General features: G+C 72.8%; 107 protein-coding genes and 1 rRNA gene (1 of these 108 running past the window's edge). 77 read left to right on the top strand and 31 right to left on the bottom strand.

Translation table 11 applies throughout. From position 1 onward, the window contains the following. From BMX74_RS36030 to BMX74_RS35945, 18 genes are all read left to right on the top strand, one after another. Positions 1 to 1,126: the 3' portion of a glycosyltransferase family 4 protein gene (locus BMX74_RS36030; RefSeq protein ID WP_091104996.1), read on the top strand. The gene continues 5 nt to the left of window position 1, outside the view; 1,126 of the gene's 1,131 nt are visible here — the last part of the coding sequence; its start codon lies beyond the left edge, outside the window; it ends in the stop codon at positions 1,124 to 1,126. Then, complete coding sequence (locus BMX74_RS46020) at positions 1,123 to 1,665, top strand: hypothetical protein (protein ID WP_055505564.1); 543 nt, start codon at positions 1,123 to 1,125, stop codon at positions 1,663 to 1,665. Before BMX74_RS36030 ends, BMX74_RS46020 begins: the two co-directional genes overlap by 4 nt. 62 nt (positions 1,666 to 1,727) lie before the next feature. Further along, positions 1,728 to 2,741, top strand: a complete 1,014-nt coding sequence (locus BMX74_RS36020; protein WP_236714912.1) for a DUF3048 domain-containing protein — start codon at positions 1,728 to 1,730, stop codon at positions 2,739 to 2,741. Positions 2,742 to 2,863: 122 nt separating this feature from the next. Continuing rightward, entirely contained in the window at positions 2,864 to 3,769 is a 906-nt protein-coding gene (pdxS, locus tag BMX74_RS36015) for a pyridoxal 5'-phosphate synthase lyase subunit PdxS (RefSeq protein WP_055505562.1), read from the top strand. A 161-nt stretch (positions 3,770 to 3,930) separates the two neighbouring features. Then, complete coding sequence (locus BMX74_RS36010) at positions 3,931 to 5,613, top strand: alkaline phosphatase D family protein (RefSeq protein ID WP_091104995.1); 1,683 nt, start codon at positions 3,931 to 3,933, stop codon at positions 5,611 to 5,613. An 85-nt stretch (positions 5,614 to 5,698) separates the two neighbouring features. Further along, positions 5,699 to 6,121, top strand: a complete 423-nt coding sequence (locus tag BMX74_RS36005; protein WP_055505561.1) for a MarR family winged helix-turn-helix transcriptional regulator — start codon at positions 5,699 to 5,701, stop codon at positions 6,119 to 6,121. A gap of 31 nt (positions 6,122 to 6,152) precedes the next feature. Then, the gene (locus BMX74_RS36000; protein WP_082535259.1) at positions 6,153 to 7,349 is read left to right on the top strand and encodes an MFS transporter; all 1,197 of its coding nucleotides are present in this window, start codon (positions 6,153 to 6,155) and stop codon (positions 7,347 to 7,349) included. A gap of 89 nt (positions 7,350 to 7,438) precedes the next feature. After that, positions 7,439 to 8,017 carry a pyridoxal 5'-phosphate synthase glutaminase subunit PdxT gene (gene pdxT, locus BMX74_RS35995; protein ID WP_055505560.1) on the top strand — a complete coding sequence of 193 codons (579 nt, stop codon included), beginning with the start codon at positions 7,439 to 7,441 and terminating at the stop codon, positions 8,015 to 8,017. A 3-nt stretch (positions 8,018 to 8,020) separates the two neighbouring features. After that, positions 8,021 to 8,773: a YebC/PmpR family DNA-binding transcriptional regulator gene (locus BMX74_RS35990; protein WP_055505559.1), complete on the top strand. Its 753-nt coding sequence runs from the start codon at positions 8,021 to 8,023 to the stop codon at positions 8,771 to 8,773. A gap of 78 nt (positions 8,774 to 8,851) precedes the next feature. After that, entirely contained in the window at positions 8,852 to 9,994 is a 1,143-nt protein-coding gene (locus tag BMX74_RS35985) for a GNAT family N-acetyltransferase (RefSeq protein ID WP_055506285.1), read from the top strand. 126 nt (positions 9,995 to 10,120) lie between these two features. Then, on the top strand, positions 10,121 to 10,651 hold the full coding sequence (gene ruvC, locus BMX74_RS35980) for a crossover junction endodeoxyribonuclease RuvC (protein ID WP_055506284.1): 531 nt from the start codon (positions 10,121 to 10,123) through the stop codon (positions 10,649 to 10,651). After that, entirely contained in the window at positions 10,648 to 11,268 is a 621-nt protein-coding gene (ruvA, locus tag BMX74_RS35975) for a Holliday junction branch migration protein RuvA (RefSeq protein ID WP_091104993.1), read from the top strand. Before ruvC ends, ruvA begins: the two co-directional genes overlap by 4 nt. A 90-nt stretch (positions 11,269 to 11,358) precedes the next feature. Then, the gene (gene ruvB / locus BMX74_RS35970) at positions 11,359 to 12,390 is read left to right on the top strand and encodes a Holliday junction branch migration DNA helicase RuvB (protein ID WP_055505557.1); all 1,032 of its coding nucleotides are present in this window, start codon (positions 11,359 to 11,361) and stop codon (positions 12,388 to 12,390) included. A 211-nt stretch (positions 12,391 to 12,601) separates the two neighbouring features. Then, positions 12,602 to 12,958 (top strand): preprotein translocase subunit YajC, encoded by a 357-nt coding sequence (gene yajC / locus BMX74_RS35965; RefSeq protein WP_055505556.1) that lies wholly within the window; start codon positions 12,602 to 12,604, stop codon positions 12,956 to 12,958. Positions 12,959 to 13,001: 43 nt separating this feature from the next. After that, positions 13,002 to 14,840 (top strand): protein translocase subunit SecD, encoded by a 1,839-nt coding sequence (gene secD / locus BMX74_RS35960; RefSeq protein ID WP_236714911.1) that lies wholly within the window; start codon positions 13,002 to 13,004, stop codon positions 14,838 to 14,840. Between the two features lies 1 nt (position 14,841). Beyond that, positions 14,842 to 15,837: a protein translocase subunit SecF gene (gene secF, locus BMX74_RS35955; protein ID WP_055505554.1), complete on the top strand. Its 996-nt coding sequence runs from the start codon at positions 14,842 to 14,844 to the stop codon at positions 15,835 to 15,837. Positions 15,838 to 16,093: 256 nt separating this feature from the next. Continuing rightward, positions 16,094 to 16,612, top strand: coding sequence for an adenine phosphoribosyltransferase (locus BMX74_RS35950; RefSeq protein WP_055505553.1), 519 nt, complete (start codon positions 16,094 to 16,096; stop codon positions 16,610 to 16,612). Between the two features lie 169 nt (positions 16,613 to 16,781). After that, positions 16,782 to 18,971, top strand: a complete 2,190-nt coding sequence (locus BMX74_RS35945; RefSeq protein ID WP_055505552.1) for a RelA/SpoT family protein — start codon at positions 16,782 to 16,784, stop codon at positions 18,969 to 18,971. A gap of 16 nt (positions 18,972 to 18,987) precedes the next feature. Here BMX74_RS35945 and BMX74_RS46015 read toward each other — a convergent pair whose 3' ends face one another. From BMX74_RS46015 to BMX74_RS35930, 3 genes are all read right to left on the bottom strand, one after another. Next, complete coding sequence (locus BMX74_RS46015; protein ID WP_236714910.1) at positions 18,988 to 20,091, bottom strand: cupin domain-containing protein; 1,104 nt, start codon at positions 20,089 to 20,091, stop codon at positions 18,988 to 18,990. 56 nt (positions 20,092 to 20,147) lie between these two features. Beyond that, a complete protein-coding gene (locus tag BMX74_RS35935) occupies positions 20,148 to 21,377 on the bottom strand; it encodes a DUF349 domain-containing protein (RefSeq protein ID WP_055506282.1) in 1,230 nt (409 codons plus the stop codon). A 63-nt stretch (positions 21,378 to 21,440) separates the two neighbouring features. After that, a complete protein-coding gene (locus BMX74_RS35930; protein ID WP_055505551.1) occupies positions 21,441 to 22,316 on the bottom strand; it encodes a peptidylprolyl isomerase in 876 nt (291 codons plus the stop codon). A 138-nt stretch (positions 22,317 to 22,454) separates the two neighbouring features. On the opposite strand from BMX74_RS35930, the gene BMX74_RS35925 reads away from it, so the two are divergent. The 3 genes from BMX74_RS35925 to aspS are packed head-to-tail and all read left to right on the top strand — an operon-like array spanning position 22,455 to position 26,127. Next, positions 22,455 to 23,135 (top strand): MBL fold metallo-hydrolase, encoded by a 681-nt coding sequence (locus BMX74_RS35925; protein WP_055505550.1) that lies wholly within the window; start codon positions 22,455 to 22,457, stop codon positions 23,133 to 23,135. Next, positions 23,135 to 24,394 carry a histidine--tRNA ligase gene (gene hisS, locus BMX74_RS35920; RefSeq protein ID WP_055505549.1) on the top strand — a complete coding sequence of 420 codons (1,260 nt, stop codon included), beginning with the start codon at positions 23,135 to 23,137 and terminating at the stop codon, positions 24,392 to 24,394. The genes BMX74_RS35925 and hisS overlap by 1 nt, the downstream gene beginning before the upstream one ends. After that, positions 24,391 to 26,127 (top strand): aspartate--tRNA ligase, encoded by a 1,737-nt coding sequence (aspS, locus tag BMX74_RS35915; protein ID WP_055505548.1) that lies wholly within the window; start codon positions 24,391 to 24,393, stop codon positions 26,125 to 26,127. Before hisS ends, aspS begins: the two co-directional genes overlap by 4 nt. A 75-nt stretch (positions 26,128 to 26,202) precedes the next feature. Here aspS and BMX74_RS35910 read toward each other — a convergent pair whose 3' ends face one another. Further along, entirely contained in the window at positions 26,203 to 27,084 is an 882-nt protein-coding gene (locus BMX74_RS35910) for a peptidylprolyl isomerase (protein WP_055505547.1), read from the bottom strand. Positions 27,085 to 27,243: 159 nt separating this feature from the next. Between BMX74_RS35910 and BMX74_RS35905 the strand changes: the two genes are divergently transcribed. The 18 genes from BMX74_RS35905 to BMX74_RS35820 all read left to right on the top strand — a co-directional run bounded on the left by BMX74_RS35905 (position 27,244) and on the right by BMX74_RS35820 (position 46,348). Next, complete coding sequence (locus tag BMX74_RS35905) at positions 27,244 to 27,726, top strand: DUF2231 domain-containing protein (RefSeq protein WP_055505546.1); 483 nt, start codon at positions 27,244 to 27,246, stop codon at positions 27,724 to 27,726. Between the two features lie 9 nt (positions 27,727 to 27,735). Continuing rightward, a complete protein-coding gene (locus tag BMX74_RS35900; RefSeq protein WP_055505545.1) occupies positions 27,736 to 29,037 on the top strand; it encodes a replication-associated recombination protein A in 1,302 nt (433 codons plus the stop codon). A gap of 19 nt (positions 29,038 to 29,056) precedes the next feature. Continuing rightward, entirely contained in the window at positions 29,057 to 29,788 is a 732-nt protein-coding gene (locus tag BMX74_RS35895; protein ID WP_091104992.1) for a cyclase family protein, read from the top strand. Positions 29,789 to 29,848: 60 nt separating this feature from the next. Then, positions 29,849 to 30,682 (top strand): oxygenase MpaB family protein, encoded by an 834-nt coding sequence (locus tag BMX74_RS35890; protein ID WP_177227647.1) that lies wholly within the window; start codon positions 29,849 to 29,851, stop codon positions 30,680 to 30,682. 86 nt (positions 30,683 to 30,768) lie between these two features. Continuing rightward, positions 30,769 to 31,152: a DUF948 domain-containing protein gene (locus BMX74_RS35885; protein ID WP_055505542.1), complete on the top strand. Its 384-nt coding sequence runs from the start codon at positions 30,769 to 30,771 to the stop codon at positions 31,150 to 31,152. After that, positions 31,149 to 31,370 (top strand): hypothetical protein, encoded by a 222-nt coding sequence (locus BMX74_RS35880; RefSeq protein WP_055505541.1) that lies wholly within the window; start codon positions 31,149 to 31,151, stop codon positions 31,368 to 31,370. Before BMX74_RS35885 ends, BMX74_RS35880 begins: the two co-directional genes overlap by 4 nt. Positions 31,371 to 31,426: 56 nt before the next feature. Then, positions 31,427 to 34,099: an alanine--tRNA ligase gene (gene alaS, locus BMX74_RS35875; protein WP_055505540.1), complete on the top strand. Its 2,673-nt coding sequence runs from the start codon at positions 31,427 to 31,429 to the stop codon at positions 34,097 to 34,099. Position 34,100: 1 nt separating this feature from the next. Beyond that, positions 34,101 to 34,583 carry a Holliday junction resolvase RuvX gene (gene ruvX / locus BMX74_RS35870; protein WP_055505539.1) on the top strand — a complete coding sequence of 161 codons (483 nt, stop codon included), beginning with the start codon at positions 34,101 to 34,103 and terminating at the stop codon, positions 34,581 to 34,583. 994 nt (positions 34,584 to 35,577) lie between these two features. Then, a complete protein-coding gene (gene mltG / locus BMX74_RS46010; RefSeq protein WP_256257472.1) occupies positions 35,578 to 36,585 on the top strand; it encodes an endolytic transglycosylase MltG in 1,008 nt (335 codons plus the stop codon). Positions 36,586 to 36,787: 202 nt separating this feature from the next. Next, positions 36,788 to 37,942, top strand: coding sequence for an endolytic transglycosylase MltG (mltG, locus tag BMX74_RS35860; RefSeq protein WP_055505536.1), 1,155 nt, complete (start codon positions 36,788 to 36,790; stop codon positions 37,940 to 37,942). Between the two features lie 118 nt (positions 37,943 to 38,060). Continuing rightward, entirely contained in the window at positions 38,061 to 38,933 is an 873-nt protein-coding gene (locus tag BMX74_RS35855) for a shikimate dehydrogenase (protein WP_091104986.1), read from the top strand. Positions 38,934 to 39,239: 306 nt separating this feature from the next. Beyond that, positions 39,240 to 39,848, top strand: a complete 609-nt coding sequence (gene infC / locus BMX74_RS35850) for a translation initiation factor IF-3 (RefSeq protein WP_082535341.1) — start codon at positions 39,240 to 39,242, stop codon at positions 39,846 to 39,848. 120 nt (positions 39,849 to 39,968) lie between these two features. Further along, a complete protein-coding gene (rpmI, locus tag BMX74_RS35845; protein ID WP_055505534.1) occupies positions 39,969 to 40,163 on the top strand; it encodes a 50S ribosomal protein L35 in 195 nt (64 codons plus the stop codon). Positions 40,164 to 40,191: 28 nt separating this feature from the next. Continuing rightward, positions 40,192 to 40,575 (top strand): 50S ribosomal protein L20, encoded by a 384-nt coding sequence (rplT, locus tag BMX74_RS35840; protein WP_043622113.1) that lies wholly within the window; start codon positions 40,192 to 40,194, stop codon positions 40,573 to 40,575. Between the two features lie 98 nt (positions 40,576 to 40,673). Next, positions 40,674 to 41,477 (top strand): TrmH family RNA methyltransferase, encoded by an 804-nt coding sequence (locus tag BMX74_RS35835; protein WP_055505533.1) that lies wholly within the window; start codon positions 40,674 to 40,676, stop codon positions 41,475 to 41,477. 50 nt (positions 41,478 to 41,527) lie between these two features. Next, positions 41,528 to 42,613: a sensor histidine kinase gene (locus BMX74_RS35830; RefSeq protein WP_055505532.1), complete on the top strand. Its 1,086-nt coding sequence runs from the start codon at positions 41,528 to 41,530 to the stop codon at positions 42,611 to 42,613. A 142-nt stretch (positions 42,614 to 42,755) separates the two neighbouring features. After that, complete coding sequence (pheS, locus tag BMX74_RS35825; protein ID WP_236714981.1) at positions 42,756 to 43,796, top strand: phenylalanine--tRNA ligase subunit alpha; 1,041 nt, start codon at positions 42,756 to 42,758, stop codon at positions 43,794 to 43,796. Further along, positions 43,796 to 46,348, top strand: coding sequence for a phenylalanine--tRNA ligase subunit beta (locus tag BMX74_RS35820; protein WP_091104985.1), 2,553 nt, complete (start codon positions 43,796 to 43,798; stop codon positions 46,346 to 46,348). Before pheS ends, BMX74_RS35820 begins: the two co-directional genes overlap by 1 nt. A gap of 173 nt (positions 46,349 to 46,521) precedes the next feature. Here BMX74_RS35820 and BMX74_RS35815 read toward each other — a convergent pair whose 3' ends face one another. Next, on the bottom strand, positions 46,522 to 47,118 hold the full coding sequence (locus BMX74_RS35815) for a Uma2 family endonuclease (RefSeq protein ID WP_055505529.1): 597 nt from the start codon (positions 47,116 to 47,118) through the stop codon (positions 46,522 to 46,524). 98 nt (positions 47,119 to 47,216) lie between these two features. Here BMX74_RS35815 and BMX74_RS35810 point away from each other — a divergent pair, with 98 nt between their 5' ends. Both BMX74_RS35810 and BMX74_RS35805 read left to right on the top strand, forming a co-directional pair. Beyond that, on the top strand, positions 47,217 to 47,450 hold the full coding sequence (locus tag BMX74_RS35810) for a hypothetical protein (RefSeq protein ID WP_091104983.1): 234 nt from the start codon (positions 47,217 to 47,219) through the stop codon (positions 47,448 to 47,450). 254 nt (positions 47,451 to 47,704) lie between these two features. Beyond that, a complete protein-coding gene (locus BMX74_RS35805; RefSeq protein ID WP_091104982.1) occupies positions 47,705 to 48,457 on the top strand; it encodes a metallophosphoesterase family protein in 753 nt (250 codons plus the stop codon). A gap of 202 nt (positions 48,458 to 48,659) precedes the next feature. On the opposite strand, the gene BMX74_RS35800 is transcribed toward BMX74_RS35805, so the two are convergent. The 4 genes from BMX74_RS35800 to BMX74_RS35785 all read right to left on the bottom strand — a co-directional run bounded on the left by BMX74_RS35800 (position 48,660) and on the right by BMX74_RS35785 (position 53,352). Further along, on the bottom strand, positions 48,660 to 49,952 hold the full coding sequence (locus BMX74_RS35800) for an MFS transporter (protein ID WP_091104980.1): 1,293 nt from the start codon (positions 49,950 to 49,952) through the stop codon (positions 48,660 to 48,662). Between the two features lie 579 nt (positions 49,953 to 50,531). Next, positions 50,532 to 50,885, bottom strand: a complete 354-nt coding sequence (locus BMX74_RS35795; RefSeq protein WP_055505526.1) for a nuclear transport factor 2 family protein — start codon at positions 50,883 to 50,885, stop codon at positions 50,532 to 50,534. Between the two features lie 59 nt (positions 50,886 to 50,944). After that, positions 50,945 to 51,352: a hypothetical protein gene (locus BMX74_RS35790; protein ID WP_091104978.1), complete on the bottom strand. Its 408-nt coding sequence runs from the start codon at positions 51,350 to 51,352 to the stop codon at positions 50,945 to 50,947. A gap of 338 nt (positions 51,353 to 51,690) precedes the next feature. Then, entirely contained in the window at positions 51,691 to 53,352 is a 1,662-nt protein-coding gene (locus BMX74_RS35785; protein ID WP_091104977.1) for a class I adenylate-forming enzyme family protein, read from the bottom strand. 189 nt (positions 53,353 to 53,541) lie between these two features. Between BMX74_RS35785 and BMX74_RS46005 the strand changes: the two genes are divergently transcribed. From BMX74_RS46005 to BMX74_RS35765, 4 genes are all read left to right on the top strand, one after another. Then, entirely contained in the window at positions 53,542 to 54,216 is a 675-nt protein-coding gene (locus BMX74_RS46005; RefSeq protein WP_256257471.1) for an endo-1,4-beta-xylanase, read from the top strand. Between the two features lie 162 nt (positions 54,217 to 54,378). Next, positions 54,379 to 54,948 (top strand): dienelactone hydrolase family protein, encoded by a 570-nt coding sequence (locus BMX74_RS35775; RefSeq protein ID WP_055505523.1) that lies wholly within the window; start codon positions 54,379 to 54,381, stop codon positions 54,946 to 54,948. Positions 54,949 to 55,208: 260 nt separating this feature from the next. Continuing rightward, positions 55,209 to 56,258, top strand: a complete 1,050-nt coding sequence (locus tag BMX74_RS35770; RefSeq protein WP_055505522.1) for a TOMM precursor leader peptide-binding protein — start codon at positions 55,209 to 55,211, stop codon at positions 56,256 to 56,258. After that, the gene (locus BMX74_RS35765; protein ID WP_091104975.1) at positions 56,255 to 57,379 is read left to right on the top strand and encodes a hypothetical protein; all 1,125 of its coding nucleotides are present in this window, start codon (positions 56,255 to 56,257) and stop codon (positions 57,377 to 57,379) included. The genes BMX74_RS35770 and BMX74_RS35765 overlap by 4 nt, the downstream gene beginning before the upstream one ends. Here the strand turns inward: BMX74_RS35765 and BMX74_RS35760 are convergent. Genes BMX74_RS35760 through BMX74_RS35750 form a run of 3 tightly spaced genes read right to left on the bottom strand, consistent with a single transcriptional unit; the run spans position 57,376 to position 59,175 of the window. After that, a complete protein-coding gene (locus BMX74_RS35760; protein WP_055505520.1) occupies positions 57,376 to 57,672 on the bottom strand; it encodes a hypothetical protein in 297 nt (98 codons plus the stop codon). The two genes, BMX74_RS35765 and BMX74_RS35760, sit on opposite strands and share 4 nt — an antisense overlap. 53 nt (positions 57,673 to 57,725) lie before the next feature. Beyond that, positions 57,726 to 58,400, bottom strand: coding sequence for a phosphonatase-like hydrolase (locus tag BMX74_RS35755; protein ID WP_055505519.1), 675 nt, complete (start codon positions 58,398 to 58,400; stop codon positions 57,726 to 57,728). Positions 58,401 to 58,413: 13 nt separating this feature from the next. Next, the gene (locus BMX74_RS35750) at positions 58,414 to 59,175 is read right to left on the bottom strand and encodes a GntR family transcriptional regulator (protein ID WP_091104973.1); all 762 of its coding nucleotides are present in this window, start codon (positions 59,173 to 59,175) and stop codon (positions 58,414 to 58,416) included. A 156-nt stretch (positions 59,176 to 59,331) separates the two neighbouring features. Between BMX74_RS35750 and BMX74_RS35745 the strand changes: the two genes are divergently transcribed. The 4 genes from BMX74_RS35745 to phnE are packed head-to-tail and all read left to right on the top strand — an operon-like array spanning position 59,332 to position 63,063. After that, on the top strand, positions 59,332 to 60,465 hold the full coding sequence (locus tag BMX74_RS35745; RefSeq protein ID WP_091104972.1) for a TIGR03364 family FAD-dependent oxidoreductase: 1,134 nt from the start codon (positions 59,332 to 59,334) through the stop codon (positions 60,463 to 60,465). A 56-nt stretch (positions 60,466 to 60,521) separates the two neighbouring features. Then, a complete protein-coding gene (locus tag BMX74_RS35740) occupies positions 60,522 to 61,433 on the top strand; it encodes a phosphate/phosphite/phosphonate ABC transporter substrate-binding protein (RefSeq protein WP_055505516.1) in 912 nt (303 codons plus the stop codon). A gap of 2 nt (positions 61,434 to 61,435) precedes the next feature. After that, positions 61,436 to 62,227, top strand: coding sequence for a phosphonate ABC transporter ATP-binding protein (locus BMX74_RS35735; protein ID WP_082535255.1), 792 nt, complete (start codon positions 61,436 to 61,438; stop codon positions 62,225 to 62,227). Further along, on the top strand, positions 62,224 to 63,063 hold the full coding sequence (gene phnE / locus BMX74_RS35730) for a phosphonate ABC transporter, permease protein PhnE (RefSeq protein WP_082535254.1): 840 nt from the start codon (positions 62,224 to 62,226) through the stop codon (positions 63,061 to 63,063). The genes BMX74_RS35735 and phnE overlap by 4 nt, the downstream gene beginning before the upstream one ends. 9 nt (positions 63,064 to 63,072) lie before the next feature. Here the strand turns inward: phnE and BMX74_RS35725 are convergent, their stop codons facing one another. Beyond that, positions 63,073 to 63,849: a hypothetical protein gene (locus BMX74_RS35725; protein WP_055505514.1), complete on the bottom strand. Its 777-nt coding sequence runs from the start codon at positions 63,847 to 63,849 to the stop codon at positions 63,073 to 63,075. Between the two features lie 268 nt (positions 63,850 to 64,117). Between BMX74_RS35725 and BMX74_RS35720 the strand changes: the two genes are divergently transcribed. The 9 genes from BMX74_RS35720 to BMX74_RS35680 all read left to right on the top strand — a co-directional run bounded on the left by BMX74_RS35720 (position 64,118) and on the right by BMX74_RS35680 (position 76,148). Continuing rightward, positions 64,118 to 65,968: a S9 family peptidase gene (locus BMX74_RS35720; RefSeq protein ID WP_091104970.1), complete on the top strand. Its 1,851-nt coding sequence runs from the start codon at positions 64,118 to 64,120 to the stop codon at positions 65,966 to 65,968. After that, the gene (locus BMX74_RS35715) at positions 65,932 to 67,245 is read left to right on the top strand and encodes a serine hydrolase domain-containing protein (RefSeq protein WP_236714907.1); all 1,314 of its coding nucleotides are present in this window, start codon (positions 65,932 to 65,934) and stop codon (positions 67,243 to 67,245) included. Before BMX74_RS35720 ends, BMX74_RS35715 begins: the two co-directional genes overlap by 37 nt. A gap of 16 nt (positions 67,246 to 67,261) precedes the next feature. Beyond that, positions 67,262 to 68,587, top strand: a complete 1,326-nt coding sequence (locus BMX74_RS35710) for a serine hydrolase domain-containing protein (RefSeq protein WP_055505511.1) — start codon at positions 67,262 to 67,264, stop codon at positions 68,585 to 68,587. Then, the gene (locus BMX74_RS35705) at positions 68,580 to 69,419 is read left to right on the top strand and encodes a serine hydrolase (protein ID WP_055505510.1); all 840 of its coding nucleotides are present in this window, start codon (positions 68,580 to 68,582) and stop codon (positions 69,417 to 69,419) included. Before BMX74_RS35710 ends, BMX74_RS35705 begins: the two co-directional genes overlap by 8 nt. A 26-nt stretch (positions 69,420 to 69,445) precedes the next feature. Further along, entirely contained in the window at positions 69,446 to 71,044 is a 1,599-nt protein-coding gene (locus BMX74_RS35700) for a PucR family transcriptional regulator (protein WP_055505509.1), read from the top strand. Positions 71,045 to 71,140: 96 nt separating this feature from the next. After that, complete coding sequence (locus tag BMX74_RS35695; protein WP_091104968.1) at positions 71,141 to 72,709, top strand: ABC transporter substrate-binding protein; 1,569 nt, start codon at positions 71,141 to 71,143, stop codon at positions 72,707 to 72,709. After that, positions 72,710 to 73,654 (top strand): ABC transporter permease, encoded by a 945-nt coding sequence (locus BMX74_RS35690; RefSeq protein ID WP_055505507.1) that lies wholly within the window; start codon positions 72,710 to 72,712, stop codon positions 73,652 to 73,654. It abuts the gene before it with no gap. Beyond that, entirely contained in the window at positions 73,654 to 75,462 is a 1,809-nt protein-coding gene (locus BMX74_RS35685) for a dipeptide/oligopeptide/nickel ABC transporter permease/ATP-binding protein (protein ID WP_091104965.1), read from the top strand. Before BMX74_RS35690 ends, BMX74_RS35685 begins: the two co-directional genes overlap by 1 nt. Beyond that, positions 75,459 to 76,148, top strand: coding sequence for an ABC transporter ATP-binding protein (locus BMX74_RS35680; RefSeq protein WP_055505505.1), 690 nt, complete (start codon positions 75,459 to 75,461; stop codon positions 76,146 to 76,148). The genes BMX74_RS35685 and BMX74_RS35680 overlap by 4 nt, the downstream gene beginning before the upstream one ends. A gap of 98 nt (positions 76,149 to 76,246) precedes the next feature. Here BMX74_RS35680 and BMX74_RS35675 read toward each other — a convergent pair whose 3' ends face one another. Both BMX74_RS35675 and BMX74_RS35670 read right to left on the bottom strand, forming a co-directional pair. Further along, the gene (locus BMX74_RS35675) at positions 76,247 to 76,864 is read right to left on the bottom strand and encodes a MarR family winged helix-turn-helix transcriptional regulator (RefSeq protein ID WP_218154154.1); all 618 of its coding nucleotides are present in this window, start codon (positions 76,862 to 76,864) and stop codon (positions 76,247 to 76,249) included. Beyond that, positions 76,854 to 77,435 carry a protoglobin domain-containing protein gene (locus tag BMX74_RS35670; protein ID WP_091104961.1) on the bottom strand — a complete coding sequence of 194 codons (582 nt, stop codon included), beginning with the start codon at positions 77,433 to 77,435 and terminating at the stop codon, positions 76,854 to 76,856. Before BMX74_RS35670 ends, BMX74_RS35675 begins: the two co-directional genes overlap by 11 nt. Before the next feature lie 75 nt (positions 77,436 to 77,510). Here BMX74_RS35670 and BMX74_RS35665 point away from each other — a divergent pair, with 75 nt between their 5' ends. Then, positions 77,511 to 78,221, top strand: coding sequence for an MOSC domain-containing protein (locus BMX74_RS35665; RefSeq protein WP_091104960.1), 711 nt, complete (start codon positions 77,511 to 77,513; stop codon positions 78,219 to 78,221). Here the strand turns inward: BMX74_RS35665 and BMX74_RS35660 are convergent. From BMX74_RS35660 to BMX74_RS35640, 5 genes are all read right to left on the bottom strand, one after another. Beyond that, positions 78,185 to 79,288, bottom strand: coding sequence for an ATP-binding protein (locus tag BMX74_RS35660; RefSeq protein ID WP_143078888.1), 1,104 nt, complete (start codon positions 79,286 to 79,288; stop codon positions 78,185 to 78,187). The two genes, BMX74_RS35665 and BMX74_RS35660, sit on opposite strands and share 37 nt — an antisense overlap. A 39-nt stretch (positions 79,289 to 79,327) precedes the next feature. After that, positions 79,328 to 80,014, bottom strand: a complete 687-nt coding sequence (locus BMX74_RS35655; protein WP_091104957.1) for a sensor domain-containing protein — start codon at positions 80,012 to 80,014, stop codon at positions 79,328 to 79,330. Positions 80,015 to 80,086: 72 nt separating this feature from the next. Continuing rightward, on the bottom strand, positions 80,087 to 80,890 hold the full coding sequence (locus BMX74_RS35650; RefSeq protein ID WP_055505498.1) for a carbon-nitrogen hydrolase family protein: 804 nt from the start codon (positions 80,888 to 80,890) through the stop codon (positions 80,087 to 80,089). 165 nt (positions 80,891 to 81,055) lie between these two features. Beyond that, complete coding sequence (locus BMX74_RS35645; protein WP_337959877.1) at positions 81,056 to 81,571, bottom strand: winged helix-turn-helix transcriptional regulator; 516 nt, start codon at positions 81,569 to 81,571, stop codon at positions 81,056 to 81,058. A 166-nt stretch (positions 81,572 to 81,737) separates the two neighbouring features. Next, a complete protein-coding gene (locus tag BMX74_RS35640; protein WP_055505497.1) occupies positions 81,738 to 82,907 on the bottom strand; it encodes an anhydro-N-acetylmuramic acid kinase in 1,170 nt (389 codons plus the stop codon). A 121-nt stretch (positions 82,908 to 83,028) separates the two neighbouring features. On the opposite strand from BMX74_RS35640, the gene BMX74_RS35635 reads away from it, so the two are divergent. Together BMX74_RS35635 and BMX74_RS35630 are read left to right on the top strand one after the other, a co-directional pair. Beyond that, positions 83,029 to 83,931 (top strand): sulfotransferase family protein, encoded by a 903-nt coding sequence (locus BMX74_RS35635; protein ID WP_091104955.1) that lies wholly within the window; start codon positions 83,029 to 83,031, stop codon positions 83,929 to 83,931. A 151-nt stretch (positions 83,932 to 84,082) separates the two neighbouring features. Then, positions 84,083 to 85,741 (top strand): arylsulfatase, encoded by a 1,659-nt coding sequence (locus BMX74_RS35630; protein ID WP_177227645.1) that lies wholly within the window; start codon positions 84,083 to 84,085, stop codon positions 85,739 to 85,741. A 76-nt stretch (positions 85,742 to 85,817) separates the two neighbouring features. On the opposite strand, the gene BMX74_RS35625 is transcribed toward BMX74_RS35630, so the two are convergent. The 8 genes from BMX74_RS35625 to BMX74_RS35590 form a co-directional block, all read right to left on the bottom strand. Further along, positions 85,818 to 86,354: an NUDIX hydrolase family protein gene (locus BMX74_RS35625; RefSeq protein WP_055505494.1), complete on the bottom strand. Its 537-nt coding sequence runs from the start codon at positions 86,352 to 86,354 to the stop codon at positions 85,818 to 85,820. A 9-nt stretch (positions 86,355 to 86,363) separates the two neighbouring features. Beyond that, positions 86,364 to 86,618, bottom strand: coding sequence for a hypothetical protein (locus tag BMX74_RS35620; protein ID WP_091104952.1), 255 nt, complete (start codon positions 86,616 to 86,618; stop codon positions 86,364 to 86,366). After that, positions 86,615 to 87,676 (bottom strand): NrfD/PsrC family molybdoenzyme membrane anchor subunit, encoded by a 1,062-nt coding sequence (gene nrfD / locus BMX74_RS35615; RefSeq protein WP_176573457.1) that lies wholly within the window; start codon positions 87,674 to 87,676, stop codon positions 86,615 to 86,617. Before nrfD ends, BMX74_RS35620 begins: the two co-directional genes overlap by 4 nt. A 43-nt stretch (positions 87,677 to 87,719) precedes the next feature. Further along, positions 87,720 to 88,571: a 4Fe-4S dicluster domain-containing protein gene (locus BMX74_RS35610; RefSeq protein ID WP_082535251.1), complete on the bottom strand. Its 852-nt coding sequence runs from the start codon at positions 88,569 to 88,571 to the stop codon at positions 87,720 to 87,722. 5 nt (positions 88,572 to 88,576) lie between these two features. Continuing rightward, the gene (gene fdh / locus BMX74_RS35605) at positions 88,577 to 91,807 is read right to left on the bottom strand and encodes a formate dehydrogenase (protein ID WP_091104950.1); all 3,231 of its coding nucleotides are present in this window, start codon (positions 91,805 to 91,807) and stop codon (positions 88,577 to 88,579) included. Next, a complete protein-coding gene (locus BMX74_RS35600; protein WP_091104948.1) occupies positions 91,804 to 92,100 on the bottom strand; it encodes a helix-turn-helix domain-containing protein in 297 nt (98 codons plus the stop codon). Before BMX74_RS35600 ends, fdh begins: the two co-directional genes overlap by 4 nt. A 65-nt stretch (positions 92,101 to 92,165) precedes the next feature. Further along, positions 92,166 to 93,617, bottom strand: coding sequence for a rhamnulokinase (locus tag BMX74_RS35595; RefSeq protein ID WP_256257469.1), 1,452 nt, complete (start codon positions 93,615 to 93,617; stop codon positions 92,166 to 92,168). After that, the gene (locus BMX74_RS35590; RefSeq protein ID WP_091104947.1) at positions 93,602 to 94,615 is read right to left on the bottom strand and encodes a LacI family DNA-binding transcriptional regulator; all 1,014 of its coding nucleotides are present in this window, start codon (positions 94,613 to 94,615) and stop codon (positions 93,602 to 93,604) included. The genes BMX74_RS35595 and BMX74_RS35590 overlap by 16 nt, the downstream gene beginning before the upstream one ends. Before the next feature lie 232 nt (positions 94,616 to 94,847). Between BMX74_RS35590 and BMX74_RS35585 the strand changes: the two genes are divergently transcribed. The 5 genes from BMX74_RS35585 to BMX74_RS35565 all read left to right on the top strand — a co-directional run bounded on the left by BMX74_RS35585 (position 94,848) and on the right by BMX74_RS35565 (position 99,675). Next, a complete protein-coding gene (locus BMX74_RS35585; RefSeq protein ID WP_091104945.1) occupies positions 94,848 to 95,420 on the top strand; it encodes a hypothetical protein in 573 nt (190 codons plus the stop codon). A 224-nt stretch (positions 95,421 to 95,644) separates the two neighbouring features. Next, positions 95,645 to 96,019: a hypothetical protein gene (locus BMX74_RS43470; protein WP_177227644.1), complete on the top strand. Its 375-nt coding sequence runs from the start codon at positions 95,645 to 95,647 to the stop codon at positions 96,017 to 96,019. Positions 96,020 to 96,142: 123 nt separating this feature from the next. After that, positions 96,143 to 96,460, top strand: coding sequence for an L-rhamnose mutarotase (locus BMX74_RS35575; RefSeq protein ID WP_055505487.1), 318 nt, complete (start codon positions 96,143 to 96,145; stop codon positions 96,458 to 96,460). Between the two features lie 10 nt (positions 96,461 to 96,470). After that, the gene (rhaI, locus tag BMX74_RS35570; protein WP_091104943.1) at positions 96,471 to 97,631 is read left to right on the top strand and encodes an L-rhamnose isomerase; all 1,161 of its coding nucleotides are present in this window, start codon (positions 96,471 to 96,473) and stop codon (positions 97,629 to 97,631) included. A gap of 4 nt (positions 97,632 to 97,635) precedes the next feature. Next, entirely contained in the window at positions 97,636 to 99,675 is a 2,040-nt protein-coding gene (locus BMX74_RS35565) for a bifunctional aldolase/short-chain dehydrogenase (RefSeq protein ID WP_091104942.1), read from the top strand. A 74-nt stretch (positions 99,676 to 99,749) separates the two neighbouring features. On the opposite strand, the gene BMX74_RS35560 is transcribed toward BMX74_RS35565, so the two are convergent. Next, on the bottom strand, positions 99,750 to 100,295 hold the full coding sequence (locus BMX74_RS35560; protein ID WP_091104940.1) for a hypothetical protein: 546 nt from the start codon (positions 100,293 to 100,295) through the stop codon (positions 99,750 to 99,752). A 172-nt stretch (positions 100,296 to 100,467) separates the two neighbouring features. Between BMX74_RS35560 and argC the strand changes: the two genes are divergently transcribed. The 8 genes from argC to BMX74_RS35520 all read left to right on the top strand — a co-directional run bounded on the left by argC (position 100,468) and on the right by BMX74_RS35520 (position 108,484). Next, positions 100,468 to 101,490 carry an N-acetyl-gamma-glutamyl-phosphate reductase gene (argC, locus tag BMX74_RS35555; protein ID WP_055506273.1) on the top strand — a complete coding sequence of 341 codons (1,023 nt, stop codon included), beginning with the start codon at positions 100,468 to 100,470 and terminating at the stop codon, positions 101,488 to 101,490. After that, the gene (gene argJ / locus BMX74_RS35550) at positions 101,487 to 102,638 is read left to right on the top strand and encodes a bifunctional glutamate N-acetyltransferase/amino-acid acetyltransferase ArgJ (protein WP_055505483.1); all 1,152 of its coding nucleotides are present in this window, start codon (positions 101,487 to 101,489) and stop codon (positions 102,636 to 102,638) included. The genes argC and argJ overlap by 4 nt, the downstream gene beginning before the upstream one ends. 5 nt (positions 102,639 to 102,643) lie before the next feature. Next, positions 102,644 to 103,531 (top strand): acetylglutamate kinase, encoded by an 888-nt coding sequence (argB, locus tag BMX74_RS35545; protein WP_055505482.1) that lies wholly within the window; start codon positions 102,644 to 102,646, stop codon positions 103,529 to 103,531. Next, on the top strand, positions 103,528 to 104,694 hold the full coding sequence (locus BMX74_RS35540) for an acetylornithine transaminase (protein ID WP_055505481.1): 1,167 nt from the start codon (positions 103,528 to 103,530) through the stop codon (positions 104,692 to 104,694). Before argB ends, BMX74_RS35540 begins: the two co-directional genes overlap by 4 nt. Continuing rightward, positions 104,691 to 105,611, top strand: coding sequence for an ornithine carbamoyltransferase (gene argF, locus BMX74_RS35535; protein ID WP_091104939.1), 921 nt, complete (start codon positions 104,691 to 104,693; stop codon positions 105,609 to 105,611). Before BMX74_RS35540 ends, argF begins: the two co-directional genes overlap by 4 nt. An 8-nt stretch (positions 105,612 to 105,619) precedes the next feature. Beyond that, the gene (locus tag BMX74_RS35530) at positions 105,620 to 106,114 is read left to right on the top strand and encodes an arginine repressor (RefSeq protein ID WP_082535340.1); all 495 of its coding nucleotides are present in this window, start codon (positions 105,620 to 105,622) and stop codon (positions 106,112 to 106,114) included. A gap of 145 nt (positions 106,115 to 106,259) precedes the next feature. Continuing rightward, on the top strand, positions 106,260 to 107,681 hold the full coding sequence (gene argH, locus BMX74_RS35525) for an argininosuccinate lyase (RefSeq protein WP_082535339.1): 1,422 nt from the start codon (positions 106,260 to 106,262) through the stop codon (positions 107,679 to 107,681). After that, positions 107,663 to 108,484, top strand: a complete 822-nt coding sequence (locus tag BMX74_RS35520; protein ID WP_091104937.1) for a DNA-3-methyladenine glycosylase — start codon at positions 107,663 to 107,665, stop codon at positions 108,482 to 108,484. Before argH ends, BMX74_RS35520 begins: the two co-directional genes overlap by 19 nt. On the opposite strand, the gene BMX74_RS35515 is transcribed toward BMX74_RS35520, so the two are convergent. Beyond that, on the bottom strand, positions 108,424 to 108,774 hold the full coding sequence (locus BMX74_RS35515; protein ID WP_055505476.1) for a PH domain-containing protein: 351 nt from the start codon (positions 108,772 to 108,774) through the stop codon (positions 108,424 to 108,426). The two genes, BMX74_RS35520 and BMX74_RS35515, sit on opposite strands and share 61 nt — an antisense overlap. 136 nt (positions 108,775 to 108,910) lie before the next feature. Between BMX74_RS35515 and tyrS the strand changes: the two genes are divergently transcribed. Further along, a complete protein-coding gene (gene tyrS / locus BMX74_RS35510) occupies positions 108,911 to 110,176 on the top strand; it encodes a tyrosine--tRNA ligase (RefSeq protein WP_055505475.1) in 1,266 nt (421 codons plus the stop codon). 438 nt (positions 110,177 to 110,614) lie between these two features. Here tyrS and BMX74_RS46380 read toward each other — a convergent pair whose 3' ends face one another. After that, positions 110,615 to 112,048, bottom strand: coding sequence for a glycosyltransferase family 39 protein (locus BMX74_RS46380; protein ID WP_305728680.1), 1,434 nt, complete (start codon positions 112,046 to 112,048; stop codon positions 110,615 to 110,617). Positions 112,049 to 112,079: 31 nt separating this feature from the next. On the opposite strand from BMX74_RS46380, the gene BMX74_RS35500 reads away from it, so the two are divergent. Then, on the top strand, positions 112,080 to 112,685 hold the full coding sequence (locus BMX74_RS35500) for an HAD family hydrolase (protein ID WP_177227643.1): 606 nt from the start codon (positions 112,080 to 112,082) through the stop codon (positions 112,683 to 112,685). A 504-nt stretch (positions 112,686 to 113,189) separates the two neighbouring features. Beyond that, a 16S ribosomal RNA gene (locus BMX74_RS35495) occupies positions 113,190 to 113,390 on the top strand; the annotation flags it as partial.

The raw sequence follows: 113,390 nt of genomic DNA, 5'->3' as shown, positions 1-113,390 counted from the left end.
GATCGGCATCGTCTGCCCCTACACCTGGGACGTCCCCGGCGGGGTGAAGCAGCACATCGACGACCTGGCGCAGGCGCTGATGGCGCAGGGGCACGACGTGTCGGTGATCGCGCCCGCGGCCGACGACGAGGAGCTGCCGCCGTACGTGACGGGCGCGGGCCGGGCGGTGCCGGTGCCGTACAACGGGTCGGTGGCGCGCATGTCGTTCGGCTTCCTGTCGGCGGCGCGGGTGCGGCGGTGGGTCCGTACGGGCGAGTTCGACGTGCTGCACATCCACGAGCCGCTGATCCCGAGCCTCGGCGTGCTGGCCTGCTGGGCGGCCAAGGGCCCGATCGTGGCGACGTTCCACGCCTCGTTCTCGCGCTCGCGGGCGATCGCGGTGGCCGAGCCGCTGCTGCGCAGCGCGCTGGAGAAGCTGACGGGCCGCATCGCGGTGTCCGACGCGGCGCGCAAGAGCCTGGTGGAGCAGTTCGGCGGCGACGCGGTGCTGATCCCGAACGGCGTGACGGTGAGCCGCTACGCCCACGCGGAGCCGCTCGACGGCTGGGGGCCCGACGGCCGCACCATCGGCTTCCTCGGCCGCATGGACGAGGAGCGCAAGGGCCTGCCGATCCTGCTGGAGGCGTTCGACGCGCTGGCGGCCGAGCGGCCGGGGCTGAAGCTGCTCATCGCGGGGCCGGGCGACGAGAAGGACGTCTACGAGCGGGTGCGCCGCGACTTCCACGACCGCGTGACCGTGCTGGGCATGGTGAGCGAGGCCGACAAGATCCGCGCCTACCACTCGGTGGACGTGTTCTGCGCGCCCAACACCCGGGGCGAGAGCTTCGGCATCGTGCTGGCCGAGGCGATGGCGTCGGGCGCGACGGTGCTGGCCAGCGACATCCCGGCGTTCCGCAAGGTGCTGGGCGAGGGCCAGGCGGGCGCGCTGTTCTCCAACGGCGACCCGGCGTCGCTGGCGCGCGAGGCGGCAGCGCTGCTCGACGCCCCCGAGCGGCGGGCCAAGCTGGCCGAGGAGGCCCTGGTGGCGGTCAGGAAGTACGACTGGTCGACGGTGGCGCGGGACGTGGTGCGGGTGTACGAGACCGTGACCACCGGCGGCGTCGGGCGGGTGGAGGAAGACCTGTGACGTCCACCGTGGTGGTGCTGGTCGTGGGCATCGTCGTGGTGCTCATGGCCGTGTACGTCTCCTGGCGGGCCGGGCGGCTGGACCGCCTGCACATCCGGCTGGAGCTGGCCAAGGAGTCGCTGGACGCGGCGCTGATGCGGCGCCGCGCGGTGGTGCTGGAGCTGGCCGGCTCGCGCCTGCTCGACCCGGCGACGTCGCTGGTGCTGGCGGCGGCGGCGCACGAGGCGCGGATGGCGGGCCCGGAGGAGCGCGAGCACGCCGAGAGCGACCTGTCGCGGGCGCTGCGGGCCGCGGCGGACCAGGAGCGGTTCAGGGAGCGGCTGTCGGAGTCGCCGGGCGGCTCCGACCTGCTGGAGGAGCTCGACGCGGCGGTGGCCAAGGTGGTCTACTCGCGCCGGTTCTACAACAACGCGGTGGGGGTGACGCGTACGGCGCAGCGGCGCTGGCTGGCGCGGACGCTGCGGCTGGCGGGGCACACGGAGTTCCCGCAGTTCTTCGAGATCGATGACAATCCACCGGCGACTATGGCAATGGAATGACCTGATTTTTGCAGGGCCGGTAAGCTTCTTCCCGTTTTTCGGAAGAGGCGAGGAGTGCACAGGTGCGGCTTACCCGGATGATCACGGTGACGCTGGCAGGGGCGGTGCTGCTGCCCGTCGCGGCCTGTAGCTCGGACGAGCCGGCCCCCGGCAAGGCGCCGCAGGCGGCCACGGCGGCCCCCACGGAGGAGCCGACGCCGGAGGACAAGGGCCACCCCTTCACCGGCCTGCCCGCCGACGAGCTGGGCCCGGTGCTCGCCGTGAAGATCGAGAACACCTCCGCGGGCAAGCCGCAGCTCGGGCTGAAGAGCGCCGACATCGTCTACGTCGAGCAGGTGGAGGCCGGGCTGACCCGCCTCATGGCGATCTTCTCGTCGAAGATGCCGCCGAAGGTGGGCCCGGTCCGCAGCGCCCGCATCTCCGACCTGCACATCGTGCCGCAGTTCGGCAAGCCCGCCTTCGCCTACTCGGGCGTGCAGACGAAGATGCTGCCGTTCATGGCGAAGGCGTCGCTGTTCGACGTCGGCGACACCCGCAACCCGGGCGCCTTCTTCCGCCAGCCGGGCCGCTTCGCCCCCTACAACCTGTTCGCCAACACCAAGCAGCTCCTCGCCAAGGCGCCCAAGGCGAGCAAGGCCAAGGACATCGGCTTCACCTTCGGCGACGCCCCGGCCGAGGGCGGCGTGCCGAAGAAGGCGTTCACCGTCAAGTGGCCGGCCGCGCGCTTCACCTTCGCCTGGTCGGAGGCGAAGAAGCAGTGGCTGATCTGGCAGGACGGCAAGAAGGACATCGCCGCCGAGGGCGGGCAGCTGGGCGCCCCGACGATCGTCGTCCAGTACACCAAGACCGAGCGCTCCGAGTTCCACGACAAGAACCAGAGCTACACCCCGCTCGTCCACAGCACCGGCAAGGGCACGGCGATCGTGCTGCGCGACGGGAAGGCGTACAAGGCGCGGTGGGAGCGGGAATCAGAGGACAGCGGCACGACGTTCACCACGGAGAGCGGCGAGCCGATGAACTTCGCCCCCGGCCAGGTCTGGGTGGCGCTCGCCAGCCGCAAGCCCGTCATCCCCTGACGCCTCGGTGTACAACTCCGGCACAAAATGCTGACATCTTGGCATGTCGGGGGAGAGGTCTGTCAGGACCTACGATGGGGTTGAGTACGTACCGTTCGCCTTGAGAGCCGTGAGGTAGACCGTTGTCCAGCACGCCCGAAACCACCCCCGTCACCGGAACGGCCCGCGTCAAGCGCGGCATGGCAGAGATGCTCAAGGGCGGCGTCATCATGGACGTCGTCACCCCCGAGCAGGCGAAGATCGCTGAGGACGCCGGCGCCGTCGCCGTCATGGCGCTCGAGCGCGTGCCCGCCGACATCCGGGCCCAGGGCGGCGTGTCCAGGATGAGCGACCCCGACATGATCGAGGGCATCATCGGCGCCGTCTCCATCCCCGTCATGGCCAAGGCCCGCATCGGCCACTTCGTCGAGGCCCAGGTGCTGCAGTCGCTCGGCGTCGACTACATCGACGAGTCCGAGGTGCTGACCCCGGCCGACTACGCCAACCACATCGACAAGTGGCAGTTCACCGTGCCGTTCGTGTGCGGCGCGACCAACCTCGGCGAGGCCATGCGCCGCATCACCGAGGGCGCGGCCATGATCCGCTCCAAGGGCGAGGCCGGCACCGGCGACGTGTCCAACGCCGTCACCCACATGCGCACGATCCGCGGCGAGATCAAGCGGCTCACCTCCCTGCCCGAGGACGAGCTGTACGTCGCCGCCAAGGAGCTGCAGGCGCCGTACGAGCTGGTCGCCGAGGTCGCGAGGACCGGCAAGCTGCCGGTCGTGCTGTTCACCGCGGGCGGCATCGCCACCCCGGCCGACGCCGCCATGATGATGCAGCTCGGCGCCGAGGGCGTGTTCGTCGGCTCCGGCATCTTCAAGTCGGGCGACCCGGCCAAGCGGGCGGCGGCCATCGTCAAGGCCACCACCTTCCACGACGACCCCGACGTCGTCGCCAAGGTCTCGCGCGGCCTGGGCGAGGCCATGGTCGGCATCAACGTCGACGAGATCCCGCAGCCGCACCGGCTGGCCGAGCGCGGCTGGTGACGGGAGCCGGAGTCCCGTCCGGCTGACGGCGGTTGTTTTCCGCGGAGGCGGCATCCACGAAGGATGTCGCCTCTCGCGTGTCGCCGGATGTTCACTCGGGAGCCATGATCTTCAGTCAGGCTACGGGCGTCCCTCAGCCTTGATCGTCCCGAGGAGCATCCGTGCCGAACCTGAACCGCCGCCACTTCCTCGTCACCGGGCTGGCGGCGGGCGCCGCCGCCGCCGTTCCCGCCGCCGCCCGCGCCGACGACCAGGACCCGGCCGCCGAGACGGCGCAGACCCTCGCCTCGCGCGGCCTGACCACCGACCCGTTCACGCTCGGGGTGGCCTGCGGCGACCCCGACCACGAGGGCTTCGTGCTGTGGACCAGGCTCGCCCAGCAGCCGCTGGCCGAGGACGGGTTCGGCGGCATGCCCCAGCGGCCGTTCCCCGTGCAGTGGCAGGTGTACGCCGACGAGCGCTGCCGCCGCGTCGTCCGCGCCGGGGTGGCCGCCGCCGTGCCGGAGTGGGGGCACAGCGTCCACGTCGAGGTGCAGGGGCTCAGCTCCGACCGGGAGTACTGGTACCGCTTCCGCGTCGGGCCGTACGTCTCGCCCGTCGGCCGCGCCCGCACCGCGCCCCACCCGCTGTCGTACGGCGGCCCCCTCGCGATGGCGTTCGTCTCCTGCGCCCAGTACGAGCACGGCTACTTCACCTCGTACCGCAGGCTGGCCGAGGAGCACCCCGACCTGATCCTGCACCTCGGCGACTACCAGTACGAGTACACGAGGAACACCTACACCATCCCCGGCGGCAACGTCCGCCACCACGAGGGCCCCGAGACCGAGACGCTGGCCAATTACCGCCAGCGCCACGCCCAGTACAAGGCCGACCCCGACCTGCAGGCCGCGCACGCCGCCGCGCCCTGGCTGGTGGTCTGGGACGACCACGAGCTCGACAACAACTGGGCCGACGAGGTGCCGGAGAAGCCCGAGATCCCGCAGCCGGGCTTCCTGACCCGCCGCGAGGCGGCCTTCCGCGCGTACTACGAGAACATGCCGCTGCGCCGCACCTCCATCCCGCGCGGCGTCGACATGCAGCTCTACCGGCGCATCCGCTGGGGGAGGACGGCCACCTTCCACATGCTCGACACCCGCCAGTACCGCGACGACCAGGGCTGCGGCGACGGCTACAAGGACTGCCCCGCCGCCGTCGACCCGAACAGGTCGATCACCGGCGCCGAGCAGGAGGCGTGGCTGCTCGACGGCTTCCGCCACTCCCGCGCCCAGTGGGACGTCATCGGGCAGCAGGTGTTCTTCGCCCAGCGCGACAACAACGCCGGCCCGGCCAAGGTGACCAGCCAGGACGCCTGGGACGGCTACGTCGCCTCGCGCCGGCGCATCACGCAGGGCTGGATCGACGCGCAGGTGCGCAACCCCGTGGTGCTCACCGGCGACGTGCACGCGCACTGGGCGAGCGACCTCAAGCTCGACTACGACGACCCGACGGGCCCGTCGGTGGGCGCGGAGCTGGTGGCCACCTCGATCTCGACGGGCGGCGACGGCGCCGACTCCGACCCGGCCGCGCACCCGTTCCTGAGGATCAACCCGCATCTGAAGTTCTACAACAACCAGCGCGGCTACGTCCTCACCAGGATCGAGCGCGACCTCATGACGGCCGACTTCAAGGTGGTGCCGACCGTGCGCGAGCCGGGCGCGGAGGTGTACACGCGGGCCACGTTCGTGGTGGAGGACCGGGTGCCCGGCGTGCGGCAGACCTACCTGCGCCCGCTCGACCAGGGCCTCAGGGCCGCGCACGAGGTGACGGTGGAGGAGACGGTCCGCCTGGAGACCGAGCGCCCCTGACGGGTGTGCGGGGCGGTACCCCAGTGGGGGTGCCGCCCCCTTCTTCGCCCGGAATATTAGTCAGGCTAAGTTAGTTGTGCTAAGTATGTCGGACGATCCCACCCACCTCGCGGAGCAGGTCTCCGCGGTCCTGCGCCACCTCGTCTTCCTGCTCAGGCGCACCACCGCGGGCCAGCCCATCACCAGCCAGCAGTACTCGGTGCTCGGCTCGCTCGAACACGGCCCCCGCCGCATGACCGAGCTCGCCGAGGAGCACGCCGTGCAGCTGCCCACCATGACCGTCCAGATCAACAGGCTGGAGGACGCCGGCCTGGTGGCGCGGGGGAGCGACCCCGCCGACGCCCGCGTCAGGACCGTCGAGCTCACCACCGAGGGCCGCGACCGGCTGCTGGCCGTCCGGCGGGCCAGGCTCGCCCGCCTCACCGGCGAGCTGGACGCCCTGACGCCCGAGGAGCGCGCGACGCTCGCCGCCGCCCTGCCCGTCCTGGCCAAGCTCGGCCGCAGCTGAACCCGCGAGCCGATCTCAGAGAAGGAGCACCATGACATCCCAGGGGTCCACCGGGGGAATCCTGCGCCAGCCCATGTCCGTCTGGGCCACCGCGTTCGCCGCGGTCGTCGCCTTCATGGGCATCGGCCTGGTCGACCCCATCCTCCCCTCCATCGCCCAGGGGCTGAAGGCCACGCCCAGCCAGGTGTCGCTGCTGTTCACCAGCTACTTCCTCGTGACGGCCATCGCCATGCTCGTCACCGGATGGGTCTCCAGCCGCATCGGCGGCAAGCGGACCCTGCTGGCCGGCCTCGCGCTGGTCGTCGTCTTCGCCGCCCTCGCCGGCACCTCCACCGGCGTCGCCGAACTGGTCGGCTTCCGCGCCGGCTGGGGCCTCGGCAACGCCCTGTTCGTGGCCACCGCGCTCGCCGTCATCGTCGGCGCGGCCAGCGGCGGCGCGGAGTCCGCCATCATCCTGTACGAGGCCGCGCTCGGCCTCGGCATCTCCGCGGGACCCCTCGTCGGCGCCCTGCTCGGCGACTGGAACTGGCGCGCCCCGTTCTTCGGCACCGCCACCCTCATGGCCGTGGGCTTCGTGCTCATCGCCACGCTGCTGCGGCCGGCCGCCAGGCCCGCCGTGAAGACGAAGCTCAGCGCCCCGCTGCGGGCCCTCGCCCACGGCGGCCTGTCCACCACCGCGTTCACCGCGCTGTTCTACAACTTCGCGTTCTTCACGATCCTCGCCTTCACCCCGTTCATCCTCGGCATGTCCCCGTACGGCATCGGGGCGGTCTTCTTCGGCTGGGGCGTGTGCGTGGCGCTGTCGTCGGTGTTCGGCGCGCCGCCGCTCCAGCGCAGGATCGGCCGCGTCAACGTGCTGCACCTGTCGCTGGCCCTGCTCGCCGTCCTCCAGATCGGCATCGCGCTGTCCGGCCACGCGGGGATCATCGTGTTCACCGTCCTGTCCGGCATCCCCATCGGGCTCAACAACACCGTCTTCACCGAGTCCGCGATGGAGGTCTCCGACGCCCCGAGGCCCGTCGCCTCGGCCGGGTACAACTTCGTCCGCTGGATGGGCGGCGCCCTCGCCCCGTTCGTCGCCACCAAGCTCGGCGAGGACGTCGGCACCGCCGTCCCGTACCTGCTCGGCGCCCTGTGCTGCCTGGCCGGCATGGGCGTCCTGCACGCCAGGCGCCACCACCTCAGCACCCTCGCCAGGGTCGAGCCCGCCCCCTCTCCGGCGGCGTGAGCGTCAACCAGGAGGGGCCCGTCGGAAGACACGGGCCCCTCCTGGTGTTGAATTGTCGGAAAACCCGCACCCAGACGGAAGGATCGACTGTGCCCACGATCGGTGTGCTCGCTCTCCAGGGAGACGTGCGCGAACACGCGCGCATGCTTCAGGAGTCGGGCGCCACGGCCATCACCGTCCGCAGGCCCGCCGAGCTGGACGCGGTCGACGGCCTGGTCATCCCCGGCGGCGAGTCCACCACCATGTGGAAGCTGGCCGACATCTTCGACCTGCTCGAACCCCTGCGCGTGCGGATCAAGGAAGGCATGCCCGCCTACGGCTCCTGCGCCGGCATGATCATGCTGGCCGACAGGATCCAGGACGGCATCGAGGGCCAGCAGACCATCGGCGGCATCGACATGGTCGTCAGGCGCAACGCCTTCGGCCGCCAGGTCGACTCCTTCGAGTCCGATCTGGACTTCGCCGGAGAGCGCGTACGCGCCATCTTCATCAGGGCACCGTGGGTCGAATCGGTCGGCGCCGGCGTCGAGGTGCTGGGCAGGGCCGAGCCTGGAGATAGGATCGTCGCGGTCCGTCAAGGGCCGCTGCTCGCGACGTCGTTCCACCCCGAGCTGACCGGGGACACTCGCGTGCACCGTTACTTCGTAGACATGGTGAGGGAGCTCTAGGGAATGTCCGGCCACTCCAAATGGGCGACGACGAAGCACAAGAAGGCCGCGCTCGACGCCAAGCGCGGCAAGCTGTTCGCCAAGCTCATCAAGAACATCGAAGTGGCGGCACGGACCGGCGGCCCCGACCCGGACGCCAACCCCACTCTCTTCGACGCCATCTTCAAGGCGAAGAAGAACTCCGTGCCCAACGACAACATCGAGCGGGCGCGCAAGCGCGGCGGCGGCCTCGAGGCCGGCGGCGCCGACTGGCAGACCATCATGTACGAGGGCTACGCGCCGGGCGGGGTCGCGGTGCTCATCGAGTGCCTCACCGACAACCGCAACCGCGCCGCCTCCGAGGTCAGGGTGGCGCTCACCCGCAACGGCGGCTCGCTGGCCGACCCCGGCTCGGTGTCGTACATGTTCAACCGCAAGGGCGTCGTGATCGTCCCCAAGAACGGCCTCGACGAGGACACCGTGCTCATGGCGGTGCTCGACGCGGGCGCCGAGGAGGTCAACGACCTCGGCGACTCCTTCGAGGTGCTGTCCGAGGCCGGCGACCTCGTCCCGGTCCGCAAGGCGCTGCAGGAGGCCGGCATCGACTACGACTCCGCCGAGTCGAGCTTCGTGCCCACCATGACCGTGCCGCTCGACGAGGAGGGCGCCAAGAAGGTGTTCCGCCTCATCGACGCGCTGGAGGACAGCGACGACGTCCAGAACGTCTTCGCCAACTTCGACGTCTCCGACGAGATCCTGGCGGCGATCGAGGCCTGACCGGCGCCCCCGGCCGGCGGCCCGCCGTCGCCGTTAATCGTTCGCGGGCCGCCGGGAGCACTGCGTAGGTTGTGCATCGTGGAAATCCGTGACCTCACTCCCGATGACCTCGACGACGTCCTCGACCTCCGCAAACGCTCCTTCGGCCCCATCTCCGCCTCCGACGCCGAGAGATGGAGGAAGGCGGTCGGGCCCACGCTCGACGAGGGCCGCTACCTCGGCGTGTTCGACGGCGCCAGGCTGGCCGCCTCCGCCCGGCTGCGCCGGTTCACGCAGTGGTGGCACGGCAGGCCCCAGCCGATGGCCGGTGTCGCCGGCGTCACCGTCAACCCCGAGGACCGCGGGCGCGGCGTCGGCACCGCGATCATGCGTGCCGTCGTCGACAGGGCCGCCGCGCTCGGCGACGCCGTCTCGGCGCTCTACCCGGCCACCACGCCCCTCTACCGCGCCGTGGGGTACGAGCACGCCGGCGCCCAGCACGTCGTGACGCTGCCCACCGCCGCGCTGCGCGAGATCCGCCCGTCCGCGCAGGTCAAGCTCCGCAGGATGGGCGCCGCCGACGCCGCCGAGGTGATCGCGGTGCTGCACCGCGTCCACGCCGCCTCGCGCGCGAGCGGCCCGGTCTCGTGGGACGAGCACACCTGGGGCGTCTGGCTCGCCAACGAGGACGACTTCCTGTACCTGGCCGACGACGGCTTCGTCGTCTACCGCTGGCAGGACGGCGACATCGTCGTCGACAACCTCGTCGCGGGCTCCGAGGAGACCGCGCGGGCCCTGTGGTCGATGGTCGGAAGCGCGTCCACGGTCGCCGGCAAGGTAACCGCGGCGCTCGCCCCCGACGACCCGGTGCTGTGGCTGCTGCGCGAGCGTTCGAAGGACGTCGTCGAGCAGAGGCGCTGGATGTTCCGCGTCCTCGACGTGCCGGCCGCCGTGGAGCGCAGGGGCTACCCGTCCGTCGTCGGCGGGGAGGCCGTGATCAGGGTCGACGACCCGCTCAGGGGCGGCGGCACGTGGCGGCTGGCGTTCTCCGGCGGGTCCGGCGCCGCCACCCCGTCCACGGGCGACGGGCCCGCCATGACGGTCAACGGATTCTCCGCGCTGTACGCGGGCGTGCCGACGTCCACGCTGCGCCTGAGCGGCCTGCTGACGGGCGACGACCGGCACGACGAGCTCCTCGACGCCGTCTTCGCCGCCAGGCCCCACATGCTCGACTACTTCTGACCCGCCTCCCGAGAGGAGGCCGCCGCACCGGGCGGCCTCCTCTCGCGTTTCACGGTGCGCGGGGCGTCGCCGCCGGGGTAAAGTCCTGTGCCGAACAGATGTTCGGCGACAGGGGAGGGCGTGCCGGTGCGCGTGATGGGCGTCGACCCGGGGCTGACCCGGTGCGGCCTGGGGGCGGTCGAGGGGCGTCCGGGCGCGCCGCTGAAGCTGGTGGCGGTCGGCGTGGTGCGCACCGGGGCCGACGAGGAGCTCGGCAGCCGCCTGGTCGGCATCGAGGCGGGCATCGAGCAGTGGCTCGACGACGTCAGGCCCGACGCCGTGGCGGTCGAGCGGGTGTTCAGCCAGCACAACGTCCGCACCGTGATGGGCACCGCCCAGGCGGCCGGCATCGCCGTGCTGTGCGCCGCCAGGCGCGGGCTGCCGGTCGCGCTGCACACGCCGTCCGAGGTGAAGGCGGCCGTCACCGGCAGCGGCACCGCCGACAAGAAGCAGATCGGCGCGATGGTCACCCGCCTGCTGCGCCTGACCGAGATGCCCAAGCCCGCCGACGCCGCCGACGCGCTCGCCCTGGCCATCTGCCACGTCTGGCGCGGCGGCGTCCAGCACCGCCTCGCCCAGGCGGTCGCCAGGGCCGCGCGGAAGGACGTCACGCGGTGATCGCGTCGGTGAACGGCACGGTGGCGGCCATCGCCCCCGACGCCGCGGTGATCGAGGTCGGCGGCGTGGGCGTCCTGACCCACTGCACGCCGGGCACCCTGGCCACGCTCCGGGTGGGCGAGCAGGCCCGCCTGGCCACGTCCCTGGTGGTGCGCGAGGAGTCGCTCACCCTGTACGGCTTCGCCACCGACGACGAGCGGGCCGTGTTCGAGCTGCTCCAGACCGCGAGCGGCGTGGGCCCGAAGCTGGCGCTGTCCATGCTCGCCGTCCACACGCCGAACGCGCTGCGCGTCGCCGTGGCGAGCGCCGACCTGAAGGCGCTCACGAAGGTGCCCGGCATCGGCCAGAAGGGCGCCCAGCGCATCGTCCTCGAACTGAAGGACCGCCTCGGCACGCCCGAGGAGGCCGTCACGGCGGCGCTGCACGGCGAGACGCGGGCGGCGCTGTGGCGCGAGCAGGTCCACTCGGGCCTGGTCGGGCTGGGCTACTCCGGCAAGGACGCCGACGAGGCGGTCGCCGCCGTCGAGCCGCAGGCCGACGCCGACCTCGCCGCGGGCCGCCAGCCCCAGATCGCCGCGCTGCTCAAGGCGGCGCTGCGGGCCCTGAGCGTCCGATGACCGCCCACCCGAGCGTCCGGGCGGGGGCGCGGAGGGCGGAGCGGCAGGAGATCGTACGGGTGGCGAGCATCAGGGTGAGGAGGGCAGGACGTGGGGTTTGAGCGGGAGCTCGTGTCGCCGGACGCCGAGGGCGACGAGCTGCAGATCGAGGCGGCGCTGCGCCCGAAGCGGCTGGCCGAGTTCATCGGGCAGTCGCGGGTGCGCGAGCAGCTCTCGCTCGTGCTGGAGAGCGCGCTGCGCAGGCAGCGGCCCCCCGACCACGTGCTGATGAGCGGCTCGCCCGGCCTGGGCAAGACGACGCTGGCGATGATCATCGCGGCCGAGCTGAGCGCGCCGCTGAGGATCACGTCAGGGCCCGCGCTGGAGCGCGCGGGTGATCTCGCGGCCATCCTGTCGACGCTGGCCGAGGGCGAGGTGCTGTTCATCGACGAGATCCACCGGATGTCGCGTCCGGCGGAGGAGATGCTCTACCTCGCGATGGAGGACTTCCGCGTCGACATCGTCGTGGGAAAGGGGCCGGGGGCCACCGCCATCCCGCTGGACATCGCGCCGTTCACGCTGGTCGGGGCCACGACGCGGGCGGGCCTGCTGCCCGCGCCGCTGCGTGACAGGTTCGGCTTCACCGCCCACATGGACTTCTACGAGGTGTCCGAGCTGGAGCAGGTGCTGCACCGTTCGGCGAAGCTGCTCGGCGTCACGCTGCCGCAGGAGGGCGCGCACGAGATCGCCAGGCGCTCGCGCGGCACGCCCCGCATCGCCAACCGCCTGCTGCGCCGGGTGCGCGACTTCGCCGACGTCCGGGCCGACGGCATGGTCGACCGCGACGTCGCGTCCGCCGCGCTCGACCTGTACGAGGTCGACGCCGAAGGGCTCGACCGGCTCGACCGGGCGGTGCTCGGCGTGCTGCTGAGGAAGTTCGGCGGCGGGCCCGTCGGCCTGTCCACGCTCGCGGTGGCGGTGGGGGAGGAGCCGGAGACCGTCGAGGTGGTGGCCGAGCCGTTCCTCGTGCGGCAGGGCCTGCTGGCCAGGACCCCGCGCGGGCGGGTGGCCACGGCGGCGGCCTGGACGCATCTCGGCCTGACGCCGCCGCCCCACGCATTCGGCGCCGCGCCCGTCGAGTGATCACAGAACGGTTGCAACCATTTCAAATTGGGAACTTCCCCGCGCGCCAAAACGCTGCTTCGTTGCCGCGTTTCGCAACAACCGCCTACACTCCGTGGCTTGGCTGGCTGTGTAGGCTGACGGGCTGAGCGGCGCGGCCCGATGCCACGCACGGAATTTCCGGCGCCAGGCCGGTGTCAACTCCTTGTACGACTATGGAAGGTCGCCCCTGATGGACACGGGACAACTCACAAGCTTCCTGCCGCTGGTCCTGCTGGTGGTGGTGTTCTACTTCCTGCTGATCCGTCCGCAGCGCAAGCGTCAGCAGGAAGCCGTCCAGATGCAGAACTCCCTGACCACCGGGGCCCGTGTCATGACCACGACGGGCCTGTTCGGCACCGTGGTCGCGGTGGACAATGAGGACGTGATCCTTGAGGTCGCCCCCGGCGTCGAGACCCGCTGGGTGAAGGCCGCGATCGGCCGTGTCGTCACGCCGGGTGACGCTCCCGCCGAGGAGCCCGCCGAGAGCGACAGCGAGACGTCGGCGGAGCGCGACGGCGATCAGGGCACCGACAACAAGCAGTCCTGACTAAGCTCTGCGACAAACCCCTATCTGAGAGAATCGACGACCAGTGGCCCGACCGACCAGCCGCCACAGCCGACCAGGGCGCACGCTCCTGGTGCTGCTGGCGCTCATCCTCGCCCTGGGCGGGACGATGTTCCTGCAGAAGGCGTTCACGCCGAAGCTGGGGCTCGACCTCGCCGGTGGCACGACGGTGACGCTGTCACCCGTGACGCAGAACGGCGCGGCTCCTCCCGAGGAGATCCTCGACCGCGCGGTGAACATCATCCGCGACCGCGTCAACGGCACCGGCATCTCCGACGCCGAGGTCGCCAAGTCCGGCGACAACATCATCATCTCCATCCCGGGCGTCGGACAGAGCGAGGCCATCAAGCTGGTCGCCACCACGGCGGAGCTGCGTTTCCGCCAGGTGCTCGCCATGCAGGCCACGCAGGTCCCGCAGAACCTGTCCACCGAGGCGCCCACCCCGGGCGCCTCGCCGTCGGCCTCGGCGACCCAGTCCGGCCAGCCGAAGAGCTCGCCGTCGGCGGGCGCGCCGAGCGCCTCCCCCACGGGCAAGGCGCTGTCGTCGGCGCTGACGGCGCCGACGCCGTCGGCCACGCCGACCAGCACCCCGGCCAGGCGTGACACCAAGACGCAGAACGAGCAGGCCCGCTCCGGCCAGGACGGACAGCGCCAGACCGGGCAGCAGCAGAACGGGCAGCGTCAGGCGGGCAACAAGCGCGAGGCCAAGGCCACTCCCACACCGAGCGCCTCGCCGAGCGCGAAGCCCTCCGACGATCCCAACGCCGGCATAGACACCCAGGGCATCGACCCCGCCGTGCTGCAGCAGTTCCACAAGCTCGACTGCAGCGACCCCGCCAAGCGCGGCCAGGGCGTCCAGGACGACCCGAACAAGCAGTACGCGGCCTGCGAGAGCGACGGCAGCGCGAAGTACGTGCTCGACGTCGCCAAGGTCGTCGGCACCGACATCGACACCGCGTCGTCCGGCATCCGCCAGGGCACCACCGAGTGGGTCGTCCAGCTCGACTTCAAGAGCAAGGGCGCCGAGGCGTGGGCCAAGCTCACCCAGACCGCCTACAACTCGCAGGAGCCGCGCAACAAGGTCGCGGTCGTCCTCGACGGCGTCGTCATCACCGCCCCGAACATCCTCGGCCCGATCCCCGGCGGCCGCGCCGAGATCACCGGCGGCTTCGACCAGAAGAGCGCCACCGACCTCGCCGAGCAGCTCAAGTACGGCGCGCTGCCGCTGAAGTTCCAGCGCAGCTCGATCGACACGGTCTCCTCCACCCTCGGCCAGGACCAGCTCATGGGCGGTCTGATCGCCGGCATCATCGGCCTCGGCCTGGTTGTCGTCTACTCGCTGCTGTACTACCGCGGCCTCGGTCTCGTCGCGGTGCTGAGCCTCGTGGTGGCCACGGTCATCACGTACACGTCGGTCGTGGTGCTCGGGCACAACGCCGGGTTCCGGCTGTCGCTGCCGCACATCATCGGCCTGGTGGTCTCCATCGGCATCACCGCCGACTCCTTCATCGTCTACTTCGAACGCATCCGTGACGAGATGAAGGAGGGGCGGCGCTCGCTGCGCTCGGCCGTCGAGGTGGCGTGGGTCCGCGCCAGGCGTACGATCCTGATCGCCGACGCCGTCATGTTCATCGCCGCGGTCGTGCTCTACTTCCTGGCGGTGGGCGGCGTGGCCGGGTTCGCCTTCGCGATGGGCCTGACGACGCTCATCGACATCGTGGTGGTGTTCCTGTTCACCAAGCCGTTCATCGCGCTGCTGGCGAGGCTGAAGTTCTTCGCCAAGGGGCACCCGCTGTCCGGTCTGGACGCCGAGCGCATGAGCGCCGACTCCACCGGCCGCACGACCACTCCGCAGGAGGCCTGAGATGGGACTGGGGCGCCGCCTCTACCGAGGTGAGATCGACGTCGACTTCGTCGGCCGCTGGAGGCTCTGGTACAGCCTGTCCGGTCTCCTGCTGGCCGTCTCGCTCGCCGGTCTGCTGTTCAACGGGCTCAAGCTGGGCGTCGAGTTCACGGGCGGCTCGGTGTTCTCGTTCAAGGCTCCGACCGCGAGCATCGAGCAGGTGCGCGACGCCTTCAAGGAGGAGGGCGTGCACCAGCCGATCGTGCAGACGGCCGGCGAGCGGTGGCGGGTCACCACCGAGACGCTGTCCGAAGGCACGATGAACCAGGTGCAGGGCGCCATCGCCAAGGACTTCAGCGTCGCCGTCGACGACGTCGACATCCAGTCCATCGGCGCGTCCTGGGGCGGCGAGGTGTCGACGAAGGCCCTGTGGGGCCTCGGCGTCTTCATGCTCGCGATCATCCTTTACCTGTCGATGGCGTTCGAGCCGAAGATGGCCCTCGCCGCCATCGTCGCGCTCTTCCACGACCTCGTCATCACGGCCGGCGTCTACGCGTGGACCGGGTTCGAGGTCACGCCGGCGACGCTGCTGGGCTTCCTGACCATCCTCGGTTACTCGCTCTACGACGCGGTCGTGGTGTTCGACATGATCAAGGAGGTCACGGCCAAGCTCGGCACGACCTCGAAGATGACGTACTCGATGGCGGCCAACAACGCGCTGAACCACACGCTGATCCGGTCGCTCAACACCTCGCTCGTCGCGATCCTGCCCGTGGCGGCGATCCTGTTCATCGGCACCACGCTGCTCGGCGCGGGCACGCTGAAGGACCTGTCGCTGGCCCTGTTCGTCGGCATGATCGTCGGAACGTACTCGTCGCTGTGCGTCGCCACGCCGCTGCTGGTGACGCTGAAGGAGCGGGAGCCGAAGTACCAGGCCATCGCCAGGAGGCTCGCCTCCACGGGCGGCGGCAAGGGCGGCTCGAAGGGTTCCAAAAGCGCCGCGGTAGCCAAGGGCTAGCCGGCGCCCCGTCCGACGCCTCGTCAGACGCCTCCGCCCCGCAGGGGTGGGGGCGTCGGCGTGTGCGGGCCCCGGGATGCCGCTGTGCGGGGCTGCAGGCGGCGCAGCGTCCCCGGCGGGCGCGGGTCGTACGGGGGGAGAGGCGGACGCCCGGCCCGGTCCCGCAGGGCGCCGCTGAGCCCCGCCGCGGGCCGGGCGTGCGACGCAGGCGGCCGGATCCGCCATCATGAGGGCTGGAGATTGCAGAAGGAGCGCGATGAGCGAGTTGTCCACGGTGATCCTTGACCGCATCAGGGATGTCGCCGACTACCCCAAGCCGGGCGTGATGTTCAAGGACATCACCCCGCTGCTGTCCGACCCCGTGGCGTTCACGGCCGTGGTCGACGAGCTGGCCGGGCTCCACCAGGTCGACAAGATCGTGGGGATCGAGGCGCGCGGGTTCATCCTGGCGGCGCCCGTGGCCTACCGGGCGGGCGCCGGGTTCGTCCCGGTGCGCAAGAAGGGGAAGCTGCCGGCCGCCACCCTGGAGGAGTCCTACGACCTCGAGTACGGCTCGGCGACGATCGAGGTGCACACCGACGCGTTCGCCCCGGGCGACAGGGTGCTGATCGTCGACGACGTGCTGGCCACGGGCGGCACGGCGAAGGCGGCCGTGGAGCTGGTGGAGCGGGCGGGCGCCCACGTCCTCGGCATCGCCGTGCTGATGGAGCTGGCGTTCCTCAGGGGACGCGACCGTCTGGACGGCGTCGACGTGCGCTCTCTCGTGGTCGTGTGACTCCGCCCGCAGGCGGAGTACGGCGGGCTGGATACACTGAGGCATCTGGACTCGAACGTGAGGAGTCTGAGTGCCCCGTGATGTGGTCGTGCCCGACGTAACAGACGGCGGAAATGCCGACACGCCCGGCACCCCGGCGGTGCGCCGGCGGCGGTTTGGGGGTGGGGCCATGAACCCGGTGCTGGAGCCGCTGTTCAGAACGGTCCGCGCCACCCATCCCAAGGCCGACCTCCGGCTGATCGAGCGCGCCTACGACGTGGCCGCCCACCACCACCGCGACCAGAAGCGGAAGTCGGGCGACCCGTACATCACGCACCCGCTCGCGGTGGCGACGATCCTCGCCGAGCTCGGCACCGACGACGAGACCCTGTGCGCGGCGCTGCTGCACGACACGGTCGAGGACACCGCCTACAGCCTCGACGAGCTGAGGCACGACTTCGGCGACACGATCGCCTCGCTCGTCGACGGCGTCACCAAGCTCGACAAGGTCAAGTTCGGCGACGCGGCGCAGGCCGAGACGGTGCGCAAGATGGTCGTGGCGATGTCGCGCGACATCCGGGTGCTGGTCATCAAGCTGGCCGACCGGCTGCACAACATGCGCACGATGCGGTACCTGCCGGAGCACAAGCGCCACCAGAAGTCGCGCGAGACGCTGGAGATCTTCGCGCCGCTGGCGCACCGGCTGGGCATGAACACCATCAAGTGGGAGCTGGAGGACCTCGCGTTCGCCATGCTCTACCCCAAGCGCTACGACGAGATCGCGCGCATGGTGTCGGAGCGGGCGCCCCGCCGGGACCTGTTCCTGCAGGAGGTCATCGAGAAGGTCTCCGGCGACCTGCGCGACGCGAAGATCCGCGCGGTGGTGAAGGGCAGGCCGAAGCACTACTACTCGGTCTACCAGAAGATGATCGCCCGCGACGTGGCGTTCGACGACATCTACGACCTGGTGGGCATCCGTGTGCTGGTCGACACGGTGCGCGACTGCTACGCGGCGCTGGGCACGATCCACGCGCGGTGGAACCCGGTGCCCGGCCGGTTCAAGGACTACATCGCGATGCCCAAGTTCAACATGTACCAGTCGTTGCACACGACGGTCATCGGGCCCGAGGGCAAGCCGGTCGAGCTGCAGATCCGTACGCACGCGATGCACCACAGGGCCGAGTACGGCGTCGCGGCCCACTGGAAGTACAAGGAGGAGGTCGGCACCGCCGCGCAGGGCAAGGTCAAGCCGGGCAACGACATGGCCTGGCTGCGCCAGCTCCTCGACTGGCAGAAGGAGACCTCCGACCCGGGCGAGTTCCTGGAGTCGCTGCGTTTCGACCTGTCGGTCTCCGAGGTGTACGTGTTCACCCCGAAGGGCCAGGTCATCGCCCTGCCCGAGGGGGCGACACCGGTCGACTTCGCCTACGCCGTCCACACCGAGGTGGGTCACCGCTGCATCGGCGCCCGCGTCAACGGGCGGCTGGTGCCGCTGGAGTCGCGGCTGGGCAACGGCGACACCGTCGAGATCTTCACCTCGAAGTCGCCTGACGCGGGGCCGTCGCGCGACTGGCTGAAGTTCGTCAAGTCGGGCCGCGCCCGCAACAAGATCCGGCAGTGGTTCTCGAAGGAGCGCCGCGAGACCGCGATCGAGGCGGGCAAGGAGGCCATCGGCCGGGCCATGCGCAAGCAGGGCCTGCCGCTGCAGCGGCTGATGTCGGGCGAGACGCTGCTGGCGCTCGCCCGCGACCTGCACTACGCCGACGTGTCCGCCCTGTACGCGGCCGTCGGCGAGGGCCACATCGCGGCGCAGACGGTGGTGCAGAAGCTGGTCGCCTCCATCGGCGGGGTCGAGAGCGCCGAGGAGGACATCGCCGAGACGTCGCTGCCGACGAAGCTGCGCGGCCGGCCGCGCGGCGGCGGTGGCGCGGGCGTGGTGGTGGCGGGCGACGCCGACGTGTGGGTACGCCTGTCGAAGTGCTGCACGCCGGTGCCGGGCGACGAGATCGTCGGTTTCGTGACGCGCGGCCACGGCGTGTCGGTGCACCGCGCCGACTGCACGAACGTCCAGCAGCTCAAGACGCAGCCCGACCGGCTGGTGGAGGTGAGCTGGTCGCCCAGCGAGGACAGCGTGTTCCTGGTGGCCATCCAGGTCGAGGCGCTCGACCGGCCACGCCTGCTGTCCGACGTCACCCGTACGCTGTCCGACCAGCACGTGAACATCCTCAGCGCCTCGGTCACGACGTCCCGCGACCGGGTGGCGATCAGCAGGTTCACCTTCGAGATGGGTGACCCGAAGCACCTGGGGCACGTCCTGAAGGCGGTGCGCGGCATCCAGGGCGTCTTCGACGTCTACCGGGTGAGCGGCGCGGGCGGCTGACCCGCCCCGCCCCCGGTCAGCGGGGGCGGAGGTCGGGGAGGTTGACGACGACGGCCTCCTGCGTGCTGCGGGCGATCACCACGACGGCCTCCACCTCCGGGTCGGGGTTCTCCTCCCTGTGCGGCGTGTACGGCGGCACGAACACGTAGTCGCCCGGCCTGGTGTCGAGGCGTACCTCCCGCTCGCCGTCGAGGAAGACGAACGACGGGGTGCCGCTGACGACGTAGATCGCGGTCTCGGAGGCGCCGTGGTGGTGGTCGGACGAGCGGGTGGCGGGGGCGACGTGGGTCTGGCCCATCCAGAGCCGGTCGGATCCGGCGGTGGCGCCGCTGACGGCGGCGAGCCTGCGCATGCCGGAGCTCTGCGCGGTGTCGCCTGAGAGCGATTCTGCGGCGATGTGGCGCAGGGGCCGGTGGAAGGGGTCGCCTTCGGCCCGGTAGCCCTCCCAGAGGCGCCCTCCGGCCCGTTCGAGCACGTCGGAGGCGATGGCGGACAGGGCCGCGTCGTCGTGGTGGGCGGCGGCGAGGCGTTCCGCGAGCTCGGGGTCGCGGGCTCGCAGGGCGCGCAGCAGCCACTTGCCTCCGCCGCGCCAGGCGGGCCCGGTGTCGAAGGCGGTGTCGAGCGCGACCTTCGCGGTCTCCATGAGCAGGGTGGAGCGGATGAACGCGAGCTCGCCCGGGTCGGTGGCGCCCTTGAGGTCGTCGAGCAGGTCGGACAGCACGTAGCGGGCCCGCTCGCGCGCCGCCCGGCCGAGCTCGGGAGGGCCCTGCTCCAGCCGCCGGCGCAGCGTGGCCCGCAGCGCGTCGGCCCGGCCGCCGCTGCGGTCGGCCAGCACGACGCCGTACGCGCACAGGTGGGCCAGCACGGGTTCGCGCCTGGCGAAGTCGCGCTCGGCGTACTCCGCGAGCGACGTCTCGCCGTGCACGAGCAGCTCGACGGGCAGCCCCCGCCACAGTCTGGACTCCCGGTGGGGCCGCGTCAGGCCTTCGACGACCACGACCACGTCGAGGTCGGAGGTGGAGGTGCGGCGCTCGGTGATCGCGCTGCCGCCGAGGAAGGCGTAGAGCGCGTCGGGGAACAGCTCGTCGAGCAGGGCACGAGCGGCGCTCACAGGGTCCATGGCGCCACCCTAGCCCGCCGCGCCCCGCAGGAGGCGGGCGCGGCGGGGGGAGGGGATCAGCTGAACTCGGCGAGCGTGCGCTCGGCCTCCTCCAACCAGGAGCGGCGGGCGGTCAGCGCCTCCTCGGCCTCCTTGACGTCCTTGGCGCGGCCCGCGGCCTGCGCCTTGGACAGCCGCTGCTCCAACTGCTCGATCGAGGCGCGGAGCTGGTCGACCGTGCTCTGGGCGCGGGCCCTGGCCTCGGGGTTGGAGCGCTTCCACTCGGCGTCCTCGGCCTTGCGCACGGCCTCGTCGATCCTGCGCAGGCCGCCTTCGAGGCGGTCGCGCTGGTCGCGCGGCACCGGCCCGGCGGCCTCCCAGCGCTCCAGGATGCCGCGCAGCACGGCCCTGGCTGCCCTGGCGTCGGTGACCGGGACGATCTTCTCGGCCTCGGCCAGCAGCTCCTCCTTGGCCTGCGCGTTGGCCGCGAGCGAGGCGTCGCGCTCGGCGAAGACCGCGGAGCGGGCCTGGAAGAACTGGTCCTGGGCGGCCTTGAAACGGCCCCACAGTTCGTCCTCGACCTCGCGCGAGGCGCGGCCGGCGGCCTTCCACTGCTGCATGAGGTCGCGGTAGATCGCCGCGGTCTGGCCCCAGTCGGTGGAGCCTGCCAGCTCCTCGGCCTCGGCGACGATGCGCTCCTTGGCCGCGCGGATGCCCTCGCGCTGCTCGTCCAGGCCGGCGAAGTACTGCTTGCGCCGCTTGGCGAAGGCGGTGCGCGCCGCCGAGAGCCGCTTCCACAGCGTGGCCTCGGTCGCCCTGTCGATGCGGTCGGCGGCCTTCCACTCCTCGACGAGCTGGCGCAGCCGCTCGCCGCCGGACTTCCAGTGGGTGGTCTCGTCGGCGATGCGCTCGGCCTCGGCGACGATGCGCTCCTTGACCGCCCGCGCCTCGGCCCTGGCGTGCTCGCGGGCCGCCTTGAGCTCCTCGCGGCGCTGGGCGACCAGCGCCGTGAGCGCGTCGAGCCGGCCCTTCAGCGCGTCGAGGTCGCCGACGGCATGAGCCTCGGCGACGGCCTCGCGCAGCTTGACGATGCTCGCCTCGGCCTGGGCGGGCGCGAGGTCGGTGCCGCGCACCCGCTGTTCGAGGAGCGTCACCTGACCGGCCAGCTCGTCGTACTTGCGATGGAAGTAGGCCAGCGCCTCTTCGGGTTCACCGGCCTGCCAGGACCCGACGGCCCGCTCTCCCTCAGCCGTTCGCACGTAGACGGTGCCGTCGTCGTCTACCCGGCCCCACGGGTCGGTGCTCACCGTGTCCTCCCGCACTCTCCATCAGACCCTTCGGGACTGCTTTCGTCCCTTGTTTGTATTACGTCAGCTCTTGCCAGCGATTGTCACGTCTTTGATTTCCACGGTCTGCTTGGGCGCCCCGGTCCCGTCCTGCATGGGGGTGATGACGCCCGCTTTGTTCACCTTGTCCAGGATGTCGAGCCCCTTGGTGATCGTACCCACAGGGGTGTAATCAGGGGTGAGGTCGAGTTTGCCGTAAACCAGGAAGAACTGGCTGCCGGTGCTGCCGGGGGCCTGCGTCTTGGCCATCGCCATGGTGCCCCGCGTGTACGTGGCGCCGTCGAGGTTCTCCTCCGCCATGACGTAGCCGGGGCCGCCCGCGCCGTCCTGGCTCTTGCCGTCGGCCTTGGCCGTCGGGTCGCCGCACTGCAGCATCGGGAACCTGTCGCTGCCCAGGCGGTGGCACTTGCTGCCGTCGTAGTACTTCTTGGCGGCCAGATGCTCCAGCGAGTTGACCGTGCACGGGGCCTTGGCGTTGTTCAGCTCGACGACGATGTCGCCCAGATTGGTCTTGATCGTCATCGTCTTGGTGGCGGGCTTCAGCTTGACCTCGGCCGGGGGCATGCCGACGTCCTTGACCGTGCCGCCCGACTGGTCGGCCACGTAGCCGCAGGTGCCGGTGGCGGCGTCGTACGGCTTCGGGCCCGCGGCGGGCGAGGCCGCCGCGTCCTTCGTGGCGGCCGACGCCTGCGGGGAGGCGGCCGCGCTCGTCTGGTCGCCGCCGCCCCCGCCCAGGAGGGCGACCGCGGCCACGATGCCGCCGACCACGACGACGACGCCCACGCTGGAGCCGATGATCGCGGCGCGCTTGGCCTGCTGCTCGCGCTCCTGGCGGCGCTTGAGCTGCCGCTCGTGGTGCTCGCGTGCCAGCTGCTTCTGACGGTCCTTGCCCGTGGCCACCGCTTTGCCTCCCGTAGTCAATCAACTGAGGTGGGCGAATCGTATCGGCCAACGGGTGATGATTCGCAGCCCGGCGACCCGCACCGGTACCCTTCGGTTACATTCCCATTGGCTTTTCGACGAGATCACCTGAGGCAGATGCTCATCGCAGGCTTCCCCGCAGGGGCCTTCCAGACCAATTGTTACGTCGTCGCGCCCGCCGCGGGCGAGGAGTGCGTGATCGTCGACCCGGGCCAGGACGCCGTCGAAGGCGTCGACGAGCTGCTGCGCGAGCACCGGCTGAAGCCCGTCGCGGTCCTGCTCACCCACGGCCACCTCGACCACGTCTGGTCGGTGGCCCCGGTCTGCGGCGCCCGTGACGTCCCCGCGTGGATCCACCCCGAGGACCGCCACCTGCTCAGCGACCCCGCCGCGGGCTTCCCGCCCACGGGCGGCGCGCTGTTCGGCGGCATCACCCTGAGCGAGCCCGACGACGTGCGCGAGCTGTCCGACGGCGCCGTCCTGCCGCTGGCCGGCATGGAGCTGGTCGTCGACCACACGCCGGGCCATACCAGGGGGTCCGTGAGCTTCAGGCTGCCCGGCGACCAGGTGATGTTCTCCGGCGACCTGCTGTTCCGCGACTCCATCGGACGCTCCGACCTTCCCGGCGGCGACTACCCGACGCTCCTGCGCAGCCTCGCCACCAAATGCCTGCCGCTGCCTGACGATACGGTCGTCCTGCCGGGCCACGGACCACAGACCACGATCGGCCGCGAGCGCGCCTCCAACCCGTACCTGAAGGAAGCGGCGCCGCTCGCCGGTCCCACACGAGGGATCTAATGAGCTTCCAAGCACCCAAAGGCACCTTCGACTGGCTGCCGCCCCGCTCGGAGCGGGTCCTCGCCGTGCGCGAGGCGCTCGTCGCCCCGGTGCGGCGGGCGGGTTACGGCTACGTCGAGACACCCGTCTTCGAGGACACCGAGCTGTTCAAGCGGGGAGTCGGTGAGTCCACCGACGTCGTGACGAAGGAGATGTACACCTTCCCCGACAAGGCGGGCCGCTCGCTGACCCTGCGCCCCGAGGGCACCGCGCCCGTGGTGCGCGCCGTGCTGCAGCACAACCTGCACACCGGCCAGCTCCCGGTCAAGCTCTGGTACTCCGGCAGCCAGTTCCGCTACGAGCGCGCCCAGCGGGGCCGCTACCGCCACTTCTGGCAGGTCGGCGCCGAGGCGCTGGGCGCCGAGGACCCCGCGCTCGACGCCGAGCTGATCGTGCTCGCCGTCCGCGGCTTCGCCTCGCTCGGGCTGAGGAACGTCACGCTCCTGCTCAACTCGCTGGGCGACAAGGCGTGCCGCCCCGCCTACCGCGCCGCGCTGCAGGAGTTCCTGCGCGGGCTCGACCTCGACGAGGAGACCAGGGCGCGCATCGAGATCAACCCGCTGCGGGTGCTCGACGACAAGCGGCCCGAGGTCCAGGCCCAGCTCGGCGGCGCGCCCCTGGTCGTCGACCACCTGTGCGCGGCCTGCAAGGCGTACCACGAGGAGGTGCGCGGCCTGCTCACGGCGTCGGGCGTGGCCTTCGAGGACGACCCGAGGCTGGTGCGCGGGCTCGACTACTACACCCGCACCACCTTCGAGTTCGTGCACGGCGGGCTCGGCTCGCAGTCGGCCGTCGGCGGCGGCGGCCGCTACGACGGGCTCAGCGAGATGCTGGGCGGCCCGCCGCTGCCCAGCGTGGGCTGGGCGCTCGGCGTCGACCGCACGTTCCTCGCCATGGAGGCCGAGGGCCTGCTGTCCGACACCGCCGACGCCCGCGTCCAGGTGTACGGTGTCCCGCTGGGTGACGACGCCCGCCGGCGCATGTTCCTGCTCGTGTCCGAACTGCGCGAGGCAGGCGTCAGCGCCGACATGGCGTTCGGCGGCAAGGGGCTCAAGGGCGCGATGAAGGGCGCCGACCGCTCGGGCGCCAGGTTCGCCCTGATCCTGGGCGAGCGTGACCTCGCGGCGCAAGCCGTGCAAGTGAAGGACCTGACCACCGCTGAGCAGACCGAGGTGCCGCTGGCCCAGGTCGTGGACGTCTTGAAAGGGAAAGTGCAGTGATCCGCACGCATACGGCAGGGTCGCTCCGTGAGGAGCACGCCGGCCAGCAGGTGACGCTCGCAGGCTGGGTGGCGCGCCGCCGTGACCACGGCGGGGTCGTCTTCATCGACCTGCGCGACGCCTCGGGCTCGGCGCAGGTGGTCTTCCGCGAGGAGGAGCACGCCCACGACCTGCGCGCCGAGTACTGCGTGCGGATCGTCGGCTCGGTCAGGCCGCGTCCCGAGGGCAACGAGAACCCCGAGCTGCCCACCGGCCGCATCGAGGTCGTGGCCGAGCAGGTCGAGGTGCTCAGCGAGTCGGCGCCGCTGCCGTTCCCGATCGAGGGCAACGTCGGCGTCTCCGAGGAGGCCCGGCTGAGGTACCGCTACCTCGACATCCGCCGCCAGCAGGTGGCCAACGCGATGCGGGTGCGCTCCAAGGCGACGTACCTGGCCAACGAGGTGATGCACGAGCTCGGCTTCGTGTACGTCGAGACGCCCACGCTCACCAGGTCCACCCCCGAGGGCGCCCGCGACTTCCTCGTGCCGGTGCGCCTGCAGCCCGGCAACTGGTACGCCCTGCCGCAGTCGCCGCAGCTGTTCAAGCAGCTCCTGCAGGTGGCCGGCCTGGAGCGCTACTACCAGCTCGCCAAGTGCTACCGCGACGAGGACCTGCGCGCCGACCGCCAGCCGGAGTTCACGCAGATCGACGTCGAGATGTCCTTCGTCGACCAGGAGGACGTCATCGCGGTCGGCGAGAAGCTGATCGGCCGGCTGTGGAAGGAGATCCTCGGCTACGAGATCCCCATGCCGCTGCCGCGCATGACGTACGCCGACGCGATGGCCCGCTACGGCTCCGACAAGCCCGACCTGCGCTTCGGCCAGGAGCTCGTCGAGATGACCGACTACTTCGCCGGCACGTCGTTCCGCGTCTTCCAGGCCGAGTACGTCGGCGCCGTCGTCATGCCGGGCGGCGCGTCGCAGACCCGCAAGGAGCTCGACGGCTGGCAGGAGTGGGCGCGCAGCCGCGGCGCGAAGGGCCTCGCGTACGTGCTCGTGCAGGAGGACGGCACGCTCGGCGGCCCGGTCGCCAAGAACCTGTCGGAGGACGAGATCTCCGGGCTGGCCGCCAAGGTCGGCGCGAACCCGGGCGACGCGGTCTTCTTCGCCGCCGGCGCGCGGGGCGCCTCCCGCGACCTGCTGGGGGCGGCCCGGCTGGAGATCGGCCGCCGCTGCGGCCTGATCGACGAGTCGCAGTGGTCGTTCCTGTGGGTGGTCGACGCCCCCATGTTCGAGGAGGACGGCGAGGGCGGCTGGACGGCCGTGCACCACCCGTTCACCGGCCCGAAGCCGGAGTGGGCCGACACCTTCCAGGACCACCCTGGCGAGGCCCTGGCGTACGCGTACGACATGGTCTGCAACGGCATGGAGATCGGCGGCGGCTCGATCCGTATCCACCGGGCCGAGATGCAGCAGCGCGTCTTCGACGTGCTCGGCATCTCCAAGGAGGAGGCGGAGAGCAAGTTCGGCTTCCTGCTGGAGGCGTTCAAGTACGGCCCGCCCCCGCACGGCGGCATCGCCTACGGCTGGGACCGCGTCTGCATGCTGCTGTGCGGCGGCGACTCGATCCGCGACGTCATCGCCTTCCCGAAGACGGCGTCCGGCTTCGACCCGCTCACGGGCGCGCCGACGCCCATCACGTCCGAGCAGCGCAAGGAGGCGGGCGTCGACGCCCAGCCGAAGTCCCTGTCCTGACGGGCCGCGCGGAACGTGAGGGGGCGGGCGCCGCGCGGCGCCCGCCCCCCTTCGCGTTCCCGCGTGCCGCTCAGCTCACTTGAGCGTGACCCGCTCGATGACGATCGGGTTCTTCGGCGCGGTGGAGCCGCCGTCGCCGGTGATGTCGTCCTTGTTGACGAGCACGCCGTCCTTCGCCACCCGCTCGATGATGTCGAGGCCGGAGCGGACCATGCCGAGCACGGAGTACTGCGGCTCCAGCTGGCCGTTCTCGTCGGAGAGCGAGATGGCGAACTGGCTGCTGTTCTGCCCGGCCGCGTCGGTGGGCTGGGTGAGGAACACGACGCCCTTGGTGTAGGGGATGACGCCGACGTTCTCGTCGCCGAAGGTGTAGCCGGCGGTGCCCTGGCCGTCGGTGGGGTTCTTGCCGTCGGCCTTGGCCTGCGGGTCGCCGCACTGCAGCAGGAACAGGCCGGACACCTCGGGCGTCACCAGGCGGTGGCACTTGGTGTTGTCGTAGAAGTGCTTCTTCGCCAGGAAAGCCATCGAGTTGACCGAGCACGGCGTGGCGTTCGGGTCGACGTCGATGACGATGTCGCCGTGGTTCGTGGAGACCGTCATGGTCTTGATCTTGAGGTTCGGCTTGCTTCCTGGCAGCCCCACGAACTTGTGCGGGGCGGAGTCGTCGCGCTTGTACGTGCAGTTCACCGAGCCCGGCTTGACGGGGGTGCTGCTCGGCAGGGCCGTGGGCGGCGGCTCGGAGGCGGAGGGCGACGGCGTGCTGGCCGCCGCGACGGGGGTGGAGTCCTTGCCGAAGGCGGTGGTCGCCGCGTAGATGCCACCGGCCACCACGAGGAGGGCCACGCCCGCGCCGATGAAGGTGTTCCGCCTCGCCTTCGCGGCCTGCTCGGCCGCGCGCTTCGCCTGCCGCTCCTTGTGCTCTCGCGCCAGCTCGCTCTGGCGGTCGTCGCCGCTCAAGGGTATGTCCTCCATCTTTGCCGACACATGACCAAATAACTCCGCGAATGCTACCGGCCCTGAAATGTGCCGGATGTAAGTGACGGTTGGTGCGCCGGGGCCGGAGAACCTTAGGCTGCTGCCAGACGTAGTTGAAAGGACTACTAAAAGGAGCGGCCCATGTTCGACCAGATCCTCGGCCTGCCCGCGCACGCGCTGATCATCCACTTCGCCGTGGTGCTGACGCCGCTGCTCGCCGCCGTGTCCGCCGGGTACGCGCTCGTGCCCCGCTGGCGTCCCGCCACGGCCTGGGCCGTCGCGCTGCTGTCCGTGGCCACGCCGGTGGCCGTCCTCGCCGCCAAGGAGAGCGGCGAGCGGCTCAAGGAGGGCCGCTTCTCCGCCGTCACGGGGCCGCTCGCCGAGCGCATCGAGGCGCACGAGAGCTTCGCCGACCCGCTGCTGCTGTCGGCCGCCGGGCTCGCCGTGGCGTCCCTGGCGCTGGTCCACGCCACCAGGCCCGCCCGCGGCTCCGTCGGCCCCGACCGCTACGGCAGGCCCGCCACGCTGGCACTCGCGGCCGTGACCGCGCTGCTCGCTGCGGTGGCCCTCTTCTTCGTCTTCCAGGCCGGGGACAGCGGAGCGAGAGCCGTATGGGCCGTGTAATCTCGCGTTGTGGATAGCCTGTTCGATTCGGCGGCCGAGGACGCCACCCCGCAGCCTCTCGCGGTGCGGATGCGTCCCCGCAGCCTCGACGAGGTCATCGGCCAGCGGCACCTGCTCGGCCCCGGCACGCCGCTGCGGCGCCTGGTCGAGAGCGAGGCGCCCATGTCGCTGTTCCTCTGGGGGCCTCCGGGCACGGGCAAGACCACCCTCGCGTACGTCGTGTCCAACGTCACCAGGCGCCGCTTCGTCGAGATCTCGGCCGTCTCCGCCGGCGTCAAGGAGGTCCGCGCCGCCATCGACGCCGCGCGCGCCGAGCTGGGCATGAGCGGGCGCCAGACCGTGCTGTTCGTCGACGAGGTCCACCGCTTCAACAAGGCGCAGCAGGACGCCCTGCTGCCCGCCGTCGAGAACCGCTGGGTCACCTTCATCGGCGCCACCACCGAGAACCCGTTCTTCTCGGTCATCTCGCCCCTGCTGTCGCGCTCGCTGCTGCTGACCCTGGAGTCGCTGTCCGACGACGACATCCGCGGCGTCCTGCGGCGCGCCGTGGCCGACGAGCGCGGCCTGGGCGGGCGCGCCACGCTCGCCCCCGAGGCGCTCGACCACCTCGTGCGCCTGGCGGGCGGCGACGCCCGCAGGTCGCTGACGTACCTGGAGGCGGCGGCCCTGCTGGCCGACGACATCACGGTCGAGGTGGTGGAGAAGGCCGTCGACAAGGCGGCCGTCCGCTACGACCGGCAGGGCGACCAGCACTACGACGTGATCAGCGCGTTCATCAAGTCGATGCGGGGCTCCGACGCCGACGCGGCGCTCCACTACCTCGCCCGCATGATCGAGGCGGGGGAGGACCCCCGGTTCATCGCCCGCCGCCTCGTCATCTTCGCCTCCGAGGACGTCGGCATGGCCGACCCCACCTGCCTGCAGACCGCCGTCGCGGTGGCCCAAGCGGTGCAGCTCATCGGCCTGCCCGAGGGGCAGATCAACCTCGCCCACGCGGTCGTCCACTGCGCCCTGGCGCCCAAGAGCAACGCCGTGGTCAAGGCCATCGGCGCGGCCGTCGGCGACGTGCGGCGCGGCCTGATCGGCCAGGTGCCCGGCCATCTGCGCGACGCCCACTACCCCGGCGCCGCCAAGCTCGGCCACGGCGACGGCTACAAGTACCCTCACGACTTCGACCACGGCCTGGTGCGGCAGGAGTACGCGCCCGAGCAGGTCCGCGACCGCCGCTACTACGAGCCCACCAGGCACGGCGCCGAGGGGCCCGTGGCCGAGCGCTGGGCGAGGATCCGCGACTTCCTGCGCGGCTCCTGACCCCGTAGGGTGCGTGGCCATGACCGACCACCGCGCGAGCTTCGACGCCTCGATCACCTTCTCCAACGGCGGAGACCTGACCGTCCACGGCTTCCGCGTGGACGTCCCCGGGCCGCACGTCACCGAGGACGAGATCGCCGCGCTGTTCGTGGCGTCGCTCGGGCTGCTCATGACCGACGCCGTCGAGCTGTCACACGTCCGGGTCTTCCCCGAGCCGCACAAGGGCACGAGGGGCGGCCCCTCCGACGCGTCGGCCGCGCCTCCCGCCGTACCCGGCGGAGCGGGGGCGTTCGTGGACCTCGCCGGCGAGGCCGCGCCGGGGGAGGAGCCCGGCCCCTGGCTGGAGGCGCGCGACCCCGCGGGGCCGGCCCTGGCTCGCGTCGCCGAGCTGCCCGCCGTGCTGGTGCGGGTCGCGGGAGCCGAGCGGCGGACGATCGACGTGGGCGCCCTCGCCGCGTTCGAGGTGCGCGGCGCCGCGGTGCTGCTGCACACGGGCGCCCGCGACGGCCACCGGCTCACGCCCGCGGCGGCGGCCTGGCTGGTCGCGGCGGGCGCGGCCCTGGTCGGCACCGACGCCGACCGGCTCGACGCCGAGCCGAGGGACGTCCTGCTCGACGGCGGCCTCGCCGTGGCGGAGCGGCTGTCGGGCCTGGAGGGCCTGCCGCCCTCGGGGGCGCTGTTCACGGCCGCGCCGCCCCGCGGCGCCGCCGGCCGCGTCCCGGTGCGGGCCTACGCCCGCGTCCCCGCCTGAGATCTTGCACAAGGGTCTACAACGGTACGAAAAGGGAATCACCCGCGTGTGATCCCCACGGTGACCCCCGCTGACGGCCTGTTCGGACCCACGTCGATCACCTGGCGCGTGCACACGCAGATCCCCGCGCTCCCCGCGGCCCTGCGCGCCTTCCAGCTCCAGGCCCTGCACCCGCGCACCATACGCGGCATGGCCCGCCACTGCCGGCTCGACGACCCGGCGGCCGAGCGCGACCGGCTGCGCCGTCAGCTGGGCTTCGTGGCGCTGCGCACGTTCGGCACCCGCGAGCAGGCCGAGCGGGCGGGGGAGCGGGTGCGGGCCCTGCACGCCAGGCTGGTCGGGCTCGACCCGGGCACGGGCGCGCTCTTCCGCCTCGACGAGGAGGAGAACCTGCGCTGGACGCACTGCGCGGAGACCGCCTCCCACCTGGAGCTCGCGCTGCGCTCGGGCGTGCCGCTCACCCCCGGCGAGCGCGACGCGTACGTGGCCGAGCAGCGCCGGTCCGCGCGGCTCGTCGGGCTGGAGGACGCGCCGGGCACCGTCGCCGACCTGGAGCGCCGCATCGAGCAGACCCGGCCCCTGCTGGCCGTCACGGACGAGGCCAGGGAGGCGCTGCGCGCGAGCACCCGGCCGAGGCTGTCACTGCGGCCGTTCGGCCTCGGCTCGCTGCCCGCGGCCGGCGCGCTCGCCTTCGCGACGCTGCCCGCCTGGGCCAGGAGCCTGTACGGCTTTCCGGGCGACGAAGCCGCAGAAATCGCAGCGAACGCCGCACTCACCGCACTCAGGGCCGCTACGCTCGCCCTGCCGGAACGCCTGGTCGCACCCGAGATCAGCGCCGCCCGCCTGCTCATGCGCACCGCCGCCGAGACGGGCGGCGCGGGCGTGGCCGCCTGATCAAGGACGGCGTCCTCACCAACCTCGCCCGCCGGACGCGATAGGGTTCATGCCGTTCCGGCCCAGCGTACGAGGGAGATGAGCGGATGCTTACCGCTGGAGAGGTCGCCGGGCTGATCGCCGCCACCGGCTGGGTGGTCCTGGTCTGCGTGCTGGCCATGGTGCTCGTCAAGCTCGCCAGGCTGCTCACCGAGACCACCAAGGCGGTCTCCGACCTGAACGACCGCCTGGCGCCGCTGCTCGACGACGTCAGCGTCACCGTCACCGAGACCAACAGGCAGCTCGTCGTGGTCGAGGCCATCGCCAAGGACGTCAAGCAGGTCAGCGGGCACGCCGCCAAGCTCAGCGCCGTCACCCAGACCGTCTTCACCGGGCCGCTCATCAAGGTGTCGGCCCTCGGCTACGGCGTCCGCCGCGCGATCGAGGCCCGCAGGACGGGCACGGCGCGGCGCACGGGGCGGGCGCGATGATCAGGCGGCTGTTCTACCTGTCGCTCGGAGCGCTCATCACGCTGTGGGTGATGCGCAGGCTGCAGGCGCTGCACCCCAACCACGTGGCCCGCAGGACCGCCGACAACGCCGCGGGCATGCTCCGGCAGGTGAGAGACTTTACCTCCGAGGCGCTCGGCGAGGCGGCCGAGCGCGAATCCGAGTTGCGAGCACGCTTCGGGCTCGACGACGCTGGATAGACACGACGCCGCACAGACGTCCGAACCACTCACGACTAACGCAAAGGATGGCCACCATGGAGTCGGCAGAGATCGCCCGCCGCTTCCTGCGCTTCTTCGAGGAGCGTGGGCACAAGGTCGTGCCCTCGGCCAGCCTGATTGCTGAGGACCCGACGCTTCTCCTGGTCAATGCGGGTATGGTGCCGTTCAAGCCGTACTTCCTGGGGCAGCGCAAGCCTCCGGCGTCACGGCTGGCCACCGCCCAGAAGTGCGTGCGCACCCCCGACATCGACGAGGTCGGCAAGACCACCCGGCACGCCACGTTCTTCCAGATGCTCGGCAACTTCTCCTTCGGCGACTACTTCAAGGCCGAAGTGATCCCGTTCGCCTGGGAGCTGCTGACCAGGTCCGAGTCCGACGGCGGCTTCGGCTTCCCCGAGGACAGGCTCTGGGCCACCGTCTACCTCGAGGACGACGAGGCGTACGACATCTGGCGCAACAAGGTCGGCGTGCCCGAGAGCCGCATCCAGCGCCGCGGCCTCGACGACAACTACTGGCACATGGGCGTGCCCGGCCCCGGCGGCCCCTGCTCCGAGATCTACTACGACCGCGGCCCCGAGTACGGCAAGGAGGGCGGCCCCGTCGCCGACGAGGACCGCTACCTCGAGGTCTGGAACCTCGTCTTCATGCAGTACCAGCTCAGCCATGTGCGCAGCAAGACCGACTTCGACATCTCCGGCGAGCTGCCCAGCAAGAACATCGACACCGGCATGGGCCTGGAGCGCATGGCGGCGATCCTGCAGGGCGTCGACAACCTGTACGAGATCGACACCACGTACAAGATCCTCGACCGGGCGGCCGAGCTCACCAAGACCCGCTACGGCCGCGACCACCGCGCCGACGTGAGCCTGCGCGTCATCGCCGACCACGTCCGCAGCGGCGTGATGCTCGTCGCCGACGGCGTCATCCCCGGCAACGAGGGCCGCGGCTACGTCCTGCGCCGCATCCTGCGCCGCTCGGTGCGCAACCTGCGCCTGCTCGGCTCCGGCGACGAGCGCTACATGCACGAGCTCACCGACGTCGCCATCGACGTCATGGGCGAGCAGTACCCCGAGCTCAAGGTCGACGCGCCGCAGATCCACGCGGTCGTCGACGCCGAGGAGGCGAGCTTCCTCGGCACGCTGCGCACCGGCACCGCGATCTTCGACGTCGCGGTCGAGGAGACCAAGCGCAAGTCGTCCCACACGCTCTCCGGCGACCAGGCCTTCCAGCTCCACGACACCTACGGCTTCCCGATCGACCTCACCCTCGAGATGGCGGCCGAGCAGGGGCTGAAGGTCGACGAGGAGGGCTTCCGCCGCCTCATGAAGGAGCAGCGCCAGCGCGCGAAGGCCGACGCGGCGGCGAAGAAGACCGGCAACGCCGACATCTCCGTCTTCGGCCACCTGCTGGAGCGGGCGGGCAAGGTCGAGTTCCTCGGCTACGACCAGACCGAGGCCGACACCACCGTCGCCGGCATCCTCGTCGACGGCGTGCCCGTGCCCGCCGCGACCGCCGGCGCCACCGTGGAGATCGTCCTCGGCCGCACGCCCTTCTACGCCGAAGGCGGCGGCCAGCTCGCCGACCAGGGCGTCATCCGCACCAGCGGCGCCGAGGTCGAGATCACCGACGTGCAGTCGCCGCTCACCGGCCTCGTCGTCCACCGCGGCAAGGTCCGCAGCGGCGAGCTGCGGGTCGGCGACGAGGCGCAGGCCGAGATCGACATCGAGCGCCGCCGCGCGATCTCGCGCAGCCACAGCGCCACCCACCTCGTCCACCGCGGGTTCAGGAACGCGCTCGGCGAGACCGCGGCCCAGGCCGGCTCCGAGAACTCCCCCGGCCGCTTCCGCTTCGACTTCACCGCAGCCGGGGCCGTCCCGGCCAGCGTGCTGCGCGACGTCGAGGACGAGGTCAACGCCGTGCTCATCAACGACCTCAAGGTCAACGCCTTCTACACCTCCCAGGCGGAGGCCAGGGCGATGGGCGCGCTCGCCATGTTCGGCGAGAAGTACGGCGACGAGGTCCGCGTCGTCGAGATCGGCGACTACTCGCGCGAGCTGTGCGGCGGCACCCACGTCCACAGCTCCGGGCAGCTCGGCCTGGTCAAGGTGCTCGGCGAGCAGTCGGTCGGCGCGGGCGTGCGCCGCGTCGAGGCGCTCGTCGGCATCGACGCCTTCCGCTTCCTCGCCCGCGAGAGCGTGCTGGTCGCGCAGCTCACCGAGCAGCTCAAGGCGCGCCGCGAAGAGCTGCCCGAGCGCATCGACGGCATCGTCACCCGGCTGCGCACCGCCGAGAAGGAGCTGGAGAAGCTCCGCTCGGCCCAGGTGCTCCAGGTGGCGGGCGAGCTCGTCTCCCAGGCCCGTGACCTGGGCGGAGTCTCCGTCGTGACACACCGCGCGCCTGATGGCACCAGCGCCGACGACCTGCGTAAGCTCGCGCTTGACGTGCGTGGCAGGTTCCAGGCTGACCGGCCGGCGGTCGTGATGATCGCCGGTGCCCCCTCCGACCGGCCCGTGGTGGTTGCCGCGGTGAACGAGGCGGGACGCGAGCGGGGGCTCAAGGCCGGGCACCTGGTGGGCGTCGCCGCCAAGGCGCTTGGGGGTGGCGGTGGCGGCAAGGACGATGTCGCGCAGGGCGGCGGTACGCGGCCCGAGGCGATCGGCGACGCGCTCGGCCTGGTCGAGCGGGCGGTCGCGGAGCAGCTCGGCTGACATGAGGTTCGGTTCGCGCATCGGCGTGGACGTCGGCTCCGTACGCGTCGGCGTGGCCCGCAGCGACCCTTCGGGGCTGCTGGCCACGCCGGTCGAGACCGTGAGACGCGGCAAGGGCGACCTCGACCGCATCGCCGCGATCGTGGCCGAGCACGAGGCGATCGAGGTCGTGGTGGGCCTGCCCACCTCGCTGTCCGGCCGTGAGGGCCAGGCGGCGGGGCTGGCCCGCGAGTTCGCCTCGGCCCTGGCCGCCCGCGTCGCCCCCACCCCCGTGCGCCTGTTCGACGAGCGGCTGACCACGGTCGCCGCCCAGCAGGGGCTGCGGGCCAGCGGCGTACGCGCCAAGAAGCAGCGCGGCGTCGTCGACCAGGCGGCGGCCGTGGTGCTGCTGCAGGACGCGCTCGACGCCGAGCGCGCCACCGACCGACCACCAGGCAGGCCCGTCGAACCGCCACCCCCGGCGGCCGACGGGCCGGCCTCGTGACCGGGCGGCCCGTTCAGCTCCGTCCGCGGAGGGCCGCCGCATGACCGGCACCCCGCGCGACGACGACGACCTCATCCCGTTCGACCGTGCGGACGACGACGACCTGATCCCGTTCGACCGCACGGACGACGGCACCGCCGTCCCACCCGACGGCGGCCGGCGCGCCGCCACGGCGCAGGACGGCCCCGACGGCACGGCGCAGGCCGCCCGCCCGGACCCGGCACCCGAACACCCGGCCGCCGGGCCGTCCTCCCAGGGGGAACCCCGGCCCACCGCACAGGGCCAACCCCCTGAGCAGGGCGGGGACACCGCACAGGGCCAACCCCCTGAGCAGGGCGGGGACACCGCACAGGGCCAACCCCCTGAGCAGGGCGGGGACACCGCACGGGACCAGCCCCCCGTACCGGACCAGACCGCCAGGCAGGGCGGGAACGCCGCGCGGGGTCATGACGCCACGCAGGGCGGGGACGCCACGCGGGGGCGTGACGCCAGGCAGGGCGGGGACGCCGTGCAGGGCCAGGATGCCGTGCGTGCCGGGGGCGGTGGACAGGAGGAGCCTGGCGTGAGGCGGCGGTCAGCCGCAGCATCACGGCCCGAAGCCTCAGAGGCCGCATCCGCACAGGCCGACCCCGGCTGGCCCGCCCGGGAGGAAGCAGCCGCCCCCCGAGGCTCGCACCCCGCTCCGGATGCCGCGGGATCGTCTTCCGCCGCAGGGGGAGGTGCCGGCGCGGCATCGCACTCCGCCTCGGACGAGCCGGGTGGTGCCGCGGAATCGCAGCCCGCCTCGGATGAAGCGGGCGCTGCCGCGGGATCGTCTTCCGCCTCGGGCGGAGGGGATGGCGGCCCGGGATCGCGCTCTGCCTCGCCCGAAGCTGGGGCCGGCGCCTCAGGCGGAGGGGGCGGTGGTGCAGGAGAGTGTCCCGGCTCGGGTGGCGGTTCGGGTGAGCGCGTCGGCGAGGGGGGTCGGCGGCGAAGGGCGTTGCGGAGGGCCGGGGTGGTCACCGCGGGGCTGGCCGTCGTGCTGGTGGCCCTCGGGGCGGGCGCGTTCGTCGTGCTCAAGCCGCGCCTGAGCCCCGACGACTTCGAGGGCAGGGGCAGCGGCGCGGTCACGGTGCGCATCCCGGCGGGTGCGAGCACCGAGGACATCGGCGCGGCCCTGGCCAAGGCCGGGGTGGTGGCGAGCGTCCGCTCGTTCGTCAACGCCACGCAGGACCGCGGCGCCACGGACCGGCTGCGTCCCGGCCACTACCGCCTGCGCAAGGGAATGGCCGCGAAGGCCGCGCTCGACCTGCTGCTCACGCCCTCCGCGCGGGTGGTGACGCGGGTGACGGTGCCGGAGGGGATGCGCGCGTCGGAGGCGCTGCAGCGCCTGTCGGCCCAGACGGGCATCCCGCTGAAGGACTTCCAGTCGGTCGCGGCCGACCGCTTGGGCCTGCCCCCGTACGCGCGGGGCGTGGAGGGATTCCTGTTCCCGGCCACGTACGAGGTGGAGCCGGGCGGGACGGCGGTGGACGTGCTGTCGGCCATGGTGTCCAGGTTCAAGGCGGCGGCCAGGTCGCTGAACCTGGAGGAGCGGGCGGCCCGCGTCCACCTGACGCCGCTGCAGGCGGTCACGGTGGCGAGCATCGCCGAGGCGGAGGGCGGCACCGAGGAGGACTTCCCGAAGATCACCAGAGTGATCTACAACCGGCTGCAGAGCGGCATGCCGCTGCAGATCGACGCGACCGTCACCTACGCCCAGGGACGCCGCACACTGAAGGTCACCGAGCGTGACACCAAAGTCGACTCTCCGTACAACACGTACACCCACAAAGGGCTGCCTCCGGGGCCCATCTCGAACCCGGGGGAGAAGGCGCTGCTAGCGGCGTTGGAGCCTGCTCAGGGCGATTGGCACTGGTTTGTGACGACAGATCCGGCGCATAGAATCACCAAATTCACCAACAAAGAGAGCGAGTTCGTGAGATACCGGGAAGAGCTGAACAAGAACCTCGGGACGCGATGATGCTGCGCGGCACGCCTTCTGCCCCCGCGCAGAAGGCCCAGATGGGGACATGTGCCCTCTTCCCGTCCCTTAGCATGGCTACCCAGAGTGATCTCCGCTGGCCATCGCAGCATGCCCGGCGGATCCCCCCGTTCCGCTCAGCCGGTCCGGCACAGCCGCTTGACGCCGGGCCGGCCGTACCGGGAGATTGGCCAGCGCACCTATGAGCGATCTCGATCTGAACGATCTGCTCGGCACCGAGGACGACGAGGGTCGTTCGCGGCGCCGGGCCCGTGGCAACCGCGGCGGCGGCCGGCGACGGCGCCGCCGGCGCAACAGGGGCGGCTTCGTCGCCCCGCTGCTCGCCTTCGTCGTCCTCGCGGGCATCATCGGCGGCGGCGGCTACTACGGCTATCTGTGGCTGAGTGACGCCCTCGTCGCCGACGACTACACCGGTCAGGGCACGGGGGAGGTGATCATCGAGATCAAGGACGGCCAGAACGCGTCGGACGTGGCGCAGGAGCTGGAGCGGCAGGGGGTCGTAGCCAGCGCCAGGGCCTTCACCAACGCGGTCGCCAACGCCGGCAAGAGCGGCGCGCTGCAGCCGGGGCAGTACAAGCTGCGCAAGAAGCTGCCCGCCGCGCAGGCGGTGGTGCAGCTGCTCGACCCGGACAACCGGATGCTCCTCAAGGTGCAGCTCAAGGAGGGCCTGCGGCTGTCCGACACGCTCACCCAGCTCGCGAAGCAGACCGGCAGGCCCGAGAAGGAGTTCCTCGCGGCGGCCAAGAACGTCAAGGAGCTCGACCTTCCCGGCTACGCGAAGAGCGGCCTGGAGGGCTACGCCTTCCCCGCCACGTACGACTTCCCGCCGAAGACCACGCCGCGCGGCATGCTGGCCGAGATGGTCAAGCGGTTCAAGCAGACGGCGGAGAAGGTCGACCTGGTGGGCGGAGCCAAGGACCTCGGCCACACGCCGCACGAGATCGTCGTCATCGCGAGCATCGTGCAGGCCGAGGCCGGCCGCCCCGAGGACATGCCGAAGATCGCCCGCGTGATCTACAACCGCCTTGAGCGCAACCCGCAGATGAAGCTCGAGATGGACAGCACGGTCATGTACGCGCTCAAGAAGTACGGCACGGCCGCCACGCACGCCGAGCTGGAGACCAAGTCGAAGTACAACACGTACAAGTACCTCGGCCTGCCGCCCGGCCCGATCGCGAACCCGGGCGACCACGCCATCGAGGCGGCGCTGAACCCGGCGAAGGGCGACTGGCTCTGGTTCATCGCGACCGACCCGAAGAGCCAGGTCACCAAGTTCGCCTCCACCGAGGCCGAGCGCCAGGCCCTGCTCGCGGAGTACCGCAGGAACGGCGGCTGAGCCGCCGCAGGCTCGTCGCACCGCAGGCGCCGTCCCCGGGCAGGGGCGGCGCCTGTCGCGTCCAGGGGTGAGGGGCGGCGCGATAGGGTTCGTGCTGTCCTGCGTGGAAGGAGACTGGATGCGGGCCGCGGTTCTCGGGTCGCCCATCAGGCACTCGCTCTCGCCCTGCCTGCACAGGGCCGCGTACGCCGCCATGGGCCTCGAAGACTGGACGTACGAGGCGTACGAGTGCGACGAGGAGCGCCTGCCCGGGCTGCTGGCCGGGCTCAGGCCACTGCGCGGCGCGCGAGGAACCGCCGGTGAGGCGGAGCGCGGGGACGCCTGGGCGGGCCTGTCGTTGACGATGCCGCTCAAGCGGGCCGTCCTGCCCCTGCTCGACACCGTCTCCCAGTCGGCCGTCGAGGTGGGCGGCGCCAACACGGTCGTCTTCCGCGAGGGCCGCGCGCACGGCGACAACACCGACGTCCACGGCATCGAGCGGGCACTGGCCGAGGCGGGGGTGCCCGCGCCGCGCTCGGCCGTGGTCCTCGGCGGCGGCGCGACCGCGGCCTCCGCGCTGGCGGCGCTGCGGAACCTGGGGCTGCACGCCGCGACCCTGCTGGTGCGCGACCCGGCCAGGGCGGGGGAGACGGCCGAGGTGGCCGAGCGGCTCGGCGTGGCGCTCGCGGTGGAGACGCTCGACAAGCTGGAGGCCTGCCTCGACGCCGACCTGGTGGTCTCCACGCTGCCGGGCGGCGCGGCCGACGCGTACGCCGGGCGGCTGGCCCGGGTGCCCGCGCTGTTCGACGTCGTCTACTCCCCGTGGCCGACGGCCGCGGCGTCGGCGGTCGCGTCGGCGGGCGGCACCGTGGTGAGCGGCTTCGCGATGCTGCTGCACCAGGCGGTGCGCCAGGTGGAGCTGATGACGGGCCGCCCGGACGTGCCGCTGGAGGTCATGCGCGCCGCCGGGGAGGCGGAACTCGCCCGCCGCACGGCGGAGACGCGCGGCTGATCGACCCGCCGTTTCCCGTCCCCCTGCGCGACTTTTGCGTGCCGGACGGGCCCGCCGGGGAAGATTCGAGGAACGTCCGTGGTTGTGGTAGCGTAGCTCTCTGATCGGTCCGGCATGTTCTGCTGGACGCGCAAGCGGAGGTCTCCCTCCCACCTGAGTCGCCGCGAGGCGGCCGGGTCCAGGATCACGCCGGACTACTCCGGGGAGCTCAAAGGCCACGAAGCCGAAGAGCTCAGTGGCCCCGCATGCGCGACGTGCGGGGCTTTTCGCGTCAGCGAGGGCTCCCGGCACGACGAGCACGTAGGGATCGCAAACCTAGGAGGCCCCATCAGCACTGAGCCCCGCATCAACGAGCGTATCCGAGTTCCCGAGGTTCGCCTCGTGGGCCCGAACGGCGAGCAGGTAGGCATCGTCTCGATCCACGACGCCCTGAAGCTCGCCCAGGAGGCCGACCTCGACCTCGTCGAGGTCGCGGCCACTGCTCGACCGCCCGTGTGCAAGCTCATGGACTACGGCAAGTTCAAGTACGAGTCCGCGATGAAGGCGCGCGAGGCGCGCAAGAATCAGGCGCACACGATCATCAAGGAGATCAAGCTCCGGCCGAAGATCGACCCGCACGACTACGAGACCAAGAAGGGTCACGTGGTGCGGTTCCTGAAGGCCGGGGACAAGGTCAAAGTCACGATCATGTTCCGTGGACGCGAGCAGTCCCGGCCGGAGCTGGGCTTCCGGCTCCTGCAGCGGCTGGCGGAGGACGTCCAGGAGCTGGGCTTCGTCGAGTCCCAGCCCAAGCAGGACGGCCGTAACATGATCATGGTGATCGGTCCGCACAAGAAGAAGGCCGAGGCGAAGGCCGAGAAGGCCGCCGCCAAGGCGCAGCGTGGCAGCGAGGAGCCTCCCGCAGGGGAAGCCTGACGCACGGTTGGGGTTAGCCTTACAGACACCCCACAGCCACCGGCAGACGAAGACGCCGCGACCGGGTCGGCATGCACCGGCCCGGCCACCGGCACGACCGAATTGAGGAGAGACGGCGACATGCCGAAGATGAAGACGCACAGCGGTGCGAAGAAGCGGTTCCGGCTCACCGGTTCCGGCAAGGTCAAGCGTCGCCGTGCCAACCGCGCGCACTACAACGAGTGGAAGTCGTCCACGCTGACGCGCCGTCTCAAGAACGAGGTCGTCCTTTCCGACGCCGACACCAAGAAGATCAAGAAGCTGCTCGCCAAGTAAGTAGCGCGAATCCCCGGGGAGAAGAAACATGGCACGCGTGAAGCGGGCGCTCAACGCCAAGAAGAAGCGCAGGGTTGTCCTCGAGCGGGCGAGTGGTTACCGCGGCCAGCGGTCGCGTCTGTACCGCAAGGCCAAGGAGCAGATGCTCCACTCGATGACGTACGCCTACCGGGACCGCAAGGACCGCAAGGGTGCGTTCCGTCGTCTGTGGATCCAGCGGATCAACGCCGCCGCCCGTCAGAACGGCATGACGTACAACCGGCTGATCCAGGGCCTGCGCCTGGCCAACATCGAGGTCGACCGCAAGATCCTCGCCGATCTCGCGGTGAACGACAGCCAGACTTTCGCCACGCTCGTCGAGGCCGCCAAGAAGGCGCTCCCGGCGAACGTGAACGCCCCGGCCGCGAGCTGAGGCGTTTGACGGGCCCGGACGGGCTCTGAAGGGGGCCCACCGTGACGGTGGGCCCTTTTGCTATGTGTACGGGCCCGTAAGGGAAGCAGAGGGAGAGCATGGCGGGATCCGAGCTGACCAACGTCAGGTCGCCACGCGTGAAGGCGGCCAGACGGCTCACCAAACGGGCCTTCAGGGAGCAGGACCGCAGGTTCCTCGCGGAGGGGCCGCAGGCGGTGCGCGAGGCGCTGAAGCTCGACGGCGTGGTGCTGGAGCTGTTCACCACGGCCGACGCCGAGCTGCGCCACCCCGAGCTGATCACCGAGGCGACGCTGAAGGGCGTGCCGGTGCACCGGGCCAGCGGCGAGGTGATCTCCGAGCTGTCCCAGACGGTCACGCCGCAGGGGCTGGTCGCGGTCTGCGCGTTCGTCCACGCGCCCCTGGACGCCGCGCTGGCGGGCCGGCCGGAGCTGGTCGCGGTGCTGGCGCACGTACGCGACCCGGGCAACGCGGGCACCGTCATGCGGGCGGCCGACGCCGCCGGGGCCGACGCGGTGATCTTCACCGACGCCTCCGTCGACCCGTACAACGGCAAGTGCGTGCGCGCGAGCGCGGGCAGCCTGTTCCATCTGCCCGTCGTCATCGGTGCACCGGTGAGCGCCGCCGTGCGTCAACTGAGGGAGCGCGGCCTGCGCGTGCTCGCCGCCGACGGCGCGGGCAGGCACACGCTCGACGACGTGGACCTGTCGGGACCCACCGCCTGGATCTTCGGAAACGAGGCCTGGGGACTCCCGGAGGAGGTGCTCGCCGAGGCGGACGATGTGGTCAGAGTGCCCATCTACGGACAGGCTGAAAGTCTCAACCTGGCCACCGCCGCGGCGGTGTGCCTTTACTCCTCCGCGAGGTCCCAGCGAGTGCCCTAGGCGACGGGAAACCCGCTATTGTCGGCGATGTAGCGGAGGAGGGCGAGGCGTTGCACGGCGCAGACACCGACGGGCGGGTGGTGGCCGCCGCGTGCACGATCGCCATCGACGACCTCCCCGACGGCCTCATCGTCGCCGACAGGTACGGCCGCGTCCTCGCGGTCAACCGGGCGGCGTCCCGCCTGACCGGCGTCCCGATGGAGCGCGCGGTCGGCAGAGACATGAACGACGTGTTCCCCCTCCGCGACCACGACGGCCGCGAGTGGTGGAAGGCCCTCGACCCCGAGGGCGGCCTGCGCACCCGCAGCAGGGTGCCGGAGCGGCCGCTGCACCTGCCCGGCGGCCAGGAGCTGTACGTCGCGGCCCGGCTGGTGCGCGAGCCCGAGCGCGGCGGCGACGTCGAGCGGGTGGCCATCACCCTGCGCGACGGCGGGGCGCGCGCCCGGCTGGAGCGCAGCCGCGCCGACCTGGTCTCCACGGTCGCCCACGAGCTGCGCTCGCCGCTCACCAGCGTCAAGGGGTTCACCGCCACGCTGCTGGCCAAGTGGAGCCGCTTCACCGAAGAGCAGAAGCTCGTCATGCTGGAGACGGTCAACAACGACGCCGACCGGGTCACCAGGCTCATCACCGAACTGCTCGACGTCTCGCGCATCGAGTCGGGGCGGCTGGAGGTCCGCCGCCAGGTCGTCGACATCCCGGCGAGGGCCCGCAGGCTCGTCGCCGGCCGGGTCGCGGCGGGCGAGCACGAGGGCCGCTTCCGCCTCGTCGTGGGCGACGATCTCCCTGAGATGTGGCTCGACCAGGACAAGATTGACCAGATCCTGGGTAACCTGGTGGAAAACGCGGTGCGCCACGGGCGCGGAACCGTGACCATTGAGATCGAGTCCGTCGGATGGGGAGTGGCCGTGTCGGTGCGCGACGAGGGCGAGGGCATCGAGCCCGAGCTGGCTCCGCGCGTCTTCAGGCAGTTCTGGCGGGGCAACAGCCGCAGGCGCGGCGGCACGGGTCTCGGGCTGTTCATCGTCAAGGGCCTGGTCGAGGCCCACGGCGGCACCATCACCGTGCAGCGCGCCCCCGAGGGCGGCGCCGAGTTCCGATTTACCCTGCCCACCGGCACTCCCGACTTCGCCTCCTAGGTCTGGCACGGCGGCGGCGAGTCGGCCCGGTGGGCGGCCCCCACTAGACTCTTGTCCGCTCAAGCCCTGGATACGGAGCTCTCTCTTGTCTGACTACGACCCCGTCGAGGTCACACCGTTGCATGCCGACGAGGTGTCGCGCATGGAGGCCGACGCCCTGGCGGCGATCAAGGCGGCCGACAGCCTCGACGCACTCAAGCAGGCCAGGCTGGCGCACGCGGGTGACCGCTCGCCCATCGCCCTGGCCAACCGCGAGATCGGCGCGCTGCCGCCGGCCGCCCGCGCCGAGGCGGGCAAGCGGGTCGGCACGGCCCGCAGGACGATCAACGAGGCGCTCGCCGCCCGCCAGGCCGAGCTGGAGGCCGAGCGCGACGCCCGGGTGCTCGTCGAGGAGACGGTCGACGTCACCCTGCCGTGGGACCGCCGGCCGCGCGGAGCCCGCCACCCCATCACCACGCTGCAGGAGCGCATCGCCGACACATTCGTCGCGATGGGCTACGAGGTGGCCGAGGGGCCCGAGCTCGAAGGCGAATGGTTCAACTTCGACGCGCTCAACATCGCCACCGACCACCCGGCGCGCTCCGAGCACGACACGTTCTTCGTCGGCTCCACCGGGTCCGGCATGGTGCTGCGCACGCAGACGTCGCCGGTGCAGATCCGCGCGCTGCTCCAGCGCGAGCTGCCCGTGTACGTCGTCTCGCCCGGCAAGGTGTTCCGCACCGACGAGCTCGACGCCACCCACACCCCGGTCTTCCACCAGGTCGAGGGGCTGGCGGTCGACGAGGGGCTGACGATGGCCCACCTGAAGGGCACGCTCGACCGGTTCGCCGAGGTCATGTTCGGCGAGGGCATCACCACCCGGTTCCGGCCGAACTACTTCCCCTTCACCGAGCCGTCCGCCGAGATGGACCTCAAGTGCTTCGTCTGCCGCGGCGCCTCGGCCGTCCCGGGCAACCCGCCCTGCCGCACCTGCAAGTCCGAGGGCTGGATCGAGTGGGGCGGCTGCGGCATGGTCAACCCGCGCGTGCTGGTGGCGTGCGGCATCGACCCGGCGCGGTACTCCGGGTTCGCGTTCGGCATGGGCATCGAGCGGACGCTGATGTTCCGCCACAACGCCGAGGACATGCGTGACATGGTCGAGGGAGACGTGCGCTTCACGCTCCCGTTCGGAATGGAGATCTGATGAAGGTCCCGCTCTCCTGGCTGCGGGAGTATGTCGATCTCCCGGCGGCCACCGCTCAGGAGGTGGCCGACAAGCTCACGGCCGCAGGGCTGAAGCTCGAGTCCATCGCCTCCCACGGGCACGACGTCAAGAACGTCGTGGTCGGCGAGGTGCTGGAGATCGAGGAGCTCACCGGCTTCAAGAAGCCCATCAGGCACTGCAGGGTCGAGGTCGGCGAGGCGACGCCCCGGGAGATCGTCTGTGGCGCCACGAACTTCGTGGTGGGCGACCGCGTCCCGGTCGTGCTGCCCGGCGGCGTGCTGCCCGGCGGGTTCGAGGTCGGCGCCCGCAAGACGTACGGGCGCATGTCCGAAGGCATGATCTGCTCCGAGCGCGAGCTGGGCCTGGGCGACGACCACGCCGGCATCATGGTGCTGCCGCCCGGCACGCCCATCGGCGCCGACGTGGTCGAGCTGCTCGGCCTGCGCGACGACGTCATCGAGCTGGAGATCACGCCCGACGTCGGCTACGCGCTGTCGATCAGGGGCGTGGCCCGCGAGGCGGCCACCGCGTTCGGCGTGGAGTTCCGCGACCCCGCCGCCGTCGAGGTGCCCGCCGCCGACGGCCCGTCCTGGCCGGCCTCGATCGCCGACCCCACGGCCTGCGACAGGTTCGTGCTGCGCGAGGTGCGCGGCTTCGACCCCGCCGCCCGCAGCCCCCTCTGGATGCGGGTACGCCTCACCCGCGCCGGCATGCGGCCGGTCTCGCTGGCCGTCGACATCACCAACTACCTCATGCTGGAGCTCGGCCAGCCGCTGCACGCGTTCGACCGGGCCAAGCTGACCGGTGAGATCGTCGTGCGCAGGGCGCGGCAGGGCGAGCGCCTGGAGACGCTCGACCACGTCGTACGCGACCTCGACCCCGACGACATCCTCATCACCGACCAGTCGGGGCCGATCTCGATGGCGGGCACGATGGGCGGCCTGGAGACCGAGATCTCCGACGCGTCCACCGACATCGTCATCGAGGCCGCGCACTTCTCCGCCACCGGCATCTCGCGCGAGTCGCGCAGGCACGGCCTGGTGTCCGAGGCGTCCAAGCGGTTCGAGCGCGGCGTCGACAGGGAGCTGCCGCTCGTCGCGTCATGGCGGGCCGTGCAGCTGCTCGCCGAGCTGGGCGGCGCCACCGTGCAGCCCGGCGTCACCCACGCCGAGGTCGAGGTGGAGCCGGCGCGCATCGCGATCCCGGCCGGCTACCCCGGCCGGGTCGCGGGCGTGACGTACGCCAAGGAGACCGTGGTACGCCGGCTGGAGCAGATCGGCTGCGTCGTCGCCGGCGGCGCCGACCCGGCCACCCGGCAGGGCGGCGTCGACCCCACCGGCGTCGTCACCGGCGGCGAGCTGGCGGCCAGGCTGGCCGTCACCGGCGAGGACATGATCACGGTGACGCCGCCGTCGTGGCGCCCCGACCTGACCGACCCCAACGACCTGGCCGAGGAGGTCATCCGGCTGGAGGGCTACGCCGGCCTGCCGTCGGTGCTGCCGTCGGCGCCCGCGGGCGCCGGGCTGACCGAGGGGCAGCGGCTGCGCAGGCGGGTCGGCAGGGCGCTGGCCGAGAGCGGCCACGTCGAGGTGCTCGCCTACCCGTTCGTCAGCGAGGACGACTTCGACCGGCTCCTGCTGCCCGCCGACGACGCGCGCCGCCGCGCCGTCCGGCTGGCCAACCCGCTGTCGGAGGACGAGCCGCTGATGCGCACGACGCTGCTGCCGGGTCTGCTCAAGACCCTGGTGCGCAACATCGGGCGGGGCTTCTCCGACGTGGCGCTGTTCGAGACCGGCGCGGTCTACCGGCCGCGCGAGGGCGCCTCCGGCACCGCGCCGGTGCTCGGCGTCGAGCGCAGGCCCACCCCCGAGGAGCTCGCCTCCGTCGAGGCGGCGCTGCCCGACCAGCCGGTGCGGGTCGCGGTCGTGCTCGCCGGTGAGTTCGACCGGTCCGGCTGGTGGGGCGCTGGACGCCAGGCGTCCTGGGCCGACGCCGTGCAGGCCGCCAGGCTCGTCGCCGCCGAGGCGCGGGTGGAGCTGTCGATCAGCGCCGACCAGCACGAGCCATGGCACCCGGGCCGGTGCGCCGCGCTCTACGTGGGCGACACCCTCGTCGGGCACGCCGGCGAGCTGCACCCGCGCGTCATCGAGGCGTACGGGCTGCCGCCGCGCACCGCCGCGATGGAGCTGGAGCTGTCGCGGCTGGAGAGCGCCATGCCCGGCCCCGTCGAGACGCCCGCCGTCTCGGCGTACCCGGTGGCGACGCAGGACGTCGCACTGATCGTGCCCGACTTCACGCCCGTCGCGGACGTGGAGGCGGCGCTGCGCGACGGCGCGGGCGAGCTGCTGGAGTCGATCCGGCTGTTCGACGTCTACACCGGCGAGCAGGTGGGCGAGGGGAACAAGTCGCTGGCGTACACCCTGCGCTTCCGCGCGCCCGACCGCACGCTGACCGTGGAGGAGACCACCGCGGCCAGGGACACCGCCGTCGCCATGGCCGCCGACCGGGTCGGCGCGCAGCTGCGCGGCTGACGGCAGCGCCGACACGGGCTGCCGCGGAGCTACGCCGCTGACGGCAGCGCCTGCACCGGCTGCCGCGCGGCTGCCGGCGACGCCGGCACGGGCCCGGGTCGCCGGGGCTGGACGCACTCCGTCCGGCCCCGGCGCCCCGGGCTCCGTCGTTCCCGAGCGAGCCGGGGCGCCGTTCAGAAATGGTCGATGCGGGCGAGGTCGATGTCGACCTCGAACGGCACCGCCAGGCGCAGGCGGCCGCGGTGGATGCCGGTGACGACGTAGGAGGCGGTGGCCGGGTCGAGCTCGTAGACGTAGACCACGGGCCTGCCGCGATCGTTCTCGACCCGCCAGAAGTGGGGGATGCCGGCCTCGGCGTACAGGGCGGGCTTGCGTTTGCGGTCGCGCGAGCGCGAGTCGGCCGAGACGACCTCCGCCACCAGCCTGACGTCGTGGCCGCGGTAGGCGTGGCCGGGGTCGCGCGGGCCGTCGAAGCGCGTGACGCAGAGGTCGGGCTGCGGGCGCTGGTCCTCGTCGAGGATGAGGCTCGTACGGCGCAGCACGCGGAAGCCCGGCGGGACCGCCCGGCCCAGCTCCAGCTGGAACAGCGACAGCGAGCACGAGTGGAAGGCGGTCTGCGGGCTGAAGAAGACGAGGCTGCCGTCGATCAGCTCCGCGTGCAGGGGGAGGCCGGGCAGGCGGTCGAGGTCTTCCGCGACGAACCCCTGCGGCGGTGGGATCAGCCACTCCGGCAGCCCCGGCCCGTCGTCCAGGTCGGCTTCTGCTGTCATGCCGTTACGGTAGCGCGTCACGACGCTGTGTGAACTCCTGTTCGCCCAGCGTGAGCGCGGCCGCGCCGGGGCCGTGCGGGCTGGCAGAATGCGGTCGCATGAGGCAGCTACTGGTCTTCGCCGAGCGTGACGCCGCCGAGGAGGTCGCCGAGACGCTGGCCGAGTGGTTCCCGGAGCTGGGCGTGCCGCGGGTGGTGCGCGAGACCCTCGCGGGCGAGGACGACGCCGAGGACGCCCAGTGGCTCGTCGTGGCCGAGGACCTCGACCCGGACAGCCTGGCCAGGGTGGACGAACTGGTGGAGCGGCACGACGGATGGCGCGAGGAGTCCTGAGCGCCCCTCGGCTGGATGGTACGAGGAGTCGCGAGCGCCTCTCGGACCGGATGGCGCGAGGAGTCTTGAGCGCCCCTCGGACCGGATGACTGCCTCTCGGATCGGATGGTGCGAGGAGTCGCGAGCGCTCCTCGGAGGTCGCGGTGGCGGACCCTTCCGCGCTGCGCTCGACGCGCGGCTGATCACCGGTGTTGCGCCTGTGCTCTGGGCGAAAGCGGCGTCCTGGAGTGGGTGTCGAGGAGGAGGCTGGGGGCATGCGTATCGCAGTCCTTTCTGACATCCATGGAATCCTGCCGGCGTTGGAGGCCGTCCTGAGCGAGCCCGACGTGGCCGCGGCCGACCTGATCGCGTTGACCGGCGACATCGCGGCGGGCCCGATGCCCGTCGAGACGCTCGACCTGCTGGTCGGGCTCGGGGAGCGGGCGATCTGGGTCAACGGCAACGCCGAGAGGGAACTGGTCGAGGCGGCCAAGGGCGGGCCGAGCCCGTACGAGATCTCGCGGTGGGCGGCGCAGCAGCTGCGTCCCGACCAGGTGGAGCTGCTGGCCGGGCTGCCGCAGCGGCAGGAGCTCGACCTCGGCCGCCTGGGCACCACGCTGTTCGTGCACGCCACGCCGCGCGACGACCAGGAGATGATCCTGGTCGACAGCTCGCTGGAGCGGTGGGCCGAGGTGCTGGCGGGCGAGCGGGCCGACACGGTGGTGCTCGGCCACACGCACATGCCGTTCGTCCGGCTGGCCGACCGCGTCCTCATCGTCAACCCGGGGGCGATCGGGATGGCGTACGGCACGCCCGGAGCGCACTGGGCGCTGCTCGACGGCGAGACCGGCGCGGTGACGCTGCGGCGCACGCCGCTCGACGCGGAGGAGGTGGGGCGGCGGCTGCGCGCCGAGAGCGGGTTCGACGGGATCGAGGAGTGGGTGTCGGAGTACGTGACGTCCACGTACTCCGACACGGAGGCGCTGCGCGTCTTCGCCGAACTGGAGGGCCGCCCCTCCTCAACCTGACGGCCCCCGCCCCACGAGCCGACCCCGCCCCAGCATGACGGGCCCCCGGCCAGTGAGGTGGCCCCCGCCCCCGCGTGACGGATGTCGGTCCACGAGGTGGCCCCCGCCCCCGCGTGACGGATGTCGGTCCACGAGGTGGCCCCGCCGGCGTGACGGATGTCGGTCCACGAGGTGGCCCCGCCGGCGTGACGGATGTCGGTCGTCAGGCGGGGGTGGTGGCTTCGCGGCGGGCTTTCTCCGCTTGGGCGTGCAGGCTGGTCCGCGCGTCGTAGCGGCGGAAGGCCGGCAGGGCGGCGCCGAGCGCGGCCACGGCGGCCACGCAGAGCAGCCCGCCCAGGCCCAGGGAGAACCTGGTGCCGCCGAGCTGCGCCATGAAGCTGGCGCGGGCGTTGCCCACCATCGGCCCGCTCGCGTACGACAGCAGCTCGATGCCGGCCAGCCGCCCGCGCAGCTCCTGCGGGATGGTCTGGTTCCACATCGTCATGCGGAAGATGCCGCTGATCATGTCGGCGGCCCCGGCCAGGGCCAGGCAGGCGAACACCGCCCAGAACCCCGGCGCGATCGCGGCCAGCGCCACCGCCACGCCCCACACGGCCGCCGCGACGATCACGCCGAGGCCCTGGCGTTGCACGCGGGCCGCCCAGTTGCCGCCGAGCGAGGAGACGAGGGCGCCCACCGCCCCGGCGGAGTACAGCAGGCCGAGCGCCTCCGGCGCGCCCAGCTCGTCGGCCAGGAAGGGGTACAGCGCCGTGGACATCGCGAACACCATGGCGGCGATGTCCACGAGGTACGTCCCCAGGAGGTCGCCGCGTCCGGCCGCGTACCGGATGCCTTCGGCGAGCGACCGCAGCGAGGCGGGCGCGGCGTCCTCGCCGGGCGGCACGGAGCCGATGCGGTAGAGCAGCATGAGCGACAGCAGGAACGTCAGCGCGTCGATGCCGTACGCGGCGGCCGGGCCGAGCGCCGCCACGAGGAAGCCGCCCAGCGCCGGGGCCGCGATGGCGCCGATGTTCCAGCGCATGCTGTTCAGCACCGCCGCCGCGCCCTGCTGGTCGTGCGGGACGACCTGCTGGATCAGCGCCTCCAGGCTGGGCCGCTGCAGGCTGCCGACACCGGTGGCGATCGCGCCGGTGACGTACAGGACCCACACCTGCGGGGTGGGCAGCATGGCGTTGACCATGAGCCCGAGCGACGTCAGCAGCAGGCCCAGCTCGCTCAGCACAATGATCTTGCGGCGGTCGAGCGCGTCGGCGATGGCGCCGCCCCAGAGCCCGCACACCACCATCGGCACGAACTCCGCCAGGCTCACCAGACCGACCGCGAGGTAGGAGCCGGTCAGCTCCTTCATCTGGTACGGCACCGCCACCATCGAGACGAACGTCCCGAACATGGTGACGAAGCCGGAACTGAACAGGAGCCGGAAGTCGCGGGACGAGCGCAGCGGGCTCAGGTCGAGGACGAGGTGGCGGAGCAGGCGCTTCAGTCGGTCGGGCACAGGGTCACATTGTCGGAGGGGGAACGTGTCAGGGCAAACCGTTTTCCGCCCGGCAGGGGAGTCCCGCAGGGGGAATCCGGCAGGGGCCAGGGAGGAGAGCCCGCTCCTCCCTCTCCGGGCGGCTGTGCACGAACAGGCGGTCGGAGAGGGAGAGCCGTCTTGGCACACGTATCGGTCGGGCGTCCCCATCCGGGCGGCTCTGCGAGGGCAGGCGGTCGGAGGAGGAGGGGCGCGGCGGCACACGTACCGCTCAGGCGGGGAGAGGCGCTCTGGTGTCACACGGCGGTCGCGCGGGGAGGCGTCTGGGGTGTCACCGGCGGCTCGGGCCGGGGCCACTGCAGCGGCCCGGCCAGCGTGCAACACCGGACAACGCCACCGCACCGGACCGACGTGAGACACCACGCGGGCCGCCGGGCCGCCATGCGGGAGACCATGCCACCCCGCCCGGCCGGCCCAGGAGCACGGCGGGCTCTACCTGGGCGCCGTCGGGGGCCCGCCTCGGGCGGTTGCGGTGGCTCTGGGCATGGCGAAGGCCCCCGGTGGAGCGGGGGCCTTGCGGTGGGTGGGTGGGCGAGGGCGTCAGGCGGCCGGGACCTTGTCGAGGAAGCCGAGCACCTTGCGGATCCTGCCGTCCTCGGCGAGCTCCACCACGTCGAACCCGACGGCCACCGGCTCCTCCCCGGCCGGGCCGAGGTGCCAGGTGAACCTCGCGATGTTGTGGTGGGTGTCGTACTGCTCGCCCGCGCTGAAGACCAGGCCGGGGAACATGCCCTGCGCGCCCTCGATGACGGCGGCGATGCCGGCGTGGCCGGCGACGTCGGCCAGCGGGTCGGTGTAGGTGGCGTCCTCGGTCCACAGTTCGGCGACGGCCTTGGCGCGGGCCTCGGCGTCGGTCTCGTTCCAGGCGGCGACGTAACGGTCGAGCAGGTTCATGGCGTGCCTTTCCTTATGGTCAGTGGTGTTCTGAGGATGTTCTGAGGTGGGTGGTCAGGTCAGAGGGTGCGGGCCTTGCGCAGGCCGGTGATCTGCAGTTCGGCGAAGACCGCGACCACGATGGCCTGGGCGATGGCCCAGATCGCGCCGATCGTGGTGAAGTCAGCCGAGCCGGTCACGACGGCACCCACGCTGGCCAGGGTCCAGGCGATGTTCAGCCCGATCACGGCCTTGGTGGCGGCGGCGCTGATGGCCGGGCGGGAGGCGATGACGCCGACGGCGGCGCCGTACACGAGGAGGAAGATCCCGATCTCGCGCAGCAGGCCGGCACCGGGGCCGAGCAGGGTGCTCACCGGGCCTGCGAACGCGAGGTAGACCAGCCCGTTCGCGCCGGTGACGACGGCGTCGAGGGCCAGCGCGAGGCGCAGGAACTTGGTCCGCTCGGCAGTGACGGGGAGGGCGGTCATTTCGGATCTCCTTCAGGTGTCTCGTTCCGACACCTGAACGATCGCAGCCGGGGGATAGGCGCCGCGATTACGCGGGAGGTAATGCCGGACGGCATCCTACCCTCGACCTGCGGTGACGTACCGAAAAATGCTCGCGCTGCGGAGCGGTGGCGGCCAGGAGAGCCGCGGCGGGAGGCCCGGAGACGGGCTGGAGCGGCGGGCGCCGACGGCCGCCGGGCCCAGCGGGATGGCGGAGAGCCCCACCCGGACGGACGGACGACGGGCGGCTTGGGAGGGCGCTGCGGGAGGGTGGTGGTGGGGCCGCCGGTTCGTTGGTGGCGGCCCCGGGTGAGGGTGGGTCAGGCGCCGAGGATCTCCCTGCGGAGGTGGGTCTTGAGGATCTTGCCGCCCGGGTTGCGGGGCAGTTCGGCGTCGCGGAACCAGACGTGTACGGGGATCTTGAACTTGGCGATGCGGTCCGCCAGGAACGACCGGAGCTCCTCGGGCGTGGCCGTCGCGCCGGGCGCGAGCCGGATGACGGCGCCGACCTCCTCGCCCAGCTCGTCGTGCGGGACGCCGATGACGGCGGCGTCGTCCACGGCCGGGTGCTCGAACAGGGCGGCCTCGACCTCGGCGCAGTAGACGTTCTCGCCGCCTCTGATGACCATGTCCTTGGCGCGGTCGACGATGTAGACGAAGCCCTCCTCGTCGATCCTGCCGAGGTCGCCGGTGTGCAGCCAGCCGTCCACGAAGGTCTGCGCGGTCGCCTCGGGCTTGTTCCAGTAGCCGAGGATGACGTTGGGGCCGCGCAGGCACAGCTCGCCCACCTCGCCGGGCGGCAGGACGTCGCCCATGGGGCCGACGACGCGGACGTCCACGACGGGGGAGGGCAGGCCGATGCTGTCGGGCCTGGCCTGGTAGTCGGCGCCGCCGTTGCCGATGGCGAGCGCGGTCGTCTCGGTCATGCCGTAGCCGTTGGACGGCGCCCGGTCGGGCAGGTTCTCGGTGATGCGCTCCAGCAGCTTGGGCGGGGCGGGCGCGCCGCCGTAGCCGAGGGTGGTCAGCGACGACAGGTCGTACCTGCCGAAGTCGGGGTGGGACATGAGCTGCCAGGCGTTGGTGGGCACGCCGATCATCGTGGTGACCTTCTCGCGCTCGATGAGCCGCAGCGCCTGCTCGGGGTCCCACTTGTACATGAGCACCAGGCCGCCGCCGGTGAACATCATGCCGGTCATGGCGGAGAAGCAGCCGGTGACGTGGAACAGCGGCACGGTCAGCAGGGTCACCCGGCGCGCCCCGGCGGCCTCCGCGGGGTCCCTGCCGGACATGGCGACGGCGCGCATCAGCCCGTACGCGACGGTCATGGGGGACTGGCCGAGGTTGCGGTGGCTGCCGAGCGCGCCCTTGGGGCTGCCGGTGGTACCGGAGGTGTAGAAGATCGTGGCCGGGTCCTCGGGGGAGAGTTCGACGTCGGGCAGTTTGACGTCGGCCGTGACCTCGCCCATGACGTCGGCGAACGTCCGCGCGCCCGCCGGGCCGTCGCCGCGGGTGACGATCAGGGGCACGCCGGTGGAGGCGAGTCTGGCGGCGCGCTCGCCGTCCGCGATGATCAGCTTGGCGCGGGAGTCGCGCGCGCCGTACGCCAGTTCGGGCTCGGTCCACCAGGCGTTGAGCGGCACCGCGATGGCTCCGGCGGCCAGCACGGCGGAGAAGGAGACGACCCATTCGGGGTAGTTGCGCATGGCGACGGCGACCCGGTCGCCCTTGGTGACGCCGTACTCCTCGACGAGGCGGCGGGCGAGGGTGGCGGCGCGGCGGAAGTGCTCCTCGAAGGTGATGTGCTCGTCCTCGTACACCAGGAAGGTCTTCTCGCCGTGGAACCTGCTCATCTCCAGGAGGGTGCGGAAGTGGGCGGGGGCGTGCTTCCACGTGCGTACGCCGGTGTCGCCGATCTCCTCCATCTCGAAGAGCTGGCCGGGGCCGGTGAGCTGAGCCTGAACCTGGGCGTGCGTAAGAGACATGCGCAGAACTCCCGCAGTGGACGGCAATCCGGATGAATCACAGTACCGACCGGTAGGTACGCCGCGCTAGGGCAGGTGAAACGGTCCTCCGGGCCGTCCACGAGGGGATATGAAAGTTTCATGATGAACGCGATACTTTCAGATCCCTAGCTGTCGATATGGCGGCTTCCCCGAGCGTCCATTGACCATGTGCAGGCAGGTCAATACCGTTATCGCAGCGATCGGAACGTTCTCGAAAATTTTCGGAAATGCCTGCCTGCGGAGGTACATGCCCGTGCGTCCATCCCTCATCCCCTGGCGGCCGCCCTCTCAGGGCTGTTCGCCGCGTTCCTCCTGCCCGGCGTCCCGGCCGACGCGGCCGCGCCGCTGCGCGCCCACGCCGCCAGGCGCGGCAAGTTCGTCGGCGCCGCGCTCGCGACCGGCCCGCTGTCGGGCGAGACGCAGTACCGCTCCATCGCCGCCACCGAGTTCAGCCAGGTCACCGCCGAGAACGCGATGAAGTGGGACGCCACCGAGCCCAGCCAGGGCCGGTTCGACTTCAGCGGCGCCGACGCCGTCGTGAACTTCGCGGCGCAGAACGACCAGCAGGTCCACGGCCACACCCTCGTCTGGCACAACCAGACGCCGGGCTGCGTGCAGGGCCTGGACGCCACCGCCATGCGCGCGGCCATGCGGAACCACATCGCCCAGGTCGTCGGCCGCTACGCCGACAACGCGGCCCTGAGCGTCACCGGCCAGACGGTCACCGCCGAGAACCTCGCCTACAACGGGTCGCCGGCGCCGGACGCGAGCACGACGTTCGGCTTCCAGGTGAGCAGGCCGAACGGCGACACCCGGACGCCGTCGGGTTACACCTGTTCCTGACGCCCTTCCCACGCTTTCCCACGCTTTCCCACGCTTTCCCACGCTTTCCCGCGCCTTTCCCCCGGGCGGCCGTGACGGTTCCGCCCGGGGGATATTTCACGGAAATTTCCGTCCGAATTGTCCTTCTAGCTCATCGCACCGGCCGGTGATACACAGGGCGTCATGGCAGAGATCATCCTCTTGCACTCCGCGCAGGGCCTGAGGCCGGGGGTGGCCGTGGCGGCGGAGACACTACGGGCGGGCGGGCACACCGTGCGGACGCCCGACTACTACGACGGCGAGGTGTTCGCCGACATCGAGTCCGGGCTGCGCAAGCGGGACGAGGTCGGCATGGAGGAACTGGCGCGCCGCTTCCGGGCGATCGGCGGTGAGGTGTCCGGACCGGTGGTCTTCGCCGGGTTCTCGCTCGGTGCGTACGGGGCGCAGCTCCTGGCCGCCAACCACCCGATGGCCAGGGGCGCGCTGCTGTTCCACGGCGGGGTGACCGTGGACGAGGTGACCGACGGGGCCTGGCCGCGGCACGTCCCGGTCCAGGTGCACCACAGCGAGGGCGACCCCTGGGTGGACGAGGGGGAGATCGCGGAGCTCGCGGCGGCGGTCGGGCCGGGGTTCGAGTGGTTCACCTACCCGGGGGAGGCGCACCTGTTCGCCGACCCCGACCTGCCGGGCTACTGCGAGACGTCGGCGAAGCTCATGTGGGAACGGGTCATCGCGTTCCTCTCCCGCATTTAACCCGATTTACGGCCATATTTACATGACTTCAACACCTACGGCACCAATAGCGCCACATAACGTCATTGGGTCTCCCTTTTCTCTGTCGTTTTCTTTACGATCTCCTCGACCCATCAAGATCGAGGGAAGGATCGCACGATGACGATCGAGATCAAGAAGGTCGAGGAAGTCGAGACCACCGGTAACAGCAACAGCTGCTGACCGCCCGCGCGTCCGTGGGGCCTCCCCGTGAGGCCCCACACCACCCCTCCGGAGCCCGCATGCCGAAGATCCAGGTCAATCCGGCGTTCCCGCTCTTCGTCGACGACGCCCGCGAGCGCGTGCGCCTCGGCGATTTCCCCCCGACCGGCCAGATCCTGGACCCCGCGCCGCCGCCCCTGCGCCGCCTGCTCAGGCTGTGCGCAGAGACCCCCGTCGAGCGCGACGCGCTGCCCGCGCTCGTCCCCGAGGTGCCGCCCGCCGAGCTCGACGCGGCCGTCGAGCGGCTTCTCGCCGCGCGGATCCTCGTCACCGACGCCGACCTGGACGTCCTCGCCGCCGACGCCCCGCTCTCCCGCCTCGCGCTGTTCCTGTCGATGTTCCACCCCGCCCAGGAGGCCGCCTCCGCGCTCGCCGGGCTGGCCGGCAGGCACGTCGCCGTGCTCGGCGCGGGCGCGATCGGCGGCGCCGTCGCGCTGCACCTCGCCACCTCGGGCGTCGGCGCGCTCACCCTGCTGGACGACGACCGCGTCGAGCCCGCCAACCTGCACCGCCAGCACCTCTACACCGGGCGCGACGTCGGCACGCCCAAGATCGAGGCCGCCGCCCGCACGCTGCGCGAGCACTGCCCCGGGCTGGAGGTCACCACCGTGGAACGGCGCATCACCGGCCCCGCCGACGTCGTCACGGCCGCCGACCTCGTCGTCAACACCGTGGACACGCCGCAGCCGCACATCCGCCGCTGGGTCAACCGGGCCTGCGTCGAGGCCGGGACGCCGTTCGTCACCGGCGGGTTCAACCAGCACACCGGGCTCGTCGGCCCGCTCGTCGTCCCCGGCAAGACGGGGTGCCTGGCCTGCCAGGAGCGCGCCCTCGCCTCCCGGTACGGCTCCCGCGAGCTGCCGTCCTCCGACAACCCCGGCCGGACGATCCCGTCCTTCGGGCCGCTGTGCGGGATCGTCTCCGGCATGCTCGCCTCCGAGGTGATCAGGTACCTCACCGGCACCGGAGCCCCGGCGGTCGAGGGCAGGAGCGTCTGGCTCGACCTGCTCACCTTCACCACCACCGGCTGGGACTTCGACCGGCTGCCCGACTGTGAGGTCTGCGGGTGAAGACCGACCTGTCGTTCCTCACGGTCGTGGCCGACGGCCCCGACGACTACGTGATCGGCAACGGCGAGACGTTCGTCCACGTCCCGGGCGTCGCCGCGGCCGTCGTCGCCGCGCTCGACGGCACCAGGACCGCCGAGGAGGTCCGGGCGCGCGTCCTCGCGGAGCGCGGCGTGGACGTGGACGTGGCGGGGTTCGTCACCGGGCTGGAGAGCGCCGGGCTGCTGGCCAGGCCAGAACGCCCGCCCAACCTGTGGGACAGGATCAGGCCCGGCCACGTCGCCTGGCTGTTCTCCCGCCCCGCCGACGCCGTCCTGCTGCTGCTCACCGTCTGCGCCGTCGCCGCGGCCGTCGCCGAGCCGCGCGTCCTGCCCGGCTTCTCCTCGCTCGTGTGGTCCAACAGCCTGACCTTCACGGTCGCGTTCGCCGCCGGGTCGTGGCTGCTCGTCCTCGCGCACGAGCTCGCGCACATCGCCGCCGCCCGCTCGCTGGGCGTGCGGGCGGAGCTGTCGCTCGGCACGCGCCTGCAGTTCCTCGTCGTCCAGACGCGGATCACCGGCGTCTGGGGCGTGCCGAGGAGGGCCCGCTACCGCGCGCACCTGGCCGGGATGCGCGCGGACTGGTTCCTCGTCTGCGTCTCGGCCTGCGTCCTTTTCGCCTTCGACTCCGGCCCGGTACGGCTCGTCATGGTGATCTGCCTGTCGCAGATCGCCTGGCAGTTCCTGTTCTTCATGCGCACCGACGTCTACTACGCCTTCGCCAACGCGGCGGGCGAGAAGAACCTCATGGCCGACGCGCAGGCGTACCTGCGGGAGGTCCTGGCCAGACGGCCGGGACGCCGGGCGGGGACCCGGCGCGGGGTGCGCGCCTACGCCTGGTTCCTGGTCGTGGGACGGGTGCTGGGGCTGGCGTTCTTCGCGGCGTACACGGTGCCGGTGACGGTGGCGGTCTGCCGGCGGTCGCTGGAGGAGCTGGACGCGGGGGCTCCGGCCTGGCAGCCCGCCGCCACGCTGGCCGTCGTGGCGGCCGGCTGGCTCGTCTACCTCGTCGTCCTCGCCCGCCGCCTGCCGGCGCGCCTGTCCGCCCGCCGCCCGGAGGCGGCGGGCGTCACCGGCCGCTCCTAGGCGGGAGCCGGCTTCCAGCGCCAGGCGCCCCCGGCGTACGGCGCGCACTTGTACCGCTTGGCGTGGGCCGCCGCGCGCATCGAGTAGCCGTACTGGCCGCGCTGCTCCTTGGCGCAGTACGCGCCGGGGGAGACGCAGTCCCAGTGCTTGGCGTGCTTGTAGTAGTACCTGCCGCTCGGCTGCTTCTCGGAGCACCAGCCGGCGGCGTGGGTCTGCGCCGCGGCCGAGGCGGCCGGGGCCTGGGCGAGCAGGACCGAGGCGGCGGCGAGCGCCGCTAAGAGAGGTTTGCGCATGGGTGGCACGCTAGTGATGCCCGGTCACTTTTGGGGCACGCCAGGCGCGATCGTCAGCCGGGGAGGCCCAGGAGGGCGGGGATGGCCGCGACGCTGGGCAGGAGGTGGGTGTGGCGGACCGCGCCGAGCGCCGATGCGTCGAGTCCGCCGGTGAGGACGCCCGCCACGATCGCCGCCCCGGCGTTCGTCCCGGCTTCGAGGTCGCGGACCGTGTCGCCCGCCGTCAGCACCCGCGCGACGTCGCGCACCCCCGTCGCCTCCATCGCCCGGAAGATCATGTAAGGTGCCGGGCGGCCCGCGGCGACGTCGTCCACGCAGACCACGGCGTCGAGCACGCCGTCGTCCCACCCGACCTCGGCCAGCAGCCCCGCCGTCACCTCGCGGTCGAACCCGGTCGTGAGGGCCACCTTGACCCCGGCGGCGCGCAGCGCTGCGATCGCCTCGGGGACGCCGGGCAGCGGGGACGGCCGCCGCTCGGCGTACGCCCGGCGCAGCCGGTCGCGGAAGTCGGCGAAGGCGGACTCCACCGTCTCGGGCGGCGGCGCGGCCTCGGGCGTGGTCAGCATGGCCGTGATGGCCTCGCGTTTGTCCGCGCCCATCCAGCGTTCGACGTCCTGCCTGCCGGGACGGCCGCCGGCGGCGCGCACGGCCTCCTCCAGGGCGACGTAGACGGCGCCGTGCTCCTCGACGGTGGTGCCGGCGATGTCGAGAACCGCCAGTTCGATCATGGTTTCTGTCTCCTCAAGGGTGTGGGACGGCCGTGACGGCCGGGCTGCGCAGCAGCGCCGGCAGGGCCTGCTGGGAGTTCTCGATCGTGAACGAGACCAGGTCGGGCCGGTAACGGTCGTCGGAGTACTCGACGGGCTCGCCGTCGGCGGACGAGGTGCGGCGGCGCTCGCGCAGCAGCGCCGCGCCCGGCGCGATGCCGAGGAGCGCGCAGTCGTCCTCGCCCGCGGTGACGGCGTCGATGGTGTGGCGGGCGGTGCTCAGGTCCACGCCGCACCCGCTCAGGTAGGCGAAGACCGAGCCGGAGTCGCAGTCGAAGTCGAACAGCAGCCGCCCCACCGGCCAGACGAACGTGGTGCGCTCGATCATGGCCGGCACGCCGTCGAGCAGCCGCAGCCGGAGGAGCTGGACGACGGGCTCGCCCTCGTCCAGCCCCAGGACGTCGGCGGCCTGCGGTGAGGCGGGCCGCCTGGCGATCTCCAGCGTGCGCTGGCCGGGGGTGCGGCCCATCTGGCGGGCCCAGCGCGAGAACGACAGGAAGGTCTCGAACGGCTGCGGCGCGGTGCTGCTGCGCACGACGGGCGGCCGGCCGCGCCCGCCGCCGATGAGGCCCTCGGCGCGCAGGGTGGCGAGGGCCTGGCGGACCGGGCCGCGGGAGGCGCCCCACTGCTCGCACAGCTGCGACTCCGAGGGGAGGGCCGAGCCCACCGGCAGCTCGCCCGCGCTGATGCGGCGGCGCAGGTCGGCGGCGACGCGTTCGTGCAGAGGTCCGTCCATGCGAGTTGACAATACAGGACAACCGACACTCCCGATAAGTGCCCCGTACGCAGAAATATCCGTTCTACGTGGGCAAATGACATCCAGGGAAACAAGTGGTGACATGTCGCTTCCGGTGGTTGACGCCGACCGGCGGAGGCCGCCACCGTACTTGTCATGACAAGTCGCCATTCCGTGGGCGGGTCCCTCGGCTCCGCCGATCTGGTCGTCGTCGGCGCGGGCATCGTCGGCCTCGCCCACGCCGCCGACGCCGTGCGCCGCGGGCTGTCCGTCGCCGTCGTCGAGCGGGACGAGCGCGCCACCGGCGCCTCCGTCCGCAACTTCGGCCACGGCTGCTTCACCGCCCAGGACGGCGACGCCCTCCGCTACGCCCTGGCGGCCAGGACCTCCTGGCTGCGCCTGGCCGCGCAGGCGGGCTTCTGGCTGCGCGAGGCGGGCACCGTCGTCGTCGCCCGCGCCGACGACGAGTACGCCGTGCTGGAGGAGTTCGCCGCGCGGCGCGACGGCCACGTCGTGCTCCTCGACCGAGCCCAGGTCGCGGACCGGGTGCCCGCGGGCGCCGGCGTGGTCGGCGGGGCCCTGCTGCCCCTGGACGTGCGGGTGGACCCGCGCGAGGCGGCGCACGCCGTCGCCGCCTGGCTCGCCTCCCGCGGCGTGCGGTTCCACTGGGCGACCACCGCGCACACCGTGGAACCCGGGCTGGTGGGCACCAGCCGCGGCGCGATCGCGGCGGGCCGGGTCGTCGTGGCCGTCGGCCACGACGTGGACCGGCACTTCCCCGCCCTCGCAGAACAGGCGGGGGTGCGCCGCTGCGCCCTGCACATGCTGCGCGTGGCCGACCCGCACGGCCGCCGCGTCGACCCGGCCGTGCTCACCGGCTTCTCGCTGCTGCGCTACGGCGGGTTCGCCGCCTGCCCCACGCTGCCCGCGCTGCGCGGCCGGCTGGAGAGCGACCACCCGGCGCTTGCCGCCATCGGGCTGAACCTCATGTTCACCCAGCGCCCCGACGGCGACCTCACCATCGGCGACACCCACGCCTACGCCGCCACGCTCGAACCGTTCAACGACGAGGAGACCGACCGGCACGTCCTCGCCGAGACCGCACGACTGCTCGGCGTCGAACGCCTCACGGTGCGCGAGCGCTGGCGCGGCGTCTACGCCTCCGCGCCGGAGCCGTTCCTCGTGGCCGCGCCCGAGCCCGGCGTCCGCGTGGTCTCCGTGACCTCCGGCGTCGGCATGACCACCGCGCTCGGCCTGGCCCCCGAGGTCCTCGACGACCTGCTGCGCTGACCCGTCCCCGAAGTCCCCGACAGTTCCCCCGAACCCCGCACTGGAGAAAGAGACCCATGCGCGCACGACCCTTCCTCGCGGCCGCGGCGCTCGCCCCCGCGCTGCTGCTGCTCGCCGGCTGCGGCGGTGACGCCGGGACGTCCGGCGCCTCCGCCGCGACCTGCCCGGGCGGCAGGATCCGCTTCGGCGTCGAGCCGTACGAGGACCCCGCCAAGCTCAAGCCCGCCTACGAGACCCTCGCCGCCGCGCTCCAGCGCAAGCTGGACTGCCCCGTCGAGCTGAAGATCGTCGACGACTACTCGGCCGAGGTGCTCGCCATGCGCAACGGCCAGCTGGAGCTGGCCGAGTTCGGGCCGCTCGGGTACGTCTTCGCCAGCAGGCTGGCCGGGGCGCAGGCGGTGGCCTCGTTCGCCGACGCCAAGGGCGCGCTGACCAGCTACACCGCCGGCATCTGGGTGCCCACCGGCTCGCCGATCACCTCGGTCAAGGACCTGGCGGGCAGGTCGCTCGCGCTGTCCAGCGCCGGGTCGGCCTCCGGCGACGCGCTCCCCAGGTACGCGCTCAAGACCCAGGGCGTGGCCGAGTCGTCCGTCAAGATCGACTACGCGGGCGGCCACCCCGAGGCGCTGCTCGCCCTCGTCAACGGCAAGGTGGACGCCGCCGAGATCAACAGCCAGCAGCTCGCCACCGCGCGGGCCGCCGGCACGTTCGACCCGGCGAAGTACCGCCAGATCTGGAAGTCGGAGCCCGTCCCCAACGACCCGATCACCGTGTCGGGCAGGCTCGACCCCGCCTTCCGCGAGGCGGTCGCCAAGGCGCTCGTGGAGCTGGAACCCGCCGACGTCGCCAAGGTCGGCGCCTTCCTCGACGTCGACCCGCCCGGACCGCTCGTCAGGGTGACCGAGCAGACGTACAAGCCGCTGTTCGACCTCGCCACCACGCTCGGCCTGACCGAGAAGGACGTCTGACGGTGGCCGCCCAGGGAGCCGGCGCCCCCGCGCTCGCCGTGAGGGGCCTGCGCAAGTCCTACTCGGGCAGGACCGTGCTCGACTCCCTCGACCTGGACGTCGCGGCGGGCGAGTTCGTCGCGGTGCTCGGCGCGAACGGCTGCGGCAAGTCCACCGCGCTGCGCTGCGTCGTCGGGCTGGAGACGCCGGACGGCGGGACGGTCCTCGTCCACGGCCGCGAGGTGGGGCCGGCGGGCGACGCCGGGTCGGCGGAGCTGCGGCGCCGCACCGCGATGGTGTTCCAGCAGATCCACCTGGTACGCCGCCGCAGCGCCCTCGACAACGTCTGCGCGGGCGCGCTGGGCCGGCTGCCGCTGCGCCACTCGCTCACCCCCGCCCTGTTCCCCCGGGAACTGCGCGAGGAGGCCATGGCCTGTCTCGACCGCGTCGGCATGGCGGACCGCGCCGCCGAGCCCGCGGGGAGGCTGTCCGGCGGCCAGCAGCAGCGCGTCGCGATCGCCCGCGCGCTCTGCCAGCGGGCCGAGATCATCCTCGCGGACGAGCCGGTGTCGGCGCTCGACCCGGCCGCCGCCGACCAGGTCGTGTCGCTGCTGGCCGAGCTCGCCCGCGACCAGGGGCTCGCCATCGCGGCGGTGCTCCACCAGCCCGCGCTGGCCGCGCGGCACGCCGACCGCGTGGTCGGTCTGGTCGCCGGGCGGGCGGTGGTCGACGCGCCCGCCTCCCGGCTCACCGCCGCCGACGTCGACGCCCTCTACGTCCCCGACCTCCGACTCACCCACCTGGAAGCCTCATGAGCAGAGCAGCGACCTCCGCGGGCGCCGGCCCCCTGCCGGGCGGCGCCGCGCCCGCGCCGCCGCGCAGGCGGCCCGTCTCCGCGGCCACCGCCGCCGTCGCCGTCCTCGTGGTGGCCGCCCACGTGCTCGCCTGGCGCGGCACCGAGTTCTCCCCCGTGGCGCTGCTGCAGGGCTGGCGCGGCATGGCCGACTTCCTGGAGCAGGCGCTGCCGCCCGACCTGTCGGCCGGCGTGCTGCTCACCGGCGCGCGGGCCGCGCTCGTCACGCTCGCCATCGGGCTGCTCGGCACCACCCTGTCGGTGCCGTCGGCGCTGGTGCTGGCGCTGCTCGCGGCCCGTACGACCACGCCGAACCGGTGGGCCTACCAGGCGGCGCGGTCGGTGCTGTCGTTCCTGCGCGCCGTGCCCGACGTCGTCTTCGCGCTGGTCTTCGTCACGGCTGTCGGGCTGGGGCCGTTCGCGGGCGTGCTGGCGCTGATCTTCCACAACACCGGCGTGATGGGGAAGCTGTGGGCCGAGGCGATGGAGGAGATCGACCTCGGGCCGCGCGACGCGCTGCGCGTCAGCGGCGCCTCCGGCACGCAGGTGGCGGCGCACGCCGTGCTGCCCTCGGTCGTGCCGCAGTTCGTCGGGCTGCTGCTCTACCGCTTCGACGTCAACGTGCGCTCGTCGCTGGTGCTCGGCCTGGTCGGCGCGGGCGGCATCGGGTTCCTCGTCAACCAGTCGATCAAGCTGTTCCGCTTCGGCGAGATGGTCACCCACCTCATGCTCGTGATGGTGCTCGTCGTCGCCGTGGACCAGCTCTCCGCCCACGTACGGCGCCGCATCGGCGCCTGAGCCCGGCTTTCAGCGTTCCTGGAAGCGTTCCACGACGTAGTACGCCTTGTCGTGGAAGCCCGTCACCCTGCCGCCCGCCTCCAGCAGGCCGCCCAGCGTCTCGCGGACGGCCACCCGCCACGCCTTGGTGGCCCCCGGGTCGGCGCGGCGCAGCGCCTCGACGTCCTCGGGCACGGCGACGAGCACGGTCGCCGTGCCCGCGGGCCGCGCCACCGGGTGCCCGCCCTCGGCCGCCAGCGCGACCGCGGCCCCCTCGACCGGGGGAGGGACCGGGTGCCCGCCGAGGGCCAGGGTCTCCACGTGCGGCGCCGACAGCTCCCAGACGGCCAGCACCCGGTCGGAGTCGTCGCCCGCGTTGATGGCGTCGGCCATCTCGCCGTAGAAGCGCGGCAGGTACTCGGTCGGCCGCGCGCCCAGCTTCACCAGGTTGAAATGGGCGTTGCGGCGCACGAGCGGGTCGTAGGTCCAGGTGATGCGTTCGAGGCCGCGCTCCAGCGCCCAGGCGCGCTGGTGCCGCTTGAGCGCCAGGCCGACGCCCCGTCCCGACGTCGCGCTGCCCGTGATGTGGGAGTGCAGCGCGGCGCCCGCCGCGAGGAACCCGACCGAGGCGCCCACCAGCAGGTCGCCGTCGAACGCGCCCGCGACGTAGCCGCCGCTGTGCGCGAGCGCGCGCATCATCGGCACGTTGACCGGCTGTTCCTCCGGGTGGAATCCCCAGATGTCCTCGAACAGCGCGTACACCCGCTCGAAGTCGGCGAGTGCGTGGAGCTCCCTGACCGCGACCACCGGCCGCCCCCTTCCGTCACACCGGGGGTGACGTTATGTCATCGCGGTGGGCAGGGGATTCGTGCGGGATCACCAAGACGGGCCCGGCTTTCGTGGAGCCGCCCCAGGGCCCCGCCCGGCCGCGGGCCCGGCGCGGCGTCCGGGCACGGACTCCGTCGCGTCTCCCGCCGCCCCTGCTCTCCCCGTTTGGGCGGCAGCACAACGCGACCGCCTCCGTTCGTACGACGCCCCATAGCTGCCGCCGCGCACCGGCGCCTACCGTGCGGACATGCCACGCCTCGCGCTCGACGACCTCTACCGCCTCGCGGTCCCCTCCGATCCGCGGCTGCGCCCCGACGGCGGCGCCGTCGCCTACACGCTGACCACCGCCGGCCGCGACTCCGACGAGAACGTCACCGAGATCTGGCTCGCCGTCCCCGGCGCCGAGCCGCGCCGCCTGGCCGCCGGCAGCGCGCCCCGCTGGTCGCCCGACGGCCGGAGGCTCGCGTTCCTGCGCCCGGTCGAGGGCCGCCCCCAGATCCACCTGCTGCCCATGGACGGCGGAGAGCCGCGCCCCCTCACCCGGGCGCCGCTGGGCTCGGGCGCGGCCGTCTGGTCGCCCGACGGCGGCCGCGTCGCCTACGCCGCGCCGCACGGCGACCCCGACCCGTCGGCCCCGGTCGTGGCCGACACGCTGGAGTTCAAGGCGGACGGGGTGGGGCTGCTGCGCGGGCTGACCACCCACCTGTTCGTCACCGACGTGGCGACCGGCGAGACCGTCCAGCTGACCGAGGGCGGCTTCCACGCGGGCGAGCCCGCCTGGTCGCCCGACGGCAAGCGGCTGGCGTTCACCGCGGGCATGGCACCCGACCGCGACCTGGCGCCCGAGAGTGCCGTGTACGCGGTGGACGCCGGCGCCGAGTCGCCCGGCGAGCCCGAGCGGCTCACCGGGCCCGAGATCATCTGCACGGGCGCCTGGTGGCTGGGCGACCGCCTCGTCGTCGCCGGGCTGCCCGCCACGGTCGGCCACACCCGCCTGTACACGCTCGGCCCCGGCGGGCTGGAGGAGCTGCGGACGGGCCTCGACCGCAACGTCATGACCGGCGCCCCCGGCTACCCGGGCGCCACGCCCGCCCGGCTCGGCGACGACCTGCTGTTCTGCGCCCGCGACCGGGGCAGCACGCACGTCTACCGGCTGTCTGGCGACGGCCCCGCGCTGAAGATCGCAGGCGGCGACCTCACCGTCTCCGGCGTCAGCGTCGCCGGGGGCCGGGTCGCCTACGTGGCGGCCGACCCGTACGGGCCGGGCGAGGTCTACCTCGACGGCGAGCCGCTGACCGCGTACGCCCTGGCGGACGTCGAGCTGTTCACGCCGCGCGCCCGCCTGTTCACCGCGCCGGACGGCACGCGCGTCGAGGGGTTCGTGCTGCGCGACGAGACGCGCGAGGGCCCCGGCCCGCTGCTGCTGGACGTGCACGGAGGGCCGCACAACGCCTGGGCGCCCGCCTTCGACGGCGCCCACCTCTACCACCAGGTGCTCGCCGCGCGCGGCTGGACGATCCTCACGCTCAACCCGCGCGCCAGCGACGGGTACGGCGAGGCGTTCTACACCGCCGCGGTCGGCGCCTGGGGCCTGGCCGACGAGCAGGACTTCCTGTCGGCCGTGGACACGCTGGTGGCCGAGGGCGTCGCCGACCCCGACCGGCTGGCCGTCGCCGGCTACAGCTACGGCGGCTACATGTCCTGCTGGCTCACCTCCAGGACGGACCGCTTCAAGGCCGCCGTCCCCGGGGGCTGCGTCAGCGACCTGATGAGCATGTCCGGCACCTCGGACGCCGGAGCGCTCATCAAGACGTACGAGTGCGCGGGCGACGTGGCCGCGCAGTCGCCCATGACCAACGTCTCCCAGGTGACGACGCCTACGCTGCTCCTGCACGGCGAGGCGGACGACCGCTGCCCGGTCGGCCAGGCCGAGCAGTGGTTCGCCGCGCTGCGCGAGCAGGGCGTGCCGGTGCGGCTCGTGCGTTACCCGGGCGCGTCACACCTGTTCCCCCTGAACGGACGGCCGTCACACCGCTACGACTACAACGAAAGGATCGTCGCGTGGCTGGAGCAATGGGTCAGCGGCTCGCCGAGCTGATCGAGGAATTCGAAGTGCCGGGGGCCGCCCTGGCGTACCTGCACCGGGGCGAGCTGCACGAGTTCGCCGCCGGGACGCTCAACCGCGACACCGGGGTCGAGGCGACCCCGGACGCGCTCTACCAGATCGGCTCCGTCACCAAGGTGTGGACGGCCACCCTGCTCATGATGCGCGTCGAGCGGGGCGAGCTGACCTTGGACACCCCGGTGGCCGAGGTGCTGCCCGGCTTCGCCGTGGCCGACCCGGACGTCAGCAAGCGGGTGACGATCCGGCACCTGCTGTCGCACACCAGCGGCATCGACGGCGACCTGTTCCTCGACACGGGACGCGGTGACGACTGCCTGGAGAAGTACGTGGCCGCCTGCGCGGACCTGGCGCAGAACCACCCGCTGGGGGCGACCCAGTCGTACTGCAACTCGGGGTTCGTCATCGCGGGGCGGGTGCTGGAGGTGCTGTCCGGCAAGCGGTGGGACGACGTGCTGCGCGAGGAGATCGCCGAGCCGCTGGGCCTGGCGCACACCTGGACGCTGCCGGAGGACGTGCTGCGCTTCCGCGCCGCGATGGGCCACGTCGAGGACGGGAAGACCGCCCCCGTCTGGGGCCTGATGCGCTCGGTCGGCCCGGCGGGCCTGATCTGCGCGAGCCCGGCGGACGTGGTGGCCTTCGGCCGGGCCCACCTGGAGGGTGGCCTGCTGGAGAACCCGCGGGCGATGTGGGAGCCGCAGGTCGACATCCCGAACCCGTACACGCTGGGCAGGCAGTGGGGGATCGGCTGGATCCTCGACGAGTGGGACGGTCACCTGGTCGTCTCGCACGGCGGCAACACGATCGGCCAGCACGCCATGCTGTGGGTGGTGCCCGACACCGGCACGGTCGTGTGCGTCACCGCCAACGGCGGCCACAGCGGCGCGTTCACCCACCGGGTGGCCACCGAGCTGTTCGCCGAGCTGGACGGCATCACCGTGCCCCCCACGCTCGGCCCGCCCGCCGAGCCCGTGGACGTGGACCTGACGCGCCACGCCGGCGTCTACGAGCGGGTCGGCGCCCGCATGACGATCACCGTCCGCGACGGCGGCCTGCGGCTGCGCATGGAGGCGACCGGCGCCCTCGCCGCGCTCCAGGAGCCCATGGAGCTCGACGGCGTCGCCGTGGACGACGTGACGTTCGTCGTCCGCCGCCCCGGTGAGCCCGACTGGACCTCCGGTGTGTTCTACGAGCTCGCCGACGGCACCCCCTACCTGCACCTCGGCGTCCGCGCCACCCCCAAGACCGCCTGAGCGTCCGGGAGGACGAATGAAACTGACCGAGCGTCTCGCAGAGGCGGCCCGCGCGCACGGCGTTCCCGGGGCGGCCATCGCCCTGTACGTGGACGGCGAGCTGCACGAGGCCGCCACCGGCGTGGTCAACCGCGACACCGGGGTCGAGACCACCACCGACAGCCTGTTCCAGGTCGGGTCCACCACGAAGGTCTGGACGGCCGCCCTCGTCATGCAGCTCGTCGAGGAGGGGCTGGTCGAGCTGGACCGGCCGGTGACCGACTACCTGCCCGAGTTCGCCGTGGCCGACGGCGCCGTGGTCACCGTCAGGCAGCTGCTCTCGCACACCGGCGGGTTCGACGGCGACCTGTTCGAGGACACCGGGCGCGGCGACGACTGCCTCGACCAGTACATGGGGTACCTGCGGGGCGCCGGGCACGTCCACGCGCCGGGAGCCATGTTCTCGTACTGCAACGCCGGCTACTGCGTGCTGGGCGCGATCGTGGCCCGGCTGCGCGGCACCACCTGGGAGCAGGCGGTGCGCGACCACCTGTACGCCCCGCTCGGCGTCACCCACGCCGCGCTGCTGGGCGAGGAGGCCGTGCTGTTCAGGACGGCCGTGGGGCACCTCGGGCCGGACCGGACGGTCCACAGGCAGTGGCAGATGCCCCGCTCCAACGCGCCCGCGGGGTCCACCATGTGCCTCACGCCGCGCGAACTGGTCCGCTTCGGCCGGATGTTCCTGGCGGGAGGCCTGTCGGAGAGCGGCGACCGGGTGCTGTCGGAGGAGACGGTCGCCGCCATGCGCGAGCAGCAGGTGTCCGTCCCCGGCGTGTCGGGGCTGCTGGGCTCGGGGTGGGGCCTCGGGTTCGAGCTGTTCGACTGGGGGGCCTACGGCCACGACGGCGGCACCGTCGGCCAGAGCACGTTCTGGCGGATCATGCCGGAGTCGGGCGTCGTCCTCGCCATGAGCGCCAACGGCGGCGGCTTCGCCGGGCTCATCACCGACCTGGCGCTCCCCCTCATCAGGGAGACCACCGGCCTCGACCTGCCCGACCTGCCGGTGCCGCCCGAGTCGCCGCAGACGGTGGACCTCGCGCCGTACACCGGCGTGTACGAGGGGCCGACGGCCGTGTGGGAGGTCGAAGGGACGCCGGACGGCGGGCTGGCGATCACGCTGGTGCCCGGCGAGCTCATGCAGGACATGGGCGCGACGCGCAGCACCACCACGTACGTCCACCACTCGGGCGACTCGTTCGTCGCGGTGGAGGCGGAGGACGGCGTGCACGACAGCGTCACCTTCGTCATGCGCGACGGGGTGGCCGCGTACCTGCACAACAGCCGGGCCGTGCCCCGTGCGTGAGATCTTCGACGCCGCGGGCGCGCGGGGCTTCGTGCACGCCAGGGACGTCGACGCAGACGCCGAGACCGGGCTCGACCCCGACGAGCCGGTCGTCCTCGCCTCGGTGTTCAAGATCCCCATCGCGCTGGAGTACGCCAGGCAGGCGGCGGCCGGGGAACTGGACCGCACCGAGCGACTCACCGTCACCGCCGCCGACAAGGACGGCGGGATCGGCGTCTCGGGCTGCGCCGATGACGTCTCGCTCACGCTCAGGGACCTCGCCCACCTGATGCTGACGCTCAGCGACAACGCCGCCACCGACGTGCTGCTGCGCAGGGTCGGCCTGGAGCGCGTGCAGGCCACGCTCGCCGGGCTCGGCCTGACCCGCACGCGGCTGATCGGCGGCTGCGCCGAGCTGTTCGACCAGATCAGGGCCGAGCTGGGCGACGTCGACCTGGAGGAGCTGCGTGACGAGCAGGTCAGGCGGCTCGCGGTGCGCGACCCCGAACGGACCACGTCGGCGACGCCCCGCGAGACGACCACGCTGCTCAGCATGATCTGGCGGGACGAGGCGGGTCCCGCCGAAGCGTGCGCCGAGGTGCGCGCGATCATGAGCAGGCAGGTGTGGCCGCACCGGCTCGCCTCCGGGTTCGGCGACGAGGTGAAGGTCTCCGGCAAGACGGGCACGCTGTGGGGCGTCCGCAACGAGGCGGCCGTCGTCGAGTACCCCGACGGCAAGCGGTACGCCGTCGCGGTGTTCGTCCGCACCGCGGCGCTCGGCTTCCGGCACCCGGCGGCCGACGCCGCCATCGGGCGCGCGGCCAGGGTCGCGGTGGACCGCCTGCGCGCGTGATGGCAGCCTGCGCGTATGGTGAGCCGATGAACAACCGTCCGCGTGCCAGCCTCGGGCGGATCCTGCACGACCTGGGCAGCACTGTCCTCGACGTGGCAGCCTCTCCCGGTGACCTCGACGCCGAGGTCACCGGCGTGCACATCCACGACCCGTTCGACGAGCCGCTCGTGCAGCCGGGCGCGATCGTGCTCGGCGTCGGCGTGCGCGGGGCGCCCGAGATCAGCGCCCTGCTGCAGTCGGCGCGCGGCGCCGCCGGCGTGGTGGTGAAGCTCCCGGTGGACGTGGACGAGCAGGTCCGCGCCACGGTCCTGGAGACGGGCGTGGCGGTGCTCGGCCTGACCAGGGCGGCGTCCTGGGCGCAGATCGTCGCCCTGCTGCGCTCGCTCCTGGCCGAGGGCGACCTGTCGGAGCCCGGCGAAGGGCCGCAGGGCGACCTGTTCTCGCTGGCCAACGCGGTGTGCGCGCTGCTCGACGCGCCCGTCACCATCGAGGACAGGTCGTCGCGGGTGCTGGCGTTCTCGGGCCGGCAGGAGGAGGCCGACCCTGGACGGGTGGAGACCGTCCTCGGCCGCCAGGTGCCTCCGCGCTACCGGCGCATGCTGGAGGACCGCGGCGTCTTCAAGCAGCTCTACCAGGGCCGCGAGCCGGTCTACATCGAGCTCGACGGCGACAGCATCAACCGGGTCGCGATGGCGGTGCGCTCCGGCGACGAGATCCTCGGCTCGATCTGGGCGGCGGTGCGCGAGCCGCTGACGCCGCAGCGGCAGCGCGCGCTCGCCGACGCCGCCAAGATCGTCGCGCTGCAGCTCCTGCGCGAGCGGGCCGGGGCCGACACGCAGCGCAGGCTGCGCGCCGACCTGCTGTCCACCGTCCTCGCGGGCGGCGCCGACGCCGCCGAGGCCGCGGGCAGGCTCGGCATCGCCACGCAGCGCCTGTGCGTGCTCGCCGCCCAGCTCATCGACCCGCCGGGCGTCGACCCCGCCCGCGCGGAGGGCGACAGGCAGCGCTTCTGCGACGCGCTCGCCCTGCACGTCGCCGCCATCCACCCGAAGGCGGCGGCCGCGCCCGTCGGCTCGGTGGCCTACGCGGTGCTGCCGCTCAACCCCGGCGACCCGTCGCGCGCCGGCGACGAGGAGGCGCGGGCGGTGCACGTAGCGCAGAGCTTCCTCGCCAGGGTCGGCCCGCGGCACACCGCCAACGTGGGCGTCGGCAGGCTGGCCGCCAGCCTGCCGCAGGTCACCAGGTCCCGCGCCGACGCCGACCGGGCGCTGCGCGTGCTGCGTGCGAGGAACGCCACCGGCGAGGCGGCCGGCTACAGCACGGTCCACTTCGAGTCGCTGCTGCTCCAGGTGGCCGACGTGGCCAACGCCGAGGAGCAGACCCCCACGGGGCCGTACCAGCGGCTGATCGCCCACGACAGGGAGCACGGCAGCGAACTCGTCAGCACGCTGCGGGCCTACCTCGACGCGTTCGGCGACGTCAACCTGGCCTCGGCCCAGGTGCACGTCCACCCCAACACGTTCAGGTATCGGCTCAAGCGGCTGGTCGAGATCAGCGGGCTCGACCTGTCCGACCCCGACGCCAGGCTCACCGTGATGCTGCAGATGAGGATCTTCGGGCAGTAGCACGAGCCCTCCTGCACATTTCGTGGGCCGCCACGAAGAACGGGGAACGGCAAGCGGACAGGGTGGAGCAAATCCCCCCCACCTGCGGAGTCCTTCATGAGAAGAGCAGCAGCGATCGCCGCGCTCGCCCTGTTCACGGCGGCGTGCGGCGGCGGCACTCCCGCGGCCGGGCCCGCCTCGGACGGCACGTTCACCTACGCCCTCACCGCCGACCCGGGCGGGCTCGACCCCGCCATGGGCCTGATGTCGGTCACCAACCAGGTCCTGTCCCTCGCCTACGACACGCTCGTCGGCGCCGACGACTCAGGCCGGATCATCCCGGGCCTCGCCGAGAAATGGGACGTGCGGCCGGAGGCCGTGACCTTCACCCTCCGCAAGGACGTCACCTGCTCGGACGGCTCCAAGCTGACCCCGTCGGACGTCGCGGAGAACGTCAACCACATCGCCGACCCGGCCACCAAGTCCCCGATCTACGGGGTGATCGTGCCCGCCGGCATGAAGGCCGAGGCCGACGACGCCGCCGGCACCGTCACGCTGAAGACCCCCGAGCCGTTCGGCTTCATCCTGGAGAGCTCCCGCATCCTGTTCGTCGCCTGCGGCAAGGGGCTGAAGGACCGGTCGATGCTCACCCGGGGCACATCGGGCTCCGGCCCGTACGTGCTGTCGGAGGCCGTGCCCGGCGACCACTACACGTTCAAGGTCCGCAGGGACTACGCCTGGGGCGCCGGCGGGGCCACCGCGAAGGACCTGCCCGCCCAGGTCGTGCTCAAGGTCGTGCCGAACGAGCAGACCGCCGCGAACCTCCTGCTGGCAGGAACCCTCAACGGCGCCCAGTTCAACGGCCCCGACCGCGCCCGCGTCGAGGCCGCCCCCGGCGTCGCCAAGGAGCACCCGATGTCGGGCAACGAGCAGTTCTTCTTCCACCAGGGAGACGACAGGCCCGGCAAGGACCTCGCGGTGCGCAAGGCCCTCACGCAGGCGCTCAACCTCAAGGAGCTGGGCGGCATCGTCACCGGCGGCGCAGTCTCCAAGCCCGCCACCGGCCTCGTGCTCGAACCCCGGCCGTGCCGGGGCGACAGCGTCACCGGCCACGTCCCGGCCTTCGACGCCGCCGCCGCGGCCTCCGCGCTCGACGCGGCAGGCTGGAAGGCCGGCACCGACGGCGTGCGGGTCAAGGACGGCAAGCGGCTGACCCTGCGCCTGCTGTACTCCACCACGCGCGGGCCCGGCGTCCAGGCGGGCGTGGAGTACATGGCCGCCACCTGGCAGAAGATCGGCGTCGAGGTGAAGCTCAACGGCGTGCTCGACACCAAGCTGGCCGAGTCGCTCAACGCCACCCAGGACTGGGACGCCATCTGGCTGCCGATCGGCGTCACCCTGCCGTCGCAGCTCATCGGGTTCCTGTCCGGCCCCGCCGCCCCCAAGGGCGCCAACTTCGCCCACCTCGCCAACGAGCGCTACGACAAGCTCGTCGCCCAGGCCATGGGCACCCCCGGCGAGGCCGGCTGCGCGCTGTGGCAGCAGGCGGAGTCCGCCCTGTTCGACAACGTCGACCTGGTGCCGGTCGTGGAGAGGACCACGCTGGTCGCCGCCAAGGGCGCCACCTTCAAGACCACGGCCGGGCTGTTCGACCCGGCCACGATCAGGCTGACCGGAGGACACTGAATGCGCCTGCCCCGGCCCGTGCTCCGGAGGCTCGTCCGGTTCGCCGTGTCGCTCGTGGTGCTGGTGGTCGCCTCGTTCGCGATGATCCACCTCATCCCCGGCGACCCCGTGCGCGCCGCGCTCGGCCCCGCCGCGCCGGTCGAGCTGGTCGAGGCCCGCCGGGCGGCGCTCGGCCTCGACCAGCCGCTGCCCGCCCAGCTCGGCTCCTACGTCAAGGGTCTGCTGTCGGGCGACCTCGGCACCTCCTTCCTGACCAGCGAGCCCGTCACCGACGTGATCGCCGCGCGCCTGCCCAACACGCTGGCGCTCGCCCTCGTCGCCACGCTGGTGGCGCTGCTCGTGGCCGTCCCGCTCGGCATGGCGGCGGCCGTGCGCACCGAGAACGGCAGGAACCGGGGCACCGAGGCCGCCTTCGGGACGGTCACCGGGGCGGCCGTGGCCGTGCCCGAGTTCCTGTACGCGATCGCCCTGGTCGCCGTCTTCGCCATCGGGCTCGACCTCCTGCCGCCCGCCGGCAAGGCGGGCCCCGAGACGTTCGTGCTGCCCGTGCTCGCCCTCGCAGTCGGCCCCGCCGCGATGATCTCCCGCATCGCCCGCGCCGAGACGCTGCGCGAGCTGGGCACCGACTACGTCCGCCTGGCCAGGGCCAAGCGGCTGCCCGCCGCCCGGCTGCACCTGCGGCACGTCCTGCCCAACACGCTCACCGCCACCCTCACCATGGGCGGCCTGCTCCTCAGCGGGCTCATCACCGGCAGCGTCCTCGTCGAGTACGTCTTCGCCTGGCCCGGGCTCGGCCTGAAGATCGTCGAGGCGATCACGCAGAAGGACTACCCCGTGGCCCAGGGCGTGATCCTCGTCTACGGCGCCATCGTGCTCGTGGTGAACCTCGCCGTGGACGTCGTCCTCGGCATGCTCGACCCCACCTCGGCCGTCAAGGAGTCGTGATGCCCCGCACCCCCTCCGCCGTCGCGGGCACCGTGCTGGTCGCGCTCATGGTGGTGCTCGCCGTGATCGGCCCGCCCCTGTGGGGCGACGAGGCGGCCCGCATCGACGCGACCGCCGTCCTGCAGGGCGGATCGGCGGCCCACCCGTTCGGCACCGACAACCTCGGCCGGGACCTGCTCGCCCGGGTGCTCGTCGCCGCGCGGTACTCGCTGCTGCTCGCGCTGGCCGCCGCGCTCATCGGCGGCGTCGCCGGCATCGTGCTCGGCGCGCTGCCGTCCGTGCTGCCGCGGCGCGGCGCCCGGTTCGTCACCGGCATGGTCAACGCCCTCGTCGCCTTCCCCGGGCTGCTGCTGGCGATGTTCACGGCCGTGGTCACCGGGCTCGGCGCGCGCGGCGCGGTGCTCGGCATCGGCGCCGCCATCGCGCCCGGCTTCGCCAGGCTCACCCAGACGCTCGCCGCGTCGGTCGCGGGGGCCGACTACGTCGCCGCCGCCAGGATGCTCGGCGTGCCCCGCCACCGCGTCCTGGCCAGGCACGTCCTGCCCAACATCGCCGAGCCGCTCATCCTGAACCTCGCCATGGCGCTCGGCGGCGCGCTGCTGGGCCTGTCCGGCATGTCGTTCCTCGGGCTGGGCGTGCAGCCGCCCGACTACGACTGGGGGCGGCTGCTGTTCGACGGGTTCGGCCGCATCTACGTCAACCCCGAGGTGGCACTCGGGCCAGCCGCCGCCGTCGCCCTGGCCGGCATCGGCTTCAACCTGCTCGGCGACGCCCTGGCCAAGGGGGCGGCCCGCCGTCCCGCCCACCGGCCAGACGGGGCCGCGCCGCCCGCCGCGCCCGCCCCGGACGAGGCGGAGGTCCAGCCGGACGCCGTGCTGGACGTGCGCGGGCTGACCGTCTCCTTCCCCGGCGGCGTCACCCCCGTACGCGGCGTGTCGCTCAGCGTCGGCCCCGGCGAGATCGTCGGCCTGGTCGGCGAGTCGGGCAGCGGCAAGTCGCTGACCGCCGCCGCCGTCGGCGGCCTGGTGCCCTACCCGGGCGCCGTCTCCCACACCGCGCTGCGGCTGTCCGGCGAGGAGGCCGCCACGCTGACGCAGAAGGAGCTCGGCACCTCGCTCGCCATGGTCTTCCAGGACCCGATGGCCTCGCTCAACCCCGCCCTGCGGGTCGGCGGCCAGCTCGCCGAGGTGGCGCAGGTGCACCAGGGCGCCACCCGGGCCGAGGCGCGGCGGCGCGCCGTCGACCGGCTCGGCCACGTCCACCTGCCCGAACCGGAGAAGCAGGCCGGCCGCCACCCGCACCAGCTCTCCGGCGGCATGCGGCAGCGCGCCGTGATCGCGATGGGCCTCATGGGCACGCCCAAGCTGATCATCGCGGACGAGCCCACGACCGCCCTCGACGTGACCGTGCAGCGGCAGATCCTGCGGCTGCTGCGCGAGGTCACCGAGGAGACCCGGGCGGGCGTGCTGTTCATCTCGCACGACATCGCCGTCGTCGGCGAGCTGTGCGACCGCGTCGTCGTCATGTACGCGGGACGCGTCGTCGAGGAACTCCCCGTGGAGCGCCTCGCTGAGGGCGCGGCCCACCCGTACACGCGGGCGCTGCTCGGCTCGCTGCCCGACATGGACACCGACAGGTCGCGCCCGCTCGCCAGCATCCCCGGACGCCAACCGGCCCCCGGCGACGTCGGCGACGGCTGCGCGTTCGCCCCCCGCTGCCCCCTCGCCGGCGAGCGGTGCGAAAGCTCCCGCCCGCCGCTCGCCCGGGTGGGCGCCGGGCACCTCGTCGCCTGCTGGGAGGCCTCGTGAGGATCGACAACCTGACCGTGCGGTTCGGCGGGTTCACCGCCGTCGACTCCGTCAGCCTGGACGTCCCCGAGGGACACATCGTCGGCCTGGTCGGCGAGTCAGGGTCCGGCAAGTCGTCGCTGGCCAGGGCCGTGTGCGGGCTGGTGCCCCACACCGGGCTGGTCAGCGGGGCGTCCCGCCCGCAGATGGTGTTCCAGGACCCGTACGCGTCGCTCGACCCCCGGATGAAGATCGGCGAGTCCGTGGCGGAAGGGCTGCGGGGGCTGCGCGGCGCCGCCCGCGACGCCGAGGTGGCGCGGCTGCTCGGGCTGGTGTCGCTGCCCGCCGAGCTGGCCGGGCGCTACCCGCGCGAGCTGTCGGGAGGGCAGCGGCAGCGCGTCGCCATCGCGCGAGCCCTCGGCGCGCGGCCCGACCTGCTGGTCGCCGACGAGATCACCAGCGCGCTGGACGTGTCGGTGCAGGGCGCGGTGCTCAACCTGGTGCGGTCGCTGCGCGACGAGCTGGGCGTGACGATCCTGTTCATCTCGCACAACCTCGCCGTCGTCCGCTACGTCTGCGACGAGGTGGCGGTGCTGCACCACGGGCGGCTGGTCGAGCACGGGCCCACCGAGGACGTGATCGGCGCGCCCGCGCACGACTACACCCGCGCCCTCATCGAGGCGGTGCCCCGGGTACCGAGACCCTGACCGGCCGCCGCCCGCCAAGGCGGCGCCCGGCCGGGGCGCGGGACCCTGAACGCCCCCGCCCTGCCCGTTCACGCTCCGCCTGTTCCGGTCCTGGCTGTTCAGGTGGCGGGCTGGTGCTCCGGGCAGGACACGCGCAGGCCGGCCCGGGGGAGCGGCTGCTCCAGCAGCCCGCAGTAGTGCGGCGCGGCCGGGTCGTCGCGGGCGTCCCTGCGGAAGAAGCGGCACGACACGCAGCTGCGGTCCACGGTGATGACGCCGGCGCGCCGCAACCCGGCGATGAGGTCGAGCGCCGCCTGCAGCAGCGCGGCGCGCTCCTCGGCCGGAAGCGTGCCGAGCGCCTCCAGCAGGGGGCCGTCCCAGCCGGAGAGGCGCGCGGTCAGCGCCTCGCCCTCGGGGGTGAGCGTGAGCTCGCGGCGGCGCGCGTCGCCCGGCACGGCGGCGCGGACCACGAGGCCCTTGCGTTCCAGCGCGCTGACGGCGTCGCTCATCGTCGGCGCCGTCACGGCGAACTCCTCCGCCAGCGCCCCCACCCGGCGGCGCTCCGCCGGGTGCGAGGCGAGCGCGAGCAGGGCGTGGAGCTGCACCACGCTCAGCCCGTTGGCCTGCGACCCCGCCACGGCGAGCGTCCTGACCGCATGGGTCAGCCGTTCGAGCGCGTCGGCCAGGCGGCGGTCCAGCGGCGGCTGGTCGGGCGGGTGGCCTGCGTCACCATTCACGGACATCAGCGTAAGCGCGCGTCCACAGTGCGATCTGCAGGACGACGCTCTTGAACCACGCCTGGAACATCGCCTCGACCTGCTCGGGCGCGTGGCCCTTGCGCTCCAGGAACGGGCGGACGGTCGCGGTGATCGGGTAGATCAGCGCGATGACGTGGCGCATCGGCACGTGGGAGGCGGCGTCCGCCGCGTCGGCGCGGTTCTTCCCCAGGGACGTGTGCCGCCGGCCCATCTCGTGCTGGTAGTCGAGCCACTGCCGGTCGTACGGCCGGCGGCAGGTGTCGAGGATCCACTGGCCGAACCTGGCCCTGACCCTGTCGAGGTACTCGCCGACCGGCTGACCGCCGGGCGTGGAGAACGAGGCCAGCAGGTGGGGGTTCGCGCCGACGAAGCCGTACCAGACGTCGAGGACGTCCTCCACCTGGTCCTCCAGGACGTCGCCCGCGAGCCGCAGCGCCTTCTCGTCCTCAGGCCCGAACAGCACGCTCGCGCGCAGCTCCTCCAGGTCCTTCATGGTGACCGGGGAGCGGCCGGCCGTGCCGTAGCCGTACCCCGCGATGGTCTCCGTCATGGTCTCCTCCTATAGTTAGGACTCCTATGTTTCCTAGGGCGGCCATCATGGACCGCAGGACAGGGAGAGGTCAAGGTGGGCAGCAACCCCGACACCGGCGCGAGGGTGCTCGCGGTGTACGCCGGACGCACCGGCACCCTGCGGTGGGGCGGGCGGCCGGTGGCGTCCGCGTACGTCAAGTCACCCGTGGAGGGGCCCGTCACGGTCGGCCCCGAAGGGCTGGAAGGGGACGAGCAGGGCGACAGGCGGCACCACGGCGGCCCCGACAAGGCCGTGTGCGTCTACCCCGGCGAGCACTACCCGCACGTCGAGGAGCGCTTCGGCGGGCCGCTCGGCCCGGCCGCCTTCGGCGAGAACCTCACGACGCGCGGCCTGCTCGACGCCGAGGTCGTCATCGGCGCCACCTACCGGGTCGGCACCGCCCTCGTCCAGGTCAGCCAGCCCCGCCGCCCCTGCTACAAGATCGCGGCCAGGCACGCGGCGCTCACCGGCGCCCGCCGGCTGCCCGTCGAACTCCAGCGGATCAGCAGGACCGGCTTCTACCTGCGCGTCCTCGCGCCCGGACAGGTGGAGCGCGGCCAGGGGATCCACCTGGAGGACGTGCCCGCCCACGGCCTCACCGTCGCCGAGGTCAACCGCGTGATGAACGTGGACCGGCACGACCTCGACGGCGTCCGCCGGCTGCTGGCCGCCCGCGCCGACCTCCCGGCCCGCTGGGTCGAGACCCTCACCGCCCGGCTGGACGGCCGCTACGACGACGACACGTCCAGGATCGCCGGAACCTGACCCGGCCGGGGAGCGGGGCCGCGGCTCCGCTCCAGGATCTCGTCCAGCGTCAGCGGAGCCTTCGGGTGGTACGTCAGGCACATCGGCGCCCGCGCCTTGACGAACGCCCCGCCCTCCAGCGCCACGTAGAACTCTCCCGAGCTCAACCGCGCCACGTCCGGCACCTCACCGCCCTTCGCGCGGGCCATCTCCTTGGCCGCCGCGATCTGGACCGGCGCGTTCAGCAGCCCGAAGAACTGCGTCGTGGCGTTGCCCGGCACCTGGTTGTGCAGCGCCTTCGGGGCCTGCGTGGCGAACACCAGGCCCAGGCCGTACTTGCGGGCCTGCGAGGCGAGCAGCGTGGTGCTGCGGACCGACGGCACGCCGCCGCCCGTCGCCGGGACGAACGTCTGCGCCTCGTCCATGACGAACAGCCCGCCCAGCGGGCGGTCGGCGACCGGGTTCCGCTTGAACCAGAGGAACACCTCCATCTGCAGCCTGGCCACGAAGCTCTGCCGCTGCTCGTCCGACCGCAGCCCGGCGAGGCTGATCACCGACACCCGCGCCCGCTTCCCCTCCGGCGGCGTCAGCAGCACGGCCGGGTCCACCGGCGTGCCCGCGCCGCCGAACAGCGGGTCGTTGTCCATCGCGGCCGTCAGCGACCTGGCCAGGTTCGCCGCGATGCGCGGCGCGCCCGCCACCTCGCTCACGCCGTCCGGCAGGTCCGACAGCAGCGCGGCGAGCCCCCGCAGGCTCGTCGCGCGGCCGCGGCCGTAGTGCGCGAGGGCTCTGCGCAGCACGGCCTGGCCGAGCTGCGCCTTGTCCGTGTTCGCCTCCAGCCGTACGCGCGGCACGAGGAACGCCATCGCCGCCTCCACGGCCTCGGCGAACTCGTCGGGGTCGCCCGCGACGGCGGTGAAGTCGGGCAGCGGCTGGAAGCTCAGCGGACGCCCACCGGACCGGCCCGGCGTCCAGACCGCCACGTCGACGGCCGCCAGGTAGTCCGCGGCCGGTCGAGCGCCGACGCGACGGCGGCCGGGTCGGCGCCGTCGAGGCGCGTCACCCGGCCCGAGGGGAGTGTCGCCCACCACGTCATCCCCGCACGGTATACGGGGGTCGGCGGGTCGTCACCTCCGAACCGAGTACGGCGGCAGCGGGGCGTCGTCCAGAGCGGTCCGGCGGCGGGTGGTGGCGGCGCGCGGGGCCGGGCGGGTGAGCATGGCCTCGGCGAGGCTCGCCCGCAGGAGGGCGGCGCCGCGCAGCACCGGCACGAGCGTGAGCGCGAACAGCACCCCGGCCAGCGTGTTGAAGACGACGAACGCGACCGGGCCGTGCCCGAACCCGAGCAGCTCGGGCAGGCCGCCGTCCACCCCGGGGATGGCGGCGATCACCCAGCCGTAGACGGGGAAGGTGAGCCCGGCGACGGTGCCTGCCCACCACACGGCGGAGAAGACGAACGAGACCAGCGCGACGGGGAAGGCGATCACGGCGTGCAGCAGGTCGATCCACCCCTGGGGCGTGGCCAGCGGGTTCATCAGCCGGCGCAGCCACCCCGCGCCCTCGGGGGCCTCCGGGTAGGAGGGGTGGCCCACCGGGTGGCCGAGCACGCCGGGCAGCGCGGCGCGCTCGACGTCGGCGAACTTCCTCACCAGCACGGCGCTCCCGGCCAGGAGGGGCAGGCCGACGAAGGCGACGGCGGCGCCCAGGCCGCCGGAGAGCCCGATCAGTGCCACGCAGAAGGCGGCGAAGGCGACGGGGAAGCCGGCCAGGGTGTAACGGGTGTCGGCGGCGACGCGCCGGCGGAGCGTGGTCATGGCAGGAACGCTACGGGGACGCGGCGCCCCGCCTCGATCATGCGTACGGCCCTCTCCGTGGTAGGGCTCTCCCTACCCCTGGGAACCGGCCGGGCGCGGGGCGAAGCCGCGGGCGGCCCGGTCGGCGCGGAACGCGTCGAGCCGGTCGAAGTCGAGTGCCCGGACCGACACCGGCGCGGACGGGGTGACGTGGAAGCCGGACGGGTCGGCCGGGCAGGGGTCGGCGAAGCCGGTGACGCCGGCGCAGGGCCGCCCGTGGTAGTCGGCCTCGTGCCGCCAGTCGCTCACGGCGACGTACGCCATGAACTCGTACGCCCGCGCCACGCTCATGTGCCGCCACAGCGCGCGGGCCGCGGCGGGGCCGTCCCAGCGGGTGACGGAGAAGGCGGGCACGAGGACGACGTCGTCGCCGCCGGTCAGGCTGGAGGAGTACCACAGGTCGGCGCAGAGCAGCACGCGCAGCCGCCGGCCGCCCAGGGTGAAGGCGCCGCCGGGGTCCCCGGGGACGACGCCGGACTCGTGCTCCACGCCGTACGGGTGGGCCTTGGCGTACTCGGCGACGATCGCGCCCGTGGGGTCGGCCACCGCGCCCCGGTTGACCGTGCCGTCCGGGGTGCGGTCGTGGTGGGAGCCGCCGACGACGGTCAGGCCGGTGCCGGCGGCCAGGTCGCGGACCCTGGCCAGGTAGTCGGGGCGGGTCAGGTCGGAGCCCGCCAGCTCGGGCAGCAGCACGACGTCGCCTCCGCCGAGCGGGGAGTCGCAGGCCACGGGCCCCTCGGACCCGGACCCGGAGGAGGCGAGGAGCCGTTCGGCCGCGTCGAAGTTGGCGTGGCCGTCGGGGGACCAGCGGGACGGCTGGATCAGGAGGACTCTCACGCCCCCTACTGTGACCGATCCGCCTGGGACAGGCCGACCGGGGCTGATCCGATCAGGACAGGCGGGGGCGCCGGCCGCCGAGGGCGTCCGAACCGAGCCGCCGACGGCTCGGGGCGATGCGGTAACCGGATCGCCCCGAGCCGCCCGCTGCCCGGGGCGATCCGGTTACCGCGGGCCGGGCCGGGGGTGGTCGGTGTCGGGGTGGTCGGCCTGGAGCAGGGTCATGTCCTCCGTGCGGACCGGCTCGCCGCAGTGGGCGCACACCGTGAGCGGCTCCAGCACCTCCCCGCAGGAGTGCCGCCACACCGTCGGCGGCTCGCCCTCGGTGACGTACCGGTCGCCCCACGACATCAGGGCCAGCAGGACGGTGTGCAGCGCCCGCCCGGGCTCGGTGAGGACGTACTCGTAGCGCGGCGGGTGCTCCTCGTACTGGCGGCGTTCGAGCAGCCCGACCTCGACGAGCTTGCGCAGCCTGGCGGTGAGGATGTCGCGGCTGGCTCCGGTGTTGCGGGCGATCTGGTCGAAACGCCGCACGCCGAGCATGATCTCGCGCAGGGCGAGCAGGCTCCACCGCTCGCCGACGACGGCCAGCGCGTTCGCGATCGAGCACTGCCTGGGCCGTGACGGCATGACCACGCCTCCCGCGCCTCTCCGCAGCCCGAGGTCTCCGAGCCGGTCCATCTCCGAGCCGGTCCATCTCCGAGCCGGCACGTCTTCGAGCCGGCACGTCTCCGAGCCCGCGCCTCTCGGGGAACTCGGTCTCCCCGGGCTTCCTGGTCGCCCCGCGCCGCTCCAAGACGCGCGACTTCCAGTGCTTCCCCCTCGACCCTAGCAACGGTGGGTTGGACTATCCAACTCTCCGCAGGACCAGCGACTCGGGCGAGGCGGTGAGCGGGGCGGGCAGGACCAGCGGCCCCGCCCCCGGCGTGAGCGTGCCGAGGACGCGCGGCGCGCGGGCCCCCGTGCCCGACGGCACGGTGCCGGGCAGCCCGTGCGCGGTGCACCAGCCGATGAGGGCGAACGCGATCGCCTCCTTGTCGTCGGACGGCGCGCCGTAGGCGTCGGACGGGCCGACGTCCACGCCGGGCAGCGCCTCCCGCAGGCCCTTCATGACGACCGGGTTGTGACACCCGCCTCCGGACACCACGAGGGCCGACACCCCCGCCGCCGCGACGTCCCTCGCGACCGTCCGCACCGTCAGCTCGGTCAGCGTCGCCACCAGGTCGGCGTCGCCGGGCCGGGTGCCCGCCCTGGCCAGCGCCTCCTCGACGTACGCCAGGTGGAACAGCTCCTTGCCGGTGCTCTTCGGCGGCGCCAGCCGGTAGTAGGGCTCGTCGAGCAGCACGCCGAGCAGCCGCTCGTCCACGCGCCCGGAGGCCGCGACGGCGCCGTCCTCGTCGAAGCCGCGCGGGTGCAGCCCCCTGCTGGACACCACGGCGTCGACGAGGGCGTTGGCCGGGCCGATGTCGTAGGCGACGAGGTCGCGCCCGCGCACCACGGTCATGTTGGCGATGCCGCCCAGGTTGAGCGCCGCCGCCCCGCCCTCGTGCCCGGCCAGCAGCAGGCCGTCGAGCACCGACACCAGGGGCGCGCCGTGGCCGCCCGCGGTGATGTCGCGGACGCGGACGTCGGACAGCACGGGGACGCCCGTGCGCTCGGCGATCCAGGCGGGCTGCCCGATCTGCAGCGTGCCGCGCGCGTGCCCGCCCTCCACCCAGTGGAAGACCGTCTGCCCGTGGGAGACGACGAGGTCCACGGGGCCGCCGAGCTCGACGGCGCGGGCGGCGGCTTCGGCGAAGCTCTGGCCGATGAGGGTGTCGAGCTCGCACACCTCGGCCAGCGTCGTGGGGGCGGGCGGCAGCGCCGCGGCCAGCCTGGCGCGCAGCTCCGCCGGGTACGGGGTGCTCGCGGTGTGCCCGACCAGGCCCTCCAGCACGGAGCCTGCCAGGCGGAACTCGACGACGGCGACGTCGATGCCGTCGTGCGAGGTGCCGGAGATCATCCCGAGTACCCTCATGCCGTCCTCCCTGCGAAGATCTCGCGCGACCCTACCACCCGGGGGTCCGCGCCATGGACGGCGGCGTCCTCACAGCCGTCATTCACCCGGGGTTCACCGGCCGCCTCTACCTTTCCTGCCCATGAGCTGGAGGTACAGAGCGAACGCGACGCTTGAGGGCCTGACGGGTTACACGGTGAGGCGGCGGCCGCCCAAGTCCCCGCCGGCGCCGAAGCCGCCGCCCAAGCCCGCGCCGGAGACACTGCGACTGCCGGGCGACGAGGTGCGCCCGCCCGTGGACCCGTCCTGCGACAGGCTGCTGCGCGAGCCGGTGTTCCTCCTGTCGTCGGTGCGTTCGGGCTCCACGCTGCTGCGCGTCATGCTGAACAGCCACTCGCGCGTCCACTCCCCGATCGAGACGCACTTCCGCAGGATGACCGTCGGCCTGCTCACCGACCCGGTACGCCAGGCGATGCAGCTGCTCGGCCACACCCACAGCGACCTGGAGCACCTGGTCTGGGACCGGCTGCTGCACAGGGAGCTCGCCCGCAGCGGCAAGCCGGTCCTGGTGGAGAAGACGCCGAGCAACGTCTTCGCCTGGCGGCGCATCGCGACGTGCTGGCCGGACGCCAGGTACGTCTTCCTGCTGCGGCACCCGGTGTCGATCGCGCAGTCGTGGCACGAGGCCGACCCGGAGAGGCGGCCGATGGAGGAGGCGGTGCCGCGCACTCTGAGCTACATGACGTACCTGGAGGAGGCCAGGACGAACCTGGACGGGCTGACCGTCAGGTACGAGGAGCTGGTGTCCGACCCGGAGGCGGTGCTGCGGCGGCTGTGCGCGTTCCTCGGGGTGGAGTGGGAACCGTCGATGCTGCGCTACGGCGACAAGGAGCACGGCGCGTTCGTGAAGGGCGTGGGCGACTGGCGGGACAAGATCCGGGCCGGCACGGTGGTGGCGGGCCGCCCGCTGCCGTCGCCTGAGGAGGTCCCGGCGGGGTTGCGGGACGTCTGCCGCCTCTGGGGCTACCTCCCCGACGACGCCTGACGAGGGCCCCGGCGAGGGGCCTGGGAGGGGCGTGACGGGGAACGCGGCGGGCGGTGGCCGTACGGGGGCCAGTCCTGCGGCCGTCCGGTGGCTGGAGAGTTCGCTCGGCATTTGCCCGCTATTCGCCCGCGCTCCCGCTATGTTGCCATGCGTGATCAACGGGCCTTCTCGTCGTGCCTTCCTGGCCGGGACCCTGGCCGGCATCTCCGTCCCTCCCACCGGCGCCGCCGCGGCCGCCACCCCGACCCCCGGGGCGCGCGCCGGGCTGCCGTCGCGGCCCAACGTCGTGGTCGTGCTCGCCGACGACCTGGGATGGGGGGAGATCGGCAGCCAGGGCCAGCGCCTGGCCCGCACGCCCACGCTGGACCGGCTGGCGGCGGAGGGCGTGCGCTTCGAGACGGCGTACTCGGGCGCGCCGCTGTGCGCGCCGTCGCGCTGCGCCCTGCTGACCGGGCTGCACGCGGGCCACGGCACGGTCCGCGAGAACCCGGAGGGCGGGCCGCAGCGCTCCCTGACGTCGGCGGACGTCACGTTCGCGGAGCTGCTCCAGCTCGCCGGCTACCGTACGGCCTGCATCGGCAAGTGGGGTTTCGGCCCGGAGGAGCCCGGCCAGCCGTCGCACCCGAACGAGCGGGGGTTCGGCGAGTTCTTCGGCTACATCGGGCACAAGCACGCCCACGAGTACTACCCGCGGTACCTGTGGCACAACGGCGAGCGGGTGGAGCTCGGCGGGCGCGCTTACGCGCCCGACCTGTTCAGGCGGCGCGCCCAGAAGTTCATCAGGCGGCGGGCCGACGAGCCGTTCCTGCTGTACTTCGCCTCCAACCTGCCGCACGCGCCGAGCGTGGTGCCGGGCGACGCGGGCCGCTACGAGCACGAGCCGTGGACGCGCGCCAACCGCCGGCACGCCGCGCAGGTCAGCAGGCTGGACGCGGACGTGGCCGCGCTGGTGCGCACGCTGCGCGAGACCGGGGCAGCGGAACGGACGCTGCTGCTGTTCACCAGCGACAACGGCCCGCACCACGAGAAGGGCGTCACCCCGGAGCTGTTCGACGCGAACGGCCCCTGGCGCGGCGTCAAGCGCCAGCTCTACGAGGGCGGCATCCGGGTGCCGTTCATCGCCTGGTCGCCGCGGCTGCGGCCGCGCGTGGAGACGCAGCCGGTGGCCTCGTGGGACGTGCTGCCGACGCTGGCGGACCTGGCCGGCGTCCCGGCCCCCGCGCATCTCGACGGCCGCTCGTTCCGCGGGCTGCTCACCGGTGAGGGCGCGCCCGCCCACGACCACCTGGTGTGGAACCGGCCGCGCAAGATGCAGGCGATCAGGCGCGGCCGGTGGAAGGCCATCAGGTTCGCGCCGCACATCGCCGGAGCCGGGCCGCGCGGCCGGGTCGAGCTGTACGACCTCGACGCCGACCCGGGGGAGCGGCGGAACCTGGCCGCGCTCAGGCCCGCGCTGGCCGCCGACCTGGTCGCCAGGCTGGACCGGTCGATCGGCCCCGACCCGCGCCTGCCGTACGGGATGGAGCTGGCCGTGGCCGACGGCCGCCTGACCGTGACGCTGCGCAACGGCTCGGCGGTGTCCTGGCGCGACGTGGAGCTGTCGGTCGGCGGCGCCCGCCCGGCGAGCGCGCCGGCGGGGACGCTGGCGCCGGGCGAGGAGACCTCGGCGGTGTTCCCGCTGGCGGGCGCGGACCCGGCCGGCGTGACGGCGCGGGCCGTCTTCCGCACGTCCCGGGGGCGGCACGTCTTCCGCCGACGCCGGCGGGCGGGTGCCGCCGCGAGCGGTGACGGCACGGCCGCCACCCGTTGACACCGCGAGCGGTGACGGCACGGCCGCCGCCCGCTGGTACCGCGCGCGGCGGCGAGGTGAAGGGCCTCCCCGGCCGCTAGGGCAGCCGTCCGACGTGCGCGAGGGCCTGCTTGAGCAGCACGCCCTGCCCGCCCGCCATGTCCTGCTGCACCATCGGCGACGCCGCCTCCTCGGGCGTGAACCACACGAGGTCGAGCGCGTCCTGGCGCGGGCGGCAGTCGCCGGCGACCGGCACGATGTAGGCGAGCGAGACGGCGTGCTGGCGCGGGTCGTGGTACGGCGTGACGCCCGGCGTCGGGAAGTACTCGGCTACCGTGAACGGCTGCGGCGACGCCGGGATGGCGGGCAGCGCCACCGGGCCGAGGTCCTTCTCCAGGTGGCGCAGCAGCGCGTCGCGGATCCGCTCGTGGTGCAGGACGCGGCCGGACACCAGCGCCCGGGTGACCGTGCCGTCGGGCGCGATGCGCAGCAGCAGGCCGACGCGGGTCACGACGCCTGTCTCGTCGACCCGCACCGGCACCGCGTCGATGTAGAGGATCGGCATCTGGCCCCGCACCTGCTCCAGGTGCTCGGGCGCGAGCCAGCCCGGTGCGGTTTCGGTCTGTTCGGTCATCTGCCGATCTTACGTCGCGGCCCGCCGCCGGGCGCCCGCGCCCCGCAGCAGGGACGCGCCCTTCGCGATCGCGCCGTCCCACGCCACGCCGTCACGCAGCCAGGAGACGCCGTCGCGGGCCGCCCCGCGCCACGCCCTGGAGACGCGGCGGGAGCGGGCCCGCCACAGCCGGGCGTGGGCGGGCTGACCGGCCACCCACGAGACCGCGCACACGGCGATCACGATGCCGACGAACGGCACGTACTCCAGTGTCTTCCTGTTCATCCGAGATCGCGCTCCGCCTCTGCTCTGGCGAGCCGCCTGCGCTGCGGCTCCACGGTGTACGCAGGATCGCCCGCCGACTCCATCCCGGCGTGGAAGATCCCGAACCTGGTGCACGCCGACCCGGCCAGCAGGGCGGCGCCCGCCGCGACCGCGGCGGCCCTGCTCCTGCCGCCCAGCACCTGCCCGGCCAGCGCGCCGCCCAGCGACAGCGCCGCGCCCAGCCGCAGCAGCCTGCTGCGCCGCAGCGGCTCGCCGACGTGGCCGAGCCGCCGCTCCATCCGCCGCGCCGCCACCGACTCGACGGCGGCGCCGAGCACCGCGGCCCGCCGCGCGGGCGCCGCCTCGGCGAGCGGCGCGGCCAGCATGCCGAGCCCGCCCGCGGACGCCGCGGCCGACCCGGCGAACAGGAACGGCATCTCGCGGTAGCCGTCGTGCCAGGCGGGCACCGCGGTGTCGCTGATGAGCGCCGCCGTGTACGTCGCCACCGCCGTGCCCGTCAGCCCGGCGCCCACGGTGGCGGCGCGGCCGAGCCGCGGGAACCACCCGGTCACCGCCGTGCCCGCCGCGGCGAAGCACTGCGGACCGAACGCGGTGAGTATCCAGGTGCCGACGCTCATCGGCGACGTCACCTTGAACACGCGCAGCATGTTGATGAACCGCTCCGGCCGGCCCAGGTCGTGGATCAGCGAGTACAGCGAGCCGGCCAGCGCCCCCGCCGCGCCCACCTTGCCCGCCCGCGCCAGGTCGGGCCGCCCGGTCAGCTCCGCCGCCGCCGCCAGCGTCGCCGACGCGCCCGCGAGGCCGCCCAGGAACAGGTACCCGGCGATGTCGTGGTCCTTCCAGGTCGGCTCGTTCAGCACGGGCAGGCCGTAGTAGGAGCGGAACTCCCGCCCCCGCACCATCGGCCGCCTGCCGACCCGGCCGAGCCCCGCCGAGCCGGGTGTGGCGTCGCGCTCGTGCCGCAGGCCGCTCGTGCCGTCCATGCGGACGTCGGTCTGGCTGTCGGCCGTGGGCGGGCCGGTCCTGGCCCCCATGCCGTGGTGCGTGCCCGCGCTCATCGCCCGCGCCCTTCCACCGTCCGCGCCCCCTGGTCCGGGCTCCTCATCGCCTGCGTCCCTTCCACGCCACGGCCGCCAGGCCGACGAGCAGGGCGGCGGCCGCCGCGCCCGCGTGCCGCCACATCGACGGCAGGTCCCTGGTGGTCACCACCGGGTCGGGCGGCAGCCCGTACACCTCCGGCTCGTCGAGCAGCAGGAAGAACGCGCCGGTGCCGCCGACGCCGTCGTCCGGGTCGTGGCCGTACAGGCGGGCCGACGACACGCCGCTCTCCCGCAGCCGCTCCAGCCGCCGCTCCGCGCGCTCGCGCAGCTCGTCCAGCTCCCCGAACTGGATGGAGTCGGTGGGGCAGGTCTTCGCGCAGGCCGGCTCCTGGCCCACCTGCAGCCGGTCGTAGCACAGCGTGCACTTGGCGGCCAGGCCGTCGCTCTCGCGCTTGCCGATCACCCCGAACGGGCAGGCGGGCACGCAGTAGCCGCAGCCGTTGCAGATGTCCTGCTGCACGACCACCGTGCCGTACTCGGTGCGGAACAGCGACCCGGTCGGGCAGACGTCCAGGCAGGCGGCGTGCGTGCAGTGCTTGCACACGTCCGACGCCATGAGCCAGCGGAAGTCCATGTCGCCGACGCCGGGCGTCTGGTGGCCGAGCGGCTTGCGCTGCTCGATGAACGCGACGTGCCGCCAGCTGTCCGCCCCGAGCCCCACCGTGTTGTCGTACGACATGCCGGTGAAGGCCGTCAGGTCGTCCGGTACGGCGTTCCACTCCTTGCAGGCCACCTCGCACGCCTTGCAGCCGATGCACACGCTGGTGTCGGTGAAGAACCCCATGCGGGCGGGCCGCTCCGCGTACCCCGCCTCCTCGTCCCGCGCGCCCGGGAGGGCCGTCTCCAGGTCCATGCGCCTCACACCTCCGTTCCCGTGCCGGCGACGATGCCCGCCCGCTCCCGGTACGCCGCCACCATCTCCCGCAGCGCGGGCCCGCGCGGCCTGCGGCCCGGCCTGATGTCCGCCGACAGCGCCTTGACCTCCTGGATGTGGGAGTTCGGGTCGAGCGAGATGGACGACAGCTCGTTGGCCGCGTCGCCCCTGGCCAGGCCGTTCGGCCCGAAGTGGAACGGCAGGCCGATCTGGTGCACCACCCGGCCGTCCAGGTGCAGCGACGGCATCCTGTCGGTCACCATCACCCGCGCCTCGATGGCGTTGCGGGCCGTGATGATCGTGGCCCAGCCGCCGTGGACGAGCCCCCGCTCGGCCGCCAGCTCGGGCGACACCTCGCAGAACATCTCCGGCTGCAGCTCGGCCAGGTACGGCGTGCCGCGGCTCATGCCGCCGGCCGTGAAGTGCTCGGTCAGCCGGTACGTCGTCACCACGTACGGGTAGACCGACGCGCCCGGCTCGTGGCCGCTCGGGTGGTAGCGGTTGTCGGGGTGCTCGTACACCTTGCGGGCCGGGTTGCGCTGGTGGCCGTACAGCGGGTTGACCACCGGGGAGTCCTGCGGCTCGTAGTGCGTGGGCAGCGGGCCGTCCACCACCCCGGCGGGCGCGAACAGCCACCCCTTGCCGTCGGGCTGCATGATGAACGGGTCGGTGCCGGACAGCGCGGCCGTGCCGGAAGCGCCTTCGGGCGGCCGGTAGCCCGGCGGCTTGTCGCGTTCGAAGTCGGGCTCGTCGAAGCCGGCCCAGTGGCCGGCGGCCTCGTCCCACCAGACGAGCTTCTTGCGCTCGCTCCAGGGGTGGCCGTCGGGGCGGGCGGAGGCCCGGTTGTACAGGACGCGGCGGTTCGCCGGCCACGCCCACGCCCACTCGGAGGCGATCCAGTCCTGCTCGTCGGCGGGCTTGCGGCGGGCCGCCTGGTTCACGCCGTCGGCGTAGACGCCGCAGTAGATCCAGCAGCCGCACACGGTGGACCCGTCGCCCTTGAGCTGCGTGTACCGGCTGAGCGGCCGGCCCTCGGCGTCCCAGCCGTTGATCTCGGCGAGCACGGCCTCGGCCACCGGCTCGCCCTGCTCGCCCTCCACCGGGTAGTCCCAGGTCAGGTCGAGGATCGGCGCGTCCACCGGGTCGGCGGACCCGGCGAGCTTCTCCCTGATGATGCGTCCCAGGTGGTACATGAACCACAGGTCGCTGCGCGCGTCGCCCTCGGGGTCGACCGCCCGGTGGTGCCACTGCAGCAGCCGGTTGGTGTTGGTGAAGCTGCCGCTCTTCTCGGTGTGCGTGGCGGCGGGGAGGAAGAACACCTCCGTCCCGATGTCCTCGGTGACCAGCTCCCCGGTCTCGATCTCCGGGCCGTCCTTCCACCAGGTGGCGCTCTCGATGAGGTTCAGGTCGCGCACCACCAGCCAGTCCAGCTTCGCCATGCCGAGGCGCTGCATCCTCGTGTTGGCCGAGCCCACCGCCGGGTTCTCGCCGAGCAGGATGTAGCCCTTGCAGGTGCCGTCGAGCTGCGCCAGCACCGTGTCGTACGTGCTGTGGCTGCCCGTCATCCTCGGCAGCCAGTCGAAGCGGAAGTCGTTGTCGGGCCGCGCCGACGGGCCCCACCAGGCCTTGAGCAGGCTCACCAGGTACGCCGGCATGTCCGCCCAGAAGCCCTGGTGCGGCGCGTCCGACCGCAGGAAGTCGGCCAGCGTCTGGTGCTCGTGCGCGTGCGGCATCGGGATGTAGCCGGGCAGCAGGTTGAACAGGGTCGGGATGTCGCTGGAGCCCTGGATGCTGGCGTGGCCGCGCAGCGCCTGGATGCCGCCGCCCGGCCTGCCGATGTTGCCGAGCAGCAGCTGCAGGATGCTCGCCGCGCGGATGAACTGCGAGCCGTCGCTGTGCTGCGTCCAGCCGACCGCGTACACGAACTCGGACGTCCTGTCGGGGCCGGAGTTCTCCGTCAGGTGCCTGCACACCTCGGCGAACAGGTCCTGCGGCACGCCGCACACCCGCTCCACCATCTCGGGCGTGTACCGGGCGAAGTGCCTGGCCAGCACCTGCAGGACGCAGCGCGGGTGGCGCAGCGTCTCGTCCCGCTGCGCGGTGCCGGTGAGGGTGGCGCCCGCGGCGCCGTGCATCTCGCTCCACCCCTCGGGCACGCGGCCGCCGACCCCGCGGGCGGCCTCCTCGCTCGTGCCGGTGGCGGTGACGACCGGCATGCCCTCGTACTCCCAGGAGTCGGTCACGTACGTGCGGGTGTCCGGGTCGAATCCGGAGAAGAGCCCGTCGAGGTCCTCGGCGTCGCGGTAGTCCTCCCTGAGGATCGTCGCGGCGTTGGTGTAGTGCAGGACGTAGTCGCGGAAGTACAGCTCGTTGCTGAGGACGTGGTTGATGATCCCGCCGAGGAACGCCACGTCGCTGCCCGCCCGGATCGGCACGTGCAGGTCGGCCAGCGCGCTCGTCCTGGTGAAGCGCGGGTCCACGTGGATGACGACCGCGCCGCGCGCCTTGGCCTCCATCACCCACTGGAAGCCCACGGGGTGCGCCTCGGCGAAGTTCGACCCCTGGATGACGACGCAGTCGGAGTGGACGAGGTCCTGCATGAACGTGGTGGCGCCGCCCCGCCCGAACGACGTGCCGAGGCCCACCACGGTCGAGCTGTGGCACACCCGCGCCTGGTTCTCGATCTGGATGACGCCGAGCGCGGTCAGCAGCTTCTTGATGAGGTAGTTCTCCTCGTTGTCGAGCGTCGCGCCGCCGAGGCTGGCGATGCCCATCGTCCGGTTGGTGCGCTTGCCCTCGTGCTCCGCCTCCCACGTCGCGCGGCGGGTCGCGATGATCCGGTCGGCCACCATGTCCATGGCGGTGTCGAGGTCGATCTCCTGCCAGTCGGCGGCGTGCGGCGGGCGGTACAGCGCCTTGCGCGCCCGCCGCGAGTCGGTGGTGAGCTGCAGGGTCGCCGCGCCCTTCGGGCACAGCCTGCCCCTGCTGATCGGCGAGTCTGGGTCGCCCTCGATGTGGACGACCTTCTCGTCCTTGACGTACACGTTCTGGGCGCAGCCCACCGCGCAGTACGGGCACACGGACTTCACGACCCGGTCGGCGCCGGCGGTGCGGGCCCGCAGCGCGGCCGTCGCCGCCGACCTGACGGCGGCCCCCTTGCCCAGACGGTCCTTGCCGGTGAGCTGCCGCAGCACCGGCCACACGCGCTCGTTCATCCGCGCGCCGCCTCCCGCATCGGGCGGTCCATCCAGGCCCGCCGCCGGATCCAGGCGTGGACGTCCCTGCGCGTGACCGGGTTGACCTCGCGCGGGTTCACCAGGTGCTGGGAGCGGGAGGTCAGCAGCCCCTCGCGTCCCGGCTTGCCCCTGGCCACGCTGTCGCTCCCGTCGGCCGGGACCCCCGTCGCGATGAGGTACGCGCGGCCGGCGGGAATGCCCAGCCGCTCGGCGATGTCGCCGTAGTCGTGTCCCTGCGACAGCAGCCGCAGGACCTGCTCCTTGCTCGGCATCGTTCCCCCCGGCGATGACTCAGGTCGGGAATCCTCCCCCTCCGCCGTACGGGGAAAACGCGAGGTCAGAGCAGGCGTGCGGAGATCTCGTCCCAGGCGTGGCCGTCGCCGGACGGCTCGAAGACGCGCAGCGGCTGCGCGGTCGCGGCCAGGGCGCGCATCTCGGCGAGGCCGGAGACCAGCCCGGCGGCGCGGGCCTGGACGAGCACGTTGCCGAGCGCGGTGGCCTCGGCGGGGCCGGCCACCACGGGCAGCCCGCAGGCGTCGGCGGTGAGCCGGCACAGCAGCTCGTTGCGGGAGCCGCCGCCGACGAGGTGGACGACCTCCACGTCGCGTCCCGACAGCTCGGCCGCCTGCCGCACGGCCCGCCGGTGGCCGAGCGCGAGGCTCTCCAGCACGCACCTGACGAACGCCGGGGGCGACGAGGGCGGCTCCTGCCCGGTGCGCCGGCACTCGGCCGCGATCCTGCCCGGCATGTCGCCCGGCGGCAGGAACGCCGGCTCGTCGGGGTTGACGACCGCGGCGAACGGCCGCTCGGCCTCGGCGGCCTTCAGCAGGTCCGCCAGGTCGGAGCCGGGCCAGGCGCGCAGGCACTCCTGCAGCAGCCACAGCCCCATGACGTTGCGCAGGTAGCGGACGGTGCCGTCGACGCCGGCCTCGTTGGTGAAGTTGGCGGCCCTGCTCGCGGGCGTGAGCACGGGACCGGGCAGCTCGACGCCGGCCAGCGACCAGGTGCCGCACGAGATGTAGGCGAAGGCGGGCCCTGACGCGGGAACGGCGGCCACGGCGGAGGCGGTGTCGTGGGAGGCGACCGCGGTGACGGGCACGCCGGCGGCCAGGCCGAGCTCGGCCGCCACGTCGCCGCGCAGCCCGCCGACCGGCTCGCCGGGGCCGCGCAGGGTTGGGAACAGCCGCGCCGGCAGCCCGAGCCGTTCGATCAGCGGCCAGGCCCACTGCCTGGTGCGCACGTCCAGCAGGCCGGTGGTGGAGGCGTTGGTGACCTCCGCGCCGCGCTGCCCGGTCAGCCAGTAGCCGAGCAGGTCGGGGATCAGCAGCATCGTCTCGGCGCGCGCGGCGTCGGGGTCGGACAGGAGCTGGTAGACGGTGTTGAACGGCAGGACCTGGAGCCCGGACACGTCGTAGAGCGTCTCGGCCCCCAGCTCCCGTGCCACCCGCTCGGCCACGCCCGCCGTGCGCTCGTCGCGGTAGTGCACGGGGTTGCCGATGAGGGCGCCGCGCCCGTCGAGCAGGCCGTAGTCGACCGCCCACGAGTCGACGCCGACGGAGGCGACGGGCCCGGCGGCGGACAGCCCGCGCAGCACCTCCCGGTACAGCCCGAGGACGTCCCAGTGCAGGCGGCCGGCCACCCGCACCGGCCCGTTGGGGAAGCGGTGCGCCTCGGTCAGGGTGAGCCCGTCGGACAGGTCGGCGACCATGACGCGTCCCGAGGAGGCGCCGAGGTCGACGGCGGCGAAGCGGGACCGGGCGGCGGCGGTGCGGGTCAGGCTGCGGGGCAACGGGTGGACTCCCTGGCGACCAGTTCGGGCTGGAACATGATGTGCTGGTGCGCGTGCGTCTCCGGGTTGTCGCACTCGTCGAGCAGCAGCTCGGTGGCGATGCGCCCCAGCTGGTACGTGGGCTGCCGCATCGAGCTGAGCGACACCGCCGAGGCGGCGGCGAAGTCGATGTCGTCGTAGCCGATGAGGGCGACGTCGTCGGGCACCCGGACGCCGGCGCGCAGCAGCGACCGCAGCACGCCGAGCGCCAGCAGGTCGTTGGCGCAGAAGACGGCGTCGGGCAGGCCCGCGTCGAGCAGGTCGGCCCCGGCCTTCTCGCCGGCGCGGGCGGTCATCGTGGCCATCTCCAGGACCCGCAGCCCGTCGGGGTCGAACCCGGCGGACCGCAGCGCCGCCGCCGCGCCCTCGCGCCGCTCCACGCACTGGCGGATCGTCAGCGGCCCGGTGACGTAGGCGAGGTCGCGGGCGCCGCCCGCGAGCAGGTGGGCGACGGCGGCCCGGCCGCCCGCGACGTCGTCGACGGCGACCGCGCACTGGTCGGGCCGGTGGGCGGGATGGTCGACGAGCACGACGCTGATGCCGCGCTCGCGCAGCCGGTCGAGCCTGGCGGGGTCCTCGCCGGAGGGCGTGATCAGCACCCCGCGCACCCGCTGCTCGGCCAGGACGCGCAGGTTGCGGCCCTCCTTCTCCTCCGACCCCGCGGAGTTGCCGAGGATGACGGCGTAGCCGAGCTCGCTGGCGACGTCCTCGGCCCCGGCGGCGACCTCGGTGAAGAACGGGTTGCCGATGTCGATGACGCTGAGGCCGATCGTCCTGCTGTGCCCGGCGCGCAGCGTGGAGGCCGAGCCGTGCCGGACGAAGCCGAGCTCCTTGATCGCGGCCTCGACGCGCTCCCTGGTCGCGGTGGCGACCTTGCCCGGCCGGTTCAGGACGTTGGAGACCGTGCCGGGGGAGACGCCCGCGTGCGCGGCGACGTCCTTGATGCTGACCATGGACATGGGCCCTCATTAAAACGTACAAACCGCTCCCGCGCCAGCGGTGGCGCAACGCGCGGCCGCCACCCGGGCCCTACGGATTGAAACGTTTCAGATTGAAACGTTCTTCGCTGCAGCGCGGCCAGCGTCTCCCGTCAAGACCGACGATCTGTAACGTTCGGGAGCCGGCGGCAAGGTCACGATCGGGTTCGCCTGGTGGGGCAACGACGACCGCGCCGAGGTCACGAACGAGGCCGTGGCCCTGTTCATGAAGAAGAACCCCACCATCAAGGTCGAGACGTCCACCGCCGTCTACGACGGCAGCCCGCTGGTGTGCAAGCTCTCGGCCTCCGAGTTCCAGCCCGACTCCGCCATCGGCGACAAGGCGTGGGAGACCTACGGCCGCGAGATGGCCCTCGCCCCGCTGCCCCAGGTCGGCGCCGAGCTCGGCCTGTACGCCGAGCCGCCGATGATCCTGTCGGTCTACGACCGCGCCAAGAACAGGGACGCCGCGCTCAAGCTGGCCGACTTCCTCGTCAACGACCCCGAGGCCGGCAAGATCCTCGGCATGGCCCGCGGCCTGCCCGCCAACCTCAGGACCCGCGTGGCCATCACCCCCGGCCTGAGCGGCCCGTGGAAGCAGGTCCACGCGTACGAGGAGTCGATCTCCAGCCAGGTCAAGCTCGGCCCGCCCGCCCCGCCGAAGGGCGCCAGCGCCAACTTCCTGCTGTTCAACAAGCTCTACGAGGACGTCATGTACGGCAAGTTCACCCCCGAGGACGCCGCCAGGCGGTACTACGCCGAGGCCCAGCAGAACCTCGCCGGGTGAGACATGGCCACCACCACTGCGCGGCGTGAGCGGGTCGCGGCGGCCCCGCCCCGGACCCGGGTCAAGGAGCGCGCCGGCATCGCCTACCTCTTCCTGTCGCCCTGGGCCGCGGGCGCGGTGCTGCTGCTGACCCGCGGCCCGATGCTCGCCTCGCTCTACCTGTCGTTCACCGACTACGACCTGTTCACCACCCGCCGCGCGCCTACTGGGCGGCGCTGCGGGAGGTGGCGCGCGGCGGTCCGCCGGGGTTCGCGGCGCCCGCCGCGCTCGCCGCGGTGCTGCTGCTGGACTGGGCGGCGGTACGGGCGGGGGTGCCGGGGCACCGGGCGCTGGCCGTGCTGGTGCCGGTGCTCGCCGCCGCCGCGTTCGTGGTGGGGCTGCGGGCGGCGGCTGCCTGGCGGCCCGGCGCCGCCTGGCGCGAGGTTGCGGCGGCGGCCGCCGGAGCCGCCGCGCGCGACGCGTACGGCACCGCGCTGCTGGTGATGGCGACGGGCGCGGCCGGGGTCGTCGCGGCGTCGGTGCCGGTGACGGCGCCGCTGGTGGTCGGCCAGCTCGCCCTGGTAGCCGTCGCGGTCGACGCCAGGAGCCGTACGCCTTAAAACGTGGCAACACCGACCGCGGGTCACGACGCCCGCGGCGCAGCCGGCGCCGCATTGACAGCGAGCGCCACGACCCCTAGTTTCCTGACCGACCGTATTAAAACGTTTCGAAGGAGGGCGTCCGTGCAACGCGTCTGCTTCCTGCTCAAGGTCCGCGAGGAGCGGCTCGACGAGTACCGGGAGCGCCACCGCGAGGTCTGGCCCGACATGCTCGACGCGCTCAGCGGCGCCGGCTGGCGCAACTACTCGCTCTTCCTCCGCGAGGACGGCCTGCTCGTGGGCTACCTGGAGACCGACGACTTCGGGTCCGCGCGCGAGGCGATGGCCGCGACCGAGGTCAACGCCCGCTGGCAGGCCGAGATGGCGCCCTTCTTCGAGGAGCTCGACGGGCGCCCCGACGAGGGCATGCGCCCGCTCGACGAAGTGTTCCACCTGGACTGATCGGGGACCCATGACGACCGACATCAAGGCCACGCTGCGCGCCCAGCGCATCGAGACCCCTTCGTGGGCCTACGGCAACAGCGGCACCAGGTTCAAGGTGTTCGCGCAGAAGGGCGTGCCGCGCGACCCGTACGAGAAACTCGCCGACGCCGCGCAGGTGCACGCCCACACCGGCGCGGCGCCCACCGTCGCCCTGCACATCCCCTGGGACGCGGTGGACGACTACGCCGACCTGGCCCGCCACGCCCGCGAGCACGGCGTCGCCATCGGCGCGATCAACTCCAACGTCTTCCAGGACGACGACTACATGCTCGGCAGCGTCACCAACCCCGACCCGCGGGTGCGCCGCAAGGCACTCGGCCACCTGCTGGAGTGCGTGGACGTCATGGACGCCACCGGTTCCGACACGCTCAAGCTGTGGTTCTCCGACGGGCTCAACTACCCCGGCCAGGACGACCTCCGCGCCCGCCAGGACCGCCTCGCCGAGGCGCTGTCGGCCGTGTACGAGCGGCTCGGCGACGGCCAGCGCTTCCTGCTGGAGTACAAGCTGTTCGAGCCCGCCTTCTACGCCACCGACGTGCCCGACTGGGGCACCGCCTACGCCCACTGCCTCAGGCTCGGCCCGAAGGCGCAGGTGGTCGTCGACACCGGGCACCACGCCCCGGGCACCAACATCGAGTTCATCGTCGCGTTCCTGCTGCGCGAGGGCAGGCTGGGCGGGTTCGACTTCAACTCCCGCTTCTACGCCGACGACGACCTCATGGTCGGCGCCGCCGACCCGTTCCAGCTCTTCCGGATCATGCACGAGGTGGTCCGCGGCGGCGGGCTCGACCCGCGGACCGGCGTCGCCTTCATGCTCGACCAGTGCCACAACATCGAGCCCAAGATCCCCGGCCAGATCAGGTCGGTCATGAACGTCCAGGAGGCCACCGCCAAGGCCCTCCTGGTCGACGCGGCCGCCCTGCGCGCCGCCCAGGACGCGGGAGACGTGCTCGGCGCCAACGCCGTGCTCATGGACGCCTACAACACCGACGTCCGCCCGCTGCTCGCCGAGCTGCGCGAGGAGTCGGGGCTCGACCCCGACCCGATGGCCGCGTACGCCAGATCCGGATACTCCGACAAGATCGCCGCCGAGCGTGTCGGCGGCACCCAGGCCGGTTGGGGGGCCTGACCCGATGGACGTCGTCAACGAACTGATCGAGCGCTCGCACCGCCTCGGCGCCGACCCGCGCAACACCAACTACGCGGGCGGCAACGCCTCCGCCAAGGGCAGCGCGCCCGACCCCGTCACCGGCGAGGACGTCGAGCTCATGTGGGTGAAGGGCTCCGGCGGCGACCTCGGCACCCTCACCGAGGCCGGCCTGGCCGTGCTGCGCCTGGACCGCCTGCGCGCCCTCACCCGGGTCTACCCGGGCGTCGAGCGCGAGGACGAGATGGTGGCCGCGTTCGACTACTGCCTGCACGGCAAGGGCGGCGCCGCGCCGTCGATCGACACCGCCATGCACGGCCTGGTCGAGGCCGCCCACGTCGACCACCTGCACCCCGACGCCGGCATCGCCATCGCCACCGCCGCCGACGGCGAGGAGCTGACCCGGCGCGTCTTCGGCGACCGCGTGGTGTGGGTGCCCTGGCGGCGGCCCGGCTTCCAGCTCGGGCTGGACATCGCCGCCATCGCCCGCGACAACCCGCGGGCCGTCGGCTGCGTCCTCGGCGGCCACGGCATCACCGCCTGGGGCTCGACCTCCGCCGAGTGCGAGTCCCGCTCCCTGGAGATCATCCGCACGGCCGAGGCGTACCTCGCCGAGCACGGCCGCCCCGACCCGTTCGGCCCGGTCGTGCGCGAGCCGCTGCCGGAGGCCGAGCGGCACACCCGCGCCGCCGCGCTGTTCCCGGTGATCCGCGGCCTGGCCTCCTCCGACGCGCGCGTGGTCGGCCACTACACCGACACCCCCGAGGTGCTCGACTTCCTCGCCCGCGCCGAGCACCCGCGGCTGGCCGCGCTCGGCACGTCCTGCCCCGACCACTTCCTGCGCACCAAGGTCGCCCCGCTCGTGCTCGACCTCGCGCCGGACGCCCCGGTGGAGGCGGCCGTCGCGCGGCTGCGCGAGCTGCACGACGCCTACCGCGCCGACTACACCGCCTACTACGAGCGCCACGCCGTGCCCGGCTCCCCGCCGATGCGCGGCGCCGACCCGGCGATCGTGCTCGTGCCCGGCGTCGGCATGTTCTCGTTCGGCAAGGACAAGCAGACCGCGCGCGTCGCCGGCGAGTTCTACGTCAACGCCATCAACGTCATGCGCGGCGCGGAGTCCGTCTCCTCCTACGCCCCCATCCCCGAGTCGGAGAAGTTCCGCATCGAGTACTGGGAGCTGGAGGAGGCCAAGCTCCGCCGCATGCCCAAGCCCAAGCCGCTGGCGACGCGCGTCGCGCTGGTCACGGGCGGAGGCTCCGGCATCGGCGCGGCCACCGCCAGGCGGCTGGCCGCCGAGGGCGCCTGCGTCGTCGTCGCCGACCGCGACCTGGCCGCCGCCGAGAAGGTGGCCGCCGAGATCGGCGCGAAGGCGGCGCACCCCTCGGACGCCGCCGTCGCCGTCGCCGTGGACGTCACCGACGAGGAGCAGGTCGTCGCCGCCGTGCGCCGGGCCGTGCTGGCCTTCGGCGGCGTGGACCTCGTCGTCAACAACGCCGGGCTGTCGCTGTCGAGGTCGCTGCTGGAGACCACGCTCGACGACTGGGACCTCCAGCACGACGTCATGGCGCGCGGCTCGTTCCTCGTCTCCAGGGAGACCGCCCGCGTCATGATCGAGCAGGGCGTCGGCGGCGACGTCGTCTACGTCTCCTCGAAGAACTCCGTCTTCGCGGGCCCGAACAACGTCGCCTACGGCGCCGCCAAGGCCGACCAGGCGCACCAGGTGCGCCTCCTCGCGGCCGAACTCGGCGAGCACGGCATCCGCGTCAACGGCGTCAACCCCGACGGCGTGGTGCGCGGCTCCGGCATCTTCTCCTCCGGCTGGGGCGCCCGCCGGGCCGCCGTGTACGGGGTGCCGGAGGAGCGGCTCGGCGAGTACTACGCCCAGCGCACCCTGCTGAAGCGGGAGGTGCTGCCCGAGCACGTGGCCGCCGCGGTCTTCGCGCTCACCGGCGGCGACCTCACCCACACCACCGGCCTGCACATCCCGGTGGACGCCGGCGTCGCCGCCGCCTTCCTGCGCTGACGCCCGCCCTGGCGGCGGGGGTCGCGCCCACCCCCGCCGCCCGCCTGCTCAGGGTACGGGCGCCACCATCCTGCTCAGGCGTACGCCGCCACCATGCCCACGATCACCATCGCCAGCCCGCCCACGGTCACGAGGGCGCCCGCGACCGCCAGGCCGCGCCGCGTCCGCCGTCCCGCGCCCCGCCAGTAGCCGATCACGTACGGCAGGAAGCCGAGGCCGCCCACCCCCACCGCGGGCAGGGTGAGCGCGGCGAGCACGCCCTTGGTCCCCGCGGGCACCGCCCTGTCGCCCTCGGGCGTGAGCCGGGCGCGCAGCACGTCCCCGGCGTCGGAGTCGGGGGAGGCCGCCACCGCGACGGCGGGGCCGCCGCCGTCCGGGGTGAACCTGCCCTTGCAGTCGTAGCGGCCCTGGCCGAGCGCCGTGCACGACACCACCGTCAGCGTCCCCGGCGTTCCCGTCTTCCCCGCCGCGAGCCTGAGGTCGGGCACGGCCAGCACCACCGGCAGCGCGCAGACCACCAGCCAGAGCAGGACGATGATCACGCGCCCGGCCGGTCCGGGCCCCCGGTCGCCGCTCCCGGCCGGTGTCACGAAGGTGAGATCGGGCAAGTACTCGCTCATGCGGGCATCCTGCACCGCGCCACTTGGAAGCGGTTTGAGCCGCACTGCAAACCCGCCGCCCCGCGCCTGACCCGGGCGGCCCCGGCCCGGCTTGCATATTCATCCCATCCCGTGCATCATTTTCACACAGCAAAGTCATGAGGATGAGTGCATAGCTATGCAGGAGGCGCGGATGAGGGCGGCGATCGCGGGAGCGAGCGGCTACGCGGGAGGTGAGCTGCTGCGCCTGCTGCTCGGCCATCCGGAGTTCGAGATCGGCGCCCTGACGGCGGCGTCCAGCGCGGGCAGCAGGCTCGGCGCGCACCAGCCCCACCTGCCCGTCCTCGCCGACCGCGTCATCGAGGACACCACCCCCGAGGCCCTGGCCGGCCACGACGTCGTCTTCCTGGCGCTCCCGCACGGCCACTCCGCCGCCGTGGCCGCGAGCCTCGGCGCCGACACCGTCGTCGTCGACTGCGGCGCCGACCACCGGCTCACCGACCCCGCCGCCTGGCAGGAGTTCTACGGCGGCGAGCACGCCGGCACCTGGCCCTACGGCCTGCCCGAGCTGCCGGGGCAGCGCGAGGCGCTGAAGGGCGCCAGGCGCGTCGCCGTGCCCGGCTGCTACCCCACGTCGGTGCTCCTCGCCCTGTTCCCCGCCTTCGCCGCCGGCCTGGCCGAGCCCGACGTCGTCGTGGTGGCCGCCAGCGGCACCAGCGGCGCCGGCCGCTCGCTCAAGACCCACCTGCTCGGCAGCGAGGTCATGGGCTCGGTCAGCGCGTACGGGGTGGGCGGCGTCCACCGCCACACCCCCGAGATGGAGCAGGGGCTCTCCGCCGTCGCCGGCCGCCCGGTGCGCGTGTCGTTCACGCCCACCCTGGCCCCGATGAGCCGCGGCATCCTCGCCACCTGCACCGCGCCCGCCGCGCCGGGCGTCACCCGCGAGTCGCTGCGCACCGCGTACGAGGCCGCGCTGAAGGACGAGCCGTTCGTCACGCTGCTCCCCGAGGGCGTCTGGCCCGCCACCTCCATGACCTACGGCGCCAACACCGCCGCCCTGCAGGTGACGCTCGACGAGCGCGCCCGCCGCGTGGTCGCCGTCATCGCCATCGACAACCTCACCAAGGGCACGGCCGGGGGCGCCATCCAGAGCGTCAACCTCGCGCTCGGCCTGCCGGAAGAGCTCGGCCTCCCCCTGACAGGAGTCGCACCATGAGTGTTACCGCACCGCTCGGCTTCCGTGCCGCGGGCGTCGCCGCGGGCATCAAGTCCGGCGGGGCCCGCGACCTCGCCCTCGTCGTCAACGACGGCCCGAGCCGCGCCGCCGCGGGCGTCTTCACCGCCAACCGCGTCAAGGCCGCCCCCGTGCTGTGGTCGCAGCAGGTGCTGAAGGGCGGGCGCCTGCGCGCCGTCGTGCTCAACTCCGGCGGGGCCAACGCCTGCACCGGCCCCGAGGGCTTCCAGGACACCCACGCCACCGCCGAGAAGGTGGCCGAGGCGCTGTCCGACTCCGCCGGCGAGGTCGCCGTCTGCTCCACCGGCCTGATCGGCGAGCGGCTGCCCATGGACGCGCTGCTGTCCGGCGTCGACGCCGCGGCCGCGCAGCTCTCGCGCGACGGCGGCCTGGCCGCCGCCGACGCCATCCGCACCACCGACACCGTCAGCAAGATCTCGTTCAAGCGCGCCGCGGGCTACATGGTCGGCGGCATGGCCAAGGGCGCCGGCATGCTCGCCCCCGCCCTGGCCACCATGCTGTGCGTCATCACCACCGACGCCGACGTGTCCGCCGACGACCTCGACGCCGTCCTGCGCAGGGCCACCGCGAAGACGTTCGACCGGCTCGACGCCGACGGCTGCATGTCCACCAACGACACCGTGCTGCTGCTGGCCAGCGGCGCCGCGGGCGTCAAGCCCGACCTCGCCGAGTTCGAGCAGAAGGTCACCGAGGTCTGCGCCGACCTCGCCAGGCAGCTCCTCGTCGACGCCGAGGGCGCGTCCAAGGCCATCGCCGTCGAGGTCGTCGGCGCCGCCTCCGAGCGCGACGCCCTCACCGTCGGCCGCGCCGTCTCCCGCTCCAACCTGCTCAAGTGCGCCGTCCACGGCGAGGACCCCAACTGGGGCCGCGTCCTCGCCGCCGTCGGCACCACCGACGCCGCGTTCGAGCCCGACCGGGTCAACGTCGCCATCAACGGCATCTGGATCTGCCGCGGCGGCGCCGTCGGCGACGACCGCGCCAAGGTGGACATGCGCCCCCGCGACGTCACGATCACCATCGACCTGTCGGCCGGCCCGCACTCGGCCACGATCCACACCACCGACCTGACGGCCGCGTACGTCCACGAGAACTCGGCGTACTCGTCATGAAGCAGATGTGGCAGAGCGGAAGGACGGGCGAGGCGCACGCCAAGGCGGGCACCCTCATCGAGGCGCTGCCGTGGCTGGCGCGCTTCCACGGCGCGACCGTCGTCATCAAGTACGGCGGCAACGCGATGACCGAGGAGGCGCTGCGCGAGGGCTTCGCCGAGGACATCGTCTTCCTCCACTACGCCGGGCTGCGCCCGGTCGTGGTGCACGGCGGCGGCCCCCAGATCAGCAGCCACCTCGACAGGCTCGGCATCGAGTCGACGTTCACCGCCGGGCTGCGCGTCACCACGCCCGAGGCCATGCAGGTCGTCAGGATGGTCCTGGTCGGCCAGGTCAACCGCGACATCGTCGGCCTGGTCAACCGGCACGGACCGTTCGCCGTCGGCATGTCGGGCGAGGACGCCCACCTGTTCACCGCCGAGCGCAAGCACGCCGTCGTCGACGGCGAGCCCGTGGACATCGGCCAGGTCGGCGACATCGTCAGGGTCGACCCCGGTGCCGTGCGCGCGCTCCTCGACGACGGCCGCATCCCCGTGGTCTCCAGCGTCGCCAGGGGCGAGGACGGCCAGATCTACAACGTCAACGCCGACACCGCGGCCGCCGCGCTGGCCGTGGCGCTCCAGGCGCAGAAGCTGATCGTCCTCACCGACGTCGAAGGCCTGTACGCCAACTGGCCCGACGACACCGACGTGATCGCCCAGCTCGCCGCCGGCGAACTGGAGGCGATGCTCCCCACGCTCTCCAGCGGCATGGTGCCCAAGATGGAGGCATGCCTGACGGCCGTGCGGGGAGGAGTGCCCCAGGCACACGTCCTCGACGGCCGGGTGCCCCACGCCCTGCTGCTGGAGATCTTCACCAACGAAGGAATCGGAACCATGGTGATGCCCTCATGAGCCTCCTTGACAGGTTCGAGCAGGCGTTCATGCCCAACTACGGCGTCCCGCCGGTGGCGCTGGCGCGCGGCGAGGGCACCCGCGTCTGGGACGTCGACGGCAAGGAGTACCTCGACTTCATCGCGGGCATCGCCGTGAGCTCGCTCGGCCACGCGCACCCCGCCCTGGTCGAGGCGGTCTCCCGCCAGGTCGCCACCCTCGCCCACACCAGCAACCTGTTCGTGCACGAGCCCGAGGTGCTGCTCGCCGAGAAGCTGCTCGGCCTGCTCGGCGCCCCCGCCAGGGTCTTCCTCGCCAACTCCGGCACCGAGGCCAACGAGGCGGCGTACAAGCTGGCGCTCACGTACGGCAGGCGCGAGGGCCGCAGCTACTTCGTCGCCGCCGAGAACGGCTTCCACGGCCGCACGATCGGCGCGCTCTCGCTCACCGGCAAGAAGTCGATCCGCGACCAGTTCGGGCCGTTCCCGGTGGACGTCCGCTTCGTCCCGTACGGCGACGCCGAGGCGCTCAGGCGGGCCGTGACCGGCGACTGCATCGCCGTCTTCCTGGAGCCCACCCAGGGCGAGGCCGGCGTCGTCCCGCCGCCCGAGGGCTACCTGCGCGCGGCCAGGGAGATCTGCGACGCCACGGGCGCCCTGCTGGTGGCCGACGAGATCCAGTCCGCCATCGGCCGCACCGGCCACTGGTTCGCCCACCAGGCCGACGGGTTCGTCCCCGACCTCCTCACCCTGGCCAAGGGCCTCGGCGGCGGCCTGCCGATCGGCGCCTGCGTCGGCTTCGGCGCCGCCGGCACCCTGTTCGGCAAGGGCGACCACGGCTCCACCTTCGGCGGCAACCCGGTCTCCTGCGCCGCCGCGCTGGCCGTGCTCGACAACCTCGACCTCGACCACGTCAACGCCGTCGCCCCCCGCCTGCGCTCCGGCCTGGAGTCGGCCGCCCACCCGCTGCTGAAGGGCGTGCGGGGCCGCGGCCTGTGGCTGGCCGCCGTGCTCACCGAGCCGCGCGCGGCCGAGGTGCAGCGCGCCGCCGCCGGCGCGGGCTTCCTCGTCAACGCGGTCCAGCCCGACGCGGTGCGCATCGCGCCGCCGCTCGTCGTCACCGCCGACGAGATCGACGCCCTCGTGACCGCCTTCCCCAAGATCCTCGAAGAGGCCGCGCAGTGACCAAGCACTTCCTCAAAGACGACGACCTCACCCCGGACGAGCAGGCCGAGGTGCTGGACCTGGCCGCGGCCATGAAGAAGGACCGCTTCGGCTACCGGCCCTTCGAGGGGCCGAAGACCGTCGCCGTGCTGTTCGACAAGCCGTCGGCCAGGACCCGCGTCTCCTTCCACACCGGCATCGGGGAACTCGGCGGCCTGCCGCTCGTCATCGACGGCGTCTCCACCCTGATGGGCCGCGGCGAGCCCACCGAGGACATCGCCCGCGTCCTCGGCCGGCAGGTCGCCGCGATCGTCTGGCGCACCGGCGCGCAGGAACTCGTCGAGACCATGGCCGCCCACGCCGGCGTGCCCGTCGTCAACGCGCTCACCGACGCCTACCACCCCTGCCAGATCCTCGCCGACCTGCAGACCGTGCGCGAGCGGCTCGGCAGGACCGCCGGGCTGACGTTCACCTACGTCGGCGACGGCGCCAACAACATGGCCCATTCCTACCTGCTGGGCGGCGCCACGGCCGGCATGCACGTCCGCGTCGCCGCCCCCGCCGGGTACGAGCCCGACCCGGCCGTCCTCGCCAGGGCCGCCGCCATCGCCGCGCAGACCGGCGGCTCCGTGGCCGCCCTGACCGACCCGGCCGCCGCGGCCGAGGGCGCGCACGTCATCGCCACCGACACCTGGGTGTCGATGGGCCAGACGGGCAAGGAGGAGCGGGTCGCCGCGCTGCGCCCGTACCAGGTGAACGCCGGCCTGCTGGAGCGCGCCGCGCCCGAGGTGGTCGTGCTGCACTGCCTGCCCGCCTACCGAGGCCACGAGATCACCGCCGACGTGCTCGAAGGCCCGCGCAGCGCCGTCTGGGACCAGGCCGAGAACCGCCTGCACGCCCAGAAGGCCCTCCTCCACTGGCTGGTGACGCGCCCGTGACCATCCCGATGACCAAGGCCGCGCGGCAGGCGAAGATCACGGAGCTGCTGACGCGGCAGCCCGTGCGCTCCCAGCCCGAGCTGGCCAAGCTGCTCGCCGAGAGCGGCCTCGAGGTCACCCAGGCGACGCTCTCACGCGACCTGGACGAGCTCGGCGCGCTCAAGCTGCGCGCCGAGGACGGCTCGCTCGTGTACGCCCTGCCAGGCGAGGGCGGCGGCCGCATCCCGCTCGCCAGGGTCGGCACCGGGGAGAGCCCGGCCGCCCGGCTGCGCCGCATCGCCGAGGAACTGCTCGTCGCCGCCGAGGCGTCGGCGAACCTGGTCATCGTCAGGACGCCCCCGGGCGCCGCCCAGTTCCTGGCCTCCGCCATCGACCACGCCGACTGGGAGTCCATCCTCGGCACGGTGGCCGGCGACGACACGATCCTCGTCATCAGCCGCGATCCCGCGGGCGGGCAGGCGGTCGCCGAGTCGCTGCTGAAGGTGGCCGACCGGCGGAGCTAGCCCGCCCAGGGCCCGCCCGCCGCGCGCCGCCGACCACGTCAAGCAATGAAGATCATGAAATGTCCCGTGCCCGCCGTCCCGATCACGGCGGCCCGGGACGCAAGAAGGGCTGAGGTGCACTATGGTCGCGGGGGACACGAAGGAGATGACGGTGAGTGATGGCAAGCCGATGCGGCTGTGGGGCGGGCGCTTCGAAGGCGGCCCGTCCGACGCGCTGACCCGGCTGTCGGTGAGCGTGCACTTCGACTGGCGCCTGGTCCCGTACGACCTGGCCGCCTCCCGGGCCCACGCCCGGGTCCTGCACAGGGCCGCACTGCTGAGCGACGAGGAGCTCGAGCGCATGATCGCCGCGCTCGACGACCTGGAGCAGGCCTGCAAGGCGGGCGAGTTCCGCCCGACGGTCGCCGACGAGGACGTGCACACCGCGCTGGAGCGCGGCCTGCTGGAGCGGCTCGGCTCCCTCGGCGGCAAGCTGCGCGCCGGCCGCAGCCGCAACGACCAGATCGCCACCGACCTGCGCCTGTACCTGCGCGACCACGCCCGCACCATCGTCTCCAGGCTGGTCGAGCTGGAGACCGCGCTCATGGCGCAGGCCGAGCAGCACGCCGAGACCGCCGCGCCCGGCATGACGCACCTGCAGCACGCCCAGCCGGTGTCGTTCGGGCACCAGCTGCTCGCCCACGTCCACGCGTTCACGCGCGACATCGACAGGCTCATCGACTGGGACCGGCGGGCCGCCGTCTCCCCGCTGGGCTCCGGCGCGCTCGCCGGGTCGTCGCTGCCGCTCGACCCGCAGGCCGTGGCCGAGGAGCTCGGCTTCTCCTCCGCCGCCCCCAACTCGATGGACGCCGTCGCCGACCGCGACTTCGCCGCCGAGTTCCTCTTCGCGGCCGCCATGATCGGCATGCACCTGTCGCGGCTCGGCGAGGAGATCGTCCTGTGGGCCTCGCAGGAGTTCCGCTGGATCGAGATGGACGACGCCTACTCCACCGGCTCGTCGATCATGCCGCAGAAGAAGAACCCCGACGTGGCCGAACTGGCGCGCGGCAAGTCCGGGCGGCTCATCGGCAACCTCATGTCGCTGCTGACCACGCTCAAGGGCCTGCCCCTGACGTACAACCGCGACCTGCAGGAGGACAAGGAGCCGGTGTTCGACTCGGTCGACACCCTGCTGCTCGTCCTGCCCGCCATGGCGGGCCTGGTCGCCACCATGCGGGTCAACACCGCGCGCCTGGAGGCGTCGGCCCCCGACGGCTTCGCGCTCGCCACCGACCTGGCCGAGCTGCTGGTGCGCAGGGGCGTGCCGTTCCGCGAGGCGCACGAGGCCGTCGGCCACCTCGTCGTCTGGTGCCAGGTCAACGACAAGGACCTCGGCGACCTCACCGACGACGAGCTGGTCAAGGTGTCGCCGCACCTGACCCCCGACGTCCGCGACGTGCTCAACGTGCCCGGCGCGCTCGCCGCGCGCAAGGCGCACGGCGGCACCGCCCCCGACCGCGTCCGCGACCAGCTCGTGGCGCTGGGGGAGACCGTCGACACGCAGGCGGCATGGGCCGCGGGGAGCTGAGCTCCGCGCCGCTGCCGCGGAGCTTCTTCGACCGGCCGTCGCACGAGGTGGCGCCCGACCTGCTCGGGCGCGTCCTCGTCCACGGGCCCGTCGCCGTACGCCTGACCGAGGTCGAGGCGTACGGCGGCCCCGGCGAGGACCCCGCCGCGCACACCTACCGGGGCAAGACCCCGAGGAACGCCGTCATGTTCGGCCCGCCCGGCCACCTGTACGTGTACTTCACGTACGGCATGCACTTCTGCACCAACCTCGTCTGCCTGCCCGAAGGGCACGGCTCGGCCGTGCTGCTGCGCGCCGGCGAGGTCGTGGCCGGTCTCGACGTGGCCCGCGCCCGCCGCTCAGCCCCCGGCCGCGACCCTGCCGTCGCCCGCGGTTCCGCCCCGGGCCGCGACGCTGCCGCGGCCCGCCGTTCCGCCCCCGAACGCGACCTGGCCCGCGGTCCCGCCAGGCTGGCCGTGGCGCTCGGCCTGGCGCGCGAGCACAACGGCCTCGACGCCGTCTGGGAGGGCCCGGCCGCGGCGCTGCGGCCCCTCGGCCTGCCCGGGGAAGCCGCCCCCGACGGCCCCGCCGGGCACGCGGCCACCCTGACCGGCGTGCCGCACGGATCGGCCGCCGTCCTCGAAGGCCGCCCCGCCCACCCCGGCGAGATCCGCTCGGGCCCCCGCACCGGCATCTCCACCGCCAAGGACACCCCGTGGCGGTTCTGGATCGACGGCGACCCCACCGTCTCGCCGTACCGGGCTCACGTCCCGCGCCGGCGCAGCACCGCCGCCACCTCCGTGGGGGAGGCGCCGAGCTCGTGACGGCTGAAGACGTGCAGGTGGTCGCCCGTGTCGATCTCCAGCATCTCGCTGCGCAGCCCGTACCTCGTGCGAACGTCCACGGTGATCTCGCGCACCTCGTCCCACGGCACGCGCCTGCGGCCCGCGAACCCGTGCACCACCGTGATGCCGCCCTCGTCCGCCGCCAGCCGCACCGGCACGAGCACGTCCCGCAGGCCCATCGCCCCCACCAGCACCGCCGCGGGCACGGCCAGCACCACGCCGGCCAGGTCGCCCACCGACCACCAGTAGACGGCGAGCCCCGCGCACACGAGACCCCCTAAGATCTTCAAAACGGCCGGCTCGCGACGGACCTTCCACATGGAGCCCGAGAGTATCCAAGTAGCGGTCACACGCCGCGATCGGGCACGCTGTAATCACTGAACCTCTATCGGAAAGCCAGCTACCGTGACCGACATCCTCGATGAACTCGAATGGCGCGACGTCCTCGCGCAGACCACCGACATCGACGCCCTGCGTGAGGCGCTGTCGAAGGGTCCGATCACGGTCTATGCCGGTTTCGACCCCACCGCGCCGTCCCTGCACGTCGGCAACCTCGCCACGCTGCTGATCCTCACGCGCTTCCAGCGGGCGGGCCACCGGCCCATCGGCCTGGTCGGCGGCGCCACCGGCCTCATCGGCGACCCCAGCGGCCGCAGCACCGAGCGCGTGCTCAACACCGAGGACGTCGTCGCCGAGTGGGTGTCCAAGATCCGCGTGCAGGTGGAGAAGTTCCTGTCGTTCGAGCCCGGCCCCACCTCGGCCACGCTCGTCAGCAACCTCGACTGGACGGCCGAGATGTCGGCCATCGACTTCCTGCGCGACGTCGGCAAGCACTTCCCGGTCAACCGCATGCTGGCCCGCGAGTCGGTCTCCGCCAGGCTCGCCGGCGAAGGGCTCAGCTACACCGAGTTCAGCTACCAGATCCTGCAGGCCAACGACTACCTGGAGCTGTACCGCAGGCACGGCTGCACGCTCCAGCTCGGCGGCAGCGACCAGTGGGGCAACATCACGGCCGGCGTCGACCTCGTCAGGCGCGTCGAGGGCGGCCACGTCCACGCCCTGACCGGCAAGCTGATCACCAAGGCCGACGGCACGAAGTTCGGCAAGACCGCGGGCGGCGCCGTGTGGCTCGACGGCAGCCTGACCTCGCCGTACGCGTTCTACCAGTACTGGCTGAACGCCGACGACCGCGACGTGGTCCGCTTCCTCAAGGTGTTCACCTTCCGCACCCGCGAGGAGATCGACGAGCTGGAGAAGGCGGTCGCCGACCGGCCGTTCGCCCGTGAGGCGCAGCGCGCGCTGGCCGAGGACCTCACCACGATGGTCCACGGCGCCGACGAGCTGCAGGCCGTCGTCGCCGCCTCCCGCGCGCTGTTCGGACAGGGCGAGCTCAAGGAACTGCCGGCCGCCACCCTGCAGGCCGCGCTCGCCGAGGTGCCCAAGGCCGCCGTCCCCGCGCTCGGCGCGTCGTTCGTCGACCTGCTGTCCGACAGCGGGCTGGTCGAGTCGAAGTCGGCGGCCCGCAGGGCGGTCAAGGAGGGCGGCGCGTACCTCAACAACGTCAAGATCACTGACGAGGCGTACGTGCCTGCCGCCGACGACCTGCTGCACGGGCGCTTCATGGTGCTGCGGCGCGGCAAGAAGTCGATCGGCGGCGTCGAGGTCGGCTGACCCGGCCCCGCCCCGCCACCCTTCCGAGGGGCGGCGCCCACCCGGGCGCCGCCCCTCGCCACGTCCGGGGTGGGAGTGTTCTCTTGGGGGCGCAGAACCGTTTCACGCGAACGGCCGCACCGCATGACCAAGGCCCTTCACCTGAACGGGCCTGTCGCGTGACCAGGGCCCCTTCCTGCGAACGGGCCCGTCCGTGACCAAGGCCCCTTCGATGTGAGCGGGCCTGCCGCGTGATCGAGGTCCTTTCGCGTGAGCGGCCCTCTCGTATGACGGGGTCCCTTCGCGTGAGAGGGCCTGTCGGCTGGGCGGGCCCTTTCGGTTGAGCGGGGCCTGTCGGCTGGCGGGGGTCCTTCCGGGTGGGCAGGCCTGCCGTGCGTCCAAGGCCTTGCGGGGTGGGCGGGCTTGCCGTGCGTCCAGGGCCTTTCCCCGTGAACGGGCCTATCGGGTGAACAGGGCCACGGTGAGGCCGGGGAGGTCGGCCGAGTGCTTGGCCCACGCCGGCTCGAACCCGGCCCGCCGCACCTCCGCCACCCGGGACAGCCCGCCGTCCGCCAGGCCCTCCTGCTTGGTGCCGCGCCACACCACCCACACCCGGTCGCGTCCCTCCAGCGCCGCGGCGACGTCGGGACGTTCCGGGTAGGCGAACCCGTCCGGCGCCGGCGCGTCGCCCGCCTTCAGCACGTCCACCGGCATGAGCGAGTCGGCGTAGTACTCGAACCCCGCCCGCAGCTGGCTCTGCCCGTAGACGATCGCGTCGTCGCGCTGCGCCTTGATCACCCGTAGGGCCCAGGGGATGTTCTCGAACCGGCCGTTCTCCTCGCGTACCGCGACGTGGTCGGGCACCGAGACCCCCACCACGAGCAGGGCGAGCGCCACCCCCGCCGCCGTCCCGAACCTCGGCAGCGCGGCCACGGCCGCTCCCGCCAGCAGGGCGAGCGCGGGCGCGGTGACGAACAGGTAGCGGTCGACGTACACCGGCGTCACCAGGTGCGACACCGCGAGCAGCAGCACGGGCGGCAGCACCAGCCAGCCGAGCAGCGCCGCGGCCCAGCCGCGCGCCCGCGGCCACAGCAGCGCTGCCCCCGCCAGCGCCACCGTGAACAGCAGCACGCCCGCCACCGTCGTGCCCGCCGCCATCTTCGGGAACTTGAGCAGCACCTCGGGCCCGCGCTGCGGGATCCAGCTGATCGCGTGGCGTTCGCCGAAGCCGACGAGGCCCAGCACCGCCGCGGGCACGCCGCCCACGGCGAGCGCGGGCAGCATCCGCGCCAGCACGTCCCTGCGGGCCAGCGCCAGGTGGGCGGGCAGCGTGAGCACGGCGAACAGGTGGGTGCAGCACACCAGCGCCACCGCGATCCCGTACGTCACCCAGCCGCGCGCGTCGCGCCGCTCCACCGCCCGGTGCAGCGCCCAGAACGACAGGACGACCGCCGCCGCCGCGAACGCGTAGGACCGGGCGAACGCCCCGTAGTACGACACCGAAGGCAACAGCGCGAAGACGGCCGCCCCCACCAGGCCCGCTCTGGTGCTGTGCACCCGCCGGCCGAGGTCCACGAGGAACCCCGCCGCCACCGCGACGGCCAGCGCCGAGGGCAGCCGCAGCCAGAGCTCCGACGTCCCGGCCATCGACCAGACATGCATGAACAGGTAGTACGGCAGGAAATGCCCGTCGATGTGCCGCGCCAGCTCCCACAGCCCGCCGATGGAGCGGGAGGCGGCGCTGATGGTCGCGATCTCGTCGCCGTTGAGCGTCGCGGCGCCGTTGCCGGAGAACGCGGCCGCCCCGGCGAGGAGCGCCGCCCACCAGGGGAGCGACGAGCGGGCTTTCGTGGCCGGCCGGACAGGAGGAGCGAGCGTGGCGGCAGTGGTCACCGAGGCAGGATATGCGCGTAGGCTCGGAGCCGTGGCCCGAGTGATCGTGTTCGACCTGTACGGCGTCATCGCCAGGACCCAGCCGGAGCAGGCGCGGCGCTACCTCGTCGAGCTGGCGGGGGTTTCCGGGGAGGCGTTCTGGGAGGCGTACTGGGCCTGCCGCCCCGCCTACGACGCCGGGCAGGACAGCGCAGGGTACTGGGCGGCGGTCGCCGACCGGCTGGGCGCGCGGTTCGCCGACGTGCCGGCGCTGATCAGCGCGGACCTGGAGAGCTGGTCCCACGTCGATCCCGCCATGGTGGCCCTGGTGCACGAGCTCGCCGACGCCGGCCACCGGCTCGGGCTGCTCTCGAACATCGTCGAGGACCTCGTCCCCGTGTGGGAGTCGGGGCACGCGCAGTGGCTGGGGCGCTTCTCCTCCCTGACGTTCTCGTGCCGCATCGGCGTGGCCAAGCCCGACCCGCGCGCGTACCGGATCTGCGCGGAGGGCGTCGGCGCCGATCCCGGCGAGGTGCTCTTCTTCGACGACAACGAGACCAACGTCCGGGCCGCCAGGGAAGCGGGGATGACGGCCGAGGTGTTCACTTCTGCCGGGCAGGTGCGTAGACTGGTCCGTGAGGACACACCCGCCCGCTGACCTGCGGTTACGCCGGGCGGGACACGCGGGTCGCCGTGGGGATTTGACGTCCGGCGAATCGCGACCTAATCTTTCACTTCGCCCCGGGAGTGAGCCGGACGCCGATCAGGCGGACGGGCCCCAGGGCAAGCCCCTTGAAATGACGAGCCACTCGGCTGAGGCGCCTCCGCGCGTCCCCGGTTCGAGGAGGCTTTTCGGGCGCGCCGAAGCACCGAATAATCGGTTGATTCGACACGTCGGGAAAGCCGGGGTAAGTTACGGGGGTCCGGTCCGAGGAATTCAGAGCAAATCGCAAAGATTTGACACGAATTCGGAAGAGCGGATAAAATGAAGAAGTAACGAGAAAGCGCCTCCGAGCGAGACTCTCGAAGAGTCGAACAAGGAAGTACGCGTCCGTTTCTTGAGAACTCAACAGTGTGCTTAAAGCCAGTGCATGATTATCATGTAACACCCCGTCATTAATGACGGATTCCTTTTGGTTGGGATTCAACCAGCTTCAAACATTGTTTGGAGAGTTTGATCCTGGCTCAGGACGAACGCTGGCGGCGTGCTTAACACATGCAAGTCGAGCGGAAAGGCCCTTCGGGGTACTCGAGCGGCGAACGGGTGAGTAACACGTGAGTAACCTGCCCCTGACTCTGGGATAAGCCCGGGAAACTGGGTCTAATACCGGATACGACCACTCCAGGCATCTGGTGGTGGTGG

Origin of the sequence: Nonomuraea pusilla, from assembly GCF_900109355.1 — a bacterium.
GTDB lineage: Bacteria > Actinomycetota > Actinomycetes > Streptosporangiales > Streptosporangiaceae > Nonomuraea > Nonomuraea pusilla.
The sequence above is the reverse complement of the archived record's forward strand: the minus strand, read 5'-3'. Positions and strand labels throughout refer to the sequence as shown.

Excerpts from the sequence above, each read along its gene's own strand:
- BMX74_RS35760 (WP_055505520.1), bottom strand. The coding sequence starts at position 57,672 with ATGCGCAAACCTCTCTTAGCGGCGCTCGCCGCCGCCTCGGTCCTGCTC.
- BMX74_RS35855 (WP_091104986.1), top strand. The coding sequence starts at position 38,061 with ATGCGGGCCGCGGTTCTCGGGTCGCCCATCAGGCACTCGCTCTCGCCC.
- BMX74_RS35750 (WP_091104973.1), bottom strand. The coding sequence starts at position 59,175 with ATGGACGGACCTCTGCACGAACGCGTCGCCGCCGACCTGCGCCGCCGC.
- BMX74_RS35745 (WP_091104972.1), top strand. The coding sequence starts at position 59,332 with ATGACAAGTCGCCATTCCGTGGGCGGGTCCCTCGGCTCCGCCGATCTG.
- BMX74_RS35600 (WP_091104948.1), bottom strand. The coding sequence starts at position 92,100 with ATGCCGAGCAAGGAGCAGGTCCTGCGGCTGCTGTCGCAGGGACACGAC.
- BMX74_RS35530 (WP_082535340.1), top strand. The coding sequence starts at position 105,620 with ATGACCAAGGCCGCGCGGCAGGCGAAGATCACGGAGCTGCTGACGCGG.
- BMX74_RS35950 (WP_055505553.1), top strand. The coding sequence starts at position 16,094 with ATGAGCGAGTTGTCCACGGTGATCCTTGACCGCATCAGGGATGTCGCC.
- BMX74_RS35690 (WP_055505507.1), top strand. The coding sequence starts at position 72,710 with ATGCGCCTGCCCCGGCCCGTGCTCCGGAGGCTCGTCCGGTTCGCCGTG.
- BMX74_RS35540 (WP_055505481.1), top strand. The coding sequence starts at position 103,528 with ATGAGCCTCCTTGACAGGTTCGAGCAGGCGTTCATGCCCAACTACGGC.
- BMX74_RS35645 (WP_337959877.1), bottom strand. The coding sequence starts at position 81,571 with ATGGACCGGCTCGGAGACCTCGGGCTGCGGAGAGGCGCGGGAGGCGTG.
- BMX74_RS35655 (WP_091104957.1), bottom strand. The coding sequence starts at position 80,014 with ATGACCACGCTCCGCCGGCGCGTCGCCGCCGACACCCGTTACACCCTG.
- BMX74_RS35835 (WP_055505533.1), top strand. The coding sequence starts at position 40,674 with ATGGCGGGATCCGAGCTGACCAACGTCAGGTCGCCACGCGTGAAGGCG.
- BMX74_RS35590 (WP_091104947.1), bottom strand. The coding sequence starts at position 94,615 with ATGTCCATGGTCAGCATCAAGGACGTCGCCGCGCACGCGGGCGTCTCC.
- BMX74_RS36000 (WP_082535259.1), top strand. The coding sequence starts at position 6,153 with ATGACATCCCAGGGGTCCACCGGGGGAATCCTGCGCCAGCCCATGTCC.
- mltG (WP_055505536.1), top strand. The coding sequence starts at position 36,788 with ATGAGCGATCTCGATCTGAACGATCTGCTCGGCACCGAGGACGACGAG.
- BMX74_RS35670 (WP_091104961.1), bottom strand. The coding sequence starts at position 77,435 with ATGACGGAGACCATCGCGGGGTACGGCTACGGCACGGCCGGCCGCTCC.
- BMX74_RS35635 (WP_091104955.1), top strand. The coding sequence starts at position 83,029 with ATGAGCTGGAGGTACAGAGCGAACGCGACGCTTGAGGGCCTGACGGGT.
- BMX74_RS35785 (WP_091104977.1), bottom strand. The coding sequence starts at position 53,352 with ATGTCTCTTACGCACGCCCAGGTTCAGGCTCAGCTCACCGGCCCCGGC.
- BMX74_RS36005 (WP_055505561.1), top strand. The coding sequence starts at position 5,699 with ATGTCGGACGATCCCACCCACCTCGCGGAGCAGGTCTCCGCGGTCCTG.
- BMX74_RS35560 (WP_091104940.1), bottom strand. The coding sequence starts at position 100,295 with ATGAGCGAGTACTTGCCCGATCTCACCTTCGTGACACCGGCCGGGAGC.
- hisS (WP_055505549.1), top strand. The coding sequence starts at position 23,135 with ATGAGCTTCCAAGCACCCAAAGGCACCTTCGACTGGCTGCCGCCCCGC.
- BMX74_RS35805 (WP_091104982.1), top strand. The coding sequence starts at position 47,705 with ATGCGTATCGCAGTCCTTTCTGACATCCATGGAATCCTGCCGGCGTTG.
- BMX74_RS35720 (WP_091104970.1), top strand. The coding sequence starts at position 64,118 with ATGCCACGCCTCGCGCTCGACGACCTCTACCGCCTCGCGGTCCCCTCC.
- BMX74_RS35790 (WP_091104978.1), bottom strand. The coding sequence starts at position 51,352 with ATGACCGCCCTCCCCGTCACTGCCGAGCGGACCAAGTTCCTGCGCCTC.
- BMX74_RS35880 (WP_055505541.1), top strand. The coding sequence starts at position 31,149 with ATGATCAGGCGGCTGTTCTACCTGTCGCTCGGAGCGCTCATCACGCTG.
- BMX74_RS35565 (WP_091104942.1), top strand. The coding sequence starts at position 97,636 with ATGGACGTCGTCAACGAACTGATCGAGCGCTCGCACCGCCTCGGCGCC.
- BMX74_RS35695 (WP_091104968.1), top strand. The coding sequence starts at position 71,141 with ATGAGAAGAGCAGCAGCGATCGCCGCGCTCGCCCTGTTCACGGCGGCG.
- argJ (WP_055505483.1), top strand. The coding sequence starts at position 101,487 with ATGAGTGTTACCGCACCGCTCGGCTTCCGTGCCGCGGGCGTCGCCGCG.
- nrfD (WP_176573457.1), bottom strand. The coding sequence starts at position 87,676 with ATGAGCGCGGGCACGCACCACGGCATGGGGGCCAGGACCGGCCCGCCC.
- yajC (WP_055505556.1), top strand. The coding sequence starts at position 12,602 with ATGGACACGGGACAACTCACAAGCTTCCTGCCGCTGGTCCTGCTGGTG.
- alaS (WP_055505540.1), top strand. The coding sequence starts at position 31,427 with ATGGAGTCGGCAGAGATCGCCCGCCGCTTCCTGCGCTTCTTCGAGGAG.
- rhaI (WP_091104943.1), top strand. The coding sequence starts at position 96,471 with ATGACGACCGACATCAAGGCCACGCTGCGCGCCCAGCGCATCGAGACC.
- BMX74_RS35820 (WP_091104985.1), top strand. The coding sequence starts at position 43,796 with ATGAAGGTCCCGCTCTCCTGGCTGCGGGAGTATGTCGATCTCCCGGCG.
- phnE (WP_082535254.1), top strand. The coding sequence starts at position 62,224 with ATGAGCAGAGCAGCGACCTCCGCGGGCGCCGGCCCCCTGCCGGGCGGC.
- ruvX (WP_055505539.1), top strand. The coding sequence starts at position 34,101 with ATGAGGTTCGGTTCGCGCATCGGCGTGGACGTCGGCTCCGTACGCGTC.
- BMX74_RS35520 (WP_091104937.1), top strand. The coding sequence starts at position 107,663 with ATGGGCCGCGGGGAGCTGAGCTCCGCGCCGCTGCCGCGGAGCTTCTTC.
- BMX74_RS35810 (WP_091104983.1), top strand. The coding sequence starts at position 47,217 with ATGAGGCAGCTACTGGTCTTCGCCGAGCGTGACGCCGCCGAGGAGGTC.
- secF (WP_055505554.1), top strand. The coding sequence starts at position 14,842 with ATGGGACTGGGGCGCCGCCTCTACCGAGGTGAGATCGACGTCGACTTC.
- BMX74_RS35925 (WP_055505550.1), top strand. The coding sequence starts at position 22,455 with ATGCTCATCGCAGGCTTCCCCGCAGGGGCCTTCCAGACCAATTGTTAC.
- BMX74_RS35770 (WP_055505522.1), top strand. The coding sequence starts at position 55,209 with ATGCCGAAGATCCAGGTCAATCCGGCGTTCCCGCTCTTCGTCGACGAC.
- BMX74_RS35945 (WP_055505552.1), top strand. The coding sequence starts at position 16,782 with ATGAACCCGGTGCTGGAGCCGCTGTTCAGAACGGTCCGCGCCACCCAT.
- BMX74_RS35610 (WP_082535251.1), bottom strand. The coding sequence starts at position 88,571 with ATGGACCTGGAGACGGCCCTCCCGGGCGCGCGGGACGAGGAGGCGGGG.
- argH (WP_082535339.1), top strand. The coding sequence starts at position 106,260 with ATGACGGTGAGTGATGGCAAGCCGATGCGGCTGTGGGGCGGGCGCTTC.
- rplT (WP_043622113.1), top strand. The coding sequence starts at position 40,192 with ATGGCACGCGTGAAGCGGGCGCTCAACGCCAAGAAGAAGCGCAGGGTT.
- BMX74_RS35755 (WP_055505519.1), bottom strand. The coding sequence starts at position 58,400 with ATGATCGAACTGGCGGTTCTCGACATCGCCGGCACCACCGTCGAGGAG.
- BMX74_RS35895 (WP_091104992.1), top strand. The coding sequence starts at position 29,057 with ATGACCGACCACCGCGCGAGCTTCGACGCCTCGATCACCTTCTCCAAC.
- BMX74_RS35815 (WP_055505529.1), bottom strand. The coding sequence starts at position 47,118 with ATGACAGCAGAAGCCGACCTGGACGACGGGCCGGGGCTGCCGGAGTGG.
- BMX74_RS35795 (WP_055505526.1), bottom strand. The coding sequence starts at position 50,885 with ATGAACCTGCTCGACCGTTACGTCGCCGCCTGGAACGAGACCGACGCC.
- BMX74_RS35640 (WP_055505497.1), bottom strand. The coding sequence starts at position 82,907 with ATGAGGGTACTCGGGATGATCTCCGGCACCTCGCACGACGGCATCGAC.
- BMX74_RS35710 (WP_055505511.1), top strand. The coding sequence starts at position 67,262 with ATGAAACTGACCGAGCGTCTCGCAGAGGCGGCCCGCGCGCACGGCGTT.
- BMX74_RS35740 (WP_055505516.1), top strand. The coding sequence starts at position 60,522 with ATGCGCGCACGACCCTTCCTCGCGGCCGCGGCGCTCGCCCCCGCGCTG.
- fdh (WP_091104950.1), bottom strand. The coding sequence starts at position 91,807 with ATGAACGAGCGCGTGTGGCCGGTGCTGCGGCAGCTCACCGGCAAGGAC.
- BMX74_RS46015 (WP_236714910.1), bottom strand. The coding sequence starts at position 20,091 with ATGGACCCTGTGAGCGCCGCTCGTGCCCTGCTCGACGAGCTGTTCCCC.
- BMX74_RS35885 (WP_055505542.1), top strand. The coding sequence starts at position 30,769 with ATGCTTACCGCTGGAGAGGTCGCCGGGCTGATCGCCGCCACCGGCTGG.
- pheS (WP_236714981.1), top strand. The coding sequence starts at position 42,756 with ATGGAGGCCGACGCCCTGGCGGCGATCAAGGCGGCCGACAGCCTCGAC.
- BMX74_RS35685 (WP_091104965.1), top strand. The coding sequence starts at position 73,654 with ATGCCCCGCACCCCCTCCGCCGTCGCGGGCACCGTGCTGGTCGCGCTC.
- BMX74_RS35625 (WP_055505494.1), bottom strand. The coding sequence starts at position 86,354 with ATGACCGAACAGACCGAAACCGCACCGGGCTGGCTCGCGCCCGAGCAC.
- BMX74_RS35990 (WP_055505559.1), top strand. The coding sequence starts at position 8,021 with ATGTCCGGCCACTCCAAATGGGCGACGACGAAGCACAAGAAGGCCGCG.
- rpmI (WP_055505534.1), top strand. The coding sequence starts at position 39,969 with ATGCCGAAGATGAAGACGCACAGCGGTGCGAAGAAGCGGTTCCGGCTC.
- BMX74_RS35620 (WP_091104952.1), bottom strand. The coding sequence starts at position 86,618 with ATGAACAGGAAGACACTGGAGTACGTGCCGTTCGTCGGCATCGTGATC.
- BMX74_RS35775 (WP_055505523.1), top strand. The coding sequence starts at position 54,379 with ATGGCAGAGATCATCCTCTTGCACTCCGCGCAGGGCCTGAGGCCGGGG.
- argB (WP_055505482.1), top strand. The coding sequence starts at position 102,644 with ATGTGGCAGAGCGGAAGGACGGGCGAGGCGCACGCCAAGGCGGGCACC.
- BMX74_RS35905 (WP_055505546.1), top strand. The coding sequence starts at position 27,244 with ATGTTCGACCAGATCCTCGGCCTGCCCGCGCACGCGCTGATCATCCAC.
- BMX74_RS35700 (WP_055505509.1), top strand. The coding sequence starts at position 69,446 with ATGAACAACCGTCCGCGTGCCAGCCTCGGGCGGATCCTGCACGACCTG.
- argC (WP_055506273.1), top strand. The coding sequence starts at position 100,468 with ATGAGGGCGGCGATCGCGGGAGCGAGCGGCTACGCGGGAGGTGAGCTG.